Annotated in this window: 109 protein-coding genes and 2 pseudogenes; 84 read left to right on the top strand and 27 right to left on the bottom strand. The window is 34.8% G+C overall.

Annotation, left to right across the window (positions count from 1 at the left end):
- The first annotated feature begins 243 nt into the window (after positions 1–243).
- From TY11_RS16065 to TY11_RS16035, 7 genes and pseudogenes are all read left to right on the top strand, one after another.
- Positions 244–1089 carry an AraC family transcriptional regulator gene (locus tag TY11_RS16065; protein WP_042148493.1) on the top strand — a complete coding sequence of 282 codons (846 nt, stop codon included), beginning with the start codon at positions 244–246 and terminating at the stop codon, positions 1087–1089.
- A 111-nt stretch (positions 1090–1200) separates the two neighbouring features.
- Positions 1201–1518: a substrate-binding domain-containing protein gene (locus TY11_RS16060; protein ID WP_042148490.1), complete on the top strand. Its 318-nt coding sequence runs from the start codon at positions 1201–1203 to the stop codon at positions 1516–1518.
- Between the two features lie 202 nt (positions 1519–1720).
- Complete coding sequence (locus tag TY11_RS16055; RefSeq protein ID WP_155982717.1) at positions 1721–2191, top strand: DMP19 family protein; 471 nt, start codon at positions 1721–1723, stop codon at positions 2189–2191.
- A 254-nt stretch (positions 2192–2445) separates the two neighbouring features.
- Entirely contained in the window at positions 2446–2694 is a 249-nt protein-coding gene (locus TY11_RS16050) for a hypothetical protein (protein WP_042148488.1), read from the top strand.
- A 95-nt stretch (positions 2695–2789) separates the two neighbouring features.
- The gene (locus TY11_RS16045; RefSeq protein WP_042148485.1) at positions 2790–3872 is read left to right on the top strand and encodes a helix-turn-helix transcriptional regulator; all 1083 of its coding nucleotides are present in this window, start codon (positions 2790–2792) and stop codon (positions 3870–3872) included.
- Positions 3873–4063: 191 nt separating this feature from the next.
- Positions 4064–4483: pseudogene (locus TY11_RS16040) on the top strand (class I SAM-dependent methyltransferase); the annotation flags it as partial.
- Positions 4484–4555: 72 nt separating this feature from the next.
- Positions 4556–5359: a nucleotidyltransferase family protein gene (locus tag TY11_RS16035; RefSeq protein ID WP_042148482.1), complete on the top strand. Its 804-nt coding sequence runs from the start codon at positions 4556–4558 to the stop codon at positions 5357–5359.
- A 56-nt stretch (positions 5360–5415) separates the two neighbouring features.
- On the opposite strand, the gene TY11_RS16030 is transcribed toward TY11_RS16035, so the two are convergent.
- The 3 genes from TY11_RS16030 to uvsE (TY11_RS16020) all read right to left on the bottom strand — a co-directional run bounded on the left by TY11_RS16030 (position 5416) and on the right by uvsE (TY11_RS16020) (position 8082).
- A complete protein-coding gene (locus TY11_RS16030; RefSeq protein ID WP_231495859.1) occupies positions 5416–6036 on the bottom strand; it encodes an HAD-IA family hydrolase in 621 nt (206 codons plus the stop codon).
- 107 nt (positions 6037–6143) lie between these two features.
- Positions 6144–7109: a UV DNA damage repair endonuclease UvsE gene (gene uvsE / locus TY11_RS16025; RefSeq protein WP_042148480.1), complete on the bottom strand. Its 966-nt coding sequence runs from the start codon at positions 7107–7109 to the stop codon at positions 6144–6146.
- A 19-nt stretch (positions 7110–7128) separates the two neighbouring features.
- Complete coding sequence (gene uvsE, locus TY11_RS16020; RefSeq protein WP_042148476.1) at positions 7129–8082, bottom strand: UV DNA damage repair endonuclease UvsE; 954 nt, start codon at positions 8080–8082, stop codon at positions 7129–7131.
- Between the two features lie 238 nt (positions 8083–8320).
- On the opposite strand from uvsE (TY11_RS16020), the gene TY11_RS16015 reads away from it, so the two are divergent.
- From TY11_RS16015 to TY11_RS20475, 4 genes are all read left to right on the top strand, one after another.
- A complete protein-coding gene (locus TY11_RS16015) occupies positions 8321–9331 on the top strand; it encodes a DoxX family membrane protein (protein WP_042148473.1) in 1011 nt (336 codons plus the stop codon).
- A 546-nt stretch (positions 9332–9877) separates the two neighbouring features.
- The gene (locus TY11_RS16010) at positions 9878–13270 is read left to right on the top strand and encodes a phosphodiester glycosidase family protein (RefSeq protein ID WP_042148470.1); all 3393 of its coding nucleotides are present in this window, start codon (positions 9878–9880) and stop codon (positions 13268–13270) included.
- Between the two features lie 310 nt (positions 13271–13580).
- On the top strand, positions 13581–14060 hold the full coding sequence (locus tag TY11_RS16005) for a hypothetical protein (RefSeq protein ID WP_042148468.1): 480 nt from the start codon (positions 13581–13583) through the stop codon (positions 14058–14060).
- Between the two features lie 127 nt (positions 14061–14187).
- Complete coding sequence (locus tag TY11_RS20475; protein ID WP_155982716.1) at positions 14188–14358, top strand: hypothetical protein; 171 nt, start codon at positions 14188–14190, stop codon at positions 14356–14358.
- A gap of 190 nt (positions 14359–14548) precedes the next feature.
- On the opposite strand, the gene TY11_RS16000 is transcribed toward TY11_RS20475, so the two are convergent.
- The gene (locus tag TY11_RS16000) at positions 14549–15130 is read right to left on the bottom strand and encodes an LOG family protein (RefSeq protein ID WP_042148465.1); all 582 of its coding nucleotides are present in this window, start codon (positions 15128–15130) and stop codon (positions 14549–14551) included.
- 93 nt (positions 15131–15223) lie between these two features.
- Here TY11_RS16000 and TY11_RS15995 point away from each other — a divergent pair, with 93 nt between their 5' ends.
- From TY11_RS15995 to TY11_RS20690, 9 genes are all read left to right on the top strand, one after another.
- A complete protein-coding gene (locus TY11_RS15995) occupies positions 15224–15544 on the top strand; it encodes a MazG nucleotide pyrophosphohydrolase domain-containing protein (RefSeq protein ID WP_042148462.1) in 321 nt (106 codons plus the stop codon).
- 423 nt (positions 15545–15967) lie between these two features.
- Positions 15968–16531 carry a TetR/AcrR family transcriptional regulator gene (locus tag TY11_RS15990; protein WP_042148459.1) on the top strand — a complete coding sequence of 188 codons (564 nt, stop codon included), beginning with the start codon at positions 15968–15970 and terminating at the stop codon, positions 16529–16531.
- Between the two features lie 6 nt (positions 16532–16537).
- Entirely contained in the window at positions 16538–16900 is a 363-nt protein-coding gene (locus tag TY11_RS15985) for a DMT family transporter (protein ID WP_042148457.1), read from the top strand.
- An 82-nt stretch (positions 16901–16982) separates the two neighbouring features.
- Positions 16983–17384, top strand: coding sequence for a YvaD family protein (locus TY11_RS15980; RefSeq protein ID WP_042148452.1), 402 nt, complete (start codon positions 16983–16985; stop codon positions 17382–17384).
- 515 nt (positions 17385–17899) lie between these two features.
- Positions 17900–18949, top strand: a complete 1050-nt coding sequence (locus tag TY11_RS15975) for a serine hydrolase domain-containing protein (RefSeq protein WP_042148449.1) — start codon at positions 17900–17902, stop codon at positions 18947–18949.
- Positions 18950–19065: 116 nt separating this feature from the next.
- Positions 19066–19470, top strand: a complete 405-nt coding sequence (locus TY11_RS15970; RefSeq protein WP_231495857.1) for a hypothetical protein — start codon at positions 19066–19068, stop codon at positions 19468–19470.
- A gap of 445 nt (positions 19471–19915) precedes the next feature.
- Positions 19916–20221: a hypothetical protein gene (locus tag TY11_RS15965; protein ID WP_042148446.1), complete on the top strand. Its 306-nt coding sequence runs from the start codon at positions 19916–19918 to the stop codon at positions 20219–20221.
- A 31-nt stretch (positions 20222–20252) separates the two neighbouring features.
- Positions 20253–21200: a LacI family DNA-binding transcriptional regulator gene (locus tag TY11_RS15960; protein WP_042148442.1), complete on the top strand. Its 948-nt coding sequence runs from the start codon at positions 20253–20255 to the stop codon at positions 21198–21200.
- Between the two features lie 585 nt (positions 21201–21785).
- Entirely contained in the window at positions 21786–21959 is a 174-nt protein-coding gene (locus tag TY11_RS20690; protein ID WP_197025105.1) for a hypothetical protein, read from the top strand.
- A 236-nt stretch (positions 21960–22195) separates the two neighbouring features.
- Here the strand turns inward: TY11_RS20690 and TY11_RS15955 are convergent, their stop codons facing one another.
- On the bottom strand, positions 22196–22765 hold the full coding sequence (locus TY11_RS15955; RefSeq protein WP_042148439.1) for a TetR-like C-terminal domain-containing protein: 570 nt from the start codon (positions 22763–22765) through the stop codon (positions 22196–22198).
- A gap of 418 nt (positions 22766–23183) precedes the next feature.
- Here TY11_RS15955 and TY11_RS15950 point away from each other — a divergent pair, with 418 nt between their 5' ends.
- The 5 genes from TY11_RS15950 to map all read left to right on the top strand — a co-directional run bounded on the left by TY11_RS15950 (position 23184) and on the right by map (position 29503).
- A complete protein-coding gene (locus TY11_RS15950) occupies positions 23184–25241 on the top strand; it encodes an efflux RND transporter permease subunit (protein ID WP_042148436.1) in 2058 nt (685 codons plus the stop codon).
- 2 nt (positions 25242–25243) lie between these two features.
- On the top strand, positions 25244–27061 hold the full coding sequence (locus TY11_RS15945; RefSeq protein WP_052345864.1) for a hypothetical protein: 1818 nt from the start codon (positions 25244–25246) through the stop codon (positions 27059–27061).
- Positions 27062–27273: 212 nt separating this feature from the next.
- Entirely contained in the window at positions 27274–27948 is a 675-nt protein-coding gene (locus TY11_RS15940; RefSeq protein ID WP_042148430.1) for a phosphatase PAP2 family protein, read from the top strand.
- A gap of 178 nt (positions 27949–28126) precedes the next feature.
- On the top strand, positions 28127–28336 hold the full coding sequence (locus tag TY11_RS15935; protein ID WP_042148427.1) for a hypothetical protein: 210 nt from the start codon (positions 28127–28129) through the stop codon (positions 28334–28336).
- 423 nt (positions 28337–28759) lie between these two features.
- On the top strand, positions 28760–29503 hold the full coding sequence (gene map, locus TY11_RS15930; protein ID WP_042148424.1) for a type I methionyl aminopeptidase: 744 nt from the start codon (positions 28760–28762) through the stop codon (positions 29501–29503).
- Positions 29504–29734: 231 nt separating this feature from the next.
- On the opposite strand, the gene TY11_RS15925 is transcribed toward map, so the two are convergent.
- From TY11_RS15925 to cysC, 4 genes are all read right to left on the bottom strand, one after another.
- Complete coding sequence (locus tag TY11_RS15925; protein ID WP_052345863.1) at positions 29735–30940, bottom strand: S8 family peptidase; 1206 nt, start codon at positions 30938–30940, stop codon at positions 29735–29737.
- A gap of 95 nt (positions 30941–31035) precedes the next feature.
- Positions 31036–31440: a hypothetical protein gene (locus TY11_RS15920; protein WP_042148421.1), complete on the bottom strand. Its 405-nt coding sequence runs from the start codon at positions 31438–31440 to the stop codon at positions 31036–31038.
- A 77-nt stretch (positions 31441–31517) separates the two neighbouring features.
- Positions 31518–32657 carry a sulfate adenylyltransferase gene (gene sat / locus TY11_RS15915; RefSeq protein WP_042148418.1) on the bottom strand — a complete coding sequence of 380 codons (1140 nt, stop codon included), beginning with the start codon at positions 32655–32657 and terminating at the stop codon, positions 31518–31520.
- A gap of 14 nt (positions 32658–32671) precedes the next feature.
- Positions 32672–33289 carry an adenylyl-sulfate kinase gene (cysC, locus tag TY11_RS15910; protein WP_042148415.1) on the bottom strand — a complete coding sequence of 206 codons (618 nt, stop codon included), beginning with the start codon at positions 33287–33289 and terminating at the stop codon, positions 32672–32674.
- A gap of 297 nt (positions 33290–33586) precedes the next feature.
- Between cysC and wecB the strand changes: the two genes are divergently transcribed.
- The 7 genes from wecB to TY11_RS15875 are packed head-to-tail and all read left to right on the top strand — an operon-like array spanning position 33587 to position 40696.
- Positions 33587–34678, top strand: a complete 1092-nt coding sequence (gene wecB / locus TY11_RS15905; protein WP_042148412.1) for a non-hydrolyzing UDP-N-acetylglucosamine 2-epimerase — start codon at positions 33587–33589, stop codon at positions 34676–34678.
- Positions 34671–35657: a polysaccharide biosynthesis protein gene (locus TY11_RS15900; RefSeq protein WP_042148409.1), complete on the top strand. Its 987-nt coding sequence runs from the start codon at positions 34671–34673 to the stop codon at positions 35655–35657. Before wecB ends, TY11_RS15900 begins: the two co-directional genes overlap by 8 nt.
- On the top strand, positions 35658–36497 hold the full coding sequence (locus tag TY11_RS15895) for a dTDP-4-dehydrorhamnose reductase family protein (protein WP_042148405.1): 840 nt from the start codon (positions 35658–35660) through the stop codon (positions 36495–36497).
- On the top strand, positions 36481–37377 hold the full coding sequence (locus TY11_RS15890) for an NAD-dependent epimerase/dehydratase family protein (protein ID WP_042148403.1): 897 nt from the start codon (positions 36481–36483) through the stop codon (positions 37375–37377). The genes TY11_RS15895 and TY11_RS15890 overlap by 17 nt, the downstream gene beginning before the upstream one ends.
- A 40-nt stretch (positions 37378–37417) precedes the next feature.
- Positions 37418–38206 carry a sulfotransferase family 2 domain-containing protein gene (locus TY11_RS15885; RefSeq protein WP_042148400.1) on the top strand — a complete coding sequence of 263 codons (789 nt, stop codon included), beginning with the start codon at positions 37418–37420 and terminating at the stop codon, positions 38204–38206.
- A gap of 14 nt (positions 38207–38220) precedes the next feature.
- Positions 38221–38958, top strand: coding sequence for a glycosyltransferase family 2 protein (locus TY11_RS15880; RefSeq protein ID WP_231495856.1), 738 nt, complete (start codon positions 38221–38223; stop codon positions 38956–38958).
- The gene (locus tag TY11_RS15875; protein WP_042148397.1) at positions 38951–40696 is read left to right on the top strand and encodes a glycosyltransferase; all 1746 of its coding nucleotides are present in this window, start codon (positions 38951–38953) and stop codon (positions 40694–40696) included. Before TY11_RS15880 ends, TY11_RS15875 begins: the two co-directional genes overlap by 8 nt.
- A gap of 379 nt (positions 40697–41075) precedes the next feature.
- Here TY11_RS15875 and TY11_RS15870 read toward each other — a convergent pair whose 3' ends face one another.
- The 3 genes from TY11_RS15870 to TY11_RS15860 are packed head-to-tail and all read right to left on the bottom strand — an operon-like array spanning position 41076 to position 44875.
- Positions 41076–42152, bottom strand: coding sequence for a glycosyltransferase family 4 protein (locus TY11_RS15870; protein ID WP_042148393.1), 1077 nt, complete (start codon positions 42150–42152; stop codon positions 41076–41078).
- Between the two features lie 45 nt (positions 42153–42197).
- Positions 42198–43064 carry a glycosyltransferase family 2 protein gene (locus TY11_RS15865; protein ID WP_042148390.1) on the bottom strand — a complete coding sequence of 289 codons (867 nt, stop codon included), beginning with the start codon at positions 43062–43064 and terminating at the stop codon, positions 42198–42200.
- An 8-nt stretch (positions 43065–43072) separates the two neighbouring features.
- The gene (locus TY11_RS15860; RefSeq protein ID WP_042148389.1) at positions 43073–44875 is read right to left on the bottom strand and encodes a hypothetical protein; all 1803 of its coding nucleotides are present in this window, start codon (positions 44873–44875) and stop codon (positions 43073–43075) included.
- A gap of 286 nt (positions 44876–45161) precedes the next feature.
- Between TY11_RS15860 and TY11_RS15855 the strand changes: the two genes are divergently transcribed.
- Entirely contained in the window at positions 45162–46469 is a 1308-nt protein-coding gene (locus tag TY11_RS15855; RefSeq protein WP_042148386.1) for a hypothetical protein, read from the top strand.
- Positions 46470–46542: 73 nt separating this feature from the next.
- Here the strand turns inward: TY11_RS15855 and TY11_RS15850 are convergent, their stop codons facing one another.
- The 3 genes from TY11_RS15850 to TY11_RS15845 form a co-directional block, all read right to left on the bottom strand.
- Positions 46543–47004 (bottom strand): M67 family metallopeptidase, encoded by a 462-nt coding sequence (locus TY11_RS15850; protein ID WP_052345862.1) that lies wholly within the window; start codon positions 47002–47004, stop codon positions 46543–46545.
- Entirely contained in the window at positions 46958–47101 is a 144-nt protein-coding gene (locus tag TY11_RS20685) for a hypothetical protein (protein ID WP_197025106.1), read from the bottom strand. Before TY11_RS20685 ends, TY11_RS15850 begins: the two co-directional genes overlap by 47 nt.
- Positions 47102–47283: 182 nt before the next feature.
- Positions 47284–48432 carry a BMQ_0737 family morphogenetic spore coat protein gene (locus TY11_RS15845; protein ID WP_042148383.1) on the bottom strand — a complete coding sequence of 383 codons (1149 nt, stop codon included), beginning with the start codon at positions 48430–48432 and terminating at the stop codon, positions 47284–47286.
- Between the two features lie 1188 nt (positions 48433–49620).
- On the opposite strand from TY11_RS15845, the gene TY11_RS15840 reads away from it, so the two are divergent.
- Both TY11_RS15840 and TY11_RS15835 read left to right on the top strand, forming a co-directional pair.
- Positions 49621–50136: a DinB family protein gene (locus tag TY11_RS15840; RefSeq protein ID WP_042148380.1), complete on the top strand. Its 516-nt coding sequence runs from the start codon at positions 49621–49623 to the stop codon at positions 50134–50136.
- Positions 50137–50253: 117 nt separating this feature from the next.
- Positions 50254–51204 (top strand): LCP family glycopolymer transferase, encoded by a 951-nt coding sequence (locus TY11_RS15835; RefSeq protein WP_042148376.1) that lies wholly within the window; start codon positions 50254–50256, stop codon positions 51202–51204.
- A gap of 192 nt (positions 51205–51396) precedes the next feature.
- Here TY11_RS15835 and TY11_RS15830 read toward each other — a convergent pair whose 3' ends face one another.
- Positions 51397–51870: a YusW family protein gene (locus TY11_RS15830; RefSeq protein WP_052345861.1), complete on the bottom strand. Its 474-nt coding sequence runs from the start codon at positions 51868–51870 to the stop codon at positions 51397–51399.
- Positions 51871–52001: 131 nt separating this feature from the next.
- On the opposite strand from TY11_RS15830, the gene TY11_RS15825 reads away from it, so the two are divergent.
- Positions 52002–53018, top strand: coding sequence for a metallophosphoesterase (locus TY11_RS15825; protein WP_231495854.1), 1017 nt, complete (start codon positions 52002–52004; stop codon positions 53016–53018).
- Positions 53019–53039: 21 nt separating this feature from the next.
- Here TY11_RS15825 and TY11_RS15820 read toward each other — a convergent pair whose 3' ends face one another.
- On the bottom strand, positions 53040–53555 hold the full coding sequence (locus tag TY11_RS15820; protein ID WP_042148373.1) for a YbaK/EbsC family protein: 516 nt from the start codon (positions 53553–53555) through the stop codon (positions 53040–53042).
- Between the two features lie 278 nt (positions 53556–53833).
- On the opposite strand from TY11_RS15820, the gene TY11_RS15815 reads away from it, so the two are divergent.
- From TY11_RS15815 to TY11_RS15805, 3 genes are all read left to right on the top strand, one after another.
- Complete coding sequence (locus TY11_RS15815; RefSeq protein WP_231495853.1) at positions 53834–54232, top strand: hypothetical protein; 399 nt, start codon at positions 53834–53836, stop codon at positions 54230–54232.
- Positions 54233–54584: 352 nt separating this feature from the next.
- On the top strand, positions 54585–55712 hold the full coding sequence (locus TY11_RS15810) for a DUF4145 domain-containing protein (RefSeq protein WP_042148371.1): 1128 nt from the start codon (positions 54585–54587) through the stop codon (positions 55710–55712).
- Between the two features lie 189 nt (positions 55713–55901).
- On the top strand, positions 55902–57188 hold the full coding sequence (locus tag TY11_RS15805) for a M20 family metallo-hydrolase (protein ID WP_042148368.1): 1287 nt from the start codon (positions 55902–55904) through the stop codon (positions 57186–57188).
- Positions 57189–57437: 249 nt separating this feature from the next.
- On the opposite strand, the gene TY11_RS15800 is transcribed toward TY11_RS15805, so the two are convergent.
- Positions 57438–58037, bottom strand: coding sequence for a TetR/AcrR family transcriptional regulator (locus TY11_RS15800; protein WP_042148365.1), 600 nt, complete (start codon positions 58035–58037; stop codon positions 57438–57440).
- Between the two features lie 196 nt (positions 58038–58233).
- On the opposite strand from TY11_RS15800, the gene TY11_RS15795 reads away from it, so the two are divergent.
- Both TY11_RS15795 and TY11_RS15790 read left to right on the top strand, forming a co-directional pair.
- On the top strand, positions 58234–58971 hold the full coding sequence (locus TY11_RS15795) for an SDR family NAD(P)-dependent oxidoreductase (protein WP_042148362.1): 738 nt from the start codon (positions 58234–58236) through the stop codon (positions 58969–58971).
- Positions 58972–59348: 377 nt separating this feature from the next.
- The gene (locus TY11_RS15790) at positions 59349–59747 is read left to right on the top strand and encodes a DUF4304 domain-containing protein (protein ID WP_052345860.1); all 399 of its coding nucleotides are present in this window, start codon (positions 59349–59351) and stop codon (positions 59745–59747) included.
- 114 nt (positions 59748–59861) lie between these two features.
- Here TY11_RS15790 and TY11_RS15785 read toward each other — a convergent pair whose 3' ends face one another.
- Positions 59862–60356: an SRPBCC family protein gene (locus TY11_RS15785; RefSeq protein WP_081755952.1), complete on the bottom strand. Its 495-nt coding sequence runs from the start codon at positions 60354–60356 to the stop codon at positions 59862–59864.
- 187 nt (positions 60357–60543) lie between these two features.
- Between TY11_RS15785 and TY11_RS15780 the strand changes: the two genes are divergently transcribed.
- The 10 genes from TY11_RS15780 to TY11_RS15740 all read left to right on the top strand — a co-directional run bounded on the left by TY11_RS15780 (position 60544) and on the right by TY11_RS15740 (position 66832).
- On the top strand, positions 60544–61590 hold the full coding sequence (locus tag TY11_RS15780; protein WP_042148359.1) for a DUF1835 domain-containing protein: 1047 nt from the start codon (positions 60544–60546) through the stop codon (positions 61588–61590).
- Positions 61591–61776: 186 nt separating this feature from the next.
- A complete protein-coding gene (locus tag TY11_RS15775) occupies positions 61777–62343 on the top strand; it encodes a 2-phosphoglycerate kinase (protein ID WP_042148356.1) in 567 nt (188 codons plus the stop codon).
- Positions 62344–62457: 114 nt separating this feature from the next.
- Positions 62458–63153: an HAD family hydrolase gene (locus TY11_RS15770; protein WP_042148352.1), complete on the top strand. Its 696-nt coding sequence runs from the start codon at positions 62458–62460 to the stop codon at positions 63151–63153.
- Entirely contained in the window at positions 63134–63286 is a 153-nt protein-coding gene (locus TY11_RS20905) for a hypothetical protein (RefSeq protein ID WP_231495852.1), read from the top strand. The genes TY11_RS15770 and TY11_RS20905 overlap by 20 nt, the downstream gene beginning before the upstream one ends.
- On the top strand, positions 63246–63566 hold the full coding sequence (locus tag TY11_RS15765; RefSeq protein ID WP_231495850.1) for a VOC family protein: 321 nt from the start codon (positions 63246–63248) through the stop codon (positions 63564–63566). The genes TY11_RS20905 and TY11_RS15765 overlap by 41 nt, the downstream gene beginning before the upstream one ends.
- Before the next feature lie 171 nt (positions 63567–63737).
- The gene (locus tag TY11_RS15760) at positions 63738–64592 is read left to right on the top strand and encodes a DUF7587 domain-containing protein (protein WP_042148349.1); all 855 of its coding nucleotides are present in this window, start codon (positions 63738–63740) and stop codon (positions 64590–64592) included.
- 14 nt (positions 64593–64606) lie between these two features.
- On the top strand, positions 64607–65227 hold the full coding sequence (locus TY11_RS15755) for a hypothetical protein (RefSeq protein WP_042148346.1): 621 nt from the start codon (positions 64607–64609) through the stop codon (positions 65225–65227).
- Between the two features lie 279 nt (positions 65228–65506).
- Complete coding sequence (locus tag TY11_RS15750; RefSeq protein WP_042148343.1) at positions 65507–65983, top strand: DUF2975 domain-containing protein; 477 nt, start codon at positions 65507–65509, stop codon at positions 65981–65983.
- A 10-nt stretch (positions 65984–65993) separates the two neighbouring features.
- A complete protein-coding gene (locus TY11_RS15745; RefSeq protein WP_042148340.1) occupies positions 65994–66218 on the top strand; it encodes a helix-turn-helix domain-containing protein in 225 nt (74 codons plus the stop codon).
- A 41-nt stretch (positions 66219–66259) separates the two neighbouring features.
- The gene (locus TY11_RS15740) at positions 66260–66832 is read left to right on the top strand and encodes a hypothetical protein (RefSeq protein ID WP_042148336.1); all 573 of its coding nucleotides are present in this window, start codon (positions 66260–66262) and stop codon (positions 66830–66832) included.
- 117 nt (positions 66833–66949) lie between these two features.
- Here TY11_RS15740 and TY11_RS15735 read toward each other — a convergent pair whose 3' ends face one another.
- Positions 66950–67897 (bottom strand): threonine/serine dehydratase family protein, encoded by a 948-nt coding sequence (locus TY11_RS15735; protein ID WP_042148333.1) that lies wholly within the window; start codon positions 67895–67897, stop codon positions 66950–66952.
- Between the two features lie 224 nt (positions 67898–68121).
- On the opposite strand from TY11_RS15735, the gene TY11_RS15730 reads away from it, so the two are divergent.
- Positions 68122–70173, top strand: a complete 2052-nt coding sequence (locus TY11_RS15730; protein WP_042148330.1) for a S9 family peptidase — start codon at positions 68122–68124, stop codon at positions 70171–70173.
- 456 nt (positions 70174–70629) lie between these two features.
- Here the strand turns inward: TY11_RS15730 and TY11_RS15725 are convergent, their stop codons facing one another.
- Entirely contained in the window at positions 70630–71763 is a 1134-nt protein-coding gene (locus tag TY11_RS15725) for an MFS transporter (protein WP_255342708.1), read from the bottom strand.
- 440 nt (positions 71764–72203) lie between these two features.
- Here TY11_RS15725 and TY11_RS15720 point away from each other — a divergent pair, with 440 nt between their 5' ends.
- The 3 genes from TY11_RS15720 to TY11_RS15710 all read left to right on the top strand — a co-directional run bounded on the left by TY11_RS15720 (position 72204) and on the right by TY11_RS15710 (position 74234).
- Entirely contained in the window at positions 72204–72734 is a 531-nt protein-coding gene (locus TY11_RS15720) for a hypothetical protein (RefSeq protein ID WP_042148328.1), read from the top strand.
- Positions 72735–72776: 42 nt separating this feature from the next.
- On the top strand, positions 72777–73202 hold the full coding sequence (locus TY11_RS15715) for a GNAT family N-acetyltransferase (protein WP_042148326.1): 426 nt from the start codon (positions 72777–72779) through the stop codon (positions 73200–73202).
- A 126-nt stretch (positions 73203–73328) separates the two neighbouring features.
- Complete coding sequence (locus TY11_RS15710) at positions 73329–74234, top strand: aminoglycoside phosphotransferase family protein (protein ID WP_042148323.1); 906 nt, start codon at positions 73329–73331, stop codon at positions 74232–74234.
- Between the two features lie 141 nt (positions 74235–74375).
- On the opposite strand, the gene TY11_RS15705 is transcribed toward TY11_RS15710, so the two are convergent.
- Entirely contained in the window at positions 74376–75224 is an 849-nt protein-coding gene (locus TY11_RS15705) for an MBL fold metallo-hydrolase (protein ID WP_042148320.1), read from the bottom strand.
- Positions 75225–75589: 365 nt separating this feature from the next.
- On the opposite strand from TY11_RS15705, the gene TY11_RS15700 reads away from it, so the two are divergent.
- From TY11_RS15700 to TY11_RS15695, 3 genes are all read left to right on the top strand, one after another.
- The gene (locus TY11_RS15700) at positions 75590–75787 is read left to right on the top strand and encodes a hypothetical protein (RefSeq protein ID WP_042148317.1); all 198 of its coding nucleotides are present in this window, start codon (positions 75590–75592) and stop codon (positions 75785–75787) included.
- A 116-nt stretch (positions 75788–75903) separates the two neighbouring features.
- On the top strand, positions 75904–76047 hold the full coding sequence (locus TY11_RS20470; protein ID WP_155982715.1) for a hypothetical protein: 144 nt from the start codon (positions 75904–75906) through the stop codon (positions 76045–76047).
- Positions 76048–76285: 238 nt separating this feature from the next.
- Positions 76286–76540, top strand: coding sequence for a hypothetical protein (locus tag TY11_RS15695; RefSeq protein WP_042148314.1), 255 nt, complete (start codon positions 76286–76288; stop codon positions 76538–76540).
- 897 nt (positions 76541–77437) lie between these two features.
- Here TY11_RS15695 and TY11_RS15685 read toward each other — a convergent pair.
- Both TY11_RS15685 and TY11_RS20465 read right to left on the bottom strand, forming a co-directional pair.
- Positions 77438–78157: a GNAT family N-acetyltransferase gene (locus TY11_RS15685; RefSeq protein ID WP_042148309.1), complete on the bottom strand. Its 720-nt coding sequence runs from the start codon at positions 78155–78157 to the stop codon at positions 77438–77440.
- 102 nt (positions 78158–78259) lie between these two features.
- A pseudogene (locus TY11_RS20465) lies at positions 78260–78453 on the bottom strand (IS1595 family transposase); the annotation flags it as partial.
- A gap of 235 nt (positions 78454–78688) precedes the next feature.
- On the opposite strand from TY11_RS20465, the gene TY11_RS20900 reads away from it, so the two are divergent.
- The 14 genes from TY11_RS20900 to TY11_RS15620 all read left to right on the top strand — a co-directional run bounded on the left by TY11_RS20900 (position 78689) and on the right by TY11_RS15620 (position 88869).
- Positions 78689–78862 carry a hypothetical protein gene (locus TY11_RS20900; protein ID WP_231495848.1) on the top strand — a complete coding sequence of 58 codons (174 nt, stop codon included), beginning with the start codon at positions 78689–78691 and terminating at the stop codon, positions 78860–78862.
- Positions 78863–78865: 3 nt separating this feature from the next.
- A complete protein-coding gene (locus tag TY11_RS20895; protein WP_231495847.1) occupies positions 78866–79147 on the top strand; it encodes a hypothetical protein in 282 nt (93 codons plus the stop codon).
- Positions 79148–79726: 579 nt separating this feature from the next.
- Positions 79727–80383, top strand: coding sequence for a Type 1 glutamine amidotransferase-like domain-containing protein (locus TY11_RS15675; RefSeq protein WP_042148304.1), 657 nt, complete (start codon positions 79727–79729; stop codon positions 80381–80383).
- 585 nt (positions 80384–80968) lie between these two features.
- Positions 80969–81169 (top strand): hypothetical protein, encoded by a 201-nt coding sequence (locus TY11_RS15670; protein WP_042148302.1) that lies wholly within the window; start codon positions 80969–80971, stop codon positions 81167–81169.
- Positions 81170–81285: 116 nt separating this feature from the next.
- A complete protein-coding gene (locus tag TY11_RS21125) occupies positions 81286–81591 on the top strand; it encodes a TIGR04104 family putative zinc finger protein (RefSeq protein WP_042148299.1) in 306 nt (101 codons plus the stop codon).
- A gap of 183 nt (positions 81592–81774) precedes the next feature.
- Entirely contained in the window at positions 81775–82221 is a 447-nt protein-coding gene (locus TY11_RS15660; protein WP_042148500.1) for a GNAT family N-acetyltransferase, read from the top strand.
- 48 nt (positions 82222–82269) lie between these two features.
- A complete protein-coding gene (locus tag TY11_RS15655) occupies positions 82270–82461 on the top strand; it encodes a hypothetical protein (RefSeq protein WP_042148297.1) in 192 nt (63 codons plus the stop codon).
- A 299-nt stretch (positions 82462–82760) separates the two neighbouring features.
- Positions 82761–83216, top strand: coding sequence for a GNAT family N-acetyltransferase (locus tag TY11_RS15650; protein WP_231495844.1), 456 nt, complete (start codon positions 82761–82763; stop codon positions 83214–83216).
- A 481-nt stretch (positions 83217–83697) separates the two neighbouring features.
- Positions 83698–84174, top strand: coding sequence for an SRPBCC domain-containing protein (locus tag TY11_RS15645; RefSeq protein ID WP_042148293.1), 477 nt, complete (start codon positions 83698–83700; stop codon positions 84172–84174).
- A gap of 674 nt (positions 84175–84848) precedes the next feature.
- On the top strand, positions 84849–85409 hold the full coding sequence (locus TY11_RS15640) for a hypothetical protein (RefSeq protein WP_042148290.1): 561 nt from the start codon (positions 84849–84851) through the stop codon (positions 85407–85409).
- 710 nt (positions 85410–86119) lie between these two features.
- The gene (locus tag TY11_RS15635) at positions 86120–86539 is read left to right on the top strand and encodes an NUDIX hydrolase (RefSeq protein WP_042148286.1); all 420 of its coding nucleotides are present in this window, start codon (positions 86120–86122) and stop codon (positions 86537–86539) included.
- 494 nt (positions 86540–87033) lie between these two features.
- On the top strand, positions 87034–87576 hold the full coding sequence (locus TY11_RS15630) for a GNAT family N-acetyltransferase (RefSeq protein ID WP_042148285.1): 543 nt from the start codon (positions 87034–87036) through the stop codon (positions 87574–87576).
- A gap of 171 nt (positions 87577–87747) precedes the next feature.
- Complete coding sequence (locus tag TY11_RS15625; RefSeq protein ID WP_042148283.1) at positions 87748–87990, top strand: hypothetical protein; 243 nt, start codon at positions 87748–87750, stop codon at positions 87988–87990.
- Between the two features lie 294 nt (positions 87991–88284).
- Entirely contained in the window at positions 88285–88869 is a 585-nt protein-coding gene (locus TY11_RS15620; protein WP_042148281.1) for a hypothetical protein, read from the top strand.
- Positions 88870–88915: 46 nt separating this feature from the next.
- Here the strand turns inward: TY11_RS15620 and TY11_RS15615 are convergent, their stop codons facing one another.
- Positions 88916–89338 carry a hypothetical protein gene (locus tag TY11_RS15615; protein WP_042148280.1) on the bottom strand — a complete coding sequence of 141 codons (423 nt, stop codon included), beginning with the start codon at positions 89336–89338 and terminating at the stop codon, positions 88916–88918.
- Between the two features lie 198 nt (positions 89339–89536).
- Between TY11_RS15615 and TY11_RS15610 the strand changes: the two genes are divergently transcribed.
- From TY11_RS15610 to TY11_RS15565, 10 genes are all read left to right on the top strand, one after another.
- Positions 89537–90352, top strand: coding sequence for a lipid II flippase Amj family protein (locus TY11_RS15610; protein ID WP_042148278.1), 816 nt, complete (start codon positions 89537–89539; stop codon positions 90350–90352).
- Between the two features lie 80 nt (positions 90353–90432).
- Positions 90433–91323: a GNAT family N-acetyltransferase gene (locus tag TY11_RS15605; RefSeq protein ID WP_042148277.1), complete on the top strand. Its 891-nt coding sequence runs from the start codon at positions 90433–90435 to the stop codon at positions 91321–91323.
- Positions 91324–91441: 118 nt separating this feature from the next.
- Entirely contained in the window at positions 91442–91879 is a 438-nt protein-coding gene (locus TY11_RS15600; protein WP_042148275.1) for an SRPBCC domain-containing protein, read from the top strand.
- 427 nt (positions 91880–92306) lie between these two features.
- Positions 92307–92855, top strand: coding sequence for a GNAT family N-acetyltransferase (locus TY11_RS15595; protein ID WP_042148495.1), 549 nt, complete (start codon positions 92307–92309; stop codon positions 92853–92855).
- Between the two features lie 126 nt (positions 92856–92981).
- Positions 92982–93518 (top strand): ATP-binding protein, encoded by a 537-nt coding sequence (locus tag TY11_RS15590; protein ID WP_042148272.1) that lies wholly within the window; start codon positions 92982–92984, stop codon positions 93516–93518.
- 135 nt (positions 93519–93653) lie between these two features.
- Positions 93654–94085 carry a GNAT family N-acetyltransferase gene (locus TY11_RS15585; protein WP_042148271.1) on the top strand — a complete coding sequence of 144 codons (432 nt, stop codon included), beginning with the start codon at positions 93654–93656 and terminating at the stop codon, positions 94083–94085.
- Positions 94086–94277: 192 nt separating this feature from the next.
- A complete protein-coding gene (locus TY11_RS15580; RefSeq protein ID WP_042148268.1) occupies positions 94278–94655 on the top strand; it encodes a VOC family protein in 378 nt (125 codons plus the stop codon).
- 609 nt (positions 94656–95264) lie between these two features.
- Positions 95265–95555 carry a TIGR04104 family putative zinc finger protein gene (locus TY11_RS15575; RefSeq protein ID WP_042148265.1) on the top strand — a complete coding sequence of 97 codons (291 nt, stop codon included), beginning with the start codon at positions 95265–95267 and terminating at the stop codon, positions 95553–95555.
- A 276-nt stretch (positions 95556–95831) separates the two neighbouring features.
- A complete protein-coding gene (locus TY11_RS15570) occupies positions 95832–96311 on the top strand; it encodes a GyrI-like domain-containing protein (protein WP_042148262.1) in 480 nt (159 codons plus the stop codon).
- Positions 96312–96548: 237 nt separating this feature from the next.
- On the top strand, positions 96549–97424 hold the full coding sequence (locus TY11_RS15565) for a hypothetical protein (RefSeq protein WP_042148258.1): 876 nt from the start codon (positions 96549–96551) through the stop codon (positions 97422–97424).
- A 294-nt stretch (positions 97425–97718) separates the two neighbouring features.
- On the opposite strand, the gene TY11_RS15560 is transcribed toward TY11_RS15565, so the two are convergent.
- A complete protein-coding gene (locus tag TY11_RS15560) occupies positions 97719–98810 on the bottom strand; it encodes an NAD(P)H-dependent flavin oxidoreductase (RefSeq protein ID WP_042148254.1) in 1092 nt (363 codons plus the stop codon).
- A 44-nt stretch (positions 98811–98854) separates the two neighbouring features.
- Entirely contained in the window at positions 98855–100021 is a 1167-nt protein-coding gene (locus TY11_RS15555) for a YbfB/YjiJ family MFS transporter (RefSeq protein WP_042148251.1), read from the bottom strand.
- Positions 100022–100147: 126 nt separating this feature from the next.
- Between TY11_RS15555 and TY11_RS15550 the strand changes: the two genes are divergently transcribed.
- Positions 100148–101008: a LysR family transcriptional regulator gene (locus TY11_RS15550; RefSeq protein WP_042148247.1), complete on the top strand. Its 861-nt coding sequence runs from the start codon at positions 100148–100150 to the stop codon at positions 101006–101008.
- Positions 101009–101232: 224 nt separating this feature from the next.
- Positions 101233–101655, top strand: a complete 423-nt coding sequence (locus TY11_RS15545; protein WP_042148245.1) for a hypothetical protein — start codon at positions 101233–101235, stop codon at positions 101653–101655.
- The last annotated feature ends 173 nt before the right edge of the window (positions 101656–101828 follow it).

Raw genomic sequence — 101828 nt, 5'->3', positions numbered from 1 at the left:
ACGGGCAGGGACGTTCTACCCCGGCTACAATTGTAATGATAAGACCATATGAAATAAGGTCAACCAGTAATTTCTGGTTAACCTTATAATACGAAAGGGGCAGGTTAGCCTAACGAGGAATTTTTTCTCAAAGGTAACAGAATTAAGTCAGTGGGAATGAATTAATTCCGACATATATGTGCATGAAATGTCGGATAAATAAATACTTTTTCCTATAAATTGAATAAATGAAAGGAGAGGAAAATGGATTGGATAGAAAGAATGAATAATGCTTTGGATTACATTGAAAATAACCTAGAGGAGGATATAGATTATAAAAAACTTGCACAAGTAGCTCATAGTTCCGAGTATCACTTTCCAAGAATGTTTTCAGCTATTTCGGGTATATCTCTATCTGAATATATCAGGCGGAGACGATTAACTCTTGCTGCATTTGAAATTCAAAAAAGTGACATACGAATTATAGACTTAGCTTTTAAATATGGCTATGAGTCTGCTGATTCGTTTTCCCGTGCTTTTAAAAAGACACATGGAATTAAACCTTCGGACGCTCGTAATCAAGGGGTACAATTAAAAGCCTTTCCAAGAATTTCCTTTCAAATTTCGATAAAAGGGGATACCGAAATGGAGTATCGGATTGAGAATCTTGATTTTGATTTAAAATTAATAGGAAAAGGTAAGGTAGTCAAAACTAGTAGAGCCTTTAAAACAATACCTACGCTTTGGAGTAGTGCTAAAAAAGATGGATTTATGCAACAATTGATTGATATGTCTTGGGAAGAACCAAAATGTACACTTGAAAGTCTATTGGGAGTTTGTGGAAAAGAGGCAGCCATTATTGATGAAGAATTTACATACTTTATGGGTGTTCGATATGATGAAGAGGTCCCAGGTGATATGGAAACGCTCTCTATTGCTCACAGGACCTGGGCTGTATTTCCCGGTATCGTGAATGCTTGGAAGCGATTATACACAGAGTGGGTTCCAACCTCTGGTTATGAACTTGCTGATATACCTTGCATAGAATGTTATTATCCACCAAAGCATAATCCTAGAAACGAACTTTGGGTTCCAATAATTCCTAAATAAGAATCAAATGTACAAGAAGGAAGCTTCCAAAAGATATGGAAGCCCCTTCTGCGTAACAAAATCAAGCAATAAAGATTGTGAAATAATGTACTTAAACAAACTGGTGCGTTAGTGAAAGAACAATCTGTAATTGTACTATTGGAGCAGTATTGTGGAAGGAAGTTGTATATAGAGGGGAGAAGATGCAATCTTAATATACCGGATGATATAAGTGTTATTGGTTTCGATGATAATCCTCTTTCAGCTTTTTCCATGCCGCCTTTGACCACCATACACCTGCCCAAAAAAAAGATGGCAGAAAACTATATCAGTATTTTACGTTCAGTGTTAATGGAAGGACGTAATGAAACATGCTTTTTTTCTTCTGATCCTATTCTGATTTCCAGAGATTCTGTATGCAATTTTTTAGAAAAAACAGGTGGAATTTAGTCTGGGTATATTTATTGATTGGAGTACGACGGATATCAAAGTTTCTGTTGACTACGGAGAAACTAAAAGAATATCTAGAGGTAGAAGATCATTTAAAGCCATCTTGTTTAGAACACAGAGTTTGCTGCATTAAATCACTAGAGATAAAGAAGAAATGATAAAATACATTAAATATTAGGTGTGCCTAGTAGGAGGGAATGCTTTGAAACCAAAAATGAAAAGAAAAGATTTAATGAGCAATACGGATATATGGAATGCAGTTATTGCTGTATTAAGTCGGTATAATATATCATCTGAAGATAAAAATTTACATGAAGCATTCATTGTCTATCAATACTATTCTGAACTTGAAAGTGGGGGGCACGAAAGCTTATTTACGTGGTTTGGTTGGTATATTAAAGAGATTGGAATAGACAATTACTTGGATGAATTAATCGGAATCCTTGAGAAAATTGGTGCCCATAATTATGCTTTGATTGAGAAAAAGTATTGTCAAAAGATGTGGAGCCTTTACAATTCCCTGGAAAATGATGAAATTGAAGAAGAAGAATTTTATAATCTCATTGAAAAAGCGAACGGAGAATATTACAAGCTTAATGAGGAATTGGCGGAATTATTAGAAGCATATTTTGTTACTATACATAATGATTTGATTCAAGTAGTTGAAGATTAATTCATTCTTCAACGAACGAGTGCAATAGTTGAATAGGGTGATCCAATTGGGGTCGCCTTATTTTATTGGTCCAAATATTTCAACAATATATTCGGAATATTATGTTACTATGGAGGTGGAAGTTATTAAGCTATCGAATTACTTTCGTAAAACAACAGGTGATAAAAATAGGGGAGTAGCATGAGAGTTTTATTAGAGCTCATCTATAGCACTTAAAATCAAAAATATTAAATTTGATAAGGATGAAAGGAAATATGAATAACATCGATAAGAGAAATCGTTTAGATGACGAACCTTTTAATTACCGAGTAACAAAAGGTAATACAGTCTTTTTGGATTATAATGGTAGACAGGTAAAAATCTTAAAAGGAAAAGAAGCAGAGAAATTTCTAAAGCGAATTAGAGTTGCGAATAATACAAAGGAAGCACAATTAATAATGGCAAAGATTACTGGAAATTTTAAAAGGGGTAATGAACGTAAAACTGGAGGAACCAATAATTAATCGGATTAGATTCAAGATACTAGATTGATATAACACAACAAATATCAAGAAATATAAACTAATTCCACATATTATTTAATGTAGGAGTGGGACATATGAATGAACAAATACAACTTATGATTGATTGGATTGAAGCAAATCTAAAAAATAAGTTTTCATTGGATGAACTATCAAATTACATGGGATATTCCCCTTATTACTGTTCATTTAAGTTTCACCAAGTAACAGGAATAAGTATTAGGCGCTATATTCTTCTGAGAAGATTATATTTATCTACGGAAGACTTGGCAAACAATAAGAAAATTATCGATATTGCATTTGATTATGATTATTCATCACAAGAAGCATATAGTAGAGCATTTAAAAATGTTTTTGGCATCAATCCCAGAGAATATCAAGTTAACAAGTTTCCTGTTCAGTCAGTTGTTAAACTCACTATTAATAAAAATGTGGAATGGTATAAAATGAATATTTCTAAAAAAATCGAAGTTGAAAAGCTACGCCATGATAGAAGTGAGTTGTTTGACAAAGACGTATTACATATCTTAAATGGTCAGGTTATGTATGAGGAGTTTAAAAATAACAGATTAATGGGTGATTCTGATTATGCTCCATTTAATGAAGCTATGTGTGTGCATGCTACTACTGACCAAATATTTGATAAAGAATTTATAACTATTCGAGCTAAAGGTCATCATGAATCAATAGATGGATATATTGAAAAGGTTATTGCTCCTTTAGCCAATCTTTTTAATAAAGAGTACAAATGCATTGTATTATGGTTTGGTGAAGACATGTTTTGCCAAATGAACTTACTTACCATACTTTCCTATCTAGAACAGTCCGGTTATGAGGGGAAAGTGTTCTTAAATAGCTTCAGAGAAGATGAATTTAAAGTTAATCAAACCGAACTCAAATTAGGACATTACTATTCAGTATATAAAGAGGTGTTGATTCATCATACTAAACCATCTAATGAACTTATTCCGGTTATGTATCAAGCAATAAATATATATTTAGATATGCTAAACCAAGATAATGCAGTGGTCAAATATATTAATAAAAATAAAGATCTAACAACAAAAGAATTAATCAATAGGTTGTTTGAACTTTTTCCAAGCATAGGTTACGGAGATTTACAATATATGGAGCTAATTAATAAAATAAGAAGAAAATGAAAAGTGATAACTAGACTTAAACAAACGAGTGCAATAAGTACAATAGGGATCGTCATAAGTGATAATTCCCTGTTTTTTGTTTGGCTAATGGGTCAGTTACATAAAAAGTACGATTAATTGAATCTTTTTAATGTGTTCCTTCGTAATGAAGAATCTAAAGAAAAAATACTATGTAGAATTTATTCTTTTATGGGTATAAACAATCACAAATCGTTCCACTTAGTATTCTTCAGAGGTTATTCGAAGAGAGTACAGCTAGAAATGGAAATGATGGAAATATTGGAGTGAAAGTACCACAATACCTATCTAAATTGGGCGTAAAGAACATTGAGTGCAGAGTCAGTGATAAGGTTAACTTCCTTCATCCCGATAAGAATCAACAGGATAAGGAAAACTTATTTTATTCGATAAAAGGAGAAGGGATAGGTGGAAATCCTGTAAATAAAGATCAGTTTATTGAAAGTTTGATAAAACGTGGGGTTGCGTTGCAGGAAGCCCAGGAACAGTTTGAGGCTGAACTTCTGTTTTCACAAGTATTTAACATGGATTCCTCTTTAGTATACTCCCCTAGCATGAAAATTACTTTTGGAGAGGTAAAAATAAATAATTAATCTCAATAGCTTTAGAATATGTATAAACTTTAAAGGATCAACTTCAAGGAAGAGAAAAGGGAGGTAATAGAAATGGGGTATTTAAATAAAGGTTATGGTCTAGACTCTGAAGGGTTTATTGTAAGTGATGTTCACAAAAACAAAATTGATGATGTCTATGTGCCTTGCATTCGAGAATCTATCGAGAGTCTGAAAAGTCTATTTCATCTTCATTTGCATAGTGTTTATGTTTACGGTAGCGTAGCCAGAGGAGAAGCGATTGCAAAAAAATCTGATTTAGACCTTATTGCCATGTTCGATACCAAACTTAGCTCTGGTAAGTTAACGGAATTAAAGAAACTTGCTGGAGATCTGTCTCAGAAGTATCAATTTTTAGTGCGAGAAGTTGGTATCGCTGTAGCATATTACGACTATACGATCGACCCTTCCAATTATTACGAAAACGCATTTCTTAAGGAGCTCTGTGTTTGTGTGTATGGAGAGGATATAGGAGACCGATTTGGTCCGTATAAACTTACATCAGAGATAGCAATTCGTTTTAATGGTGATATTCATGAAGCACTTAATAGGACGTTAAAGAGGTTAGAAACAGATTCTAATGAAGATTTTAAAACATTTACACAAGGCTTTGCTCGTAAACTAATTCGGACGTATTATTCAATGGTAATGGTACGTTCACAGATTTGGACGACACGACTCCACGAGCAGTCGGAAGTCTTTATTCATCACTTCCCAGATAAAGAATCAACTATTCGTACATTACTTAATTGGATAGAAGAACCGCCGACCGACCGTGAGGAAGTATGCAGGTTGTTTAAGAGTGAGGGTAAGTGGGCTAGTGCAAACTTTCTACATGAAGCCAAATCCCCTTATTAAACTATCGGGTCAATCAAGGATTCTCCTCAACATATTCTGATCATTGAATAATGAACTTATATGAGGTCCAATATTTCGCTAGGTGCAGACACCTGATAGTCTGGTTTCTCTTTTTCTACCACTTCAATAGAATCGTAACCCCAACCAACCCAGATAATCTTTACTCCGGTTTTCTGACAAGCTAGAATGTCTCTTTGTTCATCGCCAACATAGATTACTTCGGAGGGATTCAGGTTATGTTCTCGAAGATATCGATTTAGTAATTTATCTTTACCTAGAATACTACTAGAACAAAGAACGTTATCTATACTGGTTATATCATTCCGCTTTAAAAAGCTTAGGATATTTTCCCGAGAATTAGAAGAAATAATGCTAGTTTGATAACCTTTATTATCAAGTTGGTACAGCATGTCTTTAATGCCATCGAATAGTCTCAGTTCATGTAATGATTTATTGTATAAGCTATATAGTTTTGGTGCAATAATCGGCACCTTATATATAGAAAAATCTAATCGTTTAATTCGTTGCTTGAGAGAAAGTTTCTTGAGGATTTCAACATCTGAAGGGTGTATCTCTTTTAAATTATATTTCTTCGTGAGGGAGTTCCAACTCGAAACTAAAATTTCTAAGGAATCCACAAGTGTTCCATCAAAATCAAAAATAACATGTTTTATCATTGTCGTAGCACTCCATTCTAATACTCCAAAAGAAGGAGAGCGGATGTATCGTTCTCCTTCTAGATTACCTTACCATATATGTGAGAGATACAAAATTGTTTACTGACTTATTTGATATAAAATGAAGAACCATCCACGATGGTCACATCATCCCGACGTTTCACTTCCTTCATCAATCGAAATAGGGCCTCATCCTTTTGCTTTGCCTCAATCATGCAATCCAGTTGAGGGACTGACCCCTTTATTTCGTTTAGAAAGGTGAAGAACATATTAATATCGACAAAATCAGCATGATGGCGGAATTCTTTCTCGTTTTTTGGACTGGATATGTGCATTTTAGTTGGAAGTGGAGAATGTTCCCAGGTTTGTACAACACGCTCCCAATGCTGTTGCCAATTCGGATCTTGATGATAGGCAAGATGATGGTGATAATCGAAGACAAGTGGGATATTAAGCTTTTGACTAAGATAGAGCGTGTCCTCTAATGTGAAAGACGTATCATCATTTTCTAACATAATCATCTTTTGAATCCCTTTTGGAACATCCATCCATGCATCCACAAATTGCTCTAATGATTTTTCCGTATCTTTATAGTTTCCACCAACATGCATGACAGCCCGATGAGTAGGATCAATTCCCATTCCTTTTAGAATAAGATAATGCATCTTTAACGTTAGGAGGGAGTTTTTAAAAACCTCATTCTTGGTAGAATTCAGCAGAACAAAATGATCTGGATGAAAGTCCACCCTTAAATCATGCTTCTTGATAAAATCCCCTATTTCTCGAAGTGACTTCTTTAAAGGTTTTATATAATCCCAATCGGGTAATTCTTCGTGATTTGCTAACGGAATTAGTCGTGAGGTTAGCCGGTAAAAATGTATTTCGGAAGCTACATTGTGCTTTAACAATCGTAATGTATTATGTAAGTTCGAGAGTGAAATTCGTTCCAACTTTCGAATGGCTGCATCACGGTCCGATAGTTTTTGAAATTGCGCAAAGGTCATCGTTTGTGATGGAGATGCATGTTTTAATTCCATACTCATGGCGACATAGCCTAGCCGGACAAGTGTCATGATTATTCACCTCTAATGATTAATATTCTACAGAAGCTCCAGATAACCGTTTTACACCACGAATCTTAGCAATGACTTCCACCAACTGATGCATGGCAAGATTCTTCTGCTTTGCCTCAATCATGATGTCAAAATCCCAGTTCAACTCTTTCGCTATCTTTAAAAAAGGTAGTATAAATACCAAATCAACATAGTCAGCATGGGAACGAAAGGCAGATGCTGACTTTGGTGAAGAAATATGAACTTTTGGTGGGATATCTCGATGGTTCCACGTGTTATAAATTCGCTCTAAGTAATTCTCAAGCTCGACTTCCCCTTTATTCGCCATATAATGATGATAATCGAGAATCATCGGAATCTGCTCCTTCTCGCAGGCTTCTAACGTTTCCTTCACATCGTAAGTTTTATCATCATTTTCTAATGTCATATAATACTGAACCTCATCTGGTAGCTCTTTTAAATTTTCATGGAATCGTTCTAATGTCTGCTTTTTATCACCATAAGCCCCACCAATATGGATGTTCATGATCGAGGTATCGAGGATATACATCGCTTCTAGCATCCGGTAATGATATTCCATATCCTTTACCGCATTCATGGTAACCTCTTTTCGTGGGCTAGTAAAAAGCGTATACTGCCCTGGATGGAAGCTTGTGCGGATTTGATATTTTTTTATTAACCTTCCTAGTTCTCTCCATTCCTCTTTAAACGGTGTAACATAATCCCAGTTGACCTCAGGGTGGGTAGCGAGTGGGACAAGCATACTTGAAAAGCGGTATAGGTCTATTTCATGGGCGATATTGTAGCAAATTATTCGTTTCGTATGATGTAAATTTTGAGCGGTAACAGACTTAAGGTTATCCAAACGTTCCTCCTTAGGAAGCTTGGAGTATCGTGCGAAGTTTAAGGTCTTAGAAGGACTTGCATCCCATAAGCCAAGTGCATTCGCTACATAGCCAAACCGTATCTTCATCTAGGCAGCCCCTTGATATGGATGATTGATAATGAATATGCTTATATTTTGTTAGCGAATAATTTCTTATTCGTTGTTTAAGATTTCCTTCCTACAACTCATAGAAGTCTGGTTCATATTTATTCTTAAAAATAGTGATAGAAGTGGTAGATAGGTGAAAATCCTTAATGTTTGCACCTGAATAGTAATAGGGATTCAGTAAAGAATAAAATAAGTAATTTTGGACGGAGGTTTATAAATGAAAATAAAACAGAGGATTCTACCAGCATTACTATTAATTTTCCTTATACTAATTCCATTAACTACGCAGGCTCATGTAAAATGGTTTACAGAAGTAGAACCACAAAAAGATTCGATAGAAAATATTCTCTCTCCCTTCTTTATGTTCGTTGCGTTGCTCGTTTCGGTGTTATTAGGTGTTTTGCCTCAACTACTCCCTAAAATTATGGAGATCCCTTTTGCGAAGAAAATTGATAAGAAGCTAGATAATTACCGAGTTTATTCAAGATATATATTAAAATATGGAACAGCATTAGCATTAATCATTCAGGTTTTCTCCCATACACTTTTTGCACCTGAGTTCGAGCTAGTAGAAACATGGGAGTACATAGTAGTTTGGGCAGCTATTATCCTGCTATTGATCCCTATCCACTATGCTACAAAAGTGGGAGCATTTTTAGTGCTAATTCTATTTATTAATGTTGTAAATGATGTCGGCATCTTTCATATGCTTGATTATGGATTTTACTTGGCCATTATTTTCGTATTATTTATAGGAAAAACAAAGTTAGAAAAGTGGGGATTCCCTTTTCTTTATTTAGGAACAGGGCTTTCACTTTGCTGGGTTGCGGTAGAAAAATGGGTCTATCCTTCGATGAGTTTAGATATTATTCATAATCATGGCGTTCCAACGTTTGGATTTCCACCAGAAGCATTCATCGTTTTAGCAGCATTTATCGAATTTGTAGTTGGATATTTATTAGTTGTTGGTGTATTGAATCGAATACTAGCATTTGTTTTGACATTAATCTTTTTCTCCACGACAATGCTGTTTGGTTATACGGAAATTATAGGACACTTCATGATTCATATTGTGTTACTTATCTTTATCATAGAGGGGGTTTCGTTTTATAACCCACCAATTCGAATACATAAGTCCATCATTGATCAGGTCATCTTTGTATTCTTGAACTTCATCTTCGTTCTTGCAACATTTATTTTAATTTACTATCGATTCGCCCAGGGTTGAAAGATAGTACCCCTTAAAAATGATTAATGGAATTGAAGCGCATAGAACCGTAATTGCCTAGAAAAATGACTATTAGCCTGCGGATTTGAAAGAAATCCGCAGGCTTTTTGATATAATAGATAATTTATCCACCAAATTTATTTATCTTCCAATATATCTTCACAATTGCTGTGGCTGAAAAGATTCTTCATTAATCGTATTGCGAAATCAGCAACTCCCCTTTATAAGCTACTTCTAGAAACAAGATTAAAACAATTCGGTCACACAAGGACTACCTACCTATCACTTAAATCGTTCTATTATCCTATAAAAGTTTAAATTGAATTAATACTCATTTGCTAGTATCAAAGATAGAAGTAGTAGGAAGGAGGAGTTTTGTTGTTTGTTGTCAAACAGTCCTTAATGCTTAGGTAAGGAGAATTAGCACGTTATCATACAGTGTCACGTATTGTTGAATATTTGGTTCAATCGATGTGTGTTGTTGTTTTCAGACTATTAATACAATAAGGGTAAAGGTTTAGATTAATAGAGAGGGAGGCGTTTTTGATGAATCGAAAATGGGTTAGTAGTTTGTTAGTTGGGGTACTTGCGGTCTCAGCATTTTCTCCTGTTGTACAAGCAGAGAAAAATCCGATTGCAGAAGCAAGATCAGCTTCATCCAACAAGTTTGAACCAATTGTGACAGTTGGTCCAAGTGGGAAGACAATTCTAGCAAATGAGGAAACGACTAAGATTGGTCCAGGGATGGAACTTTCTACATTTGAACGGTTTGATGCTCGTGGTTGGTTAAATGGGGAAGTAATGACTATCAATTTAGGGCATGATGCGGTATCAGCGGACTTATTGTATCCGGGTTTCATTACAAAGGCATTGCCAGTTTCCGAAATGGCTAAGCAGACTGGTGCAGTTGCTGGTGTGAATGGGGACTTTTTTGATATTAATAATACGAAGGCACCATCTGGTACCATGATACAAAATGGTAGTCTGCTGAAAGGGCCACAAGGTTCCCATACGCTGACTGCGGGGGTGGATGAAAATGGACTAGGAAAAATCTCGAATATTTTCTTAGAAGGATCCATTCAATTACCTTCTGGTAGTGTGGAGCTAGCCGCTCTCAATCAATCTAGTATTCCAGCGGATGGCATCGGCCTATACACCTCTGTTTGGGGACAAGCTCAGCGACCAGGTGCAAGCAATGTGTATGAAGTGTTTGTTCAGGATGGCGTCGTGGTTTCCACATCTAATCAGGCTGGTAACGGTGTAATTGCTGCAGATAGCTTTGTACTGGTTGGCCGTGAAACAGGCGCAACAAAGCTACAAGAACTATCTATTGGTGATGAGGTAGCTGTTTCCTATGCACCGAGAGTGGACGGAGATTCCATGATGAATTTTGCTATTGGTGGGAATGTTGTATTAGTCGATAATGGCACTGTTCCAAAAGGGTTAGATGACACTACAACAGCTCCTCGTACAGCGATTGGTTATTCTGAAGACGGAAAAACAATGATTTTAGTCGTAGTAGATGGACGTCAGACCGATAGTCGTGGGATGACATTTAAGGAATTAGGCGAGTTAATGAAGGAATATGGTGCGTATCGGGCATTGAACATCGATGGTGGTGGGTCGTCTAGCATGGTAGCACGAATGCCGGGAAAATCCGATACGGAAGTAGTGAATAATCCTTCTGACGGTACAGAGCGTTCTGTACCTAATGGAATTGGAATTTTTGTGGAAGAGGGAAGTGGTGTATTAACGGGTTTTGCAGTGGAAACCGTGATGGAGGATGCGCATAGTAATCGTGTATTCCCTGGTTTAACAAGAAGTTTTATTGGCAGAGGGTACGATGAGAAGTATTCACCAGTGGCTGTTAATGATATTAAGTGGAAGGCCCTCCCAGCAAATGTTGGGTCATTTGAAGAAAATGGGGTGTTCTACGCAGAGAAGTCTGGTAAAGCAGTGGCACAAGCACAAGTAAGATCTTCAAAAGGCCAAACGGAGATAATGGTGCTCGGTTCATTAGATCGAATTGAAACTTCTCAGGCATATATCGGTCTTGAGATGGGTACAACTAGTTATTTTTCTGTAACTGGATATGATAAGGATGGCTACTCGGCACCTATTGAGCCACGTGATGTGACACTGGAGTTTGATGAAGCAGTTATTAATGTGGATGAAAATGAAGACGGTAGCTTCACGGTTATTCCGGTACAGGATGGTGGGGCAACCACTATCACAGTAACCGTTCAGGATAAAGTTGTTCAACTTCCAGTAACGGTTGGTCTTACGACAGTAAATATTTCAGAATTTGAGACGAAAGATGATTGGGACTTTACCAAATATCCAGCAGCTGTAGGTGCCTCTATGGAGCTAGTAGAAGGAAGAACGGGTAATGGGATTCAGTTAAGCTATGATTACTCGACAACAACCGCTACTCGTGCGGCATACCTGCAGGCGTCGCCGATGATTGAACTACCAGGTGATGTACAAAATATTGGTTTATGGGTACATGGGGATGGAAATGGTGCGTGGCTTCGTACGGTAATTGAAGATGCATCTGGTACTAGATATACATTGTCACTTGCAAATGCCGTGGATTGGACAGGCTGGGAGTATGTAGAGACGACATTACCAGAGGGTATCCAATATCCGGTGAAATTATGGCGAATCTACCCAGTAGAAACAAATCGTAATGATCAATATACTGGCTCTCTTATCTTTGATGATTTAACGGTAAAAGTACCACCAGAAATTGATGGGATAGGGGTAAAAGAGGTAACTCCTGATCAGTTAGTTATTCAAAATGAAGGGTTTGGAAAGGACCGCTGGAAATTTGCTGTGCTAAATGATTCCCAATTTGTTGCTCAAACACCAAATAGTCCACAAGTGCAAATGGCTCGTAAAGCACTACGGGAAATACTGGCAGCAAATCCAGAGTTTCTTGTCATTAATGGCGATTTAGTTGATACAGCGTGGGAAGAGGACTTTGTATTTGCAAAACAAGTATTAGAGGAAGAAGTTGGTGATGCATTTCCAATCTACTATACACCAGGAAATCATGAGATTGTAGGAAGCGGTTCATTAGATAATTTCTTAAAGGTATTTGGTGAAAATCGATATACCTTTGACCATAAAGGAACACGGTTTATTTTACTAGATTCTTCAACAGGAAGCTTAAGAACTAGCGATTTTGATCAGTTAATTGAGTTAAAGGAATCGTTAATGGATGCAGCTACGAACCCACAAGTGAAAAATGTGGTCGTACTTGGACATCATCCAACGCGTGATCCACTACCAACGAAAAATAGTCAGTTTTCTGACCGAAAGGAAGCGGAGTTAATCGAAGACTGGTTGACGGAGTTCCGTGAGACTTCAAGTGGAAAAGGTGCGATTTATGTTAGTGGTCATGCCCATACAGTTAACCTGGAACGAGTAGAAGGTGTGCCATATATGGTAACAGGTTCTGCAGGTAAATCACCATATGGATCGCCAACGAATGGTGGATTCTATTCTTGGACGATGTTCGGTGTAGACCCAACACCTATTCCAGAAAAAGCTTTTGGTCCTGAATATGCGGCTTCTCCAAGTAAGGCAAAAGGTGCGGAATGGATTCAAGCAGAAGTACGTCCAATCTTGGAGGGGATTTCGATTGATGCTCCAGAGACAATTGCAGTAGGTGAGAAGGTAACCGTTTCGGCAGAAGGTCATCAAGTTGGAAATTTAACCTTCCCACTGAGCTATCCGGCATCTGTTACATGGAAAGGCAGTGATACCGTGTTTATTGGTAAGGGTGAGGTGCTAGACCGTGCAAAGAACTCTGGCATGTATGCTGCAACATTTGATCTGGATACTAGAGAGTTAACAGCTTTGCAGAGTGGTGTGGTGGAGTTGAAGGTTGTTTCGAACGAGGTCGAAGAAGTAAGGCAGATTGTCATTGAATAGTTGATTGTGACGCGGGTGGGATATAACAAAAATGTCAAAATAATAGAAGGACAGTTTTGTATTGCAAAAGATAAATAAACATCAATAAAAGGGGTGCAGTTTGCATCCCTTTTCGCATGCTAAATAACACTACTATCACAGCCTATTAGTAATACATTGTTGAAAAGGATAGGTTCTTAGTTATTTATGATAAACTGAATATAGATAATTATGAAATTTGAGTTCTTCAACTAACGGGGCAATTTAGTTGAATAAGAAATCACAAAAGTAATGAGTATTTACTTTAAAATAAGATTAAACCGGGGGTTATATGCGAAAAGTTTATCTAGATAGAACAGAATTAATTGGAGCCATAGGTGTAAATATAGAAGAAACTGAAGTAATACTAGCAGGGACAACAATTTTTCCTATGAGTGCTCAATATAAAAATGAAGAGTATCAAAAATATGCTAGCGATTATGATATTCAATTTATCTTTGACGATGATATTCCACATTTAGAGTTTTTTACGGTTCCACATATAGATATTATGGCAAAAGATAGTAAAGGAGGATTTATCGGAACTGTTTACCAACAGTGTGATTCGGAAAGTGACGCACCAATTTGTTATATCAATAGGGATTTAGAGTGCTTTATAATTTCTGAAAACGAAATAGATTTTCTGAGTAATATAGGAACATGGCAAGACAACATGAAACCCTATAATAAAATTACCGTTTATCGTTCGAAAGCAGAAGCAGAGACTGAACTAGAATTTATCGATTTCTCTGATATTCTTCCATTATTATAAATTCTTCTTGAACTAAACTAGCTAATAGAAGTTCAATTCCTATTGCATTAACGGGTGCGTTAGCACAACAAGGGCAATATCTTTTGTTAAAGGGCTTAATTGTTGAAAAGTGACGAGGTGATAATATATGAAAGTTATTCTTTTAGGAATAGCAATTATACTTTTTGGTATTGCAATTATATCAGTATATAGTTCAACGGGACTTGGATATTCAAGTGGAACAATAATAGGGTTTGGAATTTCTATTTTAGGTTTAATAGTTTCAATAGTGGGTTGCCTTATTAATTATGATAAATAATCCTAATTCAACTAACTGGTACAATAGTTTAAGAAGGTGATTAAAGAGGATTACCTTTTCTTTTGTCAAGATGCTAATAATATTATTAGATTATTATGTAATTATTTAGATAGTGTTATGAAACTAACGGGGCCCAGAATAGTTCAATAAGAAACCATCTAATATATATGATGGTTTCTTTCTAAAATAATTAAGTTTGAGTGGCTTTAATATAGGTTTTTACTGAAGGTGGAGTATAGGATTGAAATTGTTCTATTAAAGACGCAGGCTCAGAATCATTCATTAGCATTGATAGGTATTTCTCTTGAAGAAATTCTTTTCTATTCATATGGCTAAAGAAATTAATCAACAAATCAAAGTAATTATCTATATTTAGTAGGCCACAAGGCTTTTTATGTAAACCTAACTGCCCCCATGTAAAAACTTCAAAAAATTCTTCCATAGTTCCTGGTCCGCCAGGTAATGCTATAAATCCATCAGCAAGATCTGCCATTTTCGCTTTTCTTTCATGCATTGAGTCTACAATGATTAGCTCTGACAAGTTTTTATGAGCTATCTCTCTATTATCTAAAAAACTTGGCATAACCCCAATTACGTATCCACCTTCATTCAGTACTGAATCTGCAACAGCACCCATTATACCAACACTCGCTCCACCGTAAACAAGTGCAATATTTCGGCTTGCGAGTTCTTTACCAAGTTTTTTTGCACCTTCTATATATATATCAGATGCCCCGTTACTCGAACCACAAAATACTGCTAACTTTTTCAAATTATCGCCTCCTAGAAAGTCACACTATTAAAGATTATACAAAACTTTCATTTTTTTGTTAAACTTAAGTATTGAATTGGAGGTCAGATGAGTATGAATGTAACTGAATTTCAGCAATGGATAAAGGAATATTATGAAGGTAGGGGCTGGTCTGAGCTAGACATATTTATTCGTATTGGCTTTCTTGCTGAAGAAACAGGCGAGGTTGCACGAGCTATAAGAGCTCTAGAGATTGGTAGAGATAGGCCAGATGAAATTAGAGGTTCGTATGAGGAACAAAAACAGGATTTAACCGAAGAGTTAGGTGATGTACTAGGTAATTTAATCGTAATTGCCAACAAGTATAATATCCAACTAGAAGAAGTGTTTCAGTCGCACAAAAAGAAACTATCAAATCGTTATTCTAATGTTTAGCAAATAAGCATTTTTCAACTTTAAGGTGGGTCTTTTGGGTTGGCTGGAAGAATAGAAGCTTAATCCAAGAAGGATTAAGCTCTAAGAAAAAGAGTGGGAATCTTAACACTAGGTAGGTGTTTTCCTTTAATAGATTAATTAACTATCAAGGCAGCATTTCTAAAAATAAATGAATTATGCGGGTACTTCAACTAGCTGGAACAATTTAGTATAAGAAGGATTTAATGTTGCGGAACTAAATGCATATAAAAAGGGTTAGTTTCTAAACAATGTATAGAAACTAACCCTTTTTATTCCTTTGGAGATAAATTATCATGTGTTTATTAATAAAAAATTGACAGTTTAGTAAATTCAATATATCATTAATAGGAAAATGTGGAAAAAATATCATTTTTTTTATTTTCCTATACTGAGGTGAAGGTATTGAAAGAAAAAATATTAGACAGATCACGGAGAGAATTTGAAAGAAAAGGATTTCGGTTTACTATGGGGGAGTTAGCAAGACGACTCGGCGTAAGTACCAAAACGCTATATGAGTACTATCCTTCAAAGGATGAACTAATTAGTGATATTTTAAATCAAGCAATCTACGAATTAAAGGTAAAAGAAAAAGAAATTCTAGGTGACCCATCTTTAGATAATTTAGAAAAACTTAAAAAATGTCTCATTCTGATTCCTGCTAATTTTCAATTTACTCAACTAAGTCATCTAGAGGAACTTCAACGATATTATCCTAAACAATGGGAAATTCTTGATGAATTTATTAATGAGCAATGGGAAGGTATCATTTCTTTAATCAATGAGGGAATATCAACTGGGAAAATTCGACCCTTTAACTCGATAATTTTTATTGATATTTATATCGGTGGACTTTATCGCTTGTTGGATCATTCATTTCCAAAAGAAAATAATACTACCCTTTTAGAAACATTGAAGGAAATGGTTGATATCCTTTTGCAAGGAATACTTAAACAGGAAGAAGGTTGATGAAAAATGCATTGGCTTCTACTTTTTCTGGCAATATTAGCCGAGGTTGGCGGTACGATATCTATGAAATTATCTTCTGGATTTAGTAAAGTTGGCCCTTCTATCATGCTTCTCGTATTCTATCTGTTAAGCTTGTCCCTCCTGAATTTCGCTTTAAAAGGTATTGAAGTTAGTGTAGCCTATGCCATTTGGTCTGGAGTAGGGACGGCCTTAGTCGTAATCATAGGGATTTTCTTCTTTTCTGATAACCTTTCAGTTGTTAGAGTAATTTCTATTATATTAATCATTCTCGGCGTTATTGGACTTAATCTTGGAGAACAACAACAGTATAGTAATAATACTTTAAGTGAACAAAGAGATATGGTTTAAAAATGGGAAAGTTACGCCATAACAGCGCTTGAAAGATTAATATTCTATAATATTTGTTTCACGATTAGTTGGAGGCTGTGGTATGAGTAAATCTTTAAGAGTTTTTTTTCTACTAACAGATATTGGTTTTATTATTTATTGGGTAGTAACTTTATTAGAATTAATCCCAAAAGAATATCTATATCAAGATTATCAAAATGAATTATTAGTAATCTGGAATTGGTCTTTTTTCCCACTTGATATTTTGATTTCTGTAACTGGTCTTATAAGTCTCTATCTACATAGAGAAAAAAACATGAAATGGAAATCCTTTGCGTTATTATCACTTACATTAACTTTTTGTTCTGGATTACAGGCTATTGTTTTTTGGATTATAAAGCTTGACTTTGACCTTATGTGGTGGATACCGAATCTCTATTTGTTAATTTATCCATTGTTTTATATTCCATCTTTGCTTTACTTGAATCGTGGTACATCACACTAACGACTTTTTGCAAGTAGAAGAATTAGAAAATTAGATAATCTCTTCACCCTCTGTTCTCAAATAGGAACGGAGGTATTTTTATAAAGGTACCTTATTGTGATTTATTATCTTACGCCTCTTTGGAGTGAATTGTTGAGGAACGCTATTAATTGAATATTTATGTTAAAATAGATACGGTATTTAGAATATTAGGTATTTCAACTAACGATGCGGGTAGTGTAAAAAGAAAGTGAATTTATAAAAAAGATTTCTGGAAGGTAGAATGGATTGTCAAATATAAGTGAAAGTACATTTGAGTATTTAGATTCTTAACTTACCTTTTGAGAAACCATCATATATAAAAAGAGTTATTCAGTGATCATTTAGAATAACCTTATGATGTTTATGGAATGGATTAAATGAAGCAGAGATGTTCATAGAGAAATTAAGCTAATTGTACTTGACTCTTCTTCAACAATCGAGTGCTATAGTTTAATAGGTAGATATAAACAAGTCATTTAAATGTGAGGGGTATAATGAATCCATTAATAAATTATGAACAAGAAATTGTCATTCAACTTAATAATTATGTTAAAGATTTAGCTGAGAAGGATAGATTTTCAGGTGCCGTATTATTAGCTGACAAAGAAAATATACTATATAATCAAGCATTTGGGCTTGCAAATAAAGAACAGGGAATCTTAAATTCCGCTAATACGAAATTTGATTTAGCTTCAATGAATAAGATGTTTACAAGTGTAGCTATAGCAATTTTAGAAGAAGAAAAGAAATTGTCGTTTCATGATTCAGTTAGTCAGTATATCCCTGACTTCCCTTATAGTAAGGTTACAATTCACCACTTATTAACTCATTCTTCAGGTGTAGGAGATTTTTTTAATACAAAGTTTTTAGAAAAGAGAGCCAGCCTAAAAAAGGTATCGGACTACCTTCCATTATTTGTAGAAGATAGACTACAATTTGAACCGGGAACTCGCTTTCAGTATAGTAATGGAGGTTATATTTTATTAGGATTGATTATAGAAAATCTTACAAATCTAAGTTACTTTGAATATATAAAAAGACACATATTTCATCCATTGGGTATGAATGATACTGATACCTGCGTAACAGATGGCGATGTCCAATTAGCTATTGGATATACTAACTTTCAATTTGATGGTTCGTTTCAAGAAGAAAAGACAGATAATCTATCAATACGTTCAAATGGATCACCAGCAGGTGGTGGCTATTCAACTGTAAAAGATTTGTGGCGATTTTCTAAAGGATTATTAGAAAATCGACTAATGAGCGTTAAACAGACAAACAAAATCATAACACAAAAAGAAAAAATATATTCTGACGAAATTTCAACTTTAGGATATGGGTATGGATTTTTTGTTGAGAGAATTAACTACCAGCAAATTATTGGACATGATGGAGGATTCCCTGGTGTGAGTAATCGATTAGATATATACCCAGATAATGGGTACATATTCATCGCTCTTTCTAATGATGATGGAGGCGGTGCTACATTAACTCGAGAAGTAAGAAAACTATTAACTAAACATAACTCTAATAATAATTAACATTTCTTGTTCAACAAAATGGTGCTTTCCTCAAAGAAGGAGAAACACCTTTTTGTGTAGAGATTATTAATGGGTCATTTTAAAAAAAATAAGATTTTAAAAGAGGGGATGGTAATATGAGCAAAAACACACGAGTTGCTATATCGATAATCCTTTTCATTCCATTGGCTTTTCTAATCATCAATTGGTTAAGAAATCTATTAGAACCGAGTAGCTTTACACTGGATGCTAAGATTTATTTAGGTTATTTAATTACTTTGTTAAGCGTTGCCATAGCTTATTTACTCAGTGTGGGCAAGGTTAAAAAAAGAAAATACCAGATATGGGGTGTTGCTATTATGTTAGTAATTTCCGCACCCTTGGCTTACTCCATTGGATTGAATTATGCGATTTATGAGGGAAGTGGTTTTGCAGCATTGCTTATGTTATATGTATTTCCATTTTTATTCCTCACAGGGCTTATTCTTTTGCTGATCGGTATTTTTAAAAAGGATAAAGGAAGAACAACTCAAGATATGTAAAAGAGTACAATAAAGGATCATCAGAAGTGATGATCTTAATTTTTTTTACTGTAGATTTTGAAGTTTTGATAATGTTTTCTATAAAGATATGGGACTAACAGGAAGGATTAAATAAGCAGAATGGTTTTATGATCATTATCTTGACCACGTTGTATATGGGATATTGGGAAATGAATAGAATAAAAATAGTTAATCGCTTTTTACAGCTAAGAAAATGTACCAACGTTGACATACTATTTACCACTGACTGATATAAAATGTATCAGTAATTGACAGGTGATTACCCCCTTGCAAAGTTAGTTTATGAATAGATATCATCATTTTTACTCAAAAGTTTAATCTTCTAACATTGAGAAATTTAGTTTGATTTTTTCTCTTGACTTGAAATGCATTTCATAAATTAGATTGAAAATAAGCTAATTTTTCAACGAAAGGGAGAGGAAAGATGAACAAAAAAATGATCCTTCAGCAAGATGAATATGTACTAACTACCCTTACAGGGTTATTGGAAATTTTTGATGGAATGCAAAATATATACTTTGGAGAATTGTTTTTAACGAATAAAAGATTATATTTAGTAAGTAATAAACTAATAAATATCGAAAAATCTTTCTGGTTTGAAGAAGAAATGATAGATATTGAACATTCTACACTTGTTGTAGGGGAACACAGGATTACGGTAAGGTGGGCATATGATGGAAATCCCCATAACTTAATAAGAGAATTTCAGATATTGAATGTTAATGTGTAGGTTTCCTTGAATACCTATATGGAGGTATGTGATGACAAATATTAACGATATTGCAAAAATGGCAGGTGTATCCGTCTCCACTGTTTCTAGGGTGCTTAACAATTATAAGTATATTGCTAAAGATAAAAGGGAGTCTGTTCTTAAAGTAATTCAAGAAATGAACTACACTCCCAATAAAAATGCGATTGATTTAGTACGAGGAGAAACAAGAACAATAGGCGTTATTCTCCCATATAACAACAATCCTGCATTTGATCAATTATTAAATGGTATTTTGAACAAGGCATTAGAGAATGATTTTTCAATTACGGTGCTTCCTTCAAATTATAGTAAAGAAAAGGAAGTAGAGTATTTACAAAAATTAAAAAGCAAGCTGTATGATGGCATCATTATCGCTTCAAGGGCAAATGATTGGGAAACGATCATTCCGTATAGTGATTATGGTTCAATCGTATCTTGTGAATATACGAATCACAAGGAGATTGGATGTTCTTACATGGACCGTTATTCTTCATATCTAGATGCTTTTCGATTTTTAAAAAACAAAGGGCATCAAGTGGTTGCTTTCACAACAGCTAGGCTAGAAAGCAATAGCACAAAGCAAATGATTGGTGCTTATAATGAAATCTTTGGTGAACTTCAACCTGAATATCATATTACAGGTTGTTCCTGCTTAGAAGACGGATACGAGGTAGCTGGGCAATTCCTGCTTTTACCGGAAAGACCAACCGCTATCTATGCGAATGGAGATGAGGTTGCTGGTGGTATTTATTTATATGCTAAGTCTCAACAATTGAAAATCCCTACCGATTTGGCAATCATTGGTCAAGAAAATCAACCAATAGGTGTCGGTATGGGGATTTCTACAGTGGATCACCAGTTAATGAAAGTCGGCGAACAAGCCTGTAGTCTTGCGATAAAGAAATCAAGAGAAAAAGTAAAAATACCTTATCACATTGTAGAAAGAGATTCTGTTTAGCGATATTGTCGGTGGAAGGCGATTTATAAAACAACCTATGAATAATCTCATCCTCGCGATGGGGATCTATGCAGTGTTTTAGATTAATGATAAATGGATAAGAAAAAATTGAGGAATTAAAGAAATATAACGTTATGGAGGAAGATATAAATTTTCTCAATATAAAGAGTGTATAAAAGGAAGAAGAGTATTAAAATATCAAAACAAAGTTGGAATAGTATGGTAGAACATTCTCGATGCATCTTTATCGTATTCACATCAATTCTTTAAAAAATTTTTGCATTTATTTAGATAAGGATTCATGGTAATTATATCTTAAGCAAACGATTCATCAAGATGAAGGCTTCCTTCTACAATAAGTAATAAAGATTGTAAAATACTGCACCTAAAATAAAAGGGTTCTTTAGTAAAAGTAGCAAAAAGCGGTTTCTATAACTGAACATGAGGAGGTGTTGAAGCTGACATCCGATCTAGCATTTATAGAATTAGAGTATGTGCACCATAAACCTTGAACAAATAAAGATAGCTATAAGTAACAAAAATTAATATAATAAAGGAATAACGAACAAAAAGGAGAAAAAGACCATGTCCGAGAAAAAGAAGCTTAGTACCAGAGAAATTGTACAACAGCAGTTGGAACGGAAAAAAGAGGCGCAAGCAAACAATACAAACACCATGCGTGGCAATGGATCAGCAAAGCATATGAAAAGCCAACTCGCGAAGAAACCAAGTATGACCCGCCGTAAAATGGGTAGTTAATAATTGATTTAAAAAGGTATTTTTTATATTATAGCGGGTTCGATGGAGAGAAAACTTTAGATTGTAGACTAATAGAGACATCAATTCACATATGAATTGATGTCTCTATTAGTGTTGTTAATTAATAATTTTATGACTTTAATGGACTGATTAAAAAAACATAAATTTGCATACAAATTGGAGACACCAATAAATTTATGCGTTTTGTTGATTCTTATGCTCAAATCTTATTTATCTTATCGGATGCTATACATGTCTTTATTAACCAGATTATTAATTAGCGTTGCCATTTCCTTTGGAGATTGTGTCATCCCATTCTCCATCCACATTTTGATTACTTGAACACTGCCACTGACAATAAAGGAGCTTATATATGCTAACTTTTCTTTGTCAAATTCGTATATTTCCATCCAACTCTTCATAATAAACCCTTGGGCAACATCCATGACTTTTCTGTGGAAAGAAGAATCACCACTTTCGTTCAATAGTGTCTGGCATTCCTCATGCTTTGTAGCAAAATAGGTCAATACTCGTTCCACCATATGAATTGCTTCATCTTCTTCTTGTACATTTAACTCACTCAAATATCGCTTCAAATCGTCAATTAGCTCGTCTTCAATTTGCGTGAGTAAGGCATATTGGTCTGTGTAATGGGCATAAAAGGTAGAACGATTCACATCGGCAATCTCACATATTTCTTTAACCGTAATCGAAGAAAGCGGCTTTTCTTTCAATAACTTCAACAAACTATCCTTCAGCACCATTCGTGTATATTTCTTTCGTCTGTCTATTTTATCGGAAGTCATGGCAAATTCCTCCTGCAATCTTAGTAACCCAACATGGTTGTAAAATGTGTTGGGAAACGTACTTATTTTACAAAACTGTTTGTTGTAAAAACAACACCGTGTTTTATATAATAATATAGTGGATTTTTTGTTTAGGCAAGAATGTCTAGCTCCAGGCGCCAGCGACTAGCGAGACTTCCCTCACCTCCGTACGATAAAGAAGGCTTGCCGAATGGATACATGAAGCTTAGTCCACTTATACCCTTGTGGTGAAAGTCAACATCGACTTAGAAGTTAGAGGAAACTCGACTAAAGGCCTTTGAGGCCAACGTCGACATACCCCGTAGAAGTGAGCATGTTTCCTTTATCTCCTACGACTCAGTCTAGTCCGTACGTCGCAAAACAGGCGCCTTACGCTGTTCTTTAGAAAGGGTGAATGATGATAGATATTGCAGCACAGATCATAAAACATAAAAAGCCCATCGTGATTTCCTTTATTCTAGTTACATTAATCAGTGTCATTGCGCAATTTGGCGTCTCTGTTAATTACAATATGGTTGATTATTTACCAGAGGATGCTCCATCGACAACAGCAATGGAACTGATGGAACAGGAATTTGATGGCTCTGTTCCGAATACTAGAGTCATGATAAACGATGTGACGATACAAGAAGCACTCAGCTTTAAAGATAAATTGGATTCAATTCCCGGTGTTTCTAATGTTACCTGGTTAGATGATGCCATCGATATAAAAACACCTATTGAAATGGCAGATAAGGACACAGTTGAATCGTATTATAAAGATAATAGTGCTTTATTTACCTTCAGCATTGCTTCTGGGGAAGAAGTAAAGGCAACAGATGCCATTTATGAGTTGATTGGTGAAGATGGTGCCATCTCTGGGGAAGCACTGAATACCGCTACCCAACAAAATATGGCTGTAACGGAAACAATGTATGCGGCAGCATTATTAGTACCGATTATCATCCTGATTTTAATTCTATCTACCAATTCTTGGATTGAACCGGTATTCTTTTTAACTGCAATAGGTGTATCGGTCCTCATTAACCTTGGAACTAATATATTTCTCGGAGAAGTTTCCTTTGTAACCCAATCAGTTGCACCGATTTTACAGCTTGCAGTTTCATTAGACTATGCGATATTTCTCTTGCATAGCTTCTCCGATTACCGACAAAAAGTGGCTGACCCTAAAGAAGCAATGCGACTGGCGATGAAGCGGTCCTTCCCAGCAATTATTGCCAGTGCATCAACTACCTTCTTTGGATTTATCGCTTTATCGTTTATGGAATTTGAGATTGGTTCGGATTTAGGGCTAAATCTAGTAAAAGGAATAGTCTTAAGCTTTATCAGTGTTATGGTCTTTCTACCAGCACTGACACTAATGTTTTACAAATGGATTGATAAAACACAGCATAAACCATTACTTCCTGCGTTTAAAAATATTGGGAAGCGGGTTGTAAAGGTTAAAATACCAGCGCTACTGTTCGTATTGATTCTTATTGTTCCGGCATTTTTAGCACAAGGACAAACCAACTTTATCTATGGTATTGGTGAGCAACCGGAATCAACACGTGCCGGTAGTGATATTGTAAAAATTGAAGAAGTATTTGGAAAGAGTACTCAAATGGTATTACTTGTACCAAAAGGGGACCTAGGAAAAGAAGAGAATTTAGTTCAAGAATTAGAGGGTCTTAAGCCCGTAAAGAGTGTTCTCTCTTACGTCAACACAGTCGGCGCCGCCATTCCTCCAGAGTATGTAGATGCGTCCGTAACGGAGCAGTTTTATTCAGACAATTATAGTCGAATCATTCTGCAAACGAATACGGAAGCAGAGGGTGATGTGGCTTTTGGTTTTATTGAAGAAGTTCAAGAAATTGCAGAAGGATATTATGGTGATGAGGTCTACTCACTTGGAGAAGCCGTAACATTGTATGATATTAAGAATGTCGTTCAAAAGGATAATTCGATTGTTAATGTACTAACAGTTGTTACAATTGCCTTCGTCCTATTGATTACCTTTAAATCAATCACGTTCCCGCTCGTTCTGCTTCTTACAATCCAGTCAGCCGTATGGATTAACTTATCGGTTCCATACTTTACAAATTCCTCCTTGGTGTTTGTAGGCTATTTAATTGTCAGTACGGTACAGCTTGCAGCAACGGTGGACTATGCGATTCTGTTGACCGAAGCATATAAAGAAAACCGAAAAGAAATGCCTGCTTTAAAAGCAATCATGGTAACACTTGATGAGAAGATATTTTCGATTGCTATTTCGGCTTCTATTTTATCAAGTGTTGGTTTTATTCTTTGGATTACTTCCTCGAATCCAATCGTATCATCCATCGGATTATTACTTGGAAGAGGAGCGTTATTGGCATTTATTATGGTCGTATTCTTATTACCAGCTATGCTAGTAGTATTTGATAAGATCATCGATAAAACAACATGGAAAGCAAATTACTATAAGGAGAAATGATGATGAGGAGTATGAAAAAGATACTATTTGTATTAATGGCTGTTATCCTTGTGTTGCCGTCATTTCTTGTAACTGCTAATACAAATGACAGCAACTCAGAGAACGATAAAGTTCAAGGTGACGGTAAAATTGCTTCTAAGGATGAAGTCGTATATGCAACATTAGATGCAAGTGGGGAAAAACAAGAAATTTATGTCGTGAATTCATTTGATATTACTAAAGCTGGAACAGTTACCGATTATGGCACCTATTCCAACTTGAAGAACCTAACCGACTTAGATGAACTAGAACAAACAGACAATGAGGTTCAATTCACTGCATCGGAGGGCAAATTTTATTATCAAGGAAATATCAATGAAGCATCACTTCCTTGGGAGGTTTCTGTTTCCTATTTCTTAGATGGAACGAAAATTTCTCCAGAGGAACTAGCTGGAAAAGATGGTCACGTACAAATACGTATGGAGACTTCTGCCAATGAGCAGGCTAACCCAGTGTTTATTGAAAATTATTTATTGCAAATTTCCCTAGCCCTTAATTCAGAAGTTTTTAGCAACATCAAAGCAGAAGACGGAATGATTGCGAACGCTGGAAAGAATAAGCAAGTAACGTATACGGTCATGCCGAAAGATGCAGCGGAACTAGTATTAGAAGCGGATGTTGTTGGCTTTGAATTAGATGGCATTAACTTCACTGGAATTCCATCATCCATGCCTATTGAGGCACCGGATATGGACGAAATGACTGGTGATATTACCACATTATCGGATGCGATTGCGGAAATAAATGATGGTGTCGGAGAATTAAATAATGGGGTTTCTGAATTAAATAACGGTGTTACGGAATTAGTAAACGGGTCGAAGCAATATCAAAATGGCATCGTAGCACTTGATGAGTCTTCTGGTGAACTGATTAGTGGTTCAAAAGAAATAAATAAAGCATTGGAAATGTTGAATAACTCCCTTAACAATACAGAGGGACCGGGTTTAAATGGTATACAGGATTTAATGGGAGGACTTACGCAGTTATCTGCTGGTCTTCGTGAAACAGCTTCCGGATTGGAAATACTTAAGCAGAACTACGAAGATCTTTACCTTCAATTAGATAACGCGATGAAAGCAATCCCGGCGTATGACATTACCGATAAAGAAATCAATGAATTAAAAGCAAGTGATGCAAATCCAGAAGTTGTTCAGAAACTAGTTGAAACCTATAAAGCAGCAAAAACTGCAAAAGGAACCTATGCAACGGTTGGACCAGGCTATAAGACACTAAATGAACAGCTTGTACCTGTGATTGAATCACTAAGAGATATGGCTAATAATGTAGATAGAATGGCTGATGAGCTTTCTTCTTCTTTAGAAGAAAATGATATGGACGGCATAGTAGCATTGCAAGAAGGAATTGCAGAAATGGCAGCTAGCTATAAAGTATTCCATTCTGGTTTAGTAGGATATACAGATGGCGTGAGCACTTTGTCTGACTCTTATCAAGAACTTCACAATGGAATAACGGAATTGTCTGGAGGAACGAGTGAGCTCGAGAATGGTGTAAGCGAACTTCATGACGGAACAACTAAGCTACATGAGTCAACTAGTAATCTACCAGAACAAATGACAGAAGAAATTGATGGAATGCTAGGAGAGTATGATAAATCAGATTTCGAAGCCGTATCATTTGTTTCCAATAAAAATGAAAAGGTAAATTCCGTACAGTTTGTCTTTAAAACAAAAAGCATTCAGTATGAAGTGCCAGAAACTGTCGAAAAGCCTGTGGAAGAAGAAAAAGGATTCTGGGATCTATTTTTGGATCTATTTAGATAAAAGGTAATCGAGGTATCAGTCCTAGTGGATTGGTACCTTTTTATGTTTGAATGTTATGCACATACTTGCAGTTTCAATTTCGATAAAGATAAAAGTGAAACTTTATTAAAAACAAAAGAGTATTAAAGTAATAAGGTACAGTACGTTATCCTCATAAAAAATGAGTGGAAGGAATACAAAAGAAAGAAAGATAAACAAAAGAAGGGGGAGAAGTGAGTCAGGTGACATATAAGCGACTTTGCATAATCGCCTTTTTATTTTCGTTATGTTGTGTTTTACTGATACAACAAGATGTTATAAAAAGGATAGATTTCCTATTCAACCAATGGTCCTATTCATTCTCTAACCCAATGACAGATGTTTTCTGGAGAATGTTTACAATACTTGGTGATACAGAAACCCTAGCTATTTCATCCATATTGATGATAGCATTTCTATTATGGAAAAAGAAAATCCAAGAAATTATACTATATATACTGATGATGTCTTCTGGAATTATTATTACGTTTTGCTTAAAGATTATCATTCAAAAGGACCGTCCCGGAGATGTGGAGTATATCGATTTCTGGGGTTTTGGTAGGGATATTATTTCCTTTAGCTTCCCAAGTGGGCATGCGGTGAAAAGTTTATTGCTCTTTGGTTTTATAATTTGGTTGATACGGAAATCCTATCCTAAGAACCAATACACCATTACCTTAACAATACTACTCCTAATAGGAATTGTATTGTGTGGTTTCGGCCAAATTTTTCTACATGAGCATTATCTAAGCGATGTCATTGGCGGATATTTAGTTGGAATTACCATTCATTCATTTTCATTATGGATGTACTATTGGTGGAAAGATAGACGAAAGCAATCTACTTTGCCTTATAGGATTGCTAAGTAAGGATGGGGGCATGTTATTACCTACCAGCAGTTAGTTGAATAAGATACCTTCCATTTGTTTAATTGTGTACCAGCTCATGTTATAATTAGGAACTTAAGGTAATAAAGACATTTACTTTTTATAGAACGGATGCCAAAAAAAGCCTCCGCCTATCGATAAATTATGGAGGTGTAAGAGAATGAATAAACGATGGACAATTGGTAAAATTAAAGAATTTGTGGAGAGCAATTCGGATAGTAAGTTGCTAACGACAGAATATCACGGTTTTTCTCAAAAGTTACTATTTAAATGTGCATGTGGCAGTAACTTTGAAAAAACATTTACGAAATTTAAAAATAACAACCAACGTAAGTGTGAAGTGTGTCAACCTCCAAAAGCATCACGCTAAACATATAGTGAATAAGCGAAGTGCCGATTTCCGTTAAAAAGAAATTGGCACTTTTACTATGCTAGAATATAATATGGAAAGATAATAGAAGACTGTTTTCTATAAGATTATTGTTTCTCATACAATTGATCAAAACTATGCGGTAATTTACATTTCTGTTAGCGTATCATACCCGCTTCTGAAATACACTCCGCTTTCACTTCCAGCACAGGGGCGACATCTGCTCGAAAAGACCTCGCAGTGCGTAAGCGCGAGGAGGCTCACCAGCCGCCCACGGAAAGCGGAGTATTCTGCCGGAGCGGTAGTTTTGAGCTTCACTAATATTTAAATGGTTACCGCACTGTATCTATCAATGCAGAAGATAAAAAAACAAACTTTATGAAAACAGCATAATAGAAAATACATTAAAAGTGAGGAACTACGATGATTGTAAAGACTGAAGAGGATTTTAATGGATTGAAAGAAATTGGTAAAATTTGTGGAGCAATTCGGGATGAATTAGTTCAATGTACTAAACCAGGTATTACTACAAAAGAACTCGATGAAATTGCTGCCAAGATGTTTGAAAAGGCAGGAGCTCAATCTGCCCCAAAAGGAGAATATGATTTTCCAGGGATTACGTGTATTAGTGTGAATGAAGAAGTAGCACACGGCATTCCAGGGGGACGAACTATTCATGAAGGGGATCTAGTCAATATTGATGTTTCAGGTTCTAAAAACGGTTATTTCGCAGATACAGGAATTTCCTTCGTTGTTGGGAAGGGAGAGGAAATTTTGCAGAAAATATGTGACGTTGCTAAAGAAGCATTTGACGCAGGATTAGAGAAGGTAAAACCAGGTTCGAAAACAAGTGCTCTTGGGAAAGCTGTACAAAATGTTGCGAAAAAGCATGGCTTAACAGTCATTAAGAATCTTACTGGCCACGGTGTTGGGCGAGCTATTCATGAAGCGCCAGATCATATTTTCAATTACTTCTCTCGATGGGATGACGAAATCTTAGAAGAAGGTATGGTCATTGCTTTTGAGCCTTTTATCTCTACATTGGAAGAGGAGGTATTTCTATCTGAAGTAGATGGATGGACCTATCTAACCGATGAAAGTTTTGTCGCTCAATATGAACATACAATTATTGTTACGAAGGAAGGACCGATTATTACTACAGTGTAAGAGCATTAATATCACAACAGGTCAAGATTGTTTCATAGGAATCTCTGTTTTTGTTTGGTCTTACATATGTATGTATCTTTTCTTGAACGATTAGTAAAAACAATCCGTAAATAGAAAAAGCAAAGGAACTCGTAGATCCTTCGCTTTTTTTTTTGTATACAATTAATCTTCTCGCTTTGGACCAAATGATCTAAACCTTGTTATCGTATTACAATTATAAGTCTAATCTACTTAATGGTAATTCCTAGTCATGTTAAACAACGATGTTACTAATGAATAGCCTGTAAACTGAGGGGTTAGGAATTTGCTAGATTCCATGAGACGGACTTTAACTGTATCTGGTGTATAAGGAGGTGAGGCTTGTAGTAATAGCGCTACAATTCCAGAAACCATTCCAGTGGCCATTGATGTTCCTGTTAGAGTGAAATAGTGGGGGCCTACTCTATTTTGTGGATGCTGAAAGGCAATTGTAGAGTTTGGCGATAGCAAGGATGTAATGTTTGTCCCAGGCACGGCAATATCAGGCTTAATGAACCCATCTACTGTCGGTTTGCTACTTGTGTATTCACCGGGAGTATCATCTTGTATATTGAATGTATTTCTATCGTTTGTAGCGCCAACTGTTAGGATAATGGGATCATATCCGGGAGTGTCAATCGTTCCTAGGGGGCCCGAATTTCCTGCAGCTGCTACTACAACAATACCTGCACGCCATGCTTTCTCGCATGCAATGGCAAGAGGGTCATTGACATAGGAAGTTGTTGGGGTTGCACCAAGCGAAAGATTTATAATCCGAATTCCGAGCCTAGAACGATTTTCTATTGACCAATTGATTCCTGCAATTACATTGGATAACAGACCATTACCTTGACTATCTAGAACCTTCACTCCAACAACATTCGCATCTGGTGCAACTCCACTGTAATTTCCGCCTGATGCGGAGCCATTTCCAGCAATAGCTCCTGCAACATGGGTTCCATGTCCATTATCATCATAGGGGGCAGTTCGGCTATTGATAAAATCCTGAAATCCAACAATTCGGTTTGATGGATATGTTAAATCATAGTGTGGAAAGATTCCTGTATCAATTACTGAAACTGTAATTCCATTTCCTGTAAGACCATGGGAATTATTTGCATATTTTGAACCAATTGTCGCTGTTGCCACATTGAGATTGGAACGAACTGTATAATCAGGACAAATATATTTCACATCATTATGTTCCATAAGGTGACGAATGGTTTTCGAGCAGAATCTGCCAGTTATCTGCTTTAACTCTTTTAAATGATAAGTGGGTTCATCTGTAGTTTGTAACGGACATAGTTCCGAAACATGGGTAGCCTTACACCTATTGTCTAAGACAATTACAACTCCTAATTGCTCATAATCATCCATATTATCTAACACGTTAGTCATAACCAGTTCAGTCTTTTTCATCTATTTAAATCCTCCTTTTTAAAAACTTGAGTAAATTTTATTGGATAGAAAAATAGGAAGACAGCAAGGAGTAACCACATGCTGTCTTTATTTTATTAAAACGTATAGGATTCTCCTGAAAATATAACTGGCCCAGTTACTACTGCATCTGCAAGTAGCCCTTCTACGGCAACTGTGACGGAATATCCATGGTACCCAGGAGGTGCATTAGTATCTACAGCATTGAAAGATACATTTTGGATTTGGTTCAGTGTAGCAATCACTTGTTCTCTAATAGTTGCAATAACTTCTGAATTATTACGGACCACTTGAAATACTAATGTAGGATTCAGTATTGTTGCCTGAACACCGATAGTTGCATTTAGGAATACTCTATTAGGACTGTTCGGTACATTTATACCGAAAGCGGCAAGCCTAACAGGTGTATCAGTTACATTGACCTCAAAAGGTGCATTACCATTTGAAGGCACACTAGAACCGACAGAAACCAAATTAGCCATTTTTCCACCCCCTTCCAATTAATAATTAGTTCGAATAAAAACAAGGTATCGATCCCACTTTTTGAATTAAGTTCTCACTAATATTGATTTAATTCTGAACGTAACAATTCGACTACTTCCGGCCGACTAAATTGAGGCGGGGGCAAAGTACCATTTCGCAGCATTTCCCTAACCTTTGTACCGGAAAGATGCAAATGAAATTTTGCAGGATGGGGACAAGTCTTAGCAGTGGCCATGTTATCACAGACTTTGCAATAAAAACTATGTTCAAAAGGTAAAATTTTAATTTCAATTTCGTTTGGATGAAAATTAGTAAAGATCTGCTGTGCATCATAGGTGCCATAATAATTACCGACTCCTGCATGGTCCCGACCGACTATGAAATGGGAGCAACCGTAATTTTGCCGGACGAGAGCATGGAAAACAGCTTCTCTTGGCCCTGCATAACGCATCGCAGCAGGAAATACTGATAGAAATACACGGTCTTTCGGATAATATTTTTTTAATAAAATTTTATAACTGTTCATTCTAATGACTGCAGGAATATCATCAGACTTTGTTTCTCCTACTAAAGGATTGATGAATAATCCATCGACGGTTTCTAAAGCAGTTTTCTGTATATATTCATGAGCTCGGTGGATGGGGTTTCTTGTCTGAAATCCTACCACCGTTTTCCAATTATTATGATGAAATGTATTTCTTGTTTCTAGTGGGGTTTTATAGTCATGACTAAATTCAGGGATATTCGGTGGAGTTTTTACTAGTGTAATAGGGCCGGCTAAATAAATATTTGGACGGTCCATAAGTTTTCTAACACCTGGATGATTGGAATCTGTTGTTAAGTAAACAGCTTTAGCTTCTAAATCCTTATCGACTTTATAAATTTCTTCGAGCTGTATTATTCCATAAATTTCATCCTGACACTTTAGTTTAATTGTTTCACCTATTTTTAGCGTGTCTGCGATAACTTCCGGTACAGGAAGTGTAATGGGAATGGTCCAAACCACTCCATTCGCTAACCTCATTCTATCTAGCACAGATAGATAATCCTTTTCTCTCATAAATCCGTTTAATGGGCTATACGTACCATTAGAAATTAATTCTAAGTCGGAGAGAGCCATCGCATCTATTTCAACCTCTTTATCAACATCTTTCATATTAAAATTAAAATCAACTCTGTTTACGAGTAATCCACCATGAGGTTTAATGAGTGTCAAATCGAATCCACCTTTCAAATCTGGTTTAGTCCAACTTTATTAAATAAAAATGAGACTAGCTTTTGTACAGATTGTTCTATTGATAGTTCACTTGTATCTATGGTTATATCAGGGTTTTTTGGTTCTTCGTAAGCTTGGTCGATTCCTGTGAACTTTTTGATTTCTCCTTTTCGGGCTTTATTATAGAGGCCCTTTGGATCACGCTTCTCACATTCCTCAAGGGTACACTTCACATATACCTCAATAAATTCATTAGAATTAAAAATAGCTCTCGCATTTTGTCTATCCTCTTCAAATGGTGAAATTAGTGCCGCTATGACCACCAATCCTGCATCAACCAAAATTTTACCAATTTCTGCTGTTATTCTATTATTTTCTCTTCGGTCCTCAACAGAAAATGATAGATTTTTATTGATGCCTCTTCTAAGATTATCTCCATCCAAAATATAAACACTTATTTCCCTATTAATTAATTCATATTGAAGTCTATCTGCAATCGTAGATTTTCCAGATCCCGATAGACCTGTAAACCATAACATGACACTTTTATGTCCGTGTAATGTTTGTCTGTCTTCTTTTGTAATGGTTGATGGCTGGTAAAAGATATTACCATCACTATTATTGTCTGGCATATATATCATCCTTTATTTTTTGTTAATAGAAAATACCCTAACTATTAGATTATGAAATTACTAATATGAATGAACCATTCCAATTAAGGGTTATATTTTCTCGCGTCCCTATACTGTATGACGATTTATCTTGTTTGTATATTGTAGTTGCCTTATGTGACACCTATTTATTCTAGTTATTTCAATCAATTTATACAGTCTTTTTACGAAAATAAAAGATTTGCCTAAACCATTAAAACCATTGGAGCATAAGGTATGTAACATAATGACACTAAAAAATGATTAGGAGCTTTGTTTATGAAAATAATGACAATTCTAGGAACTAGACCGGAAATCATAAGGTTAAGCATCATTATTAAAAAACTAGATAAACTTGCTGATAAGCATATACTCGTTCATACTGGTCAAAACTTCACCGAGAGTTTAAGTGATTTGTTTTTCAAGGAGTTAAAATTACGCAAACCGGATTTTATAATTCTTAACGAACAGCATACGTTAGGAGAGCAATTATCAGCTATCTATATAGGGTTAGAGAAAATTCTTTTGAAAGAGAAACCCGATAAAGTTCTTGTCTTAGGTGATACAAACAGCGGGTTAAGTTCCATTCTAGTAGAACGGATGGGTATTCCTGTCATTCATATGGAAGCTGGCAATAGATGCTTTGATTTAGAGGTACCTGAAGAAAAAAACCGAAAAGTTATTGATGCAATATCCAGCTTTAATCTCCCATATACACCCCAAAGTAAAGAAAATCTATTAAAGGAAGGTATAGCCAGTCATCGAATTATTATTTCTGGAAATCCCATCAATGAGATTCTGCAATATTATCATGAAGAAATTGAAAATAGCAGCATTCTTGAACAATTAGGTCTTAAAAAAGAAGATTATTTCTTATTAACTGTACACCGTGCAGAAAATGTAGATCATGAATCAAGACTGAAGGAAATTATGAAAGGTATCAATAAGATAGCTGAAACCTACCAGAAACGAATTATATGTAGTATCCACCCAAGAACCAGGTCGCGTATTGACCAGTCATCGTTTATGAAAATGCATCCAAAAGTTGAATTCTACGAACCATTTGGTTTTTTTGATTTTGTAAAACTTGAAAAAAATGCATTATGTGTCTTAACAGACAGCGGAACAGTTCAAGAAGAATGTTGTTTATTTCATGTACCTGCTGTTACTATTCGAAAGACTACTGAACGTCCTGAAACGGTAGAATGCGGAAGTAATGTTGTATCAGGTATTCATGCTAAAAGAATGCTAGATTGTGTAGATGTCATGCTTAATATGCCAACTACTTGGGAAATACCAGAGGGTTATCAATACAATAATGTTTCAGATCGAGTAATTAAAGTGATATTCGGAGGAATGGAATATGTTTAAAAATAAAATTATTTTAGTTACAGGTGGAACCGGTTCTTGGGGATATGAATTAGTGAGGCAATTGCTTGAATACAGTCCAAAAGAAATTAGAATTTTTTCTCGAAATGAATCGAATCAATTTACAATGAAGCAGGAGTTTGATAGTAATCCATTATTGAATTTCATTATCGGTGACATAAGAGAAAAAGAAGAATTAATAGATGCTAGTCAAGGTGTTGATTATGTTTTCCACTTAGCTGCACTAAAGCATGTGCCGGTATGCGAAAATCAGCCACTGGAAGCGTTGAAAACAAATGTCAATGGAACTCAGAATGTCATTGATGCGGCTATCGCATGTAACGTAAATACGGTCGTATATATATCAACTGACAAGGCATCAAACCCATCTAATTTTTACGGATTGTCAAAAGCAATGGGTGAAAGACTGATTATTCACGCCAATACGTTAGCTACGAAAACAAGGTTTGTTTGTATCCGCGGAGGAAATGTATTGGGGACTAACGGTAGCGTTATTCATGTATTTAAAAAACAAATCCAAGATAAAGGGAAAATTGGTATAACAGATATTAATATGACGCGATTCTTTTTAACGCTAGAAGAAGCTATTAAACTAGTATTTAAAGCTACACGCGAAAGTGTAGGTGGGGAAATTTTTGTCATGAAGATGCCAGCCTGCAAAATAATTGATTTAGCAAAAGTTCTAATTGAGGATGCAGGGAAGGAACAAGTCGATATTGAAATACTAGGTGTTCGTCCAGGTGAAAAAATCCATGAACTGCTGCTTTCAGAATATGAAAGCAAAAATACGATTGCCTATGATGAAGAGTATTTTGTTATATTGCCATCCATTGACATTAAAGGAATAAGTGAAAAATATGCAAATTATAAACCTTCTAATCTTCATAACTATAATTCCAGCAAGGAATTGATGAGCAGAGAAGAAATTAGAACGATGCTTATGAAAGGTAGGTTCCTATAAATGAAGCTTCTGATTTTGGGCGGAAAAGGAATGGCAGGGCACATACTGGTTTCATATTTTCAAAGAAAGCCAGAATACACGGTTTACTATACATCTAGGAATCCAAAGGATCAGGATGCAATTTATTTAGATGTAACCAATCAAGCAAAGCTAGAAGAAACGATAGAAGGGTTAGAGCCTGATATCATCATCAATTGTATTGGGCTACTTAACCAAAAGGCAGAGGATAATCCACAATTAGCTTTCCAAATTAATAGCATTCTACCTCATCAGCTAGCAAAACTAGCAGAAAGGCACAACGGTAAGTTGATTCACATCAGTACTGATTGTGTATTTTCCGGTAAAAAAGGAAGTTATACCGAAAATGCCCCCCCTGATGGTACCTCTGTTTACTCCCAAACAAAAAAGGCGGGTGAGGTAATTGATGATAAACATTTAACCATCCGAACCTCCATCATTGGTCCCGAGTTAAAAGAAGACGGAATAGGCTTATTCTTATGGTTTATGAGGCAAAAAGGTCAAATTTATGGTTACGAAAGAGTTTATTGGAATGGAGTTACAACCCTTGAACTAGCGAAGGCAGTTGAGAGTCTTATGAAAGCAGAGGTTACAGGTCTTTACCATTTAGGAATGGAGGAAAAAATCTCAAAGCTCGATTTATTAAAGCTCATTCAGATTATCTTCAAAAAGGAAGATGTTGAAATCACCCCTCATTCCCAAATTGTTTTGGATCGAACGATAAAGAATACTAGAAAAGATTTTGTTCATCACCTCCCTAATTACGAAAGTATGTTATTGGAACTTAAAGAATGGATGAATGATAATGAAGAGCCGTCCTAAGCTTTTAATTACTGGAGCTGCAGGTTTTACAGGAAGGCATGCCTGCCAGTACTTCGAGAAAAGTGGCTATGAGGTAATTGGAGTTGTAAGGTCCCTTGCTGATGATCTTGATATTGGTTCAACCATTCCTTGCAATTTGGTAAAAAAAGAAGAAGTGGATGATGTAGTCAAGCAATTGAAGCCAGATTATGTACTTCATTTAGCCGCAAAAAATCACGTAGGCACTTCCTGGAAAGAACCAATCCAAACAGTCGAAACCAACGCACTATCAACCTTATATTTAGTTGAAGCAATACGACACGCAAATCCAGACTGTAAAATGATTACTGTAGGATCAGTATTACAATATAACCCACAAGATATTGACACCCTAACTCACCCCTATAGTCTCAGTAAAACACTTCAAAGTATCATCGCTCAAGCGTGGGAATCCCTTTACAAAGTGAATATTATAATAGCTAAACCTTCAAACCTTATTGGACCAGGAATATCAAACGGGATTTGTTCCATTCTAGCTAAAAAAGTGGCTGGAATGGAACAAATGAAAGAAGAGAGCATAATAGAAGTCTCTAATTTAAATGCAAGAAGGGACTATCTAGATGTCAGAGATGCTGTGAGGGGATATGATTTTCTTTTTCGATTCGGAAAAAGTGGGGAAGAATATGAAATTGCTTCAGGCGTTACCCTTTCCTTAGAGGACGTTATTCAATTTCTCAGCCAACTTTCAAAAGTTGAATTTACAGTGCGTGCACAAAGTAATAAAGCGAGCGATGTTTTCAAAGGTAACCCTGAAAAAATTTCCCAACTTGGTTGGAGCCCTCAAATATCGTTTAATCAATCATTATCAGATATTCTTAACTTTTACCGTAAATTAAGTTGAGAAGACATTAAAAATAATTAGTAAATAGGAGCTGGGGTAATTGAACAAAGAAGTATTACTAAAGAATATAATAAAAACCAGGTTGCCTAATTACCATAAAGACTTTCCGATTATTCTCTATTGGAGTCAGAAAAGTGGATGTACGACTTTATTAAAATGGTTTTTTGAACAGTTAGGATTACTGGAAGAAGCAATGAAATTTAACCCATGGATACATTACTATGAATCTCAGGTTTATAAGAAGGATCCCTATTCAAAAGAGCTTACTGAACATATTCTCTCTGGTCAAAAGGATTCCTACAAACTTGTTCGTGATCCCTATAAAAGGGCTGTCAGCCAATTTCTAATCCTTCCCACAACAAAAGGCGTACCTAACTGGGAAAGGGAATGGGAGCAAATTCGGGAGTTTTTCTATGGTGATAAGGCCAGCAGTAAAGGAATTTCATTCAAACAATTTTTGATTTATGTCAGAGATTACCCAGGAGTAATTGATGATCACTTCAATCCCCAATATCTAGATGGTGAAGAGAATTTTGTTCAGAATTATATTTATCTAGAACAATTGTCAACTCAAATCAAACAAATAGAAAGAAAATATGATTTGAAAACTTTGGATATCTCTCAATTGTCCAAATCCTCCCATCACTATTCTGAGAAGATGAAACTACAAGGGAACTTTGCAAACTTTGCAGTCGTCATCGACACATTCGACAAATATAAACAGATTCCAACTTATGAGAGCTTCTATAATGAGGAAACCCTATCTTTAGTTAACAGTATTTATAAAAAGGATTTTGAGATATACGGATATAAGATGAATAGTTTGTGAAAGGAGTTTTGGAATTGAAAAATAATAGTCCTCTGGTTACCGTCATGATTCCCTTTTATAACTGTGCCTTTATCAGCCAAGCAATAAACAGCGTTCTACGACAAACCTATAAGCAGATAGAAATTATTCTAGTAAATGATGGGTCTACAGAAGAATATAAAAATCTATTAGATCCTTATCTTTCAAAAATAACTTATATAGAACAATCAAACCAAGGGGTTGCATCAGCTTTAAACCAAGGCTTAAAACATGCAAATGGTGATTTTGTTGCCTGGCTTAGTTCAGATGATCTTTTTGATGATCGAAAAATTGAAGTACAACTCGAGTACATGCTTGAAAATCAACTTGAAATATGTTTTACCAATTTTAATCACATTAACGAAAATGGTCTAATTACCAATTATAATGTAGGAAAAGTGTTTGCTAATCCACTAGAAATTGTGGAAACGATGAAAAGCTTTTGTCCAATCAATGGGTGTACCGTGATGATGTCCAGAAAAGTTTGGGAAAGCGTAGGAGATTTTGATATAACACTTAAGTTTGTACAAGATTATGATTATTGGATTAGGACTTCATGCCATTTTCCCATTCATTACCTACATTCGACATTGACCAATTATAGAGTTCACAGGAATATGGGAACAAAAATTCATTACAAAGAACAGATGAAAGAATTCTATCATGTAAGAGATAAATATAGCAAAGAACTAGATTTATTAATTTCAAAGTTGAGGAGAGAGGCTGATGTTTAATCATCCTTTTACTTTTAAAGGGGAGGAGTACATTTCATTTTACCGAATCGGCAAAGAATGTAAGAACAACTTTTCCTACCAATGCATCATTTTGCCGGAGCCTACAATAGAAAAGGATACGTTCTCCTTTCTAATTGCACCAGAATTTGTTGAAGAAGGCTCCTCTGGCGCTGGGATAGTCATGAATGGCCATGAAATTAGGATTATCGAGTACGACGGAATAGAATATCATACTATATTAGTAGCTCATGTTGATGTCTCAACTTGGGTTGATTTGGTCCTCGTGTACACAAATAAAAAACCATTATTATATATTAATGGTAGGCTTATAGCAGAAGGTAATCCAAGTCCATTTCAGAATGTGTATCCTTCTGGAATGATAGGAGGTAATGAAAAAGGGGAAACCTTTCGTGGTAAAGTCCGGTCCATTAAATTATGGAATGAAGGTCTAACTCATAATCAGATTCTTCATTTAGAAGAGGATAGTCAAGGATATGACGGAAAGGTAGTATGGGGCAAAAATTTTTTAAATGGAGGAACATACAAAAAAGGCAATATCTTTTCTCCAAAAGTTACCATTATTATGCCAACCTACAATAAATATGAGGAAATACTATTAACCCTTTATTCCCTAGAGAGTCAGACTTTTCATAAAAACAATTTCGAGGTTATTATTTGTGATGATGGTTCAGGGGATAACACATTCAATATGGTTAAGGAACATCCTTTTTCCTTTTCGTTAACCTATATACGGTCAAATGTAAATATAGGCCGGCCAAATATGAGGAATTTAGGACTTAAGGTAGCTACCGGGGAAGTAATAATATTTCTGGATGCTGAAATCTTGGTCAAACCGGACTTTATTGACCACCATTATCGTGCTCATCTGCAGAATGACCGATTAGTTGTTAGCGGCAGTTTAGTACTACATGGAGTCTATACAAAGTTTCATCCTGGTTTTAATCAGGTTCAAATGAAACTTCTCGTACAGATACTCCGAAACAATCAACATAACCGTTATAACCTTCAAGAGATTATAAAAGGTAACAAAACTTTCACGTTTTTAACGAAAGAAAATGTGTTAGATCAATCCTATACCCATTATTCATTTGAAAAGCCATTTGTCCAAATCTATCGAGATAATTTATTTAAATACTACGGGAATGACCTAAAAGGATTTCACTTTCCGTGGATTCTCTTTTGTACTGGGAACGTTTCGGTCAGAGCTACAGGTTTTCAGGAAGTCGGGTTATTTGAAGAGTTCCCGGGCTATGGATGGGATGATAATGAAATGGGGTACCGATTCTATAAAAAAGGGTATTCGTTCCTAAATCATAAAGATTTAATTAGCTTTCACCAAGAACATCCTGTGGCAACATCGAATTCTATCGATGCGGTAAGAAACTTTGTAAGAATGTTTAATAAATATCAAGAAATTGAAATGAGAATATTTGCTTTAAATTTTGTAGGAATTGAATTATATCCGTTAAACAATCTACTAAACTCCTTTCTAACATTAGAAGAAAAATACCCAAGTAAATTTCAAAACTTTAAAGAACTTTATTCTTATATGCAGGAGTCTATAGCGAAAAAACTATGGACAGGAGAAGAAAAGAAGAATCTTGCTGAAGGCAGTCCCATTAATCTAGCACTTGCAGAAAAAGAATCCGAAACGCTTTTACAGATAGAGGAATTTAGGGCATTAGCTGAAAATTTTAAGTATCTAATAGGATTGTAAGAGATTGTCCGATTTGCTATTATTTTCTCGGTTGATCGGAACTATCGGTAACAAGACATTTATGGTTGAGCAACATACCCGTTACGGAAATACACCCCGTTTTCACTTCCAGCCAGGGGCGATATCTGCTCGAAAATACCTCCCAGTATCTACCTTTCCGTGGGCACGGCCTCAGCCTCCCGCGGAAAGCGGAGTATTCTGCCGAAGCTGTATCCTAGCACTCCATTCGTTATGAAAGGGGTATTTGGCAGTAGTTACAGCACACTTTCTATCAATTATGTAATTAAAATCATTCTTTTATAAAAACAGCCAAAAGAGTAAAAGCAACGTTGATTGAAGATTAGAAATCAACGCTGCTTTTAACTACTTTTCGTGCTACTTACGATTGTTTAGTTAAAACACTCATCATCTTCCTAAATTCCGAACCATAAGTATCCATACTAAATTCCTTCCTTACATGAAGGACTGCTTCTGTACGGATATGATTTCTTAAATTGTTATTGGACATTAATTCCTCTGCTTCTATAAATGCCTCTGAAATATTTCCAAGATTATAATACTTACCGGTTAGGTTATGAATAATGGAATTACTAACACCATCTGATTTAGTTGACAAGACTGGGCATTTACAGCTCATGGCTTCAACAATGGCATAGCCAAAGCCCTCCGTAATTGAGGTGGAACATAAGAAACCTCCTGAGTCTCCAACAATGGAAAAAAACTTGGGCATTTCTTCATGGGGGATATTGGAGAGAAGATTGATGTTATTTTCTAAGTTAAGTGTTTTTAAAACCTTATAGAATTTTTCTCTTTCTTGAGGCAAAGACAAAGTTGGGTCCTCAAAGAGATATAATTGAATATTAGGATTGTATTCATGAATTAGCTTATGTCCAATTTGCAAAAATTCATGCCAATTTTTATTTTCTTCAATCCTGCCGATCCAAGCTATTATAGGGTTTTTGCCTGACTTTTCATATCGATAACCAAAATGTTCTGTGTCTATACAATTATTCATGACAAATAGTGGAGGTAAGTCTGGAATGGTTTTAAGAATAGAGAGGATATGTGGTGTTTTCGAGACTAATATGGCATCTGCGTTTTTAGAAATGAATGATGATATCTTTGGTAGCTCGATTTTGGCGGTTTCCTCTTTCCCTAGACCCTGAATTTCATAAATTAATACACCATTGTAGCCTAAGTTTCTAAATCTTGAAAGTCCCTGAAAATCAGATGTTATAACAATAGCAGTATAATTTCCATCCCGGATTATATGTTGAATTTCACTGTCAATATTTGTTATAAAGATGCGTCCTTCATGGTGATTGACTAAATCTCGCTTTTTTTGATAATACAAAAAGTCACAATTAATTCCTCTGTTTTTTAATGCAATTGCTCGTTGCCGGTTTAACGTTTCTACTCCCCCGCTTGGGAGATAATAGACAAATAAAATATTCATGCCATTTCCTCCTGAATCCTGAGCTTATTTCATGAAGCACCATTATCAAAAATCAATCCCAAACTTTTTAAAATACCAGTCATCTGATCTTTTTCGTCTCTTGAAATAATCTCTTCTTTGTTCTAATGCACCATTTTCTAACACACGTCTTTCAATATCTCTAACTTTAGAATTAATAATTAACCTTTTACACTTTTGGATTCTTTTCAAATCAAAGTGGGAATAGGCTAATTTAAGGATATTGTGGTAGAAGTCATCGTATTGAACCTTATAGGGGTGCTGCTTTCTGAATAAATGAAGTACCTTGACAGTTGGTACAACATGACATCGATAACCAAATAACCATAATTTAATGGAGAATTCTACATCTTCATGCCCCCATGTTTCAAAGCCCTTTTCAAATCCACCAACTTTCTCGAACACTTTCTTGCTAACTGCCAAACAAGCACCAGGCAAGATGGCAACTTCACTGACCTCATCTTTTATGGTGTTCCATTTAATACTAAGGTTTGGGTTAAGGGTTTGCCCAAAACCAAAGAATTGGTCATTATCAAATGCCCCGATAGTAGGAGAAACAGCATCAGTTTTGCCAGCTAGTAGTGGTTCCAAAAGATGATCAAGCCACCAGTCTTGGAATATAAGATGTGCATCGCAAAAAATAAGGTAGTCTCCCAAAGCATTGGAGGCACCTAAATTTCGTGCATTCGCTGCACCGATTCCTTCTGTTTGAATGAGAGTTATATCATTATTTTTATTGTAATTTGCTAAAAAGTCACAGCACTGATCTTCTGAGGCATCATTGATAACAATGACTTCAAGAGAATAGTTAGTTTTTTGGGCAAACAGGGAATCCAACGTATTTTTAAGGTTTTGCCCCTCATTTTTTACGGGGAAAATGATGGAAACCTTCACGAGATAATTTACCTCCTTAGATTTTTAAATGGGTCAACTGTTGTACCACCGGGAAAAGGATGGTTTATATTTGGAATATCACCGGTTTTTGTATGATAGTGAGGTATTAATAAAGAAGGAGGTTTGTTTGCATGAATGTTTTTAAAAGTGGATGCCTCAGTATTTGAGGTTAATTTTTGCCATTTATTAGTTGGATTTGGATGTTCTTTATTTAAATGATGACTTTGTATATTTTCTTGAACCTTAATATTATTTTGTTTTTGTTTAATTAAATCGTAAGGAAATTGAAATTTTGGAACTTCATTAGCATCTTTTTTAGATGGATTGTTTTTTGGATTGGTATTTTTAAACGATACTTCTAATTGTTTATTCATATTTTCATGTTCTTTCAACTTCAAATTAAGTTGCTCAGCCTCTTTCGATAGCTTGATTTTTTCCTGTTTATACTCCTCTAGCTGACGTTGTGTGTTCTCTATGACAGCTTTTAATTCACCTACCTGTTTCCTAACCGATTCGCTCTTTTCAATCCTTTCTTGATTTAATTGTTCCACTTCCTTTTTATAATTCTCTTTTTCATTAATTAATTTTTTTATTTTTTGATTAAAATGATGTTCCTTTTCCTTGAAACGATCAGCGGTACCTCGTAATAGTTGGAGTTCTTGCTTATAAGATTCCTCTTTCTCATTTAGGACTGCTTTTAGGTCGGTAATTTCTTGAGTAAGCAGATTTTCCTTTTTCCTAAAGCGATTAGCCTCATCTCGTAATAGTTGGAGTTCTTGCTTATAAGATTCCTTCTTCTCATGTAGGACTGCTTTTAGATCGGTAATTTCTTGGGTAAGCAGATTTTCCTTTTTCTTAAATCGATTAGCCTCATCACGTAATAGTTGGAGTTCTTGCTTATAAGATTCCTCTTTCTCATTTAGGACTGCTTTTAGGTCGGTAATTTCTTGAGTAAGACCGTGTTCCTTTTCCTTAAATTGGTTAGCCTTATCTCGTAATAGTTGGAGTTCTTGTATATTAGAACCCTCTTTCTCATTTAGGGTTACTTTTAGATTGGTGATTTCTGTGATAAGCCGGTTTTCCTTTTCCTTAAAGCGATTAGCCTTATCTTGTAATTGTTGAAGTTCTTGCTCATAAGACCCCTCTTTCTCGTTCAGGATTGATTTTAGATTGGTAATTTCTTGAGTAAGCAGGTGTTCCTTTTCCTTAAAGCGATTTGCCTTATCACGTAACAGTTGAAGTTCTTGTTCGTAAGATTTCTCTTTCTCATTCGGGATTGCTTGAAGACGGGAAATCTCTTGAGTAAGCTGCTGCTCTTTCTCTTTAAAGCGGTCAACAGATTCATGTAACTGTTGGAGTTCCTGTTTGTAGAACTTTTCCTTTTCCTGAAATTGCTCCAATTCCTGTTGGAAAGCTTGCTCTTTTTCTATTAAAAGGGATTTTAGACTTTCTATTTCTTGGTTAGGTTTTTCTGCCTTTTCATTACGACGTTTATGAGGTTTGCTTTCCAGTTTTTCATATAATTGTTGTATTTTTGATTGATTTCTTTCAATCTTCTTCAATCTTCTTCGTTGTAACTCATTTTCCAATACTAGACTTGCATTGGATTCTTCTAGTTTTGATATGATATTTGATTTATTCCGAAGTCTTTTCTCAATTTGAATATTCTTATTACTGATTTCGTTGATCTTGTCATATTCCTTCTTATATCTTTCTGTTTCTCTTTTAAAATTTTCTACCTCAGCTTTTAAATTGCTAATCATTTGCTCCATTTGATCAGAAGTGAGATTACCATTATTATCATGTTTCATAGCTTAATCAGCTCCATTATTCTAACATTTATATTTCCTAACATTTAAATCACATCCTTTAATATTATTAATATGATAATAATACAAATATGCCATGCCATTTGCCCAAGCCCTTAGATATTTTATGAATGTAGTATCCTTCTTAAAATATGCTTATATATGCTAAACGGTGACGGCTGCCTGTGTCCAGAAAAGACCCGTGATTTATTAACATTTGGAGATACCTTATCATAAAATGATTATGTTTAAGATAAAGTATTTATCATATTCATTGGAGGTGAAAAGAATGGAACTTTATCTAGGAGAAAGTAGAATATGTTCCATACCTGAAGAAGCAATTCCGGTTTTTTATTATTGTTTTCTTGAGTTAGGCTATCAAATAGAAATGAATAGGACGGATGGAAGGATTAACTTACTTCCTGGTTTATATAATAAGAGCATTCTATTAATAAAAGATCAATCATTACAAAATACGTTACGCAGGGAAGAATTTGAGGATCAACTGCTTCGATATATCGGAAAAAGCTTAATGAGTTGTGGTGTTCACTTAGCTGATTCGGAATATAACAAACCTGAACAGGCTGATCTCACTCTTTCCGTTACCGCCAGTCAAATACAGTATATAAATCAGCCTATATTGGAAATCTACTATTATAAAGGGGACGTAGACGCTGAATGGATTAAAAATATAAAGGTAGAATGCCAGAAGTTGAATATAAAGTTTAATATAAACAAGATAGATAATACTAAAGACTATCAAACCGTGAAGGTACATGTTATGTATCCAGAAGCTATGAAGGAAACCTTTTGGGAAAACATAGGTGAAAATGTAGCATTTATCCTCTCGATTGGCTTAATTAGTAAGCTTCAGAAGAGTTATCATTTAACACCATTATCTATTTTTCCGTTTGAAGTATATTTGAAAGGATTAAGACAATCAGACAACCGCCATATAGGAGAGTTAGATAAACAAACAAATCTAGTAGAGGACGAAATAGAAAACATAGATTATGAAACTGAAAACGAAGAAAAAGAAATTGATCAATCAAATAATATAATTGACACCTCTGCTGATGAGTCATCATCTCAGCGTGAAATAGCTATTAGACAAGAGAATCGCTTAAATGCTGAGGCATTCTTTGACTATCATATATTGATAGACCAATCAAATAGTAAAAGTCCTAAAATATTTGGAAACTTAACTATTAAAAATACTGGATTAGAATCTTTAAAAAACCCTATTATATGTTTTCGAATGACCCCTGCAGGGAGCGTTGGTATTATTAGTCAAATTCTGCAACCTAATACCATACAAACACAAGGAATTCAAACAGCAGATGGACCAAAAGGTTGGCGTTATATGAACGAGAATTGGCAACATGAAGCGGATGAAAAAGGTGAAATTTGGGTTTGCCCCGTCCATGAAATTTATACCGACCCTGGCGATAATATTCAATTGCCAAATATCCAATTTACTGTAAAGAGTCTTGAGGAAGACAAAAATATTAAAGTTGAAGCCTTCATTTTCTATGCTGAGCATGGCCTGGAGATACCAGCAAATAATAAGATATCGTTATTATTAAATAGAGGTTAGGTAGTTCAGATTAATATATCTAAGTCCGGGGTACAGAAATGATCTTCTACATACCCCGGAAAGTATTTTATTGCTATTTCAGTTTGATAATTAGAGAGTTTACCTGATTTTGTACCATCTGATAAGCTTTAATATCCGGAACTTTATGTTGTAAGGAAACAATTACATGGCTTAACTCGGGGTAATTGTTATATTGAATATCTCCTCTAGAGGGAATAGCAGGTGCAGTAGGATGTGAATGGTAAATAGCCAAAACAATTTCATTCTTTTTCTTGATCGAATTGAATACATTGTTAATTTCGTTCCTCGACATGGAAAAGGAGACCGCACTCTGATCTATATTTCTCATAGGCCACACGGTGCAAATTATACCGTCCCTTCCGGATAATATACCACAAGCCTCTAAAGGAGATTCCTTCCTACAATGGTAGATTATTTGATTGTAAACCTGATTTGTTAAAAAAATAGTGTTTTGCCTTATAAAGATATTAGCTGCTTTTTCCGCAACAACCTTTTTTAATGGGAGATTGAACATTGACTTTAGCGGGTTTTACTCTTGGACTTTTATGCGGTTTAATTTTGGACATTCCTAATTTTTTTCTTACTTTTTTTGTTAACTTACTATTACTCATCTTTAACCATCTCCTTTTATCCATTTCGCCTTCAAGTGTCTTGGATTATAATACAATTTACAATGAATATTCTTTTAATTCATCAATAGACTCGCAATCTATTTCTTTCAAATAAAAACCAGGAAGAAGAAAGCACTTTTCCTGGTATGACATAAATTAATCATGGAGACACTATCTTCTATTTAAAAGCTGTTACAAGGTTCAACGTCTACTTCAAGCCCTAAATACGTAGCCTCATTTAGAGCAATTGTAACGATAGCTGTTGCACTTGTAATCGTTAAAGTCACACTGTCACCAACAGGGTCTGAATCTGTCATTCTAAGAGTAAATGTTGCGTTTTCACTCACTCCCCTTGAAGGTGAGAATATTCCGTTTCCTGTTATGGTTAGTCCGTTAGTTCCTACAGGTGTTGGCTGATTAAATTCTGTAGCTCTAAATGTAAAGCTTTGATCTCGTTCATCATCAATTGTGCCTGTTGGTGTTGGACCTGGTGTATCAAGGAATTCAACTACGATATTGCTTTCGGTAAGTCTACATTCATCCCCAATCAATGCCGTGAAATTAAGTTCTCCAGTTGGAGTTGTTGTAAACACCTGTCTTGCTGCTACGCCACCTGCTGCATCTGCGCCTTCGATATAGCTAATGGTAGCCGTTCCGGTATATTCGGCAGCACCTTGAACGACAGTTGTTGGAGCTGGGAAGAATGTTGGACACTGAGGTGGAAATGATGGATAAGGACAATCAACTTCTTGTTCTTCAATTGGAATAATTTCACGAGAACCACAAAATCTAGCTTGAACTTCTAATGCAACGTCTGCCTCTACACGAACTGATGGGCAAAGAACAACATCGAGTACAACAACATTTCCTAACATTTGATTCAACAACACATTACATTGTACTTGATAGATGTAGCAGTTGATTTCTGTACCCTCAGGGAAGCATAGAATGACATCCTCTACATAGTTAACAGGAGTTACAAAACTACATCCTGGTAAAGTAGCCCCATTACATAAGAATTCTACCCTAACTTGAACTTGAAATGCTAAAGTCACAATCTGTGCTCCGGGTACTCCAATATCAGTAGGTACCGCTCCAACTAAATCACAACTCCTACTATCTAACACTTCTGAACAAGAAGCGGTAACGGTATTCCCCTCTGCGCGGCAGGCTTCAATTTGTTCTAGGCATTCTGGTGGAATAGTGACATTTGTTCTTTCGCGATTGGTTAATGTGACCCAGTCGTAAATTTTGGTTACACTTATACATTCAGGACCAACCGGATTAGGGTCGACTTGTTGACCTCTGATTGTTTTAATGTTTCTTGACATAAAACACCTTTCCTTTCTTAAAGTTCTAGTATTTAAATTCCATAACATCATATGAGGTGGTTATATTAATGGCTACAAATATACTAATAAATAGGCTTAATACAGGCTATTACCACAAGGTGAATAAAAGAGTTACTAGTAAACACCTAAAATTAGATTAGTACTAAAAAATGGTCAAAAAACATCATCATCCCATAACGCGGGAGCTGGATTGGGTTTACTCATAAATAGGCTGCTTATATCCTGGAAGCCCCAATTATAGCTTGGGGTAATGCTGGGAGAAAAATGGGACGGTCCTTTTTGAATAAAAGAACCGTCCCCCATACTTCCTACTAATCCACTTATTGTTGAACTATACTTGCATATTATTAATTGACGTCCACTAATCTAGGGACAGCTAAAATACTAAACCAATTCAGGTGTTAAATTAGTAGTTAAAAATAAGCATTGTGAGTTTAGAGTACAAATCATTGAACCCTACCATCCTAGATTCCATCATTAATAAACATTTATTGAAAATAAAGTGTATGTAATAGTGAATTCCCCTAGTTCTTACGTTAACCCGAGCAGTGTTTATGCATTTACAAACTAGCTTACTGGTAAGGAATACATTTGAAAGTGGTATGTAAATAGTTATGTCAGAGATAGTTATTCAGTTTAATAGGCTTTTAAGTCCTATCAAATGTAACTCTACCAATAGCAAACTTTAAAATAGTAATTGAAATGGACTATCAAATTTATGTAAATTGATTGCCCATTTTTATATACAAAAAATGTTATTAGATTAGCTTGGCTAAGAGAATGTGAGGGGCTATGAAAAAGAAAAGATAACTAGTCTGGACAATTGTATGATTGACCTGATTTTTTCCGTGGATGGCTCCCACTATATTTCAACTTATAAGCATATTCTCACCACTAATGGAATATTTGTTCATGTAGGAGGTTCCACTAGCCAGTTATACGAAACAATGCTTTTTGGGCCATTGGTTTGTATAACGGGGTAGAAAAAGTTTCATCCATTCAGTGCAATAGGTAAAAGTTGTTGAATGAGTTAATCAAAGCGGGGAAAGTGAATCAATTATTGATATAAGGTATCCATTACGAGAAGTTCCTGATTTTTTCATGTATTTTGAAGAAGGGCTTTCTCAAGGAAAGGTTGTTATTTTGATACCATAGAGGGGGATTATGATGGGAAGTATTATTACGTATAACTTTCAGGAAACACGTGAAGAGCTGTTCAATCTGGTCGAGGGATTAAATAATGGAGAACTTAATGCAAAGGACAGTGAAGATCATTGGAGTATTGGCCAGATATGCCATCATTTAGCTTTAGTAGAATTAGCAACCGTGAAGGCGGTGAAGTGGGGCTTAAAAGAAGAAAAAGATACGAAGACAGATCCAAAGGATATCAGCTACATGCTAAATCGTTCAAAGAAATTTTCGGCCCCCAAAGTTGTAGAACCTGGTGGAGGACCTTTTGAGGTTCAGGAAATAGTAGAGATATTAACTAACGCCAGAAAACAGTTATTAGAAACTATTAATAGTCTAGAAGATTCAGCAGTATTAAAGGAAAAATCAGTAGTGCACCCTGCCTTTGGTTTACTCCCTTTACATCAATGGGTGGAGGCAGTCCCATTGCATGAACAACGGCATGTTGAACAGATTAAAGAAATCCTTGTGCCCAACAATTTAACTACACCTTGAGTGCTGGGATTAGACCCTAGCACTCTTTTGTATTAAAAATGGAAGAAATTATAGCATGATAGTGCTATAATATAAAATAGTTGTTTTGAATTTTCAAACATTGGGTGGGTAGTTAATATGTCTAAATCACAGCAATTGGAAATAAAACCAAAACGTATTTGGTCTAAAATAATTCTAGGAGTGGTACTTCTAATAATCTTCTTTGTAGGTGGTTATGTGCTTAGTATATACAATGGCGTAAAGGAAACGATTAATGCGCAAATGTATCAACCACTACCATCCATTAATCAAATTCAATCAGAGAAGAAAATCGTTAAGAAGGAGCCAGTCAATTTCCTGCTTTTGGGAATAAACAAGCAATATGGGGGGAAAGGGACAGCAGAAACACTCCTCGTCATATCCTTGAATCCTAAGACAGGATCCATGAATCTAATCACTATTCCAAGGGATACGCGTGCTGTGATGGTCGGAAAAGAGACAGAGGACAAAATAAATAAAATAAATAACGCCTATTCTTATGGTGGAGCTGATATGGCAATTGAATCCGTTGAAAATTTACTAGATTTAGAACTAGATTATTATGTTCAGCTGAACCTTGCTGGGGTAACAGAACTAATCGACGGACTTGGTGGAATCACGATAAATAATGAACTAGACATTGAAATAGAAGAGGCAAACATTAAATTAACACCTGGAGAGCTTCACTTAAGTGGTACACAAGCATACCGGTATGTTGAAATGCTCGCTAGTTACCAGGGAGATGAAATAGATTTTACAGCCATTCAGGATGAAATCTTTGGGGCCATCATTCAAAAAGGAACAACTTCGATTACGATTAATAAACTAGAAACTTTCGCGGATTTTCTAGGAGATAATGTAACAACCAATCTCGATTTTAATAATATCGAATATCTGTTACAAAATTATACAGGAGTACAGAATAATGTAACACAGTATGTGCTGGATGGGAGTAAAGAGACAATCGACGATGTGATTTATTTAATTGTTCCGGATGAGGAAATAGAGAAGGTACAACAAATGATTAAGGAAGATGACCTGGAGATATAAATTGGTTGTTAGAAAAATAAAAATGAAGGTACCAGACCTGGTGGAGTGGTACCTTTTATTATGGCTTGGGCCTATTCTTCATTTTGGACTCGGATTTGTTATGAAATGAAGAATGGGAAGGCTCTAGTCACCATTTCATCTCGACTTTACTAGCAAAATCATGAATTACAACCTGAAATACCCGAAGTTAACCTATTGGTTATACTCCTTCTCAGTTCCATCCGTAAACTTTACCTCTAGTTCCAATTTCGTAAATTCGTTATTTAGGTCAAATGCTGATAATACTTCCGATATTACAGTTTCATTTTCTGTATTTTGGTCAAATGTTAATTCTTCAAATATCGGTCTTAGCTTATCGAATGCTTCATCACCGCTTAAACGCTCATCGTTAACGGTATCTTTAAACTCAGCCTCCATACCATCGTTTTCATTTTCATAATCCACATCAATTTCTTTATTGTCCTCGTAATCAATATCTAAATCAAAACTAGTGAAATTAAACAATGGCTCGTCTTGTCCGTCCTGATTATCGCCCGAGGTATCGTCATTATTCTCAACAGGTGCATTGTTAGGAGGATCTGTTACATTATCCTCATCATTATTACATCCTTGAAGGACTAGTACGATTGCCATTAAATATAGTAAGAACAAAATTTTTTTCATCATCATTTTCCTCCTTTTTAGGATTAGTTTCTCCAAAAAGTTACAACTTCATAATAAATCATTAAAGATAAAAGCTACTCTCACTACTAATTGTGAAGAAAGGCTCATACCTTCTTAACATAGGAGTCATTCTATTGGATTATCTATTTTTAAAGGCACTAGATGTTATCGCTATGTATGAAACCTCTGCTATAATGATTGAAAAATACCAAGATAATATGATGAATTCTTTGTATACGTTACAAATTTATGGTGATGTTGGTCGAAGATTCTATAGGATGGGATGGAATTTCATGCGTCATATATTAGGAAAGAAGAAAAAGAAGGCATTAACCTCCAAGTACTTTCTTTGGGGATCTGGTGTTTTGCTTCTCAGTTCACTGGTGAAAGCCTATGTCGATACGAATATTTTCAAAATCAATTCTGTTCCATTTCGGACGAGAAAGATTCCTTCAGATGCTAAAATCTCTATTTTACAATTAACAGATGTACATAATAAGGTGTTTGGTCATCATAATAAGAAATTGGTTGCAGCGGTGAAAGAGTCAAATGCTGACATTGTTGTCTTAACTGGGGATTTAATCAATAGAGGAACAGAGGATTTTACCAATATGTTTTCGTTCGTTACGGAGATCGTAAACGTGAACCAAAATGTTTTCTATGTTACGGGTAACCATGAAATGGGAAATGAAAATGTAGAGGTATTTTTAATGGGGCTACATGAACGTGGGGTCACACTTCTAAGAAACCATAACACCCAGATTACAATAGGTAATTCGATTATTAACATCGTGGGAATCGATAATGAATCAACTAATCATGAAGATCTTGGCCAGGCTTTTGATGGAGTAAATAAAGATAGGTTTACAATATTACTATCCCATTCTCCTAGTGTCGTGGAAAATTATGCTTCAATTCCAGCTGACTTGATTCTGAGTGGTCATACACATGGTGGGCAAGTAAGATTCCCGCTTATTGGTGCCATTGTAGGCCCAGATAATAGTTATTTTCCTGTGTTGGATAAAGGGGTATTCGAATTTGAGCAGGAGCAGTATTTGTATATTGATAGTGGGCTTGGAACTACTGGGTATCCGGTTCGGTTTTTGAATCAGAGTCAGATTAGTTTGATCGAGGTAAGTGGGAAGGGTTAGAGAAAAACCTTCCCCTTAGTATCAAGCTTGATCACTTGAAACAGTTTCAGCCTCAGACGGGGGTACTTCCCATCCTCTGCAAACATCTACCCATTCCTTTGCAACTGAATAGTTAAATAACTCATCACAGGTCAATTCGATTGCTGAATGGGTGCTCCCACAGGCTGGAAAAACTTTATCAAAACGTTCCATTGAGACATCCAGATAGACATCCAAACTATTTGCCAAACCGAATGGACAAACGCCACCAATGGGATGCCCTGTTTGTTCAAGTACCTCATCTGGTGACAGCATACGTGCCTTGAAGTTAAATGTTTGACGGAATTTTTTATTATCAACTTTTGCATCACCAGCAGCAACAACCAAGATAGCTTTGTCTCCTTCTCCTCTAAACGATAGGGTCTTTGCAATTTGGGCTGGTTTTACCCCAATTGTATCTGCAGCCTCTTGAACCGTGGCACTAGAGGTATCAAACTCCATAATATCGTGCTCGCGATTCCACTGTTTAAAATGGGCTTTAACACTTTCTAATGACATAATATCTCATCCTTTCCAATTAATATTTAAAAGGAATCATAGCATGTTTTTATAGGATAAAACAAACAATAAGTTTAGAGAATGTTTTAAATTTAGTAAATTTATTACGTAATTTCAAAGTGGATTCTCGTACGTAAAAACAAAAGAATAGTCCCATCGAAAAGGGTCAGACCTCGACTAGTGGGGACTGACCCTTTTACAAAGATTTCCTCAAATCGCCCAAACATAGCCCAAGCTAGACGAATACCCTAATGGTGAATAGAAAGGAGAGGGTTCTAATGTTTCAACATAATCCAATGAATCAACAAATACAAGGAGACTTTCAGGATTTGGAACGCGATATAAAAGGGCAATGTAAACAGTATATGAACTTCCATGTAATCGCACAAATGAATGATGGGTCACAGTTTGATGGTATTATCGAAGGGATGGACGAAAATGGCGTAACCATGTTAATTCCTGAAGATATTGATCCGCAACAAATGGGGGAAATTAGAGATACTAGACAATTTGGATTTGACTATGGCTACGATGACTATGATGATTATGGCCGGCCACGTAGAAGAAGATTTCGTAGGTACCGTCGACAACAATTCCCATTTGGTCTGCTTACTAGACTATTCCTTTACCCGTACTACACACCATACCCTTATTACCCATTCTATCCTGGGTATTAATTTAATAGGGATACTAAATGGGAAATTAACAATGTATGAATAAATAAAGCACTACTATAACGAAAAGCCGAAATCCATAAGTGGTCTCGGCTTTTCGTTATGGCATTATATCATCTATCATTCTATTAAAAGATGCTTTAGTGCTACCTAGCTAGTACTCTTATTATATAACTTATCTCTCGTCATTTGTTCATCTGATAACTTACCAGTTTTTTCTTCCGAAATATAGAGAAGACAACCCTGTCGCTACCTTCTACTGCACTTAACCAGTTAAAACCAAAAATAGTAATATGCTTTTTCCAATTATTCTAGTAAAATAGAACTTTGTTTATTTCGTTTAATAGGAGAGATTATGTTGACTAGACAAACCTATTTTTATAAATTTTTAGAACCAGTATCAAAAGAATTAGCAACTATTGCACGCGAGTTAGAACATAGTATTTTTACAAGTCCACGTACCATGCTTACACATGCCCGAACATTCATGGAGGCAATTATCGATAAAGTATTAGTTACCGAGCATATTTCTTTCCAAATATATACTTCTTTAATAGAAAAGCTAGATAATCTAGATGAACAGGGAATCATCACATCAGAAGTAAGAGATGCCCTTCATGTAGTTCGAAAAAACGGAAATCTAGCTGCACATGATGTGCGTCCATTTCGATATTCGGAAGCATTACTGTCATGGGAAGCATTACATACAATTGTTTCCTGGTATGTAGAGGTTTATGGACCACTGGAGATGAAGACCCCGGACTATCATGATCCAGAGCCAAGTATTCAAGAATCGTATGATATGGCTGAGTTGCAAATACGCTTTGAAAATATGGAAAAATTATTTAAAAACTCCTTTCAGAAATTCTTAATGCAAACTCCTGAAGAAGCGGAAGTTGCTGCTACGATTCAGGAAGTAGAGAATTTTTCAGAAGAGGAAAATGTAACTCCTGGAATGACAACGATTAGAACCATTTATTACGGAACAGATTCGATTAATGTTCCGCATTTTTTAAGGGATGCTTTCTTATTACCACAGCGATTTGAAAAATCAGAGTTATTTTTGATTCGCCTTGGCGGTGAACAACAAGCACGTATCATGAGTGAATTGCCGGAGAATATAGAGGGACTGCATACGTATGTGAAGCGATATAACGAAACAAATGATAAGAATCTATTTGAAGAACTAAAGATTTTTATAAAAGAAGAGAAAAAGCGCCGTGAAATTAAGCTAATAAGACCTGGAGAACTATTTCTCTTCTACAAAGAGGATTACATTATCGTTACCGAAAAATTATCGCAAGTTTCACTGGATAAGAATGAATTTGATGGTATACCAAGCCTATTAAGACAATTGAATGAATTTGGAATTGAATATGTGGGACAGCTACCACAGGAACTAGTAACATTAGCAAAATATCGTAATGTAGGAATTGGTACCGTGGAGAAGTTGTTTGAGCAGTTAAAGGCGAAGGTTAAGTAATATGCATGGGGCAAGATTTCTTGCCCCAGATTAACCCTTGAATGAACTCTTATGGAAAAAGAATAATAGATAGTATAGGTTGATGTATACTCTTGCTCGGACTCTCCAATTGTTCTACGTCTATGATAGAATGTAGTAATGGTTGACAACATTCAGAAAGCAACATTTGCCGAGAAAGGGGATAGGATCATGGTACTTTACGATAAACTACTAGCCGGCTACAATACACAGTTAGACCATTCTGGTATAAATGGAAAAAGATTAGCATCTAGACTACATGAACTTTCCAAAATTGGAGCCGGGGAAAATGGTGGAGTTACTCGAATTGGTTATTCACCTGAGGAGAAGCATGCAAAAGAAATAGTTAGTAAATGGATGACGGAAGCAGGTCTTGAAGTAACTACAGATGGTGCAGGGAATGTATTTGGACGATTAAAGGGGAAAAGTGAAGGTCCAATTGTCATGTCTGGCTCCCACTTGGACACTGTTCCGAGTGGTGGCAATTTTGATGGGGTTTTAGGTGTTCTTGCAGCATTGGAAGTTGCAGAGGCATGGAAGGAGACGGGATATATTCCGCCAGTATCCTATGAGGTCGCTATCTTTTCAGACGAAGAGGGGTCGCGGTTCAATGCTGGAATTACAGGCAGTGATGCGTTTATGGGAAATTTATCGAATGAAGTTCTAGATACATATATTGATGCGGAGGGAAAATCCTTCGATGAAGTAATTCATGAATATGGAAGTAGCCGAGAGGAATTTCTCCAACCTGCAAGTGTGGAAAAGGATATGCAATTCTTTGCAGAGGTTCATATCGAACAGGGAGAGGTGCTCGAAAAATTTGACCGTCCGGTTGGTATTGTGAACGGCATTGCAGGTCCTGCATGGCTTGAAGTGACATTTGAAGGAAAAGCCGGGCATGCTGGAAACACACCAATGGGTAGTCGTAAAGATCCTGTAATTGCAGCGGGGATATTTGTTAGTGAAATCGAATCTTTACCGAGCAAGGTTAGCGAAACAGCTGTAGCAACAGTAGGAAAACTAAACGTTCATCCTAATGGTGTTAATGTAATCGCCCAGAAGGTAGAGCTTATCGTTGATATTCGAGATATTAATGAAAGAACTCGTGATCAACTTGTAGAACTAATTTGTCAAAAGGCAGAAAGTGTTGCAGAGCAAAGAGGACTACAAGCAAAGTGGAATCTCAATACAAAGATAAAGCCTTTACCAATAAAACGGGACTTACAGGAAAGGTTAGCCGATGTTGTAAATAAACTTGGTATTACCCCAACTTTTATTCCAAGTGGAGCCGGGCATGATGCTATGATATTAGGTGAACGAATACCTGCAGCCATGATATTTGCTAGAAGTAAAGAAGGAATTAGTCATAATCCTAAAGAATGGACTTCACTAGACGACTGTGTCATGGCCGTACATGTGTTGAAGCAGTTATTAGAAAAGGTAATGGAAGAAAAATAGTACGAAAAGCGGTAGCTGTCACTCCCGAAATTAGAAATGATAAGCTGGCTTTAATACTCTAGTAAACGGTATATAGTGAAGCTTAGATTACTAGAATTATAGGGGAAGAATTAAGCAACAGTAACCTTCCCCTTCATTTTTTCGCTGGAACTAAGTAGTACATCCCCGAAATGGTATCTCCTTTCCAAATCCAATGACAATTATTAAAAAAGATGGGACGAACTTTCATTAGATAATTTACCCATAGCACTACATATCCCCAACATACCGAACCACTGCCATATGAGTCCGGGCCAACTTAATCACCTCATCAATAAATTCCTCCTGAGTTGCGGCAAAACCGGTAGCAATCCAATGAGACAAAAGACCGTAAAAGCCATAAGCGGTGTATCGTGTGAAGAAATCCATGTCCACTGGTATGTTATTAATGGTTTTAAATTGAAACTTTTCCTGATAGATTTTCAAGATAGTTTGCGGAAATTTCGTATGCAATTCTGGAATCGTATCTTGATAGGTTATCAACTCAAAAAAGTTACGATTTTCATAAATATAAGAAACGAACTCAAAGGATCTGGCATTTAGCTTTACGGTGTTTACTTTTCTAATCCTTTCAAATGGTTTAGCAACAGCTTCTTCTAACCCCTTAAGCATGGAGTCTAGTAAATCCTTTGCTAGATAAAATTTATCCTGGTAATGGATATAGAAGGTACTTCGATTGTATTGGGAATGGTTTACTATGTCTTTAACGGTAACAGCTTGGAAACCTTTCTCTTTAATCAAATCAATGAGAGCTAGTTGTAAATGTTCTTTTGTACGATTTCTTCGCGGAGTTGTAACACTTTCCACCATCTAGGTCCCTCCAATTATAAACTTTTTGTGAAACTAAAATTGTATGTGATAGACAGACATGTATGATGTGTCTATTAAGTAGACATTCCTGTTTTTTTAATGATTGGATTACCCCAAAATTGGTACTACAATATGGATGTAAATCTTTTCAAGAATAATAGGCTATCCTATATATTATAACAGGGGGAATAGACAAATGGGTAAATTACAAGATAAAGTAGCAGTCATCACTGGTGGAGTATCTGGTATTGGTGCTGCAACAGCGCGTTTATTTGCTGCCGAAGGGGCAAAATTAGTCTTAGTAGATTTTAATGAAGAAAAAGGTGCGGCATTTGAAGCAGAAATAAAAGCAGAAGGTACAGAAGCTGTATTCGTAAAAGCGGATGTTACGAGTGAAGAAGATGTTAAAAATATTTATGAAACAACATTATCTACATTTGGTAAAGTAGATATTCTATTCAATAATGCAGGTATTGGTAACGTAAAACCAACAGAAGAATTAACCTATGTAGAGTGGAGAAAAACAGTAGAAGCTGACTTAGATGGCGTATTCTTAGTTGCTCAAGGTGCGATCAAAGAATTCTTGAAAGCTGATGGTGGTGTCATCGTCAATACAGCATCCATGTATGGATGGGTTGGAGCGCCTGGTAGTGCAGCATACAATGCAGCAAAAGCTGGTGTAATTAACTTAACTCGTTCTCTTGGACTAGAATATGCAGAACGTAATATTCGTGTAAACGCACTTTGCCCAGGATTTATCGAAACACCAATCCTAGGGGAAACTGATCGAGAATTCCTTACAAACGCGACACCAATGAAGCGTCTAGGTAAACCAGAAGAAATGGCAAAAGCCGTATTATACATGGCTAGCGATGATTCTAGCTTCATGACTGGTAACTCTCTAATTGTTGATGGTGGCTACACAGCTCAATAATAGTTATATATAGAAGGAATCCATTTTGAACATGTAAAGAAAACGGGTCCCGCTACCTTTTGCAAACAATAAAAGACCAATTTAAAATGACTATCAAATTGTATGGTAATTTGATAGTCATTTTTTTATTGATAAAGGCATTAATGCAATAATCAACTAAATTTGTATGATAAAAAGTACCCCAAAATGTAAATTAATTTGTGCTATATCTATGAAAGTGAAACAACAATAATTATTTGTATGTTTATTTATATGAGTTTAAAGAGGATTTGGTAAAATGAACATAGAGTATGTGAAGGAAATGGAAAAGTAAAGGGACAGGTTAGTTCAGTAATGGTGAGTATTAGAAATGAAGAATTATAAGAAGAGGTGGTAAGGTGTCATACGAAAGAGACAAAATGATCTCAGAATTAAAGAAGATCGTAGTTTCAGAATTAAGGGATCGGGGGTTTAGAGGATCTTTTCCTCATTTCCGCAGAATCTGTAAGGACAAAATAGATTTAATTACATTCCAATTTGATAGGTATGGTGGAGGATTTGTTATTGAAATAGGGGTATGTTCACCAGAAGGGTTTATTCATTCTTGGGGGGAGAAAGTACCACCTAATAAAGTGACTGCACATGACTTAAGTAATAGGTTTAGGTTGAAAGATAATGATGGTCAATGGTTTAGGTACGACGTCGAAGGTGAATCTGAAAATATATATGAGGATATTGCAAAAGAGGTATTGAGCCATCTATACGAGGCTGAAGAATATTGGGAAAATAATAGGTAATTGAAATTGTGATTGTACTAAGAGACAGGTTAATTAAATTTACCCAAGTAAGCGCAGAAATATGAAAACCATCTATTAAAATTGAGACAAATAGATGGTTTCGTGCAGTCTATTTTAATCTATAGGTTGGCAACATAAATTGCCTTCACCTTTTTCAAGAGCCGACTTTAAGCTACTTAGAACTCCTGACCAAGCCATCTGATGCCATTCAAATGCTTCTTTCCATTGATCATCTTCTTTAAATCCTGTATGTTCAACAATAACTTTTGAAGTTTTTGGATCAACTGATTCAAAACTAACATTTACAGTAGTTAATTCATTATCACTATTCATTATAGATTCAAATTGATCTGGGCCTTTCCAAGTGAATCGTAATTCTTTTTCAGCTACAAGTTTAGTAATCTTGCAACCTTTGGTATTCATTCCAGTTTTATTTCCAGGTATAAAATAAAGTTCATAAGCCCCACCTTCTATAGCTTCTACGACTGATTCAGGTGCGAACCATTCTGAAACTCGTTCAGAGATTGTCCAAGCGTACCAAACTAATTGTAACGGGGCATTAATGGTAACCTCATTCATAATGGTTCTATTATTTATTGTGGTTGTCAAAACAGATCCTCCTTTTGGAAACATTTTCATTTGTAGAATACCATTATTCATAAGTTAAATAAAGAATTTTCTGATTCGCATAAAAAGAAGATATAGAAGGAGGTGCTATCTATAGAAGCAGCTCCTTTTGTGTTTAATAAGATGTACTAAATTTTTGTGGTAATATAACCTAAAAGGGGGTAATAAATTGATTGATGAATTAAAAAGAATCCTTAAGAATTCTCCTGATGACGAGGTGAGGTCACTTTTATTTCAATTTCTTTTGCGAATCAATATGCATAATGAAACAGAGCAATATACTGATGTGCAATTTGTGGCTGACTTGAAAAAAACATATAGTGATTTTCTAAATTATAAAAGAAACCAAACTGATATAAAAAATAATAAAAACTATAAGGTTGTACATATTCTCTTTGGTGATTCAGCATCTGGAAGTTTAAAAACAGCATTAAAAGATATGGAATTACAAGCCGAAGAAAAGGTTATTTCATTCTCAGATTTGTTTTCAATTGGTCCAGTTTGGCAATTGCATGAAAAGGTGGGGCTTAATCAAAGGTATGAGTGGATAAAGAATCATCTAATTTATGATGATAGTTATATAGATGAATACCAACATAATTTCCATAATACTACTTCACTGATTAACGCTATTCCTAATAATACACCGATTATTATTTGGGCTGGGGAAAACTCTCACGAACAGACTGCCTTAAGATATGTTCTATATTTATTAAAAGATCAACATAACGATATTTTCTTAATGAATACAACTCAACAATTTAAAAGTCAATTCGAAATACCAGATTCTGATTTTTACCCGTTACACACTGGAGAAATTGTAATTGAAAAAATTAGGTTAATTTATGAGAAAAGTAGAAAGGTTTCCCCGGTAAGTCCTAAGCAACGTAAAAAGTTGGAGGAGGATTGGATAGAGTTATCTTCCACACAAGAGGTTCTAAGAGTATGGGAAAATAAAACAATAAAGAGTGTAGATGCAACGTATTATGATGACTATATAATCAATAAAGCTAAAAAGCTACATAAAGAGCGAAAGAATAATGGATTTATGAAATCAGCACGTCTTATTGGTGAGGTTATTGGATATTTAGACCAATACATCGGTGATGTGTATGTGGAGTACAGAGTAAGACATTTAATCATGAATGGGGTTTTTGAAATAGAAGGTGTTCCAAAAGCAATGAGGTTTTATAGTGTGAAACTAAAAAAACAATAACACTGTATTGTTAACTGGTGCAATCGTTACAAGGGGATCAAATTTGGTCGCCTTTTTCTTATTATAAAAATCTAATATTACTTTTGGAATATTATGTTAGTATTTAAATAGAAGTTATTATGTTAACGGAGCAGATAGAGAAATAAGTACCGGTTAAATACCAAATAAATTGAAAGGGAGTACTATATGGTTATTTTAATTAGTGCTGTAGGTAGTACTGGAAAAACCTTGATGGCACAAAATTTACTAGAAAAATATAAAATTCCTTATCTATCTATTGATCATTTAAAAATGGGCTTGTATAGGGGGGATAAGAATTGTGGGTTTACACCACTAGATAGTACTGAAGTGATTGGAGATAAACTGTGGCCTATAGTAAAAGGGATTATCATGACGAATATCGAGAATAATCAACATATCATTATGGAAGGATGCTATATATTGCCATACTATATGAGAGACTTTAACAGCAAGTACTCCAAAAAAATTATTCCGGTTTTCTTAGGTTTTTCAACAAATTATATTCAAGAAAACTTCACATCAAAAATAGTAAACTATAGAAATGCAATAGAAAGCCGTAATTGGCCAGAAGAAAGAACGATAGCGGAACTAATCCAGGAACATGAAGAATTTAAAAGCAAATGTTTAGAAGCAGGTGTTACGTATTTTGAAATCGAAAACGACTATGACAAAGATATAGTAAAAGTATATAACTATATAGAGGCACAAAAGCAAAAAATGGATGCTATATAAAGCAGAGATCTACTTATTAAAGATTACATGCTAACAGGTGCTTTAACACAACAACGAGATAGCTAATACAGCGGTCTTTTTAACTAATGGATCATCTTCAGGGAGTGATAGAATATGATAAAAGCTGTTGTATTTGACTTAGATGGAACTTTATTAAACAGAGATGCGTCAGTAAAGGTTTTTATTGAAAGGCAATATCAGCGACTAAATAAATGGTTAAATCATATTCCAAAGGATAATTACATAACAAGATTTATTGAACTAGATAATAGGGGTTATGTTTGGAAGGATGAAGTGTATCAACAGTTAGTTGATGAATTTGACATTACAGGTTTGACGTGGGATGAATTACTTCAAGACTATATCAATCAATTTAAAGATAATTGTGTTCCTTTTTCTAACCTTATTAGTACATTGGAGGAATTAAGGAATAGAAATATAATTCTTGGAATGATTACTAATGGAAAAGGGCAGTTTCAAATGGATAATATTAAAGCATTAGGTATTGAAAAATACTTTAAAGCAATTCTTATATCTGAGTGGGAAGGAACAAAAAAACCTGAACCTCAAATATTCCAAATTGCCTTAGATAAACTTAGCGTTTTACCGTCTGAAAGTATATTTGTTGGAGACCATCCGGAAAATGATGTAAAGGCTGCTCAGAGTGTAGGCATGAAAGGTATATGGAAAAGAGATTATCAAAGGGAGAACGTTAAAGCAGATTTTATAGTGAAAGATTTGGAGGAAGTACCTTTAATTGTAGATAAATTGTTAAGTAGGAGGATAAAAGATGGTTCTTCAAAGGGTTAGTTTAATAACTATAGGATGTTTTGATTTACCACTTGTTCGCAAATTCTATCATGACTTAGAGTGGGAAGAAACAGACCATGGTTATGAGGATTATGCCGTGTATAAAACAGTTGGAGTATTATTATCACTCTAACCAATTGAAAAATTTAGCAAATGATACCGGATTAGAAATTATTACATCAAAAAATGTATTTAAAGGTGTTACTTTTTCAATTAATGTGGACGAACCGGTGCAAGTTGATTTAACCATTAAACAGGTTAAAAACATAGGTGGGACTATATTTAGTGAACCAGATGATGCATTTTGGGGTGGGCGTACTGCTTCTTTTGCAGACCCAGAAAATAATGTATGGGAGGTCGCTTTTAATCCTGATTCAACATTTGATGAAAGAGGGGCCATGCTTACAATATGAAAAAATGAAGTATAAAAATGATTCCAAATACCCTTCCTCATGTACTATAAATGGATAATAATTTAGTATATTGACCCTACAGTAAATTTTTGTTTATAAAATCTGAAGAAACAAACTACATATTTTACGTCCTTAAAATTTTTAGATTTATTGATACAGGAGGGGAGTTAATTGAAAGGGTTAAAATATCCATTTCTACTAAGTATATTAATAGCATTTTTTCTGATTCCATTTTTTCAGCCACATCAGGCATTTGGAGAATCGAACTATACGGATATAGCTTCTACAGACTTGGTGGTCGAGGATGCTGACGAGGGATTTTTAGAAGATATCACAAATTGGTTCGATGGCTTGTGGGAGAACATTGATGATGCGATAGATGGGGTCAAAGAAGCCTTTGGCGATTTATTTGAGTTTATAGGCGACCTAATTGGATCTATTGATGAATCGATAGCAGTATTTACTGGGGATGCGAGTGAAGAGGAAGGAATAAGCAATCTCAATGATACATTCGATAAGGCTGAAGAATATTTAGAGGATATAAAGGATATTCCTCTTGAACCCAAGGAAAATATCGTATACCGCGTAATACGAGAGGATGAAGACCCAGAAAAGGGCATTTTTGCAAAAGCACCCGAAAGAGAAGAAATCACGATAGCGGGTCATGTCAACAATGGAAGTCGGCCGGATTTTAAAGGCTCAAAATATATTTCAACAACAAAGAGCTTTCAGGTAGCGTACGAAAATGCAACGAAGAATATTAATGATGGAAATAGCTCTCAGGATCTCAGAATTGTACAAATTGATTTGAATAAGGTGACGAATAAGTATTATGATTTAACAGATCCGGAAACTCAGGACAAATACCTAGTAAGTAAAGCAGGAAAACCTTGGCAGAGGGTAAGGAATTATGCGAACAAATCCCAGGAATTGTTGATTGAGTATTCCATTCCAAAAGAAGCCATCACCCTTCTTGGTAGACCTTCAGAATTTTTGGGTGAAATTGGTCCTGGAGAATCGAAATAGGAGTGTTTGACGGAATGAACGAGTCGTTATTGATGGAGGCATTTATCGAGTCAGAAATAAATATGCTTACGGAACTTCGTATGGGCAATGGCCTAGACCACGATGAATATGAGAAATGTATCCAAGCCCTCAGTGAGCTAAGTACATGGTGGGAAAAGGAAGACTCTATACCAGAGGAAGCAGTTCTTACCATAATAGAAATCTATGCTGAACTCTATCTGTTTTCCGATAATTACATGGATGAGGAAAAGGATCGGATAAAAGAAGCGGCAGAACAATTTAAGACAGTGAGAGAGCAGTTCCTTGCGAGTGAGGGTATACAAGAGCACGATCAGGAGAGTTTAATTCGAAATTTAGTTAAAGCGATTGATGAAAATAATGGTTTTTTCGTTCAGTTGGAACAAGGAAAAGGGATGGATAAAGAACAGTTTGAAAAAATATTCCTGGAATTAGAGCGTGTTACCAATGAAATAAGCTCCTGGGAGAGGATTCCGAAGTCGATTATAACCTTACTTATTTCCTTCTATGAAATGATTTTACATTTTAAAAAGTATAAGTATGAGCTTAACATGCCAGTTGAAGCAGACAAAATCTATGATGCTTATGAAAGAGTATTCGCACAAATAGCTGGTTGAAAAAGAATAGGACCAATTAATTAAGAAGGAATTCATTTTGAACATTAGTTCAGAGTGGGTTCTTTTTTGATGGGAACAACTTTCATTCCGTACTGAAGTGTTTTAGCCAACATGGTAACTTAAATTAAATCATAAAGACAAACCAAGTATTAAATGCAAAATGTTCTTGGATAAAATTCGCAATATAATTTCAGTGAAAGTTAATAAAAATTTATTGCAAAACGATAAATCACCTGTTAAAATAAATTTCGTAAACTAGTCATGTGTGAGGTGTTTTATATGAAACGAGGTTCAACCCTCTTTTTAAAATTAGCTCTTATTATCGTAAGTATTCCAGTTCTTGTATTGTGCGTTGTTGGGGGGAATTGGTTAGTGAATCATCCAGTAAATCCAGATTTTGCTCATATCCTATATCCAATTATTATCGGTATGTATGTTTCCGTAATACCGTTTTATATGGCATTTTATCAGGCGTTTAAACTATTGAACTATATAGACAGAAATCAAGCTTTCTCTCAAATTTCTGTTGCTGCTTTAACCAAAATAAAGTATAGTGCTATTATATTCAGTATTGTGTACGTTGTAATTATTCCATTTGTTTATATCGTAGCAGAACTTGACGATGCCCCAGGTCTTATCATAATCGGAGCGATACCTATATTTGCTTCCTTGGTGATTGCAGTCTTTGCTGCTGTTCTCCAAAAGCTATTACAAGAAGCAATCAACATCAAGTCAGAAAACGATTTAACGGTCTGAGGTGAAAACAATGGCAATTATTATCAATATCGATGTAATGTTAGCAAAACGGAAAATGAGCGTAACGGAACTTTCTGAGAGAGTCGGAATCACGATGGCGAATCTATCTATCTTGAAAAATGGCAAAGCTAAAGCAATCCGGTTATCGACTTTAGAAGGAATTTGCAAAGCGTTAGATTGTCAGCCTGGGGATCTTTTAGAATATAGAAGTGACGAAGACATCCAGAGTAAATAATTTTAATCCTATACTATACTAAAGAATCTGAGGTGGGGACAATGGTTGGAGAAAAGAAGATTTATATTCTTTTAACAGATACAGGAACTGCATTTACAAGATTGATAAAGTCCTATACGAAGAAACCCTATAATCATGCCTCCATCTCGTTTGATGCTGATTTAAAGGAAGTCTATAGTTTTGGTAGAAAAACACCGAAAAATCCCTTTATTGGTGGGTTTGTTAGAGAGGATATGCAATCTGCCTTATTTAGACAAGCCGATTGTGCTATTTATTCGTTAACAGTAACAGAAGAAGATCTGCAAATGATGAATCGATTTATACAACTAATTGCTGCCAATAAGGATTATTATCGTTATAATTTGATCGGGTTATTAGGTGTCATGGTAAAAAAGCCGATTAAGAGAAAAAATGCCTTCTTCTGTTCTCAATTTGTCGCATCTGTTTTGAAGGAAAGTAATGCGATAAATTTTGATAAAGATGTTTGTTTGGTTCAACCAAATGATTTACTTGGTTCAGCAGACTTTGAATTGGTCTATGAAGGTAGATTGAGAGATTATCAACATGGGGATATGGATGAAAGGGTTCGTGCTTCTTATCCTGTAGTTTTGTAATAGGTTAGAATGAAATTATTTATATTACTTTAACATACCAATAGAGCGAGAAGTTCATCTAATGACTTCTCGCTCTTTATTATAGTTTCAAAATCCTTCTTCTATTTGTTTTTGTCTTCAACTAATGGTGCTTGCTAAATTCCTAATATACACATTTCCACCAGAAAACACACAGACTACATTTTTATCCTCGACACCTAATTTTCTACTCATCGCTGCTGCAACGGTTACGGCACTGGATGGTTCAATGAGCTGCTTCATTCGTTCCAAGACAAAGGACTGTGCCAACTTAATCTCTTCCTCCGAAACAAGGACAAGATCATCCAAGTATTTTTGAACGATAGGAAATGTTAAATTTCCAGGCTGACTAGTTCTAAGTCCATCGGCAATAGTTGTTGTTGCTGGTATGGAAGTTATTTTCCCATTACGTAACGAAAGATAGGTATCATTTGCTGTCTCTGGTTCTACGCCAATCACTTTTATTTTTGGTTTCTTTTGTTTAATGGCCGTGAGTATTCCGGAGATTAATCCGCCACCTCCAATTGGAACCACAATAACATCTGTATCCTCTAATTGCTCCAATATTTCTAACCCAATCGTACCCTGTCCTGCCATGACAAATAGATCGTCATAGGGAGGAGTAAAGACACCATTATGTTCGGTTGCCAGCTCCTTGGCTCTTGGTAGCCTTTCTGCTGATGTGGTCCCACACTTTTCAATCATTCCTCCAAATGCTTTTATCGCATTTAGTTTGCTCTCATTGGCATCAACGGGAACAACAATAGTAGCTGGAACGCCTAGCTTATTTGCAATATAAGCAACCGCCTGCCCATGATTCCCACTGGAAGCAGCAGTGATGAATGTCGCCCTGTCATTGACCGCACGCTTTACTCGATTGGTTGCCCCACGAATTTTAAAAGAACCGGTCTTTTGTAAATGCTCGGCCTTAAAATACATCTTATTCCCACAAATATCACTAAGTTGGGAGGAATGTAAGATAGGTGTTTCATGGGTAATATCAGAAATGTTTTCTCTTGCTTGAATCACATCATGAATAATTATCATGGATAAACACGCTCCTTAAACGTTCATCGATTAGTTGTATTATTTCATATTAAGAATCTATTTAAAATTATATCGCGTTATGCAGGTTGATAGATGCAGACATAAGGAATTTTATTTTAATGAATATGTAGATTACGATCGTTTCTTGTCAAAATTTTAGAAAAAAAGAGGATTTAACGGACCAAGTCACGAAATTAATACATAGAGAGGAAGGAGTGGAACTTATGAAACCACCTATAGCGAAACGCATTCCTCATCCCCATGAATTGCATGGTGATGTGCGTGAAGATGATTACTATTGGCTGCGGGACCGTACCAATCCGGAGGTCATCCAGTATCTAGAAGATGAAAACGGGTATTACGATGACATCATGCTCCCGCTAGAGGAACAAACCGAACAAATTTATCAAAGCATGGTTGACCGTGTTCCGGATTCAGAAGTACAAGTGCCGGTACAGCATGGACCATACTTCTACTATTCCCGTATGGACAAAGACAAACAATATCCAATCTATGCACGAAAACAGGCAAATAGCCGCGATCTTCTACCTCAAGTACAAGAGGAAGTGGTGCTTGATCTAAATAAATTGGCAGTTGAGGGTGACTATTTAAGTGTAACGGTTAGACGAATGAGTACTGACCACAATCGTCTTGCATATTTGGAGAATCGGGATGGCACGGACCGATATACGGCCTATGTGAAGGACATTGCAACGGGAGAGCTCTTGCAGGATCAGATTCCGGATGTCTATTTATATGGCAGTTTGGAATGGAGTCGGTGCGGTGAATACATTTTTTACATTACAGTTGATGAGAGTCAAAGACCGTACAGATTATGGCGCCATCGTTTGGGAACTGACGTGAGTACTGATGAGCTCATATTGGAAGAAAAAGACACGACCTTTACATTATTCATAACAAAATCGCAAAGCGAAAAATTTATTTTTGTTCATTCGAGATCGACAACGACAAGTGAAATCCATCTGATCGATACGGATGCTCCGTTATCCCCGATACAGCTAGTAGATGAGCGTCGTGTCGGAATAGAATATGATGTAGAACATTGGGGAGATAATCTACTGATATTGACCAATGAAGGAGCATTAAACTTTCAGCTGCTCCGATGTTCACTCGAAGACCTTCAATCACGGGTAAATGTCATTGCGTATAATGAGAAACGCTATCTGCAAAGCTTGTACCCGTTTCGTGATACGCTCTTTGTCGGAGGAAGAGAAGAGGGTTTAACGCAAATCTGGGTACTGCAGGATGGTGAATTGGAGAAGGTTAACTGGGATGAGCCCCTTTACACGGTTTCCATCTCATCCAATCAAAGCTATAATACATCCGAAGTATTAATCCAATACCAGTCGTTGCTTACTCCGAAAACAACTTTTGGGCTGAATCTGGAAACTGGCGAGAAGCATTGTTTGCAAGTAGCTCCTGTTAGTGGGGAATATGATCGATCCAACTATCGTCAAGAACATTTGTGGGCGACAGCCGAGGATGGAACCAATGTACCGATGACGGTTGTCTATCGGGAAGACGCACTCAATCGGGGGCCAGCACCGTTAATTCTAACTGGGTATGGATCGTATGGTGCAAACAGCGATCCACATTTTGATCCATATCGTCTCCCGCTCTTAGACAAAGGAATCGTATTTGTCACTGCACAAGTTCGTGGCGGTTCGGAAATGGGACGACATTGGTATGAAGAAGGAAAAATGCAGGAAAAACGAAACACGTTTACCGACTTTATCGATATTGCGAAGTATCTTATTGAGCAAGGCTATACAACCTCAAGTCAAATGGCAGCCCGTGGAGGTAGTGCTGGTGGCTTGCTTGTGGGAGCAGTGGCCAACATGGCAGGCGAGCTGTTTCAGGTTATTGTTCCAGCAGTACCGTTTGTCGATGTGGTTACAACGATGCTTGATACCACCATTCCACTTACCACTTTGGAATGGGACGAATGGGGCAATCCGCAACAACGCGAGGACTATTTCTATATGAAGTCCTATAGCCCATATGACAATGTGGAAAGAAAAGACTATCCGCATATGTATGTCACAACTGGTCTGAACGATCCTCGGGTCGCTTATTGGGAACCGGCCAAGTGGGTCGCACGCCTGAGAGAATTGAAAACTGATGACAATACCCTTGTCCTGAAAACGAACATGGGTGCCGGGCATTTTGGTGCCTCGGGCCGCTTTAATCATTTGAAGGAAGCGGCGGCATGTTATGCATTTATTTTGGATAAGTTAGACGTTACTGCCGAATAATTTAGTAACCCCCAAAGGAGAATTCCTTTGGGGGTTACTAGTATATTTTAAGGAACAATTAGATCACGAGAGGTAATTTCTGAGTTTTGGTTTTTATACATCATTTGGAGTGAAGATTAGGGTTGAAATGAAGAATGGGAGTATCTCACACAACTTGCATTCATTTTAGATAATTTAGACGTCACTAACGAAAAAAGAATTCAAACCCCCATATCGAGGGTTTGAATTTACTAATATCTAATGCAACTAAAACATTACCGGTCCTGCATGTTTAACTTGAATTTTCCTTAATGTGTTGACTAGATTTCTTCGAGAATGGAAGAAATCCTTCTCACTAATACAATCGAATCCAAACTGCGTTAGGTGGCATAATCTATGTTGAATTTTTTCTTGAATTTTTCAAAGTGGGCAAGAACCCAGAAGAAAAAATCTACCCTCATACTTTCAAACCATAGATCATGAATAATGATACGGTGCCTGAGAAACAGTGGACGTCCTATTTTGGAGCCTAGCATATCCAATTAACGTAAGGGTAAGCATCCCAATAAGAAATGCGATAAAATAAGGCGATACAACATCCCGAACTACCCCAGTAATAAACGAACTGGCAATCATTCCAACTGAATATACCGCAGACATAACACCAAATGCTCGACCATGCCCTTCACTTGAGATAGCATCAGTAATGGCAGTCGCCATGGCAGGCATCATAATTCCAAAGAAGAAACCTATAAAGAGTAACAAGAATGGCAAGGCAACTAGGCCACTAAATATGGCGAACAAACTGATACACATTCCAAACAAGCCAACGATTAGCCTTTTTATCGGATCGAAGCGGTTAATGAAAAATAAAGATAAGGAGAAAAATGTTCCAACTCCAAAGAAGCTGAACAAAACTCCAGTAGTGGCCGTAGAAAGTCCCTGTTCCACAGCGAGATATGGGACTTCATAAATAATAACACCGTGAATATACATCAAGGCAAATCCCGTTAGAAACACAATTTTAAGATGAGGGTTTTGGATAACCTGTATAAAGCTTAACGGCTTTGTGTGCTTCTGAACCACAATCGTATTCTCTTTTTCCTTCAAAAAGTATGTGGTATACATTCCAATCAATAGTAAAGAAGTTCCGATTACATAATAGGTATTCGCGTAGCCGATGGCTGCTCCTAAGAGTCCACCAACTATTGGGGCAACAATACTAGCAATCGTTCCAAGAATGCCATTAATGGCCATGTTCTTTCCTTGTTGTTGACTATTCTTCGCATAACCTGACAATAAAGCTAAAGCAGCAGGAATTAAAAATGCTAAGGAAAAGCCATTAAGTGCACGAAGGACTAGTAAACTTGTAGAACTGGAAGCAAGTGCATGGGCAATAAATAAAATCCCCGAAACAAAGATTGGTAGTGTAATAAATACTTTTTTCCCAAACCGATCCACCAATGGACCAGCAATTAGGTTTCCTGTCAAATTCGTGAAAGATGCCAGACTGAGTATGATCCCAATCAATACACTTGATGCTCCTAACTTTGCTGCATATGGTGCAAAAATAGGTGCTTGAATACTCATAACCAGACTCATGAAGAACATAACCAGAAAAATATGCATTTTGTCTATCGATGTTTGTCTCAATTTTTTCACCTCAAGAAAAATGTATGCACGAGGTTGAGAAATAAGACAAGCTAGAATAAAAAATTTAGCTTTCTGGAAGTAAAATACATCTAGTATAGTGGTGGAAATAATGCTATACTAATCTAGCGATGAGCTGAATTGTGTAAGACGAAGGACAACGCAATACATGTGCATGTGAACCACATGGTCCTACGCCACAATTATATACGCATAAAACGTCTATCTTTGATAGGCGTTTTTCTATGTGGCCCGACAATAATCTGACTTCGGGGGATGAGCCCTAGTTTGGTAGAATTAGAAAGGCGATCAAAAAAATTAAGATCGTCTTTTTCTTAAGAAATTATTATTAGAATATTATGGTAGTATAAAAGTAACCGATTTTATTAGGAGTGACTAAAATGCGAATATACCCTGATTGTCCAGCTATTACTAGAACCATAGAAGTTGGTGGGTTAACGAAATTTGAGCTTTTTCAAAAAATGGAACAAAACTCTATCATGCTAAATGAGTATGGAGAGACACTCTTATCGGATGAAAGATTTACTACTTCAGAAACAACATACACACTGAAGACCGTTGAACTAACCATAAGAGACCTGGGATATCCTGATGGATCTACATTACCTCGTATTTTTAAACGGTCCAGCGAACTTGGATTGGAGTTGTGTCCGCTGGAACTTGGACCTCACCTTAGACTAAAATATCTAGACCAACCTGATGGAAATACAAGGAATCTATCACAACAAAATCAAGCTCCTTTTGGTTCCATCACAATTGCATCAGAGATAGTAAGTGAAGACGATGATTTTCCGAAAGGCTTTTACCTAAGAAATATTAATGGCGTGTTATGGCTGCGTGGATATATTGCTGATGATCAACATGTTTGGAGTCCTGATGATCACTTTATCTTTTGCCAAACAAATAGATAAATAAGTATCTCATAGATTTCCAAGACTAAAAGGGTGGTTGATTTGAATTTAAAAAATGTGTTGAAACCTCAATTAGAAGATGTCGAAAGTATTGTTACAGTTGATAGAGAAGTTATAAACAATGATAGTAGACGGGGTTTTATTGAAAAAGCAGTAGAAGAAAATAGGTGTATAGTTGTCAAACAACAAGGCAAAATTGTTGGATTTTTAATTTATGATACCAATTTCTTTAATTGTAGTTTTATCTCATTGATAATAGTTTTACCGAAAGTAAGACGTAAAGGGTATGCAACATCTTTGATGGATTATTTTATTAATATATCACCTACCGAAAAAGTATTTTCATCTACTAACCAATCTAACAAAGCCATGCAAAAAGTCTTTATAGCAAACGGTTTCGTACAAAGCGGAATTATTGAAAACTTGGATGCAGGAGACCCTGAAATTATTTATTTTAAATCGAAGTAAGTCAACTTAGTTGTTGGGCTTTACTGGGGCTGTTTAGTAAAAGAGAGAAATATAGTGTCTTTGATAGATTTAATCAAAAATTAGATTACTAATTTGATCTCAAAAATTAATGACAGGGGCGAGAGTGTGAGTAAAACTCTAATAAAACAAATTCCTTTAATAAGTAATTGTAGAGAAGTTATTGAAATTAAAAAGGGGTTTTCCTCAGATGAAAAATATCTAATACATATGCAAGATGGCAACAATAAGTTATTACTTCGGATGTTTAATTTAGAAGAATTGGAATCAAGGAAAACAGAGTACTCTATTATGGAAAGGATGCAGCATTATCAGGTTACATGTTCGCGGCCGATGTCAATTGGTGAGGTAGGGAATCGAGGATATATGATCACGACATATATTGATGGTAAGGATGCCGAAGATGAAATCACAAAATACTCGGAACTAGAACAATTTAATATTGGTATGGAAGCGGGAAAAGAATTAAGGAAAATGCATCAATTACCTGCTCCAGATCATATTTCTTCGTGGTATTCAAGGAAAGTAGAAAAGCATAAGAAATATATAGATGCTTACTTAGTATGTGGAGTAAAGATTAGAAATGACCATAAAATAATGAATTTTATTGATGAAAATATTCAACTCATGAAACAACGCCCGAACTTATTTCAACATGATGATTTTCACCTTGGTAATATCATTGTAAATAATAAGAAGTTCGCTGGAGTTATAGACTTTAACAGGTATGATTGGGGAGATCCTTTTCATGAGTTTCTAAAGATTGGCATTTTCAGCCGAGAGGTTAGCATTCCTTTTTCAATAGGTCAAATTAAAGGTTACTTTAATAATAAGGAACCGGATGAAGAGTTTTGGAGATTGTATTCACTTTACCTAGCAATGTGTGTTTTTTCTACTGTTGTATGGACTATAAAAACTACCCCAAACAACATGAATGAGATGTTAGATAAAGTTTATATGTTTTTAGATGATCATGATTACTTCAGTAGATTAAAACCTAAGTGGTATCAATAGAATTTAGATTTGTAAAAAATTATACTTAATGTAACTGGGCAGTTTAGCTGAAAAGCACTTATCAATGTTTCAACTAATTAAAAGCCACCTCATATCAATTTTTAATGAGATGGCTACTGTTTATATCTGTATTATATAGAATTATTGTGACTGAATAATATGGTCATTAACAAATGCTTTTATGAAAAATAATTCATTATCATTAGGATCCCTTTTATTTTCTGCCTTAAAGGCCTCTATCGCATTTTCTAGTGAGTTGGACTTTACAACTTGACTTGCTGTTGTTAACTCTTCCCAATATATATTCATTTCATTTAAATCACAGATAGATTCATGACCAAGTAGGAACATTTCTGCATCATATTTTTGAATGTCTTCAATCATAGGCAATAACAATGATTGCTTGTAATGAAATAAAGAATTTGTGGTTGTACCATAAGCACAATCACCTAAAAAAACAACTTTTTCATCAGGAATATAAATGATAGTAGAGTCATCTGTATGAGTACTTTTGATACTTTCTAGAATGCAGATTTTATTACCTAAATCAATAGTTAGTGTATTCTCAAAGATTACATCTGGAGATTTTATCTTAAAACTGTCCCTGTTTGGCATATCAGTCTGTATAATCTTCATACACATAGCACTCATTAGATTAGTAGTCACATACTTTTGTAGTGAACTATCATCGTAGGATAAACTTTGCCATTCTTTTATAATTTCGTTTGTTTGACTATTAACTATAACAGTAGCATCAAATTCATTCATTCCTAGAAAATGATCCCAATGTGCATGGGTAATAACAACATATTTAACGGGTGGTACATTTAGGTTCTCGATTTCTAGTAAAAAGTCCTGAGCATGCTGAGGAGAATTACCAGAATCTATTATTAGACTATATCGGTCACCACATACCAGTCCTAATGTTGGTCGTTCTCTATCACCTTGATTAGATAAATAATAAGTAGTGTCACTTAATTTATTTAACATGTTATTTTTCCCCTTTTCTATATATTCATTCTATGAAAGAGAAAATCTACATGTTTATTCTAAGGTTATTAAAATAATATTAAGATTTTCTCTTATTATCTTTTTACCATTGTACTTGTACCTCCTTGTTACACTAAGGAAAAGTATAACATAATCCAAACTATACAATAAGAAATTTCGAAATATTAATTATGTTTATTTCAGTTATTTATAGTTCGCAGTTCGAATGTTGTTTTGTAATAGAAGTGAAGGTGCTTGTTCAACTAACTGAGCAGGTTAGTGGAGTAAGAATAAATATTGAAATGTAACAGAAGCCTAATTCTTTTATAAGATAAAAATCACATCAAATATTTGGAGGAGAAATAGTGAAAAATACATTGAAATTTTGTATAACGTGGATTGTTGGTGTAATTTTAACAGTATTCATAATGAGTTTATGGAGAAATGAAGAGGTCGATTGGCAACTTTTGGCTAGTATAATTGTAGGATTTCTCATAGGGGTACTTATTGTATCAGGAATAATGATGTTTATTAAAAAAACGAAGGATAAAGCTAATGAATAGTAGTTACTTCAATTTAAGTATTGATACTTTAATATAATAAACAGTTCGTCTTTAGTAGCCATCTTTTTTACTAAAGGAGCAGGTTACTTGAAAAAGATGTGAAAAGGGAGAGTTAGATGGATACAAAAAAACTTCATTATTTGATTGCTTTAATATCCTATCCAGTAACTATTCTGCATTTTATCTTTGGTGATTACACAACCGAAAAGCTAATATCAGGTATATCATTTTTTTCAATTGCCCCACTGTTATTTATGTAGGGTTTGTTTATTTGTACTTTGAAAGTGACATAGGGTAAAAAATTTGTAATGTGGGGATTACTTTTAATTGGTATTACTTCTACTTTCTTAGCTATTATAACAGCTTAAAACAAATTTCTTATTGTGCTAACGGGTGGGTTAGTGAATTGGTTCCAGGTTAATTTGCTATCGGGGCAGAAGAGTTTAATAAAGGTATATCAGTTGATGAGATAAAATTTAGTTAAGGAGTGAGCGACAAATGAATAAAATAGGTCGGTGGTTTATTGTTTGTGTTCTAATTTTATTTGGAGTTTTATTGTTAAACAAGGGATTAGATTTAAGGTCACTTGGAACAAATGTCGACGGAGATGGTATCGGAGTATATTTTTTAGGTGTTGAAATAAATGATAGAGTACCAGAAGAAGGTATCTCATCATATGCAGTTGGATTTTTCATATCGAGTTTTTTAGCCTTAATTGCTTCACTTACATTTATTGGTATTAATTTGAAATAAAGAAAAAAAGAAAGTTAATTTCTTGCTTAGATTGTAGAGTTATTGATGTAACCGGGCAGTCTACTTGAAGATTGTTGAGCTGCTTAGACGCTCTTTTTTCTTGTTCATCTATAGGAATATTGCTTTGAAATGGTGTGCTATTCTTCAATTAGAAGAGTAGCCTAATTATTTTAGCAAGCAGACTTTTTTAGCAATAAACTTCGAAAGTGAAATAATATTGTAAGCTTTCTTTTCGTTTTGCTGTAAACTTTTTCAAGGTAAGCGTTCTTTCTTGTTCAACAAACAGGTGCAATATTTAAAGAAGATGATCCAAGAAGTTCGCTTTTTTTGTGGTTAAATTTTATATGTTATTTTTGGAATATTATGTTAGTCTTTAGATAGAAGTAACTACGGAGCAGGTTAGTGAAACAAGAACTGATGGTTTTTATGGTGAAATATATGTAAGAAAGTGGCAAAATGAGTTGCATTTATGGGGTAGTTTTAGCTAACTTGTTAATTTTATTGGGTGTTATTGCTATTGTTAAGATTCCAAAACACGTATTACAACTTAAAAATACTAAAGTTGTTAATTTTATATCATATTTATTGGCGGGAGCTCTGTCATTGGTTGTTGGAAAGTATTTATTAGTTAATTATTATACTTTTACTAACATATTATCAATATCATTTTTTATTTTGGCATTCATAACTATTATTTATAAAGGCTCTGTTAAAGTTTAATGTTGATATTATATAAGAAATTAGAACTTCCAATTATTTGGAAGTTCTAATTCGTATTATAATTTTCTTCAACTAATGCACTGCCCGACAATAAATAAACAACTGCTACTTTTTCATCAATTGCATCATTTCGCAGGAGAAGTGAAGAGATTTTTTAAAAACATCGTGCACTTTTGATTAGGATTGCTTCTCAAACACCCACATTTTTGATACATCTTGATAACCCAATTTTAGGTATAAAGGATGCCCCATTTGACTGGAAGCAAGTATACTCTTGACAGCGCCTTCCTGCTTGGCATCAATAAGCATTTTTCGGCAAAGTGCCTTAGCCATTCCTTTGCCCCTATGAATTTTTGAAGTAAATACATTATCCAAAAAACATACCTTATTATCTAATAGTAAATAGCTTCCATGAGATGCTGGATACCCGTTTTCCTCACCAACGTAATAATGTAAATTTGGAACATCTAATTTTGTAAGATCGATCACAGTCTTATCGAAAAAATGATTGATGCGCCGAGCTTCTTCCTCGGTATTGACACGCTTTATGATCTTGTTTTCTATTTCAAAAGACCAGCTATCCAGTTTTAAAATCATAAGAAATTCTGTACTTTTTAAGGTATATCCCTGCGCATCATAACTATACGGTTTTTCATCAGAAAATACAGTAAGCCAATAGTCTTTTTTGGTGCCTTGTTTATTTATGGTTTCTATAACGGGAGCAGGATTTGCATTATAAACGAAAAACTCATCAGTTCTGCCGCCGACAGTTGTACCAAATGCAAGATGTTTTATAGAATTGTAATCAAGTAACTGGCTCGCAGGTTGACGGCTACAGTAAAACTCACCTCGAACAAAAAAATCAACAGCTTTTTTTAACTCCACTTTTGCCCCCATAAAAAATCCTCCAATTCACATGTTAAACAATAAGGCCCGATTGCTGAACAAAGATCAATCTGGACTCAACTAACCTGCCCAATAGTTGAATAAGATAATATGTTATATCGCAAATTTAGTTAATCTAATTGTATCATAAGTTTCAGAATTTTCTATGGATTATGTCGAATAATCAAGTCGTTCATAGCTGCTATTTTTCTTTGACGTTGAATGCTTTCTAATACCTGAAACTAAGTAAGTTAATTGTTTAGATACATAGTGGCAACACCGTTAAATCGTTGTATCCTCGCCTTAAGTGGTAATTGCTGACATTCTAAAAGATCATCATGATGATGGTCTTTTTTTTGGGGGATTAATATTTAGATTGTTATGTTATTATCTAACTATAAAATATTGTGTTAATGGGGCAGTTTTGTTGAATAAGGTTCTTGGAAAACATAACTTATGCTTATTAGGTATTGGGGGATAAAAAGGAAAAAGAGTTATTTAGTATTTTTATTTATTGTTATAGTGCTAATCGGATGTAGTATTATGGGACACGATACACTTGAAGAGGCTGTTCAGAGTCAATGGGATACACCTATTGATGTAGTAAATCAAGATAATGAAAAACAACTTGTTTATTATTTAGACCATGATCAACATGTAATAGGCACGTATGAGTATAAAGAAGGAAAGTATTTCTATGGTAATAAACAGAGTTAAGGTATGACATTTGCGTTTGATAGTGGGTTGCCTTTTTATATACAATACAAATACTTTGATGGAGCAGGAGATATTATATACGGTGCAATTTCGTCTGAAGTTCATCAGGTCGAAAAGTTTGTTATACATTATGATAATGGAGAGGTACAAGAAGTTAAAGCTATAAACAATACCTTTATGTCAGAGACACCAGCCAATCTAGACCCCAGAAATATATTGAGTAAAATAGATGTAGCATATGGCTATGACAAAAATGGAGAGGTAATAGAGAGTATGGAGTATTGAAATAAATAGCTTTCTTCCACTAACGGTTGCAATCGTTTAACAAGGTGATTGTTCAAGAACGCCTTTTATTTTTGGAATATTATGTTAGTATTTAGTTGTTTATGACTAACGTGCAGATTTTTCTGAAATGAAAAATAAGTCTATGTCTAACTTTCATCTGACCGGTTTTTTACTAAGTTTAGTAATTCTATTAGTAATTCTATTCTTAATAGGTTTTCTGATTTTCATTGTCATTAAAAAAGTAATTAATGCCGGCATAAATTCCAGTAAAAAAATCGAGGAACTCGAAAAGAGAAATAGCCAATTGGAAGAAAAACGTATCATTTCTAATTAAACTAGAGAGTGCAATAGTTAATTAAGGTAATCCAACTGGGTCACCTTAAAATTCTAATCTAGTTTTTGGAATATTATGTTAGTATTAAGTGGAAGGTATTAAACTATTGGAGCAGTTTAGTTGAAAAGCGTTGTTTAACTTGTGTTCAACAATTGGGCCATATTGAGAGCACTATATAGGTGACAAGAAAACAGAATGAGTGACGAAAGGAATAAAGGTTATTTACATTTTCTATGGGGGTACTTATGAAAACGCATTATTATTTAGGTTGGTTTAACCATTTTTTTCCAGAAAATCTGGGCAGGGTGTTACAGGGGGATATAACTGATAGAAAATCGCTTGCTATGATTAGCTCGAATCCATCTATTTATGAAGATGATGGTGCTACTGAACGCTCGTGGCTTGACCAGGCTGGCATTATATTTGATGAATATCATTTAATTAATTATCGCGTACAGAAGGAAGATGCCCAAACGATAATTCAAAATGCTTCAGTCATTTTCTTGTTAGGGGGGAATACTCTTAAACAAAATGGATTTTTGATGGAATATAAATTATCGGATTCGATTAAAAAAAGCAGTGCCGTTGTGATGGGGGCAAGCGCTGGTGCAATCAATATGTCCGCTAAATGGTTATGCTCGAAAAACTTTGGATATAAAGTTGAAATGAGCTCTGTTTACGAAGGAATCGGTCTTGACAATTTTTCCGTCCTGTCTCATTTTGATCTTGAAAATAACATTGCAATGGTTCAAAGCGAACTATCTCTCCTATCGGAAGAAATAAATATTTATGCGTCGAACAAAGATTGCGCTTTACGTGTAAAGGGAGACAAAATTGACGTTTTAGGCAATGTTTTTTTAATTTCCCACTCAAAGATTCAGAAATTGGATGAGACGCTCTAGTTCTGGTGAATGGCTATGACTTAATTGTTTTAATTTCTTTATGCAAGGTCTCTATTTTAAATTGAGTGAAGGAGAACTGGGTAAAATAGGACTGTCCGGAAAGCATAGATGTGCAGAACGGTCTACTGCATTAGGGCGAGAGTGTTAAATATGTGTACTGCACCCCCATTGGTAGACACAATCTAACTTTGGGGTGTGTTTTTATGGTTAAATTCCTAATATTATTTTTAGAATATTATTTAGTATTTAGATAGAAGTTATCAAGATAACGGGGCAGGTCGGTTTAATGAGTGGGAAATAAAATGGAACTAAAATTTAAGTATTATGTTCTTGCTTTACTTATATTTTCGTTTGGAATTTTTCAGTACTGTTGTCTCGCTTTTTGGAGGGACAAATGAAGTATATAGAGACTATATACTTACTATTTCGGTGGTTCATTTGATTATGTCAAAACTGATAAAAATAAAAATAAAAGATGTGGAGTAAGAAAAACAAAATATTGTATTAACGGATGCGATTGCTCAATAGGATTATTACTCGTGCCTTTGAAGATAAAATAAAAAACTTGTTTGGGGGAATTAGAAAGTGAGAAATATTGGAACGATTTTAGTAGGACTATCCTTGCTAACATTTGCTGTGGTCATCCTATTATCTAATATTGCTGAAGCAATATTATTTTCTAATGGCTACGGAGAATACTTAGAACCAGTTTCAGTTTATATTCTGATAAGTATTGTACTTTTATTAGGGGTTATTCTGTTATTTAAAAATAATTACCCTTCTTAAACAAATGGGTGATTTAACGAAAGAAGAAGAGGCTGATTTGACAGCTACTATAATGTTTAAAAGTATTGTAGTTAACAAGGAGATTTAATATCTTTTCGAAGTTACAGGAGGTTAATATGAAGACACCAAAATGTAATTCGTGTAACCACCATCTTGAGTGGAAAAAAATCTATACATCATTATGGTTTCCTCAAAAGTCTACACAATGTAGTAAATGCAAATCTAACCACGAAATAACTACACCTTTATTTATCTCGATACTTACTATTATGCTAGCAGGACAATTAGCTCTAGTGATAAAAAACTTTCTGTCATTGTCATCCATCTTTATGGGGGTAGTAGTTTTAATTACATCAATATTCGTCTTGATTTTGCTAATATCATTATTTATACCTTATTTCGTAAAATGTAGTTTAGTTTAATATAAAGCCACATTAAAGGGTGCAATAGTTAAACAAGATGATCTATAGGAATAATCGCCTTTATTTATTGAGAATAACACGATATTGCTTTTGAAATATTATGTTAGTATTGAAGTATAGAGTTCTTGAACAGGGCAGGATAGTTCAAAAACATTTTTCAATTAGGGGAGTATGGATATTAAGATGAGTAATGTGCATTTTAGAGATATTGATGATTCTAATGAATCAATTGTTAGAAATATAAAATTAAAACCTGGACAAGAAAATTTTATCGAAACAGTAGATGCATGTTTAAAAGAAGCTAATACATATTCTGAGTGGCATCCAGTAGCAATATATGATGATGAAGAAATTGTTGGATTTGCTATGTATGGTTCGTTTGGACCTAATAAGGATACTTGGATCGATAGAATAATGATAGATGAAAAATATCAAGGCAAAGGCTTTGGAAGAATTGCAATGATGAAACTTATTGATGTTGTTTCGAAAGAGTATGGAGTGAAAATTATATATTTAAGTATCGTAGAGGAAAATAGAGCAGCTTATAACTTGTATAAAAGTTTAGGATTTAAATTTATGAATGAAAGAGACCCAAATGGAGAACTAATATTTAAATATACAATTTCATAGAAATAATAAAATTTTAAACTGGTGTCGGTGTATGAAGGAGGTTAGGAAATGAAAAAAAATAGTTTTATTATTTTACTCTTCCTTATACTTTATCTCGTCACTGGCTGTGGAAGTGCGAGTCCAAAAATAACAAAAGAAGAAGCAGAGTCAATTGCTATTGAAAACCATTCTGGTGCGATAGATGAAGTTAAAATTATATCGGTAAGTCATAAAAGGGGCGAGTATGTAGTTAAGTGGTAAATTATTCCAGATTGTAATTTTGGCACTTATTATATAGATGACCAAAGCGGTAAAATAGTTAAAGGCGAAGAAACTAATTGTTAGTTTAATAAAAAGCAAATACAACAAACTGTTAACTGGTGTGTCCATGAAAGAGAAAATCTGCATGTTTATTATAAGGCTATTAAAATAATATAAGATTCTCTTTTATTATCCTTCTTATCATTGGACTTGTGCCACCTTGTTCAGCTAACGGGGAAGGATAGTTAAACAACATTATGAAATGTTATTAAATTGATGAAATTAGAAAAGGAGAAAAAATGAATTTGGTGCTGCAAACAGAAAGACTTACACTTACCCCTTGTACGGATGAGGCATTATTAACTTATTCTACAAAAGGATACAAACTTGGACCTCATATTGGAATGTATCTTGAGGAATTAAAAAAAGATGCATCTGCTTTAGGGTGGGGTGTTTGGCTTGTTATTGATAAACAAACTAATAATATAATTGGGGATATAGGGTTTAAAGGTAAGCCTGACAATGAAAATTCAGTTGAAGTTGGTTATGGTATTACATCTACAGAACAAAATAAGGGTTATGCAACAGAAGCGTTAAAATGTATCATTGAGTGGGCATTTAACTCTGATTCGGTAAATAAAATAATAGCTGAATGTCTTGAGGATAATACCCCTTCAATTAAAGTGTTAGAGAAACTAAATATGACAATGATAAAAAACGATAACGATATGCTTTACTGGCAGTTGAATAAATGATTGGACTAGGATATTGCTCTTTAACTATAGGATGCAATTATTAAATAAGTTGATCCAACTGGGTCAACTTATTTATTTGGGTTAAAATTCTAATCAAGTATTTTGAATATTGTGTTAGTATTTATATAGAAGTTATTAAACTATCGGGACAGTGACTATGTATCACTTGCAGTAGGTTTACATTACGGATATGGATTCGCTCAAAGAATGTATGTTGAAAGGGGGTTTATCCCCGATGGTTCAGGAGTGTGGTATAGAGGACAAAAGTTAGAGCAATATGCTCAATGTGCTAATGATGACGATTTAACACTCTACTTCTTAAAACATATATAAATAAAACAATATACAACAAACGGTTGAGTTAGTACAAAAGGGGCAGAAGAGTTTAAGAAGGGAACGTTAAAAAATGAATATTGAGCATATTGGAAGAAACAATTAAGATTCATAAGTAATAAACTTTAAAAAGAAAAGGAGTTTTATTATGACAAATTGTTCAACTAATGGAAGAATAGACTCTGCTTCAAGAGTGATTCTGGCATCACCACAAACCATCTATCAGGCATTCTTGAATCCAGAATTATTAGTTTTATGGCTTCCGCCTAAAGGAATGTCGGGTCATATTGACATGTTTGAACCTCGCAAAGGTGGACATTATTGTATGACCCTAACGTACGAATTAGAGCACTCAACCTCTGGAAAAACTTCGGAAAACACTGATGTATCCAGAGGGGTGTTTTTAGAGTTGGTTCCAGACAAGAAAATTGTGCAATCAGTAAAATTCGATTCGGATAATCCAGCGTTTTCAGGTGAGATGATACAGACGTGGTACTTTGAAGCTGTTTCAGAAGGCACAAAGGTCACTATCATTTGTGAAAACGTACCTGAAGGGGTACGAAAGGAGGATCACGACACAGGTTTAAAATCCACACTGGAGAATCTTGCTATCTTCACTGAGTGACAGACTGTAGAAAATCTATTTTTAATAGCGTTACACTAAGCAATCATTCACTATTGCGGGAAAGAACTTTTACACTAGGAACATGATTTTAGACTTATTTATAAAAAAGTCATTCTGTAAGACAAAACATTTCTGATACTGGGATTTTCGTTCTTCTTATTTAACTATAGGGTGCAAGAAAATAAAGGATCATCTACATTTCTAGTCTATATTTTCGGGGTTAAATATTTTGAATATTGTGTTTATATTAAGTAAGTTCTTGTACTTACTTGGCAGGTTAATTCAAAAAGATATAGAAGAATGGTGACAATATTGGGTGATAAAAGAATAGTTATAGCAAACGAACTAATTGCGTTCCTTAGAAACCATCCAATAACAAAAAGCCACCATATAAGCGTCATTCATGCTATTCACACACGAACATAACGTTGAGTTACCTGGTTCTTATTATCAATATAAAAGATAATAATCTTCTCTTTGTTATTAATGGAGCGTTGGAATAAACCCTTCATAACAGAATAACCTTACGGAACGTTTGTTCTTATTGTGATCAAAAAAATAAATTCCTGCAAGATATATTTATAATTTAGTGTTAAAACACACAGTATAGATTATTTTCTTTGTAGCAAGATATTTATATATTAGGTGCTCGACCAGCAATAGGAGGATACCAGGTGGATAAAAACCAATTTTGGATTGATATTTATGAAAGAAGTCTTGGGTTAGATTCTTCACTAATTTCCTATTGGAAAGAATTCTCCAGTATAGATTCCTGGCAATTCTGGTTTGTAGTATTATTATTAATTACACCCTTATTTATATTATATTTTGCTATAGATCGAACCAAGATGTTTGAAATATTATTCTTTGGCCTATCTGTACATATGTTGTGGACTTACGTAGATATAGTATTAGGCTCTTCTACTTTGTTCGTGCATCAATACTTTATAATTCCTATATTACCGTTTGCTTTTAGTATAACCTCATCTGTCCTTCCTGTAGGTTTTATGCTAGTGTATCAATATTGCTTAAATCATAATAAAAACTTTTACATTTATACAATCCTTCTTAGCGCTGTATTTTCATTTGGATTTTTATCTTTAGAGAGATTAATGGGCTTAGTAGATTTTAACAGAGGTATGAATGAGATATATGTATTTCTTTTAGACCTTGGAGTTGTATATTTATCCTACTGGCTAACAATATTTATTAAAAAACTTGGAGTATCGAATTAAATCCAGGTTTTCCAACTGCTGAGCATTATAATTTATTCTCTAACATGACTATTAGAATAAATTAATCTTTCGTTAAAATCCTTCATAATAACTTTGAAGAAATGAGTTATATGGTAAATAAATTTGAGTTGCAACTATTTATCAGTCAAATAGATAGACTTAGAAAAGAATTAAAAAGTTGCAAAGACCCTATACTTAAAAAATCAATTGAATAAGGATTAGACCATATAAAGCCTCCTAGGAAATTATCGTTGGAGGCTCTTTTTTCACAAAAAAATTAACCCATGCAAGATGGGTTTATTCTGTATCCTCAGAAGTTAATTTGATTTCGAATTCTAACAATTTTTTCAGATAGTCTGTAAGTCCTGTAGTAGAACTAAATACGTATTATATAATTAATCTCTGTCGGCTGCCAACATGTCACTTATTTGTGGTAAAGGTAGATTTTGTCCATTACAATTAAAGCTGATGAATCCAATGGTACATTGTTAGTGGAGGAGACTTTTGGAGTTTAATGGATAAGGTTATTATTACTGTTCTTGTTGTTTATTGTCTGTAATGAGTATTAATAGTTCTAAAAAAATTACACTTCTTAAGAGTTACACGTAAAATATCGGGTGCATTCCTTAAAGAAGGAGTAGCACCTTTTTTGTCGAATTTATAATAGGGGCAGAGTTGAAGAAGTTTAAAATAATTGAGGAGGTGTTGGGTTGAGTTCAATTAAAAAAGCATATGGCTACGTAACCAGGATAAAGAATGGAAAAAGGCAAGTATTGGTTTTTAAACATCCCATTCCTGAAGCCGGAATTCAAATACCTAAAGGTACAGTGAATGATCAAGAAGATACTTATTATGCAGTTATTAGAGAAATTGAAGAAGAGACAGGATTGAAGGATTTTGTAATTGAGAATTTAATTGCAGAAGATAATTGGGAAAATGATGATGGTGCTATACATAATAGATTTTTTTACAAGATAAATGTATCGGATGCTCCAGATGAGTGGGATTACCAGCCAACAGGTGGAGGAGATGAGGACGGACTAACATTCCATTATTTTTGGATTTCATCAAAGGATGAAGTTGAGCTTATACGAGGTCACGCAGATTACTTACACCATATCTTTACTTAATAGCTTCCTCAACTATAGGGTGCAATAGTTAGGTGATCCAAATGAGATCACCTTTATTTGTGGGTAAATTCTAATTTTGTTTTCGGAATATTATGTTAGTATTTAGATAGAAGTTATTATTAAACTATCGGAGCAGGTTAGTTTAGTAAGGGGGAAATAGCCTTTGTGTTCAACACTTGAAATTATTCGGTTGGAAAGAGATAGACAGATTAGGTTCTAAAAAGATATTTGAGAAGGATGGAAATAAGGTTGCATTAATAACGTACAAGGATGGTTTTTAGATCGGTGCTGAATAATGCCACTATTTAACTAATGGCTGCACTAATATAAGAAGGTGATCAAGTTGGAATATAACGATTTATTTAATTTTGCAAACGAATACAAGATTCCAACTTCCAAAACAAAAGACTATATGATATTAGTGAAGTAATAAAACTATTTGGCAATAGGTTAATGCTAAGAATAGAAGTTGTTTAACTTAAGGGGAAGTGGAAATGGAGCTTTCTGGAGAAAAAGTATTGTTGTCTAAAGTATCAATCAATGATTTAGATTTTATTTGCAGGATAGAATGTGATAAGAACCTATGGTATTTTGAGGAATATGTACAATCGAATGAAATTGTAGTGCGTGAGAAATATTTACATAAAATTGAAGAAAAAGAAAGTGTAAGAAGTTATGATTTTATTGTTACACTAGCAGATAGTAGTAAAACTCCAATTGGTTTAGCTCAAATATGGAGTTATAGTGAATTTAGGAAAAGCTGGGAAGTTGGTTTTGCGATAATTCCTGAATATTCGGGAGAAGGTTATGGAAGAGAAGCGGCTAAACTATTACTTAAATGTGCTTTTGAAAAGTTAGATGCACATAAAGTAGTTGGAATGTGTAATTCACAAAATACTCGCTCAGCTGCTTTGATGGAAGATATCGGTATGACAAGGGAAGCTATTTTTAAGGAAGAGCTTTTTTGGCAAAACAAATGGCTTGACCAATATTTCTTCAGTATTTTGGAAAAAGAGTATTTGCGTAAATACAAATAATAGTTCAATCAATAAGAAAGAAGTTGTTTAACTAAAAGGTGCAATTCATAAAGAAGGTCGCCATTTCTTTTCACAAAATCCAAATATCAATTCCAGAATATTACGTTAATGTTAAAGTATGAGATATTACGCTAATGGAGCAGGAAAATTAATTAGGTCAGGGGTGGGAGAATGATTTATCATGCGACACCACAAAGAACGCTATTATTATTTTTGCTCATCGGAGGATTATTTGCTAGTAGAGGTAATCCCCAATTGTATTACTTTCTAATACCTTATTCTATCTTTCTTATTATGACAGTATCGATGAATCTTAAGTTAAAAGTTGGAGCTGGCTCATTGACATTTATAATACGTGTTCTGATCCTAACAATATACAAAAAGAGGTTCTCTCTAATCAAAATGATGGTATAAGGTTTAAGCGTGTTGGTAGGGGAAAGAAATGTGTAATTGTAAGAAATAAGCAAGGGTTTAGCTTTAGAATTACAAACTTCTATCCAGAAGAAATATATACCGATTTTATTTAACTTTGCGAACGAATACAAGATACCAACTTCCAAAACAAAGGACTATATAATTTTAGAGAAGTAATAAAACTATTGGGTCAATAGTATGAGGCTAAGAGATAGTTTAGCTAAAGGAACAGGAATTATATAATAAGGAAATTCAGTTTAGAATTTGTAATTGTTACAAAAGGAGTACGTGTATATGGATAATTCATTAATTATGAGAATAGATACGCCATATGTTCTAAACTATTTAATTTACTTGCAAAATATTTATCTCAATCAAAAACAAAGAGAAGAACAATTAAAATTCCCTTATTTTTCGGAAATGATTATGTTTAACGCTAACTTTGAAATGCAATTTAAAGAACTGTGGGATGACGTTTTAAACAGAATATCAAGGGACGAAGGTAATAGTATAGATATCAAGATATTTCATGAGGAGAGTTATTTATTTTACAAAAAACTCCTCATCCATAATTCAGATAGTTTAAAGATTTATAATGAAATTTACAAAGGATTCCGAGTGTGGTGGAGTAGTCTTGCAGGGAGTTTTTCTGTAGAAAGATCAATTGATGATCCAAGTAATCATTTATATGATGAATTAACTAATTACTTAAGGAAAAATGAAATAGAACCTAAAAAACAGTTAAATATTAGTTTGATTTATGATGAATGTCTATTAGCAAACACAGGTGGTTATTCATATTCTGCTGTTCATTCCATTAAGGACTTTATTGTTAATAAAGAAGAGTTGTTACTCAAATTACAAAACTGTATTTGTTGAACTTAAAGGTGTAAGAGTTCAACAAAAAAAGACCACAAAAGGTCTTTCAAATGGGAAAATCTAATGTTTTTAATAACTTATCAATTTTTATTTGGAATGTAAAAAAGTAAGAATTGTTTTCATCGTCAAATATAAGTAAGAACGGTTTTCCTGTTTCAGGAATAATAAAGATAACCTCATCAATTAAAGCATTAATCCATTTGTTTTCTAACTGATAAGATGGCTCTAAGGGGATTTTAATCATATAACCTTTTTCTGGAATTGGCTTGAATGCTTTAACGATACCATCGATTTCTTGAATGATTTTTTCCGTTTCTAATTGTATGTTTGGATTTGTTGGTGTTTTTTTAATTACCTTATTTTCTTCAATATCCATTATCTCGATATTATTATTACCCTGAGCAATGACCACGGATAAATTAAAAAGGAAGAAAACAAGAACAATGGAAAGTAACGATTTCTGAAGCACATGAATCACCTCAGGTTTAGAGTAACCTAAGATGGAATATTAATACCTCACCATAATGAGAGAACGGGTGTCTTAACGAGAGATGGAGTTATTGATTTTGGCTTCTATTGTGCCAGAAGAACTCGTTAATGTGAAAATAAGGATATATGGTATTATTACAAGGGGTTATTAAATTCAGATGAAAAAGCAGGTAATTACATGGAGTTTATTACTGAAAAACTATTATTTATAGCATTGTTTATTTTTATCATTCATTCAATAGAAACGTTAGCTTACGCTGTGAGGTTGTCTGGTGCAAGAGTTAAAATGATTGTATCAGCACTATCTCTTTTTAACATAATGGTTATCGTTTCTAGACTAGCGAATATGATGCAACAACCTTTCACTGGTAGTCTAATTGATACTGCTCCAAAGGAAAATGCTCTAGAGTTTGTCGAAGCTCAATTTCGAATTCTCATTGGTGCATCCACAGTTGGAACAATATTTGGAATTATTCTTCTCCCTACTTTTATAGCTTTATTTTCAAGAGCTATCATACATTTGTCAGAGGAGAAAGGGTCTGTTCCCTCCTTAATGAAAAGGATATTTTCCTTACATTACATAAAGCGCGGCATAACACATTTTAGTTTGCCTAAGTTTTCATACTTACAGAATACAAGTGTTAAGGATATTCCAATCAAATTATTCTGTGTAAATATGGTAATAACTGCAATCTATACCATCGGAGTATTATCTGCACTATATGCAGCTTTATTAGCTCCAGAAAGAGCCTCTACTGCTATTATGGCATCAGGTTTAATAAATGGGATAGCAACCATACTATTAGTTATTTTTATTGATCCGAAAATATCTGTAATAGCAGACGATGTTGTAAATCAAAGAGGAAGTTATAATAAACTGAAAAGTATGTCGTTAATGATGGTAACGTCAAGGCTATTAGGTACAATACTTGCCCAATTTTTATTCATATGGGGAGCAAAATATATAGCTTGGTTTACTAAATATATTATGTAAATTGTATCAACTAAACCAGTTAATAGAAAAAGCTGTTTTTGAGTAGCTATCCAAAATTTAAAATTGTAAGTAGGGATATCATGTATAGTAAACTGGACAACGAATTCAGCCTAATGCAAGCTAATCCGAAAGACTTTGCAATTCATTATACTACTTATAGAGAGAATGTATTTTTTAGACAAAGTTGGGAAAGACGTGTAGCTATTTTTAGTGATGATATTCCTTCCTATTGGATATTATTGAGTGGAAAGCGTATAGGTGGGGTATGCTTAGAATCAAATTTGTTATGGTCTTTTTTCTTAGAACCTCCATTTACAGATATGTATCGTGTAGTAGGAAGTTTAAAAAAATATATGATAGAATTATCCGATCCAACAAAGCCAATTGAAGTAATGGGAGTATTATCCTATCAGTCTGAACATTTTTTACGATGGGGATTTCAACCGATTGAGACTAGGCGCATTATGATTAGGCCAACCGAGAATTTCGAAATGATTAATTGGGAAAATGATTTTATTATAGAAACGCCAACAGTTGATAACTTAGAAGAAATAACACAGCTTTTCTACAAAGGTTATTTAGGGGCTGACAGTATTGGCTATCCAGCGGATAATACAATCGAACAACAAAGATCTGACTTAGAGTATTACTTCAAGTATAACACCGAAGAATTGTTACAAAGATCCTCTTGTCTTGTCCTAGATAAACATAATAATCAATTGGTTGGAGCATGTTTAATATCTATGTGGGAAGACCTACCGTTGATATCAAACATTGTGGTTGATAAAGGATATAGGGGAAGAGGAATAGCTTCAAATCTTTTAAAATATTCTTTAACTACTCTGACAGAAAAATATGAAGTTGTTCGTCTCTTTGTAACCGTAGGAAATTCGGCTGAGTCCCTGTATTATAATTTTGGCTTTTTACCAGGGATGGAACAAATTACATTCATTTTACCTAGTAGAGAATAATTTGTTTATTTGTATTGGGTGCGTTACTTAGAGTAGGAAAGATGGACCTGTTTTACTATTGTGACAGGTCGGTTTTAGGTAATTACAATGATACATCATTATTTTGGAGGGAAATCTAATGACCGAAAAACTGATTGTAAAAGATGAAGTGCTTATTGAGGCATCTCCTTCAACCGTATGGGAGGTTCTTACTAATCCGAAATATGTCGCTCAGTGGGATGAACTTCCAGAGAATTATCCTAGTGATCCTATGGGGAAGGGAAGTAAAGTGGTTTGGGAACATCCGAACGGTGGACAGACTGTTACAACCATTATAAAGGCAGAAGAAATGAAGGAATTGAAAATTGCCTTATACTCATCGAATTGGGAAGAAAAAGTTACTGAAGGCGACATTGCATATCTGTATCAATTAGAAGACTCAAATGGAAATACATTATTAAAGATTCAAATTGGTGATTTTTCAGTTTTGAATAGTGGTCAAGACTATTATGATGCATCAGTAGAATTTGCATCTGAATCGAAGAAAGTAATAAAAGAGTTAGCTGAAAAGCTATAGGTATACTACTTCTTATCTAACTAGTTCCAGGTTTTATAAATGCGATTATCAAAAAAGTAAGTAGTTCAGGTTTCATGGGGGAACATTGCAAGTGACAAATGAATTAGCCCATCTAATAGCATAGTAATTAGCACCCTTAATAGCTTCGTGACAATAGATATTGTCACCATGCCATTAGGGGTGTTATTTTAGTTGCCATATAAAAAATGAAGGATTGATACCACTTTATGTTAGAATATTATTTAATATTTTGAATATCAAGTCCCTTAACTAAAGGAACAGTTTAGTTCAATAAGGATTGTGAGAATTATGGTGAAAGATTAAAAGCTTAGATTGCATTTTATTAAGGGCGGAGTGTATACGGTTATAGAAATTTATAGTGATATCACCAATGCACAAATGGGAGTATGGGGTGTTTTGTTTGAGGATGTTTAACTACAATACAGAGACAGAAAGATTAATAATCAGACCATATAATAATGAAGATTATTTAAATTGGTTAACTCAATATAATAAAAGAATGCCTTCACAGCACAAATATGACGACGGTAAAGTAGATATGAGCATTTGTACTGAAAAATGGTTTGAAGAATTGATAAAAAACCATCAACAGATGGCTTCAGATGACAAGGTTTATGTATTTGGAATTTTTCGAAAAGAAGATAATGCTCACTTGGGTGCAATAGATTTCTCTACGATTATGAGGGATGAATTTCAATGGGCTAGATTTGGTTATACGATTCATAACCACTCTTGGAGAAAAGGTTATGGAAAGGAAGCTGTTAAAGCAGCAATAGTTCTTGCTTTTGAAAAACTAAATTATCATCGAATAGAAGCACACATTAATATCGATAATACTCCTTCGATAAAATTAGCAGAAAGTGTTGGAATGCAGTTTGAATGTATAAGAAAAGGATTTATTTATGAATTTGACGAATGGACTGATAATCTAATTTATTATATAAATTCAAAGTAATTCTTATTGGATAAACTGGGTGCGTTAGTTAAATATGATTAACTGCTTCTTTTACTAATGGGGCAGAAGAGTGGAAGAAGCATAGTGAATTTTATGTTACGAAAAAGTATCTAAGGAGGAGAAAAAATGAAAAAACGAATTCATATAATGGGAGCTTCGGGATCTGGAACTTCAACACTTGGCTCTTCATTATCAAAGGTTTTGCCGCATACATACCTTGATACCGATGATTATTTTTGGACAACTAAATTCACTAAACAAAGGGAAGTACCTGAAAGAAGACGTATGCTTGAAAAAGATTTATCACTTTATGAAGACTATATTCTTTCTGGTGCAGTGTGTGGTTGGGGTGATAACTTTAAATGTCATTTTGACCTTGTTATCTTCTTATGGATTCCACAAGATATAAGGCTTGAAAGGTTACAACAGAGGGAAATTCAGCGTTATGGAAATGAAATAGTAGCTGGTGGTAGCAAATATGAACAATCGAAAACATTTTTAGAGTGGGCATCTTTATATGATAGTGCAGGATTCGAAGTTAGAAGTAAATCTTTACACGAAAATTGGATGGCAGACTTATCTTGTCCAATATTAAAAATTGAAGGTGATTATTCAGTCAATGAAAGAGTTGATATTGTCTTAGATTATCTAAATACTAATTGAACAAAAGGGAGCGTTACCTGAATAAGAATGATGCACCCGTTATTTAACTATCGGGGCAGTTTAGTGAAACAAGAAGGAGTTAGATAATTTTTACCAGAATTATAATATTAAAAGATATAATAGGAGAAGTGTAAAATGACACTTTATATTAGTAAAGAATTAAATAATAAGGATAAACAACATATTGATAATGAACTTTACAGATTTAACTTGGAGCACTTTCCAAAAGATTTGGGAGGTAGATATGAAGAAATCTGTCTATTTCTTAAGGATGATAACGGTACTGTTCGTGGTGGAATCCTTAGTGAGGTGTGTTGGAATTGGTTGGAGATTCATACTTTTATGATAGATGAGGATATAAGAAAATCCGGGTATGGAACTAAATTATTATCAGAGCTTGAGAAAATAGCTTTGGAAAAAGAATGTGATTTTATAAAAGTAGATACTTTGAGTTTCCAAGCATTGGATTTCTATAAAAAGAATGGTTATCAGGTATTCGGAAGTTTAGATGATGTAGGTAGAGATTTTAAACATTATTACTTAAAAAAAGATTTAAAGTATAAATAATGTCCTATTAGTTAGTTATTGTGCTAAAGGGTGCAATAGCTAAATACAACAGGGATCGTCATTAATGATAATTCCTGTTTATTTTCTGCTTCGTTAATGGGCAGGTTAATTGAAGAAGGATTTTAACCTCCCAACATAGAATATAAATGATAGAAAGTAATAACAGTATTCTTATAAGGGAGTGAAAGGAATATGTTTAGTAAAGTCGGTCAAATAATGTTGTATGTAAATGATCAAGATGAGGCAGTGAAATTCTGGAAAGAAAAATTAGGCTTTACTGTAATAGCTGAAGAGAACAACAATGAGGGATTGAGATGGATTGAAATTGCTCCTAAAAAAGGTGTAGAAACAAGCCTCATTCTGCACAACAAGGATTTCATCTCTAAAATGTCTCCTGGATTAAATCTCGATACTCCTTCTTTAATGTTTTTCACGGATGACTTCGATCAATTATACAGTAACTTAGTAAATAAAGAAATTACGGTCGGAGAGATTGTAAATATGCCATCTGGTAGAGTATTTAACTTTGCAGATAATGAAGAAAACTATTTTGCAGTAATGGAAAAATAGTAATTTACTAAAAAAAGAGTTGAGAGATACAGATAAGGCTACCAAATCCAGGTGGCTTTTTTTGTTATGTGAAGGAAAGATTGTAAAGAAATGTACTTAGATTAACGGGTGGAATTGTTCTATAAGGAATCATCAAATGTGATGGTCTTTAATTTCCTGGCATTATTTGAATATTGTGTTAATATTTAACTATAGGGATGTTGTGATAACGGGGCAGTTTAGATGAAGAATAGAAACTACTTTGATTTTATAGGGGGGGATACTATCGAGTAAGACAATTGATTTAAAACCATATGAAATTTTTTTGTACTTTGCTATATGTGGAATCATCCTCGGATTAGTCCCTACATTTAGTAACTTGCTAAATAAACTTTATTTACAAATTGTATTTACGTTATTAATCGTTTTTGTTGTGTCTTTAGTTATCCAAAAGATATCTAAGGCTTTTATGAACTTCTGTCTGTGTTTTAATTTAAGGCTATTATATTTGTATATTAGCTATATTGTTTTGTATTTTTCAGCATTTATGTTCTTCAATTAAAAGGTGCTTTAATGACGTAAGCATATAACCTAAGATAGAGAGCGAAAACTATTATTAGGGGGGCTATTTTGCAAAAATGTGAAAACTGCAATGCACAATTTAGTTGGAATAAAATTTACAAATCTTTCTGGTGGAATTATAAACCAATTAAATGTGACGACTGTGGAGCTAAACATAAGATAACAATTCCTGGTAGATTCGTATTTGTTTCATTAACCATTTTACCAATGTTAATATTCGGTAATTTCCTTTCACAGTTTAGCAACATTCTTGTAACTCTTGGAATAGCACTCTTAATATTTTTTGTTGGTTCATTATTGACACCATTTTTTGTTACGTACAAAGATTCCTGTGAATAACTTTATTTAATAAAGTAACAATGTGCATTACTTTATTAAGCACCCTTGCCACCAATTACAGAAATGTTATCGGGTTTTATTTTAGGTGCGTTAAGTGATTTGTATATTCTAATTAACAAAGGAAACTCATAATCTTTCCTTCAACAAACGGGTGCAATAATTCAAGAAGGATTAACGCTATTTTTATAGAATTAATTATATTAAAGGTTAGGTTAGTGAAAGAGGAAGGTTTCTAAGTGTCGTTGTAGAAATAGTTATGTAGAAGGAGGAAGTACAATGTCAGAAACAAAAGAATTGAATAATACTATAAAAGAACTTGATGAACTAAAGTTAGTGGGTTTTCGAGTTTTGTGTCCAGGTGACCAATATGTAGTTGAAATTCCTAAAGCATCATCTCATTTAAGTGAGCGTATTAGTGAAATTAAACACGTTGTCAATCCATTGCAACAATATGGTGCGTTTGTTGTTGAAAATGAAACTGTCGATAAAGATGGTTATTGGGTTTGTGTTGAAGTAAAGGAGTTTGAGGATATTCCACCTGATATGGTAACACTAACAGTCCCATCTCAAATGTATGCTGTAACAAGACATAAAGGGGAAAATAAGAAAATAATGAACTCTTATGACGAATTACATAAATGGATTCATGCTAACAACTATACAAGGTTAAAAGAAAAGTGGCATTTAGAAAAGTTTTATAGTTGGAATGATGTTGAAAATGTAGATGTGGAGTTGTTTGATACCATAAGTAAATAACCCTACTCCACTAACCGGTCCAATAGTTAAAGAAGGTGATCATTGAAAATGATTGCCTTTTTATTTTGGAAAAATTATTTATTATTTGTAAATTATGTTAATATCAAAGATAAGATCTTGAGCTAATGTAGCAGTTTAATATAAATAAGCAGGTATGTTTTGGAGAAGTACAACTAGTTTACTTAGGTAGACTGATTCAAACAATCAGCAGTAAAATTCAAGTTGGAGGAATACATAGTGATAATTAAACCGACAAAAGAAGTCCTACTATCATGGATGGAAAGTTATGTGCCTGATAGAGATTTATTTTTTCTTTCTAAAGAACATCTTAATCATGAAATTGACTTTACAGATGTGTTATTAATGCCAATAGATGAGTTTTATAAACACAGTACGTATCGACAATTAAATTATGTAAATGGTTATGAGTACTGGAATATAAAGAACGCTCAATACGTAATAATTGCTGAAAAAGAATGGATTGAAGGCATATCTGAAGAGAAAAAACGATTAATTTTAAATTCACAAGTGGAAAGTGAAAGAGGGCTAGTACTATCGATTACATATATACAGGAGATAGATAAAATACCTTCAAGTTATTTGGTGAATGAGCACGTTGTCATTCAGCGTTCCATGTGGGAAAAGCTTGAGGAGTCATTTAAAGAGCAGTTACTTACAACTATGGTTAATGAATGGTGGAATGAGGGGGAATGTGAGGAATTACCAAAGTCCTTACCTAGTTTTCTAAAACCATTTGCCAATACTTTTAGTCATCTTCAAGGTGCAAATTGTTTAGCAGCAGTTTTATTTGCTATTTCAAAAGGGAAACAAGAGTGGTTTATTTATGAATGGATACATCAAAAAACATTTCTTGAAAAATTGAAACAGTACCATTATGAGGAGTTTCTAGATGAAGGACTACACCAAGGGAACATTGTTATTTGGAAAGATGAAAATGCTATTATTCAACATGCAGCTTATTATATTGGGGAAGGATTATATTTCAATAAACATGGGCAAACGATATTTAACCCTTGGAAGATACTTACGAAAGAGAAACTGTATAAAGAGTGGGAACAACTAACACTTGTAAAGTATCGACAATGTAAATAAATATTTTAGAAAAGAGTGAGAATTTTTTTCTTATCTTGCTAATGGGTGCAAGTGTTAAATAAGGATCATCAAATTGATGGTCTTTATTTTTGGGATAAACATCCAGAATATTATGTATAGTAAAACTCCTGTGCTAACGGGGCAGGTTAGTTGAATAACACAATATGCGTTACTGTGCTACCCTGTCTACTTTTAGTAAAACCTTATAAAAAAGGTCAACTAGAAATATTTGGTTGACCTTACAAAAACCTATAGAAATTTAGATTGAAATGAGTTCTACATAAGAGCAATGAGTTAGTACAACCTTTGTATATCTAAATTTATTTTATTTGCTTCTACAATAATATTTTTAATTAATGATTCAACTGTTTGACTTTTAGCTAACCTTGGGCTTTGACCAGACCAAAGTGACACAAAATCTAGATTATTTTGATCACTAGAAGTCTTCCTAATATCTTGGGTTAGTATATTATGAACAGGGAAATCTGGTATAAATCTTTCGTGCCTCTGCATTTCTAAAATAAATTTATTTTTTATTCCTCTTGCCCATTTACCAGAAAATGAACGAGTTAATATAGTATTGTCTTCGGTAGAATTAAGTATAGCCTCTTTATGTACCTTATGTGCTCCACTTTCAATACAAGTCAAGAAAGCCGTACCCATTTGTACACCCTTCGCCCCTAAACAAAAAGAAGCCATTAACCCTCTTCCGTCCATAATTCCTCCAGCAGAAATAACAGGAATATTTACATTGTCAACAACCTGTGGGATAAGTGACATTAAACCCACTAAACTCTCCTGATACCCATCGATAAAGTTCCCACGATGTCCACCAGCTTCACTACCTTGAACAACAACAATATCCATCCCTGCTTTTTCATTTTCAATTGCTTCTCTAACAGTAGTAGCCGTTCCCACTAAAGTTATGTTATTTTTTTTAAATTCAGCAATTACTTTCTTAGAAGGAATGCCAAATGTAAAGGAACAAATAGGAACCTTCTCTTCAATTACAACCATTATTTGGTCAATAAATGTTTCAAAAACAGTATTAAAATTAGGAATTTCAAACCTATCTTTTCCAGGTAAATTCAGTTGCTCCCGAATAGGGTTTAATATCTCGTTAACTGATTTTACTTCTTCCTCTATAACATCATATTCATCGGGAACAAATAGATTTATACCAAAAGGGTTTGATGTTAACTGTTTTATTTCTTTAATTTGTTCTCGCATTTGGGTAGGTGTCATATAACCTGCACCAATCATTCCTAGACCTCCAGAATTTGAAACCTCGGCTACTAATATAGAAGTTGTTACTCCGCCAGCCATAGGAGCTTGTATAATCGGATACTGAATTTGTAAAATTTCTGTCATTTCATTCTTTAGCATAAATCTCACCTCGTGATTTTAAATACATTCTTTTATTGTATTGATTAGTGATATTCTCTCTTAAATTGAATTCCAAATAAAATTATCCCTGCTCCAATTAAAATGACACTAGCTGCTCCTATCAATGCTGAATTAAAATTATGAGTGAAAGATGTTAAGGCTTCAGCAAGTATTGGACCTATTAACTGTCCAATAGCATAAATAGCTGTAAGTGTGCCAATAGTACGACTACTATTAGATGGATTCATTTGTTGTCCCAATGTCATAGCAATTGTAGTGATACCCATAAACGTAGCTCCAAACAATATTGCACTAATAATAAAACTAGATTGTGAGCCCCATAAAGCTGGCATTGCTATACCAAAGGCTTGCAAAGTCATTGCAAACACTAATGAATTAACATAACCCCATTTTTTAGAAAGAAAAGTCCAGATGAGACAGGATGGAATTGCAGCCAATCCAACCATCATCCAAACTAAGGTAGCACCATTCTGAAAGGATGAGGTGTTTTCAGCGATAGATACGATAAACGTTCCTGTAACTATATAACCTAATCCTTCTAAACCATAGGCAATGTTCAACAATAAGAGTCCTTTATTGGAGGGATCTTGTGTAAAAGTTTTTTGTTTAGTTTTCAACTCATCAGGGTTGGTTTTTTCATCTAGCCAGATCCATACGAAGAAAGTAAGGATTCCACTGACAACAGCTAGTCCTATCCAAGTTCCTTTCCACTGAAATAAATGGTTTAAACTCGGAATAAGTAGACTGGATAAAAAGATTCCAAGACCTACCCCTCCATAGAATAAGCCAGACCAATTGGTTTTGCTTATAGTAGCAAGCTTATCTAACACAATACCGGAGGCTATGACCAATACATAAGCACTAGAAATTCCTGATAGAAAGCGAAGTACATTCCAAAGTAAAATAGAGTATGCGAGACCCATGAGTGCAGTGGATAAAATTGTGATGATTAGACTTATTCTTAACAAAATGGTTCTATACTTCTTAAAAGGAAAGGAACCTGCCAAAATTGCCCCAAGCAAATATCCTGCGTAATTACTTGATGCTATATAGCCAGCTATTGTATTTGAAAAAGAAAGTTCTTTTTGCATAAGTGGAAGAATGGGAGTATATGCAAATCTTCCAATCCCCATAGCAATGACTAAAGACAACATTCCCCCTATTAAAAAATGATAAGTTTGCTTCTTCAAATGAAAACCTCCAAAAAGTTAATCTATTTAAAGCATATATGTTTTTTGGTATATTGAATAATACATAATAATAATAGTTGCTATCAGTTAATTAGATGGCTAAATGAAAGGCGGGGGAGGAATACAATGGATTTGCATACATTGAAAATTTTTCAGACTGTTGCTAAAATGGGAAGTATTTCTCAAGCAGCAAGAGAACTTCAATATGCACAGTCAAATATCACAATGAAAATACAGCAGTTGGAATCGGATCTTCAAACAACTCTTTTCTATAGACATAATCGCGGAACTGCATTAACAGCCAAAGGAAGCTTGTTGCTAAAGTATGCAGAAAAAATATTCGTTCTTATTGAAGAAACTCAAAATATGATGACTGATGATCAAACACCTAAAGGTCCGTTAATTATTGGTTCAATGGAAACAACAGCAGCAGTTCGATTACCAAGCGTACTTTCAAAGTATCATAAAGACTTTCCTGAAGTTGATCTAACATTAAAAACAGGTTCTACGGAAGAAAATATTCAAGGGGTTCTTCAGTATGAACTTGATGGAGCATTTGTAGCCGGACCTATTAAGCACCCTGAACTGGTTCAAAAGGAAGTATTTGAAGAGGAATTGGTACTAATAACTGATACAAAACATCCACCTATTTCTTCTATTAAAGATATTCAAACAAGGACAATGCTTGTATTCCGTACTGGATGTTCTTATCGGGAAAAGCTTGAACAATGGTTACAGCAAGAGAGGATAATTCCAAATAAAATAATGGAATTTGGCACCCTAGATGCAATCATTGGTTGTGTATGTTCTGGACTTGGTCTAAGTATGCTACCACTGAGTGTGGTTGCAAAGCATATACAAGAAGGAACCCTTAGACAGCATTCAATTCCGAATGAATATGGACTAGTTAAAACAATATTCATTTATAGAAAAGAAAGGTATGTACCTACGTCTTTAATTAAATTTATAAATACGTTAGGTGATTAAAGTTAGCTTTGATTTTTAATGGGTTAAAATTGTCTTAAATCAAAAGTTTGTGAAGGTGCGTTTCTTCAAGAAGGAGATCGCACCCTTTGGGTTGAAGTATAAAGGCGGGAGTGTTGAAGAGGGCTTTAATGATTATATGTAGAATTACTGTACTTAAAAGTGAGTCAGTTTAGAAGACTTTATAATAAGGTGATAATTATTATAAGGTAGGTGTTTATAATAAATTGTCTAAAATGGGAAAAATACTGGCTTTTATTGGTGCTGGGGTGACTGCATTTGGCATTATACTGATGATAAATGATGACGGTGGAACTATTACTTCTCTCGCTATTCCTTTCATATTTATAGGTTTATTAGTAATAATGGCATCCATCTTATTTATAAGAAACTTGAATAAAAAAGTGTTTCTTATAAATAACTTTATCTTTTTGTTTATGTTAATAGCGTTGAACGCAATAGCTTTATTTGGGGCTTTATTTAGCAAACGCAGCAGGTTCCGAAACGTATTTTGCATCTGGGCTTTCATATGTCATCTGGGGTATCTTATATTTCCTTCAATTTGTACGACCCAAGAAGATTTGGCGAATTTCTTGGTTTCTTATTATGGTAATATTATTATTCATTTGGCAAACAGGTCTTGGTTATAAGATTGGTCTAATGATATTAATGATATTTTAACTTACGGGTGCAATAGTGAAAGATGAACAATCAGTTATTGTGCTAATGGGGCAGCATTCCTGTAATGAAAGAAAATGAGGTTTGTGTATAAAAATAACCTCCTGATAGAATAAGAGTGTCCAACGCTTGCAGGCATAATAGG

The sequence above is a fragment of the Paucisalibacillus algeriensis genome, assembly GCF_000577245.1.
Taxonomy (GTDB): domain Bacteria; phylum Bacillota; class Bacilli; order Bacillales; family Amphibacillaceae; genus Ornithinibacillus.
The sequence above is the reverse complement of the archived record's forward strand: the minus strand, read 5'-3'. Positions and strand labels throughout refer to the sequence as shown.

Coding starts and splice junctions, on each gene's coding strand:
- TY11_RS16065 (WP_042148493.1), top strand. CDS start 244: ATGGATTGGATAGAAAGAATGAATAATGCTTTGGATTACATTGAAAAT.
- TY11_RS16050 (WP_042148488.1), top strand. CDS start 2,446: ATGAATAACATCGATAAGAGAAATCGTTTAGATGACGAACCTTTTAAT.
- TY11_RS16045 (WP_042148485.1), top strand. CDS start 2,790: ATGAATGAACAAATACAACTTATGATTGATTGGATTGAAGCAAATCTA.
- TY11_RS16035 (WP_042148482.1), top strand. CDS start 4,556: ATGGGGTATTTAAATAAAGGTTATGGTCTAGACTCTGAAGGGTTTATT.
- TY11_RS16030 (WP_231495859.1), bottom strand. CDS start 6,036: ATGATAAAACATGTTATTTTTGATTTTGATGGAACACTTGTGGATTCC.
- uvsE (WP_042148480.1), bottom strand. CDS start 7,109: ATGACACTTGTCCGGCTAGGCTATGTCGCCATGAGTATGGAATTAAAA.
- uvsE (WP_042148476.1), bottom strand. CDS start 8,082: ATGAAGATACGGTTTGGCTATGTAGCGAATGCACTTGGCTTATGGGAT.
- TY11_RS16015 (WP_042148473.1), top strand. CDS start 8,321: ATGAAAATAAAACAGAGGATTCTACCAGCATTACTATTAATTTTCCTT.
- TY11_RS16010 (WP_042148470.1), top strand. CDS start 9,878: ATGAATCGAAAATGGGTTAGTAGTTTGTTAGTTGGGGTACTTGCGGTC.
- TY11_RS16005 (WP_042148468.1), top strand. CDS start 13,581: ATGCGAAAAGTTTATCTAGATAGAACAGAATTAATTGGAGCCATAGGT.
- TY11_RS20475 (WP_155982716.1), top strand. CDS start 14,188: ATGAAAGTTATTCTTTTAGGAATAGCAATTATACTTTTTGGTATTGCA.
- TY11_RS15995 (WP_042148462.1), top strand. CDS start 15,224: ATGAATGTAACTGAATTTCAGCAATGGATAAAGGAATATTATGAAGGT.
- TY11_RS15985 (WP_042148457.1), top strand. CDS start 16,538: ATGCATTGGCTTCTACTTTTTCTGGCAATATTAGCCGAGGTTGGCGGT.
- TY11_RS15980 (WP_042148452.1), top strand. CDS start 16,983: ATGAGTAAATCTTTAAGAGTTTTTTTTCTACTAACAGATATTGGTTTT.
- TY11_RS15975 (WP_042148449.1), top strand. CDS start 17,900: ATGAATCCATTAATAAATTATGAACAAGAAATTGTCATTCAACTTAAT.
- TY11_RS15970 (WP_231495857.1), top strand. CDS start 19,066: ATGAGCAAAAACACACGAGTTGCTATATCGATAATCCTTTTCATTCCA.
- TY11_RS15965 (WP_042148446.1), top strand. CDS start 19,916: ATGAACAAAAAAATGATCCTTCAGCAAGATGAATATGTACTAACTACC.
- TY11_RS15960 (WP_042148442.1), top strand. CDS start 20,253: ATGACAAATATTAACGATATTGCAAAAATGGCAGGTGTATCCGTCTCC.
- TY11_RS20690 (WP_197025105.1), top strand. CDS start 21,786: ATGTCCGAGAAAAAGAAGCTTAGTACCAGAGAAATTGTACAACAGCAG.
- TY11_RS15955 (WP_042148439.1), bottom strand. CDS start 22,765: ATGACTTCCGATAAAATAGACAGACGAAAGAAATATACACGAATGGTG.
- TY11_RS15950 (WP_042148436.1), top strand. CDS start 23,184: ATGATAGATATTGCAGCACAGATCATAAAACATAAAAAGCCCATCGTG.
- TY11_RS15945 (WP_052345864.1), top strand. CDS start 25,244: ATGAGGAGTATGAAAAAGATACTATTTGTATTAATGGCTGTTATCCTT.
- TY11_RS15935 (WP_042148427.1), top strand. CDS start 28,127: ATGAATAAACGATGGACAATTGGTAAAATTAAAGAATTTGTGGAGAGC.
- map (WP_042148424.1), top strand. CDS start 28,760: ATGATTGTAAAGACTGAAGAGGATTTTAATGGATTGAAAGAAATTGGT.
- TY11_RS15925 (WP_052345863.1), bottom strand. CDS start 30,940: ATGAAAAAGACTGAACTGGTTATGACTAACGTGTTAGATAATATGGAT.
- TY11_RS15920 (WP_042148421.1), bottom strand. CDS start 31,440: ATGGCTAATTTGGTTTCTGTCGGTTCTAGTGTGCCTTCAAATGGTAAT.
- cysC (WP_042148415.1), bottom strand. CDS start 33,289: ATGCCAGACAATAATAGTGATGGTAATATCTTTTACCAGCCATCAACC.
- wecB (WP_042148412.1), top strand. CDS start 33,587: ATGAAAATAATGACAATTCTAGGAACTAGACCGGAAATCATAAGGTTA.
- TY11_RS15900 (WP_042148409.1), top strand. CDS start 34,671: ATGTTTAAAAATAAAATTATTTTAGTTACAGGTGGAACCGGTTCTTGG.
- TY11_RS15895 (WP_042148405.1), top strand. CDS start 35,658: ATGAAGCTTCTGATTTTGGGCGGAAAAGGAATGGCAGGGCACATACTG.
- TY11_RS15890 (WP_042148403.1), top strand. CDS start 36,481: ATGAAGAGCCGTCCTAAGCTTTTAATTACTGGAGCTGCAGGTTTTACA.
- TY11_RS15875 (WP_042148397.1), top strand. CDS start 38,951: ATGTTTAATCATCCTTTTACTTTTAAAGGGGAGGAGTACATTTCATTT.
- TY11_RS15870 (WP_042148393.1), bottom strand. CDS start 42,152: ATGAATATTTTATTTGTCTATTATCTCCCAAGCGGGGGAGTAGAAACG.
- TY11_RS15860 (WP_042148389.1), bottom strand. CDS start 44,875: ATGAAACATGATAATAATGGTAATCTCACTTCTGATCAAATGGAGCAA.
- TY11_RS15855 (WP_042148386.1), top strand. CDS start 45,162: ATGGAACTTTATCTAGGAGAAAGTAGAATATGTTCCATACCTGAAGAA.
- TY11_RS15850 (WP_052345862.1), bottom strand. CDS start 47,004: ATGTTCAATCTCCCATTAAAAAAGGTTGTTGCGGAAAAAGCAGCTAAT.
- TY11_RS20685 (WP_197025106.1), bottom strand. CDS start 47,101: ATGAGTAATAGTAAGTTAACAAAAAAAGTAAGAAAAAAATTAGGAATG.
- TY11_RS15845 (WP_042148383.1), bottom strand. CDS start 48,432: ATGTCAAGAAACATTAAAACAATCAGAGGTCAACAAGTCGACCCTAAT.
- TY11_RS15840 (WP_042148380.1), top strand. CDS start 49,621: ATGGGAAGTATTATTACGTATAACTTTCAGGAAACACGTGAAGAGCTG.
- TY11_RS15835 (WP_042148376.1), top strand. CDS start 50,254: ATGTCTAAATCACAGCAATTGGAAATAAAACCAAAACGTATTTGGTCT.
- TY11_RS15830 (WP_052345861.1), bottom strand. CDS start 51,870: ATGATGAAAAAAATTTTGTTCTTACTATATTTAATGGCAATCGTACTA.
- TY11_RS15820 (WP_042148373.1), bottom strand. CDS start 53,555: ATGTCATTAGAAAGTGTTAAAGCCCATTTTAAACAGTGGAATCGCGAG.
- TY11_RS15815 (WP_231495853.1), top strand. CDS start 53,834: ATGTTTCAACATAATCCAATGAATCAACAAATACAAGGAGACTTTCAG.
- TY11_RS15810 (WP_042148371.1), top strand. CDS start 54,585: ATGTTGACTAGACAAACCTATTTTTATAAATTTTTAGAACCAGTATCA.
- TY11_RS15805 (WP_042148368.1), top strand. CDS start 55,902: ATGGTACTTTACGATAAACTACTAGCCGGCTACAATACACAGTTAGAC.
- TY11_RS15800 (WP_042148365.1), bottom strand. CDS start 58,037: ATGGTGGAAAGTGTTACAACTCCGCGAAGAAATCGTACAAAAGAACAT.
- TY11_RS15795 (WP_042148362.1), top strand. CDS start 58,234: ATGGGTAAATTACAAGATAAAGTAGCAGTCATCACTGGTGGAGTATCT.
- TY11_RS15775 (WP_042148356.1), top strand. CDS start 61,777: ATGGTTATTTTAATTAGTGCTGTAGGTAGTACTGGAAAAACCTTGATG.
- TY11_RS15770 (WP_042148352.1), top strand. CDS start 62,458: ATGATAAAAGCTGTTGTATTTGACTTAGATGGAACTTTATTAAACAGA.
- TY11_RS20905 (WP_231495852.1), top strand. CDS start 63,134: ATGGTTCTTCAAAGGGTTAGTTTAATAACTATAGGATGTTTTGATTTA.
- TY11_RS15765 (WP_231495850.1), top strand. CDS start 63,246: ATGCCGTGTATAAAACAGTTGGAGTATTATTATCACTCTAACCAATTG.
- TY11_RS15755 (WP_042148346.1), top strand. CDS start 64,607: ATGAACGAGTCGTTATTGATGGAGGCATTTATCGAGTCAGAAATAAAT.
- TY11_RS15750 (WP_042148343.1), top strand. CDS start 65,507: ATGAAACGAGGTTCAACCCTCTTTTTAAAATTAGCTCTTATTATCGTA.
- TY11_RS15745 (WP_042148340.1), top strand. CDS start 65,994: ATGGCAATTATTATCAATATCGATGTAATGTTAGCAAAACGGAAAATG.
- TY11_RS15740 (WP_042148336.1), top strand. CDS start 66,260: ATGGTTGGAGAAAAGAAGATTTATATTCTTTTAACAGATACAGGAACT.
- TY11_RS15735 (WP_042148333.1), bottom strand. CDS start 67,897: ATGATAATTATTCATGATGTGATTCAAGCAAGAGAAAACATTTCTGAT.
- TY11_RS15730 (WP_042148330.1), top strand. CDS start 68,122: ATGAAACCACCTATAGCGAAACGCATTCCTCATCCCCATGAATTGCAT.
- TY11_RS15725 (WP_255342708.1), bottom strand. CDS start 71,763: ATGTTCTTCATGAGTCTGGTTATGAGTATTCAAGCACCTATTTTTGCA.
- TY11_RS15720 (WP_042148328.1), top strand. CDS start 72,204: ATGCGAATATACCCTGATTGTCCAGCTATTACTAGAACCATAGAAGTT.
- TY11_RS15705 (WP_042148320.1), bottom strand. CDS start 75,224: ATGTTAAATAAATTAAGTGACACTACTTATTATTTATCTAATCAAGGT.
- TY11_RS20470 (WP_155982715.1), top strand. CDS start 75,904: ATGGATACAAAAAAACTTCATTATTTGATTGCTTTAATATCCTATCCA.
- TY11_RS15695 (WP_042148314.1), top strand. CDS start 76,286: ATGAATAAAATAGGTCGGTGGTTTATTGTTTGTGTTCTAATTTTATTT.
- TY11_RS15685 (WP_042148309.1), bottom strand. CDS start 78,157: ATGGGGGCAAAAGTGGAGTTAAAAAAAGCTGTTGATTTTTTTGTTCGA.
- TY11_RS20900 (WP_231495848.1), top strand. CDS start 78,689: ATGGGACACGATACACTTGAAGAGGCTGTTCAGAGTCAATGGGATACA.
- TY11_RS20895 (WP_231495847.1), top strand. CDS start 78,866: ATGACATTTGCGTTTGATAGTGGGTTGCCTTTTTATATACAATACAAA.
- TY11_RS15675 (WP_042148304.1), top strand. CDS start 79,727: ATGAAAACGCATTATTATTTAGGTTGGTTTAACCATTTTTTTCCAGAA.
- TY11_RS21125 (WP_042148299.1), top strand. CDS start 81,286: ATGAAGACACCAAAATGTAATTCGTGTAACCACCATCTTGAGTGGAAA.
- TY11_RS15660 (WP_042148500.1), top strand. CDS start 81,775: ATGAGTAATGTGCATTTTAGAGATATTGATGATTCTAATGAATCAATT.
- TY11_RS15655 (WP_042148297.1), top strand. CDS start 82,270: ATGAAAAAAAATAGTTTTATTATTTTACTCTTCCTTATACTTTATCTC.
- TY11_RS15650 (WP_231495844.1), top strand. CDS start 82,761: ATGAATTTGGTGCTGCAAACAGAAAGACTTACACTTACCCCTTGTACG.
- TY11_RS15645 (WP_042148293.1), top strand. CDS start 83,698: ATGACAAATTGTTCAACTAATGGAAGAATAGACTCTGCTTCAAGAGTG.
- TY11_RS15630 (WP_042148285.1), top strand. CDS start 87,034: ATGGAGCTTTCTGGAGAAAAAGTATTGTTGTCTAAAGTATCAATCAAT.
- TY11_RS15625 (WP_042148283.1), top strand. CDS start 87,748: ATGATTTATCATGCGACACCACAAAGAACGCTATTATTATTTTTGCTC.
- TY11_RS15620 (WP_042148281.1), top strand. CDS start 88,285: ATGGATAATTCATTAATTATGAGAATAGATACGCCATATGTTCTAAAC.
- TY11_RS15610 (WP_042148278.1), top strand. CDS start 89,537: ATGGAGTTTATTACTGAAAAACTATTATTTATAGCATTGTTTATTTTT.
- TY11_RS15605 (WP_042148277.1), top strand. CDS start 90,433: ATGTATAGTAAACTGGACAACGAATTCAGCCTAATGCAAGCTAATCCG.
- TY11_RS15600 (WP_042148275.1), top strand. CDS start 91,442: ATGACCGAAAAACTGATTGTAAAAGATGAAGTGCTTATTGAGGCATCT.
- TY11_RS15595 (WP_042148495.1), top strand. CDS start 92,307: ATGTTTAACTACAATACAGAGACAGAAAGATTAATAATCAGACCATAT.
- TY11_RS15590 (WP_042148272.1), top strand. CDS start 92,982: ATGAAAAAACGAATTCATATAATGGGAGCTTCGGGATCTGGAACTTCA.
- TY11_RS15585 (WP_042148271.1), top strand. CDS start 93,654: ATGACACTTTATATTAGTAAAGAATTAAATAATAAGGATAAACAACAT.
- TY11_RS15580 (WP_042148268.1), top strand. CDS start 94,278: ATGTTTAGTAAAGTCGGTCAAATAATGTTGTATGTAAATGATCAAGAT.
- TY11_RS15570 (WP_042148262.1), top strand. CDS start 95,832: ATGTCAGAAACAAAAGAATTGAATAATACTATAAAAGAACTTGATGAA.
- TY11_RS15560 (WP_042148254.1), bottom strand. CDS start 98,810: ATGCTAAAGAATGAAATGACAGAAATTTTACAAATTCAGTATCCGATT.
- TY11_RS15550 (WP_042148247.1), top strand. CDS start 100,148: ATGGATTTGCATACATTGAAAATTTTTCAGACTGTTGCTAAAATGGGA.